This window comes from Zarconia sp., assembly GCF_057467645.1.
This window is the reverse complement of sequence record NZ_JBRJXU010000006.1, coordinates 1-115,343: the sequence shown is the minus strand read 5'-3', so window position 1 is coordinate 115,343 and position 115,343 is coordinate 1. Positions and strand designations below refer to the sequence as shown.

The 115,343-nt window shown below is 50.2% G+C and carries 82 protein-coding genes and 1 pseudogene (1 of these 83 running past the window's edge); 40 read left to right on the top strand and 43 right to left on the bottom strand.

Annotated features, from left to right (window positions below):
• A protein-coding gene (locus AC2215_RS00735; RefSeq protein ID WP_486808028.1) for an LmeA family phospholipid-binding protein crosses the window boundary here: on the bottom strand, nucleotides 1–654 show its 5' portion. The gene continues 135 nt to the left of window position 1, outside the view; the window shows 654 of its 789 coding nt (coding positions 1–654); the start codon lies at nucleotides 652–654; the stop codon falls past the left edge of the window.
• 119 nt (nucleotides 655–773) lie between these two features.
• On the bottom strand, nucleotides 774–1,832 hold the full coding sequence (locus tag AC2215_RS00730; RefSeq protein ID WP_486808027.1) for a Gfo/Idh/MocA family protein: 1,059 nt from the start codon (nucleotides 1,830–1,832) through the stop codon (nucleotides 774–776).
• Nucleotides 1,833–2,047: 215 nt separating this feature from the next.
• On the opposite strand from AC2215_RS00730, the gene AC2215_RS00725 reads away from it, so the two are divergent.
• Nucleotides 2,048–2,611: a shikimate kinase gene (locus AC2215_RS00725; protein WP_486808026.1), complete on the top strand. Its 564-nt coding sequence runs from the start codon at nucleotides 2,048–2,050 to the stop codon at nucleotides 2,609–2,611.
• A gap of 283 nt (nucleotides 2,612–2,894) precedes the next feature.
• Complete coding sequence (argB, locus tag AC2215_RS00720) at nucleotides 2,895–3,788, top strand: acetylglutamate kinase (protein WP_486808025.1); 894 nt, start codon at nucleotides 2,895–2,897, stop codon at nucleotides 3,786–3,788.
• A gap of 246 nt (nucleotides 3,789–4,034) precedes the next feature.
• Here argB and AC2215_RS00715 read toward each other — a convergent pair whose 3' ends face one another.
• Complete coding sequence (locus AC2215_RS00715) at nucleotides 4,035–4,382, bottom strand: hypothetical protein (RefSeq protein WP_486808024.1); 348 nt, start codon at nucleotides 4,380–4,382, stop codon at nucleotides 4,035–4,037.
• 135 nt (nucleotides 4,383–4,517) lie between these two features.
• Between AC2215_RS00715 and argC the strand changes: the two genes are divergently transcribed.
• The 3 genes from argC (at nucleotide 4,518) to AC2215_RS00700 (ending at nucleotide 6,530) form a co-directional block, all read left to right on the top strand.
• Entirely contained in the window at nucleotides 4,518–5,570 is a 1,053-nt protein-coding gene (argC, locus tag AC2215_RS00710; protein ID WP_486808023.1) for an N-acetyl-gamma-glutamyl-phosphate reductase, read from the top strand.
• 364 nt (nucleotides 5,571–5,934) lie between these two features.
• On the top strand, nucleotides 5,935–6,126 hold the full coding sequence (locus AC2215_RS00705) for a hypothetical protein (protein WP_486808022.1): 192 nt from the start codon (nucleotides 5,935–5,937) through the stop codon (nucleotides 6,124–6,126).
• An 8-nt stretch (nucleotides 6,127–6,134) separates the two neighbouring features.
• Nucleotides 6,135–6,530: a DUF6228 family protein gene (locus AC2215_RS00700; protein WP_486808021.1), complete on the top strand. Its 396-nt coding sequence runs from the start codon at nucleotides 6,135–6,137 to the stop codon at nucleotides 6,528–6,530.
• A gap of 316 nt (nucleotides 6,531–6,846) precedes the next feature.
• Here the strand turns inward: AC2215_RS00700 and AC2215_RS00695 are convergent, their stop codons facing one another.
• Entirely contained in the window at nucleotides 6,847–8,301 is a 1,455-nt protein-coding gene (locus tag AC2215_RS00695) for a phosphoglucomutase/phosphomannomutase family protein (RefSeq protein WP_486808020.1), read from the bottom strand.
• Nucleotides 8,302–8,658: 357 nt separating this feature from the next.
• Between AC2215_RS00695 and AC2215_RS00690 the strand changes: the two genes are divergently transcribed.
• Nucleotides 8,659–10,758, top strand: a complete 2,100-nt coding sequence (locus AC2215_RS00690; RefSeq protein WP_486808019.1) for a right-handed parallel beta-helix repeat-containing protein — start codon at nucleotides 8,659–8,661, stop codon at nucleotides 10,756–10,758.
• Between the two features lie 82 nt (nucleotides 10,759–10,840).
• Here AC2215_RS00690 and AC2215_RS00685 read toward each other — a convergent pair whose 3' ends face one another.
• From AC2215_RS00685 to AC2215_RS00650, 8 genes are all read right to left on the bottom strand, one after another.
• The gene (locus AC2215_RS00685) at nucleotides 10,841–11,878 is read right to left on the bottom strand and encodes a glutathione S-transferase family protein (protein WP_486808018.1); all 1,038 of its coding nucleotides are present in this window, start codon (nucleotides 11,876–11,878) and stop codon (nucleotides 10,841–10,843) included.
• A gap of 56 nt (nucleotides 11,879–11,934) precedes the next feature.
• Nucleotides 11,935–13,011: a tRNA dihydrouridine(20/20a) synthase DusA gene (gene dusA / locus AC2215_RS00680; protein ID WP_486808017.1), complete on the bottom strand. Its 1,077-nt coding sequence runs from the start codon at nucleotides 13,009–13,011 to the stop codon at nucleotides 11,935–11,937.
• 231 nt (nucleotides 13,012–13,242) lie between these two features.
• Nucleotides 13,243–14,337, bottom strand: a complete 1,095-nt coding sequence (gene rsgA, locus AC2215_RS00675; RefSeq protein ID WP_486808016.1) for a small ribosomal subunit biogenesis GTPase RsgA — start codon at nucleotides 14,335–14,337, stop codon at nucleotides 13,243–13,245.
• The gene (locus AC2215_RS00670) at nucleotides 14,334–14,573 is read right to left on the bottom strand and encodes a sulfurtransferase TusA family protein (RefSeq protein WP_486808015.1); all 240 of its coding nucleotides are present in this window, start codon (nucleotides 14,571–14,573) and stop codon (nucleotides 14,334–14,336) included. Before AC2215_RS00670 ends, rsgA begins: the two co-directional genes overlap by 4 nt.
• A complete protein-coding gene (gene dnaJ, locus AC2215_RS00665) occupies nucleotides 14,570–15,700 on the bottom strand; it encodes a molecular chaperone DnaJ (protein WP_486808014.1) in 1,131 nt (376 codons plus the stop codon). Before dnaJ ends, AC2215_RS00670 begins: the two co-directional genes overlap by 4 nt.
• An 85-nt stretch (nucleotides 15,701–15,785) precedes the next feature.
• A complete protein-coding gene (dnaK, locus tag AC2215_RS00660) occupies nucleotides 15,786–17,924 on the bottom strand; it encodes a molecular chaperone DnaK (protein ID WP_486808013.1) in 2,139 nt (712 codons plus the stop codon).
• A 174-nt stretch (nucleotides 17,925–18,098) separates the two neighbouring features.
• Nucleotides 18,099–18,806, bottom strand: coding sequence for a nucleotide exchange factor GrpE (gene grpE, locus AC2215_RS00655; protein WP_486808012.1), 708 nt, complete (start codon nucleotides 18,804–18,806; stop codon nucleotides 18,099–18,101).
• A gap of 196 nt (nucleotides 18,807–19,002) precedes the next feature.
• The gene (locus AC2215_RS00650; RefSeq protein WP_486808011.1) at nucleotides 19,003–19,146 is read right to left on the bottom strand and encodes a hypothetical protein; all 144 of its coding nucleotides are present in this window, start codon (nucleotides 19,144–19,146) and stop codon (nucleotides 19,003–19,005) included.
• Between the two features lie 524 nt (nucleotides 19,147–19,670).
• Between AC2215_RS00650 and AC2215_RS00645 the strand changes: the two genes are divergently transcribed.
• From AC2215_RS00645 to AC2215_RS00635, 3 genes are all read left to right on the top strand, one after another.
• On the top strand, nucleotides 19,671–21,689 hold the full coding sequence (locus tag AC2215_RS00645; protein ID WP_486808010.1) for a GspE/PulE family protein: 2,019 nt from the start codon (nucleotides 19,671–19,673) through the stop codon (nucleotides 21,687–21,689).
• A gap of 117 nt (nucleotides 21,690–21,806) precedes the next feature.
• Nucleotides 21,807–22,928 (top strand): type IV pilus twitching motility protein PilT, encoded by a 1,122-nt coding sequence (locus tag AC2215_RS00640; protein WP_486808009.1) that lies wholly within the window; start codon nucleotides 21,807–21,809, stop codon nucleotides 22,926–22,928.
• 141 nt (nucleotides 22,929–23,069) lie between these two features.
• Nucleotides 23,070–24,242 (top strand): type II secretion system F family protein, encoded by a 1,173-nt coding sequence (locus AC2215_RS00635; RefSeq protein ID WP_486808008.1) that lies wholly within the window; start codon nucleotides 23,070–23,072, stop codon nucleotides 24,240–24,242.
• Between the two features lie 202 nt (nucleotides 24,243–24,444).
• On the opposite strand, the gene dapB is transcribed toward AC2215_RS00635, so the two are convergent.
• A complete protein-coding gene (gene dapB / locus AC2215_RS00630) occupies nucleotides 24,445–25,272 on the bottom strand; it encodes a 4-hydroxy-tetrahydrodipicolinate reductase (protein WP_486808007.1) in 828 nt (275 codons plus the stop codon).
• Between the two features lie 119 nt (nucleotides 25,273–25,391).
• Nucleotides 25,392–26,375, bottom strand: a complete 984-nt coding sequence (locus tag AC2215_RS00625; RefSeq protein ID WP_486808006.1) for a hypothetical protein — start codon at nucleotides 26,373–26,375, stop codon at nucleotides 25,392–25,394.
• Nucleotides 26,376–27,082: 707 nt separating this feature from the next.
• Between AC2215_RS00625 and psaK the strand changes: the two genes are divergently transcribed.
• The gene (gene psaK / locus AC2215_RS00620) at nucleotides 27,083–27,325 is read left to right on the top strand and encodes a photosystem I reaction center subunit PsaK (protein ID WP_486808005.1); all 243 of its coding nucleotides are present in this window, start codon (nucleotides 27,083–27,085) and stop codon (nucleotides 27,323–27,325) included.
• Nucleotides 27,326–27,431: 106 nt separating this feature from the next.
• On the opposite strand, the gene AC2215_RS00615 is transcribed toward psaK, so the two are convergent.
• The 3 genes from AC2215_RS00615 to pheT all read right to left on the bottom strand — a co-directional run bounded on the left by AC2215_RS00615 (nucleotide 27,432) and on the right by pheT (nucleotide 32,281).
• A complete protein-coding gene (locus AC2215_RS00615; protein ID WP_486808004.1) occupies nucleotides 27,432–28,406 on the bottom strand; it encodes a cysteine synthase A in 975 nt (324 codons plus the stop codon).
• A gap of 132 nt (nucleotides 28,407–28,538) precedes the next feature.
• Nucleotides 28,539–28,793, bottom strand: coding sequence for a hypothetical protein (locus tag AC2215_RS00610; RefSeq protein WP_486808003.1), 255 nt, complete (start codon nucleotides 28,791–28,793; stop codon nucleotides 28,539–28,541).
• A 1,064-nt stretch (nucleotides 28,794–29,857) separates the two neighbouring features.
• Nucleotides 29,858–32,281: a phenylalanine--tRNA ligase subunit beta gene (gene pheT / locus AC2215_RS00605; protein ID WP_486808002.1), complete on the bottom strand. Its 2,424-nt coding sequence runs from the start codon at nucleotides 32,279–32,281 to the stop codon at nucleotides 29,858–29,860.
• Between the two features lie 385 nt (nucleotides 32,282–32,666).
• On the opposite strand from pheT, the gene AC2215_RS00600 reads away from it, so the two are divergent.
• Nucleotides 32,667–34,346 (top strand): protein kinase domain-containing protein, encoded by a 1,680-nt coding sequence (locus AC2215_RS00600; protein ID WP_486808001.1) that lies wholly within the window; start codon nucleotides 32,667–32,669, stop codon nucleotides 34,344–34,346.
• A gap of 444 nt (nucleotides 34,347–34,790) precedes the next feature.
• Complete coding sequence (locus AC2215_RS00595; protein WP_486808000.1) at nucleotides 34,791–34,979, top strand: hypothetical protein; 189 nt, start codon at nucleotides 34,791–34,793, stop codon at nucleotides 34,977–34,979.
• Between the two features lie 535 nt (nucleotides 34,980–35,514).
• Here the strand turns inward: AC2215_RS00595 and AC2215_RS00590 are convergent.
• The 4 genes from AC2215_RS00590 to AC2215_RS00575 all read right to left on the bottom strand — a co-directional run bounded on the left by AC2215_RS00590 (nucleotide 35,515) and on the right by AC2215_RS00575 (nucleotide 44,470).
• A complete protein-coding gene (locus tag AC2215_RS00590; RefSeq protein ID WP_486807999.1) occupies nucleotides 35,515–39,894 on the bottom strand; it encodes a hypothetical protein in 4,380 nt (1,459 codons plus the stop codon).
• 609 nt (nucleotides 39,895–40,503) lie between these two features.
• On the bottom strand, nucleotides 40,504–40,953 hold the full coding sequence (locus AC2215_RS00585; RefSeq protein WP_486807998.1) for a DUF4347 domain-containing protein: 450 nt from the start codon (nucleotides 40,951–40,953) through the stop codon (nucleotides 40,504–40,506).
• Between the two features lie 295 nt (nucleotides 40,954–41,248).
• Nucleotides 41,249–41,905 (bottom strand): hypothetical protein, encoded by a 657-nt coding sequence (locus AC2215_RS00580; protein ID WP_486807997.1) that lies wholly within the window; start codon nucleotides 41,903–41,905, stop codon nucleotides 41,249–41,251.
• 33 nt (nucleotides 41,906–41,938) lie between these two features.
• Nucleotides 41,939–44,470, bottom strand: coding sequence for an endonuclease MutS2 (locus AC2215_RS00575; RefSeq protein ID WP_486807996.1), 2,532 nt, complete (start codon nucleotides 44,468–44,470; stop codon nucleotides 41,939–41,941).
• Between the two features lie 889 nt (nucleotides 44,471–45,359).
• Here AC2215_RS00575 and AC2215_RS00570 point away from each other — a divergent pair.
• The 3 genes from AC2215_RS00570 (at nucleotide 45,360) to AC2215_RS00560 (ending at nucleotide 47,065) form a co-directional block, all read left to right on the top strand.
• Nucleotides 45,360–45,602, top strand: coding sequence for a hypothetical protein (locus AC2215_RS00570; RefSeq protein ID WP_486807995.1), 243 nt, complete (start codon nucleotides 45,360–45,362; stop codon nucleotides 45,600–45,602).
• 48 nt (nucleotides 45,603–45,650) lie between these two features.
• Nucleotides 45,651–46,534, top strand: a protein-coding gene (locus AC2215_RS00565) for an IS630 family transposase (protein WP_486807994.1) whose coding sequence is annotated in 2 segments (ribosomal slippage) — nucleotides 45,651–45,977 and nucleotides 45,980–46,534 — 882 coding nt in all. Because the reading frame shifts where the segments join, the coding sequence is not laid out codon by codon here.
• Between the two features lie 48 nt (nucleotides 46,535–46,582).
• A complete protein-coding gene (locus AC2215_RS00560; RefSeq protein WP_486807993.1) occupies nucleotides 46,583–47,065 on the top strand; it encodes an OmpA family protein in 483 nt (160 codons plus the stop codon).
• A 224-nt stretch (nucleotides 47,066–47,289) separates the two neighbouring features.
• On the opposite strand, the gene urtE is transcribed toward AC2215_RS00560, so the two are convergent.
• The 5 genes and pseudogenes from urtE to urtA form a co-directional block, all read right to left on the bottom strand.
• Nucleotides 47,290–47,991, bottom strand: coding sequence for an urea ABC transporter ATP-binding subunit UrtE (urtE, locus tag AC2215_RS00555; protein ID WP_486808060.1), 702 nt, complete (start codon nucleotides 47,989–47,991; stop codon nucleotides 47,290–47,292).
• A gap of 699 nt (nucleotides 47,992–48,690) precedes the next feature.
• Nucleotides 48,691–49,425, bottom strand: a pseudogene (urtD, locus tag AC2215_RS00550) (urea ABC transporter ATP-binding protein UrtD); the annotation flags it as partial.
• Nucleotides 49,426–49,637: 212 nt separating this feature from the next.
• Nucleotides 49,638–50,804, bottom strand: coding sequence for an urea ABC transporter permease subunit UrtC (urtC, locus tag AC2215_RS00545; RefSeq protein WP_486807992.1), 1,167 nt, complete (start codon nucleotides 50,802–50,804; stop codon nucleotides 49,638–49,640).
• A gap of 42 nt (nucleotides 50,805–50,846) precedes the next feature.
• Nucleotides 50,847–52,004, bottom strand: coding sequence for an ABC transporter permease subunit (locus AC2215_RS00540; protein WP_486807991.1), 1,158 nt, complete (start codon nucleotides 52,002–52,004; stop codon nucleotides 50,847–50,849).
• A gap of 261 nt (nucleotides 52,005–52,265) precedes the next feature.
• Entirely contained in the window at nucleotides 52,266–53,579 is a 1,314-nt protein-coding gene (gene urtA, locus AC2215_RS00535; protein ID WP_486807990.1) for an urea ABC transporter substrate-binding protein, read from the bottom strand.
• 1,118 nt (nucleotides 53,580–54,697) lie between these two features.
• Between urtA and AC2215_RS00530 the strand changes: the two genes are divergently transcribed.
• Complete coding sequence (locus AC2215_RS00530; protein WP_486807989.1) at nucleotides 54,698–56,434, top strand: iron uptake porin; 1,737 nt, start codon at nucleotides 54,698–54,700, stop codon at nucleotides 56,432–56,434.
• A 64-nt stretch (nucleotides 56,435–56,498) separates the two neighbouring features.
• Here AC2215_RS00530 and menB read toward each other — a convergent pair whose 3' ends face one another.
• Nucleotides 56,499–57,332: a 1,4-dihydroxy-2-naphthoyl-CoA synthase gene (menB, locus tag AC2215_RS00525; protein WP_486807988.1), complete on the bottom strand. Its 834-nt coding sequence runs from the start codon at nucleotides 57,330–57,332 to the stop codon at nucleotides 56,499–56,501.
• 73 nt (nucleotides 57,333–57,405) lie between these two features.
• On the opposite strand from menB, the gene pip reads away from it, so the two are divergent.
• Nucleotides 57,406–58,353, top strand: a complete 948-nt coding sequence (pip, locus tag AC2215_RS00520) for a prolyl aminopeptidase (protein WP_486807987.1) — start codon at nucleotides 57,406–57,408, stop codon at nucleotides 58,351–58,353.
• A 128-nt stretch (nucleotides 58,354–58,481) separates the two neighbouring features.
• Here the strand turns inward: pip and AC2215_RS00515 are convergent, their stop codons facing one another.
• On the bottom strand, nucleotides 58,482–58,970 hold the full coding sequence (locus AC2215_RS00515; protein ID WP_486807986.1) for a hypothetical protein: 489 nt from the start codon (nucleotides 58,968–58,970) through the stop codon (nucleotides 58,482–58,484).
• Between the two features lie 1,109 nt (nucleotides 58,971–60,079).
• On the opposite strand from AC2215_RS00515, the gene AC2215_RS00510 reads away from it, so the two are divergent.
• Nucleotides 60,080–60,871, top strand: a complete 792-nt coding sequence (locus AC2215_RS00510; RefSeq protein WP_486807985.1) for a tetratricopeptide repeat protein — start codon at nucleotides 60,080–60,082, stop codon at nucleotides 60,869–60,871.
• A 40-nt stretch (nucleotides 60,872–60,911) separates the two neighbouring features.
• Here the strand turns inward: AC2215_RS00510 and AC2215_RS00505 are convergent, their stop codons facing one another.
• Entirely contained in the window at nucleotides 60,912–66,497 is a 5,586-nt protein-coding gene (locus AC2215_RS00505; protein ID WP_486807984.1) for a CHAT domain-containing protein, read from the bottom strand.
• A gap of 255 nt (nucleotides 66,498–66,752) precedes the next feature.
• Nucleotides 66,753–67,511, bottom strand: a complete 759-nt coding sequence (locus AC2215_RS00500; protein WP_486807983.1) for a DUF928 domain-containing protein — start codon at nucleotides 67,509–67,511, stop codon at nucleotides 66,753–66,755.
• A gap of 657 nt (nucleotides 67,512–68,168) precedes the next feature.
• Here AC2215_RS00500 and AC2215_RS00495 point away from each other — a divergent pair.
• The 4 genes from AC2215_RS00495 (at nucleotide 68,169) to AC2215_RS00480 (ending at nucleotide 73,139) form a co-directional block, all read left to right on the top strand.
• The gene (locus AC2215_RS00495; RefSeq protein WP_486807982.1) at nucleotides 68,169–69,326 is read left to right on the top strand and encodes an aromatic ring-hydroxylating oxygenase subunit alpha; all 1,158 of its coding nucleotides are present in this window, start codon (nucleotides 68,169–68,171) and stop codon (nucleotides 69,324–69,326) included.
• Between the two features lie 784 nt (nucleotides 69,327–70,110).
• Complete coding sequence (locus AC2215_RS00490; protein WP_486807981.1) at nucleotides 70,111–70,275, top strand: hypothetical protein; 165 nt, start codon at nucleotides 70,111–70,113, stop codon at nucleotides 70,273–70,275.
• A 342-nt stretch (nucleotides 70,276–70,617) separates the two neighbouring features.
• Entirely contained in the window at nucleotides 70,618–71,517 is a 900-nt protein-coding gene (locus AC2215_RS00485; RefSeq protein ID WP_486807980.1) for an RnfABCDGE type electron transport complex subunit D, read from the top strand.
• Nucleotides 71,518–71,804: 287 nt separating this feature from the next.
• Nucleotides 71,805–73,139 carry a DUF2330 domain-containing protein gene (locus tag AC2215_RS00480; protein WP_486807979.1) on the top strand — a complete coding sequence of 445 codons (1,335 nt, stop codon included), beginning with the start codon at nucleotides 71,805–71,807 and terminating at the stop codon, nucleotides 73,137–73,139.
• A gap of 150 nt (nucleotides 73,140–73,289) precedes the next feature.
• On the opposite strand, the gene AC2215_RS00475 is transcribed toward AC2215_RS00480, so the two are convergent.
• Both AC2215_RS00475 and AC2215_RS00470 read right to left on the bottom strand, forming a co-directional pair.
• Entirely contained in the window at nucleotides 73,290–74,474 is a 1,185-nt protein-coding gene (locus AC2215_RS00475; RefSeq protein ID WP_486807978.1) for a response regulator, read from the bottom strand.
• Nucleotides 74,475–74,845: 371 nt separating this feature from the next.
• Nucleotides 74,846–75,217 (bottom strand): response regulator, encoded by a 372-nt coding sequence (locus AC2215_RS00470; protein WP_486807977.1) that lies wholly within the window; start codon nucleotides 75,215–75,217, stop codon nucleotides 74,846–74,848.
• Nucleotides 75,218–75,336: 119 nt separating this feature from the next.
• Here AC2215_RS00470 and AC2215_RS00465 point away from each other — a divergent pair, with 119 nt between their 5' ends.
• Both AC2215_RS00465 and AC2215_RS00460 read left to right on the top strand, forming a co-directional pair.
• Complete coding sequence (locus AC2215_RS00465) at nucleotides 75,337–76,677, top strand: AAA-like domain-containing protein (protein WP_486807976.1); 1,341 nt, start codon at nucleotides 75,337–75,339, stop codon at nucleotides 76,675–76,677.
• Nucleotides 76,678–76,681: 4 nt separating this feature from the next.
• Nucleotides 76,682–80,200 (top strand): WD40 domain-containing protein, encoded by a 3,519-nt coding sequence (locus AC2215_RS00460; protein ID WP_486807975.1) that lies wholly within the window; start codon nucleotides 76,682–76,684, stop codon nucleotides 80,198–80,200.
• A 64-nt stretch (nucleotides 80,201–80,264) separates the two neighbouring features.
• Here AC2215_RS00460 and AC2215_RS00455 read toward each other — a convergent pair whose 3' ends face one another.
• From AC2215_RS00455 to AC2215_RS00435, 5 genes are all read right to left on the bottom strand, one after another.
• A complete protein-coding gene (locus tag AC2215_RS00455) occupies nucleotides 80,265–82,223 on the bottom strand; it encodes an ATP-binding protein (RefSeq protein ID WP_486807974.1) in 1,959 nt (652 codons plus the stop codon).
• Nucleotides 82,224–82,350: 127 nt separating this feature from the next.
• Entirely contained in the window at nucleotides 82,351–82,836 is a 486-nt protein-coding gene (locus AC2215_RS00450; protein WP_486807973.1) for a PIN domain-containing protein, read from the bottom strand.
• Nucleotides 82,829–83,083 carry a UPF0175 family protein gene (locus AC2215_RS00445; protein WP_486807972.1) on the bottom strand — a complete coding sequence of 85 codons (255 nt, stop codon included), beginning with the start codon at nucleotides 83,081–83,083 and terminating at the stop codon, nucleotides 82,829–82,831. The genes AC2215_RS00450 and AC2215_RS00445 overlap by 8 nt, the downstream gene beginning before the upstream one ends.
• Nucleotides 83,084–83,267: 184 nt before the next feature.
• Nucleotides 83,268–83,393 (bottom strand): hypothetical protein, encoded by a 126-nt coding sequence (locus AC2215_RS00440; RefSeq protein WP_486807971.1) that lies wholly within the window; start codon nucleotides 83,391–83,393, stop codon nucleotides 83,268–83,270.
• 97 nt (nucleotides 83,394–83,490) lie between these two features.
• The gene (locus AC2215_RS00435) at nucleotides 83,491–83,616 is read right to left on the bottom strand and encodes a hypothetical protein (protein ID WP_486807970.1); all 126 of its coding nucleotides are present in this window, start codon (nucleotides 83,614–83,616) and stop codon (nucleotides 83,491–83,493) included.
• 73 nt (nucleotides 83,617–83,689) lie between these two features.
• Here AC2215_RS00435 and AC2215_RS00430 point away from each other — a divergent pair, with 73 nt between their 5' ends.
• Together AC2215_RS00430 and AC2215_RS00425 are read left to right on the top strand one after the other, a co-directional pair.
• Entirely contained in the window at nucleotides 83,690–83,869 is a 180-nt protein-coding gene (locus AC2215_RS00430) for a ribbon-helix-helix domain-containing protein (protein WP_486807969.1), read from the top strand.
• 27 nt (nucleotides 83,870–83,896) lie between these two features.
• A complete protein-coding gene (locus AC2215_RS00425) occupies nucleotides 83,897–84,073 on the top strand; it encodes a plasmid partition protein ParG (protein ID WP_486807968.1) in 177 nt (58 codons plus the stop codon).
• A 180-nt stretch (nucleotides 84,074–84,253) separates the two neighbouring features.
• Here the strand turns inward: AC2215_RS00425 and AC2215_RS00420 are convergent, their stop codons facing one another.
• Nucleotides 84,254–85,501 carry a Pvc16 family protein gene (locus AC2215_RS00420; protein WP_486807967.1) on the bottom strand — a complete coding sequence of 416 codons (1,248 nt, stop codon included), beginning with the start codon at nucleotides 85,499–85,501 and terminating at the stop codon, nucleotides 84,254–84,256.
• Between the two features lie 937 nt (nucleotides 85,502–86,438).
• Here AC2215_RS00420 and AC2215_RS00415 point away from each other — a divergent pair.
• The 13 genes from AC2215_RS00415 to AC2215_RS00355 all read left to right on the top strand — a co-directional run bounded on the left by AC2215_RS00415 (nucleotide 86,439) and on the right by AC2215_RS00355 (nucleotide 103,290).
• Nucleotides 86,439–88,187, top strand: a complete 1,749-nt coding sequence (locus tag AC2215_RS00415; protein WP_486807966.1) for a phage tail sheath family protein — start codon at nucleotides 86,439–86,441, stop codon at nucleotides 88,185–88,187.
• Between the two features lie 229 nt (nucleotides 88,188–88,416).
• Nucleotides 88,417–88,881 carry a phage tail protein gene (locus AC2215_RS00410; RefSeq protein WP_486807965.1) on the top strand — a complete coding sequence of 155 codons (465 nt, stop codon included), beginning with the start codon at nucleotides 88,417–88,419 and terminating at the stop codon, nucleotides 88,879–88,881.
• Nucleotides 88,882–89,066: 185 nt separating this feature from the next.
• On the top strand, nucleotides 89,067–89,573 hold the full coding sequence (locus AC2215_RS00405) for a phage tail protein (RefSeq protein ID WP_486807964.1): 507 nt from the start codon (nucleotides 89,067–89,069) through the stop codon (nucleotides 89,571–89,573).
• Nucleotides 89,574–89,859: 286 nt separating this feature from the next.
• Nucleotides 89,860–90,228 (top strand): hypothetical protein, encoded by a 369-nt coding sequence (locus AC2215_RS00400; RefSeq protein WP_486807963.1) that lies wholly within the window; start codon nucleotides 89,860–89,862, stop codon nucleotides 90,226–90,228.
• A 553-nt stretch (nucleotides 90,229–90,781) separates the two neighbouring features.
• Entirely contained in the window at nucleotides 90,782–91,162 is a 381-nt protein-coding gene (locus AC2215_RS00395; protein ID WP_486807962.1) for a phage tail assembly protein, read from the top strand.
• Nucleotides 91,093–91,299: a DUF6760 family protein gene (locus tag AC2215_RS00390; protein WP_486807961.1), complete on the top strand. Its 207-nt coding sequence runs from the start codon at nucleotides 91,093–91,095 to the stop codon at nucleotides 91,297–91,299. The genes AC2215_RS00395 and AC2215_RS00390 overlap by 70 nt, the downstream gene beginning before the upstream one ends.
• Nucleotides 91,300–91,350: 51 nt before the next feature.
• Entirely contained in the window at nucleotides 91,351–91,785 is a 435-nt protein-coding gene (locus AC2215_RS00385) for a hypothetical protein (RefSeq protein WP_486807960.1), read from the top strand.
• 65 nt (nucleotides 91,786–91,850) lie between these two features.
• On the top strand, nucleotides 91,851–92,273 hold the full coding sequence (locus AC2215_RS00380; protein ID WP_486807959.1) for a GPW/gp25 family protein: 423 nt from the start codon (nucleotides 91,851–91,853) through the stop codon (nucleotides 92,271–92,273).
• Nucleotides 92,273–94,705, top strand: a complete 2,433-nt coding sequence (locus AC2215_RS00375) for a putative baseplate assembly protein (protein WP_486807958.1) — start codon at nucleotides 92,273–92,275, stop codon at nucleotides 94,703–94,705. The genes AC2215_RS00380 and AC2215_RS00375 overlap by 1 nt, the downstream gene beginning before the upstream one ends.
• Nucleotides 94,706–94,910: 205 nt before the next feature.
• On the top strand, nucleotides 94,911–96,167 hold the full coding sequence (locus AC2215_RS00370) for a phage tail protein (RefSeq protein ID WP_486807957.1): 1,257 nt from the start codon (nucleotides 94,911–94,913) through the stop codon (nucleotides 96,165–96,167).
• Between the two features lie 807 nt (nucleotides 96,168–96,974).
• A complete protein-coding gene (locus AC2215_RS00365; protein ID WP_486807956.1) occupies nucleotides 96,975–101,981 on the top strand; it encodes an eCIS core domain-containing protein in 5,007 nt (1,668 codons plus the stop codon).
• On the top strand, nucleotides 101,978–102,532 hold the full coding sequence (locus tag AC2215_RS00360) for a HEAT repeat domain-containing protein (RefSeq protein WP_486807955.1): 555 nt from the start codon (nucleotides 101,978–101,980) through the stop codon (nucleotides 102,530–102,532). The genes AC2215_RS00365 and AC2215_RS00360 overlap by 4 nt, the downstream gene beginning before the upstream one ends.
• 29 nt (nucleotides 102,533–102,561) lie before the next feature.
• Nucleotides 102,562–103,290: a type III secretion system chaperone family protein gene (locus AC2215_RS00355; protein WP_486807954.1), complete on the top strand. Its 729-nt coding sequence runs from the start codon at nucleotides 102,562–102,564 to the stop codon at nucleotides 103,288–103,290.
• 85 nt (nucleotides 103,291–103,375) lie between these two features.
• Here the strand turns inward: AC2215_RS00355 and AC2215_RS00350 are convergent, their stop codons facing one another.
• The 5 genes from AC2215_RS00350 to AC2215_RS00330 all read right to left on the bottom strand — a co-directional run bounded on the left by AC2215_RS00350 (nucleotide 103,376) and on the right by AC2215_RS00330 (nucleotide 112,408).
• Complete coding sequence (locus AC2215_RS00350; protein ID WP_486807953.1) at nucleotides 103,376–106,312, bottom strand: COG1470 family protein; 2,937 nt, start codon at nucleotides 106,310–106,312, stop codon at nucleotides 103,376–103,378.
• The gene (locus tag AC2215_RS00345; protein ID WP_486807952.1) at nucleotides 106,296–108,602 is read right to left on the bottom strand and encodes a WD40 repeat domain-containing protein; all 2,307 of its coding nucleotides are present in this window, start codon (nucleotides 108,600–108,602) and stop codon (nucleotides 106,296–106,298) included. Before AC2215_RS00345 ends, AC2215_RS00350 begins: the two co-directional genes overlap by 17 nt.
• Nucleotides 108,603–108,914: 312 nt before the next feature.
• Nucleotides 108,915–110,243, bottom strand: coding sequence for a hypothetical protein (locus AC2215_RS00340; RefSeq protein ID WP_486807951.1), 1,329 nt, complete (start codon nucleotides 110,241–110,243; stop codon nucleotides 108,915–108,917).
• 185 nt (nucleotides 110,244–110,428) lie between these two features.
• Nucleotides 110,429–110,815, bottom strand: coding sequence for a four helix bundle protein (locus tag AC2215_RS00335; RefSeq protein ID WP_486807950.1), 387 nt, complete (start codon nucleotides 110,813–110,815; stop codon nucleotides 110,429–110,431).
• Nucleotides 110,816–110,959: 144 nt separating this feature from the next.
• The gene (locus AC2215_RS00330; RefSeq protein ID WP_486807949.1) at nucleotides 110,960–112,408 is read right to left on the bottom strand and encodes a pentapeptide repeat-containing protein; all 1,449 of its coding nucleotides are present in this window, start codon (nucleotides 112,406–112,408) and stop codon (nucleotides 110,960–110,962) included.
• Between the two features lie 505 nt (nucleotides 112,409–112,913).
• Here AC2215_RS00330 and AC2215_RS00325 point away from each other — a divergent pair.
• Nucleotides 112,914–115,343, top strand: a 2,430-nt coding sequence (locus tag AC2215_RS00325) for a tetratricopeptide repeat protein (RefSeq protein WP_486807948.1), incomplete at its 3' end; no start/stop codon positions are given.

Below are 115,343 nucleotides of genomic sequence, written 5' to 3'. Positions count from 1 at the left end.
CTCCCCCAAAATCGCCTCCAACAGTTGCGGGGCAGCCTCTTCGTCATTGGCGATGACCCTCGGTTCGACGAACTCCAGATAGCGCCCCCGCAGCACCCGAAACCCAGATTCGATCGCCACTTCTAGGGGTTCGCGATCGTTTTTCTCTTGCAGTCCAAACCGCACTTGCAATCGATTCTCATCGGTAAAGTCAATTTCGGGGGAGGTAACAATAAAATCTCTAATCTCGAAGCTGGTAACCTCGAGAGAAGTATCGGAGGAATTGAAGAATCGATCGAGATCTGCCTCCTCCAACACCAACCGAATTCCAGCTTGCAGTGGTTTCTCTAAAGCTTCAAGTCCATCATCGAGGCGATCGAGATCCAGATCGATGGGGTCGGTTTCCACTTCCAAAACTGCAATTCGCAGCGATCGCATCTCGCCATCCCCAAGATCGACCAAAGGCGGCGATCGCAATCCCCGTCCGGCAATCCGCACGCGATCGACCTTTCCTGCCAAAATTTGGTGGCTGGGGACATTATCGATACGCACTTGGAGTTCTTCAACCTCCTCAAAGCGATCGCGAATTTCCCCCTCTAGCGTCTCATCAAGAACCAATCCCACTGGAGACAGTAAACCCAACAGACTCGAGAGTAGAATCGTGAGTACATCCACTCAGTCAACCTCTCGAGGAAAAGAGGAAACGGGGAATGGGAAACGGAAAATCGGGGTAATCATTGAGAATTTTTCGATAAGAATCAATCTTTATCCCATCACCCTTTTGGCAGATCGATCTAATAAATCCATTGCGAATTTTCAGACGAAAGGGAAGTATCCAAGCGCAGCACTGCTTGTCCCGTTTCGGCAGATTGCCGTGCCGCATCCGCAACTTTGAGAGCATAAACGCTATCGAAAGGGTTTGTATAGAGGAGTTTATTCTCTAAGAGGCGATCGAGTACCATCGCCGTATCTTTCGCAAACAAACCCCGACGAGACGCAATCTCGAGCGGTACGATGTCATCCCCTCGCATCATTTTCCCTTCTTTCGGGGTTAATATCAGCGTTCCATTTGTGCCATAGACCTCAAAGCGATTTTCTCGCACGCCGAAGGCATCGCCTTTGCCGTAAACCACCTCTGCCATGATTCCCGAAGCAAACGTTAACTGTGCCGAACACAAACAGGCGGTAAAAAAGTTACCATCTGGGGTATTCCAATATCGATCGTGGCAGCTTACCCGCGTCACTTCCCCAAAGCAATCAGTCATTCGGCGAATGCGAGAGAGTGCCCCCGATAGGGGAAAGCCTAATTTCTCCAGTTGATAAGACCAACGACGGGGTGCGGGGTGTTTGGGCGTAATGGTAATGTAACGGGCGTAAGAGACCGGTTCGATGTCCGGTAGCGCGCGAATTAACGCCTGATGCAAGCCCCCCAGCAGTTCGATATGCTCGATGTGGAGTAGTTTTTCCTTCTTGGCAGCAAGGGCAACGAGTTCTTCGGCTTCGGCAGGATCGAGGGAGAGGGGGTATTCGACGACGACGTGTTTGTCCTGTTGTAGGGCGACGCGGACGATCGGACCGTGGTCGCAGTTTACCGTACAAATCGTCACCAAATCGAGATCCTGGCGCCGGAGGAGTTCTTCCCAGGAAGTCATGGCGTCAGCTTGGTACGACTGGGCGAATTCCTGGGTTCGGGAGAAATCGGAACCGGCAACGGCTACTAGTTGCGATCGAGGGTCTTCGCAAAACGCCTCGGCGCGGCGCGTGGCGGCATAACCCGTCCCCACCAACCCCACGCGAATCGGAGGGGTTAGATCGTACGATGGGGCGATCGGATCGATGTTGGGAGTTGTCATGGGCTTCCGTTAAGGCAATCGAAAAGGTTGGTAAAACTGGCTGGGCGGTCCAACGAGTTTTTTCCCCTAAACCGACTTTAGAGGCGATCGGGGGTCGCACACAACGGGCTGACGGGTGAATTTTTGAGGGGGTGCGATAGAACGATATCGACTCAAAAGGGTATGATTCCTTAGACATCACAAAAGATAACAACCCGATCGCAGGAAGATTTTCAGTGTCCGATTTTCTCAAAGGGGTCAATCTCTACCTCATCGGCATGATGGGGGCCGGCAAAACAACCGTCGGCAAGATACTCGCCGCCCAACTCGGCTATCGATACATCGACACCGATGATTTCATCGAAAAAGTGGCCGGCATCTCGATTGCCGAAATTTTCGATCGCGATGGAGAAGACGCCTTCCGCCAACTCGAAACCCAAGTCCTCGCCGAACTGTCTGCCTATCGCCGTTGCATTATCGCCACCGGTGGAGGCATCGTTACCCGGCAGATGAACTGGAGTTACTTGCACCACGGCATCGTCGCCTGGTTGGATGTGCCAGTCAACGAACTCTACCGCCGCCTGCAAGGAGATACCACCCGACCCTTACTCCAGCATCCCGATCCCCAAGCTAAGCTACAAACGCTGCTGAACCAGCGAGAATCTCGCTACCGCCAAGCAGATGCGCGCGTCGTCATCGAACCCGGTCAAACCCCCGAACAGATTGCCACTCGAACCTTAGATGAGGTGAAAAAAGCCCTCAAATCGTCGCCCCAGGACGGAGAGGTCGATCGCAACTAACGATGCCCAACCCACAATACCGATGGTTGCGGATTCTAAAAGAATAACGATCGCCCAGGCGATCGTTCGGGATTTTGGTATCCTGACTAGGAGTGAATTCGAGTTGCTGTAATCGGCGACTGAATGCGCGATCGGGGTTGCTTTTTTTCTTATTGGGTTAATAGAACAATTTAAAATCTTGCCGGGTTGTTGAAAAATACCGGTAAACTTTTAATGACTCTTCAGTGCGATCGATGTTTCAGACGATCGACCTTTTATTTTTCACGATTCATTTCCACCATTCATGGTCAACGAACACGAGTATCTGCGTAAAGCTGAAGCCACACGGGTGCGCGTCCTCAGCGAAGCCCTCCCCTATATCCAACAATTTGCTGGTCGCACCATCGTGGTTAAGTACGGTGGCGCGGCGATGAAAGATTCCCTCCTCAAGGAGAAAGTCATCCGCGATATCGTCTTTCTCTCCTGCGTGGGATTGCGACCGGTGGTGGTTCACGGTGGCGGCCCGGAAATTAATACCTGGCTGACGAAATTGAGCATCGACCCCCAATTTAAAGATGGTTTGCGGGTGACTGATGCCCCAACGATGGACGTGGTAGAAATGGTACTCGTCGGTCGGGTGAATAAAGAAATCGTTGCCTTAATTAACAAAGCTGGCGGTTCTGCCGTTGGGTTGTGCGGTAAGGATGGTAACTTGATTAAAGCTCGCCCGCAAGGACAAGAGGGCATCGGTTTTGTTGGGGAAGTGAGTGCGGTGGATACCAAGGTAATTTCCACCCTCGTCGATAGCGGCTACGTACCCGTCGTCTCCAGCGTCGCCGCCGACGAAACAGGACAATCCTACAATATCAATGCCGATACCGTCGCTGGGGAAATTGCTGCTGCGTTGGGGGCCGAAAAATTAATTTTACTCACCGATACGGCAGGCATTCTTCGAGATGCAAAAGACCCAGCAACGTTAATTCCCAAACTCGATATTCAAAAGGCACGGGAACTCATTGATGAAGGTATCGTCGCTGGGGGGATGATTCCCAAAGTCACCTGTTGCGTGCGATCGCTCGCCCAAGGGGTACAAGCAACTCACATTCTCGATGGTCGTATTCCCCACGCTTTATTGTTAGAAATTTTTACCGATACAGGAATTGGTACGATGATGGTGGCATCAGAGTTTATCGGTTAATTACATCAGTATTTAGGTCTAATAGATATCTGCTAGAACAGGGTTCAGGGTTTAGGGGAAAAGAGAGAAGAAAATGCTGACTTGAGTTTGATTTCTCAGGTGTCATAACCGCCTTGGCGATAGCTATATTTAAACGGCTGAATGCTGACCCTGAGATATTAACTTAGCCTAGAAAAAAACAAACGATAATCATTCGCTTGTTCTCGTATTTTTCCTTTCCTCTTTTCCCCCTTTTTTCAGAACAATTTATTCCCCATCAAATTCTGAAATCACCTCAATCTGACCCACAAGATGATGATTGAATTCTGGTAATTCTTCTGCCGGAACCCAGAATTCCTTGCAAATAGAACTGCCCACGGTTTGAACTGGATATTTTTTGAGAAACTCCGTCTGAACGCAAAACCGCGTCACGAAACCAGAACCGCTCGCTTTCACGTTCCAATCTCGGGCAATTTTGGTCGCGTATTCTTCATTGAGAACGGGATAAAAAATAGGCTGTTCCGGTAAGCGGGGTGGAAATTTTCGCCATCCCGACTCGCGAATTAACGCCAATTCTTCAGGTCCAACCGGCCGATAAAGGGTCGTGGTTTCCATCGTAGATTTCTTGGTGGTTCGGGAATTCGTACCATTTCCCCTGAAGTGTAGCGTTGAAAGGGGGCAAGCGTGTTATAGAATGCAGCAAACGAGATCGCGATCTTTATATCGGAGCCAAAAGTGGGGGAAAAAATTATGACAGAGCGCATACCCGTAGGAGTGGTTGGAGCCTCTGGTTATGGCGGCGTTCAGCTCGTCCGCCTATTAGTGGAACATCCGGGAGTAGAACTCGTATATTTGGGAGGTCAAGGGAGTGCGGGGAAATCCTTTTCCGATATTTACCCCCATTTAGGGCATCGAGTCGATCTAAAAATCGAAGCGGTGGATGCCGAGATAATTGCCCAACGCTGCCAGGTCGTCTTCCTATCGTTACCGAATGGTTTGGCGTGGCAAATTGCGCCCACCTTACTCGAACAGGGTTGTAAAGTCCTCGACTTGTCAGCTGACTATCGATTTTTTAACCTAGAGACCTATCAAACCTGGTACGGAGGCGATCGCACCGATAGCGAAACGGCTATCACGACTACCTACGGCTTACCGGAACTGTATCGCGATCGCATCCAAGACGCGCAACTCGTGGGTTGTCCCGGTTGCTACCCCACCGCCAGTTTGCTGGCGATTTCCCCCCTCCTCAAACAAGGACTCATCGAACCGGGAACCCTCGTCATCGATGCAAAATCCGGAACCTCGGGCGGCGGACGACAGGCGAAAACCAACCTGCTGCTCGCCGAAGCGGATAACTCCCTGGGGGCTTACGGGGTTGCTCGCCACCGCCATACCCCGGAAATAGAGCAAATTTGCAGCGACCTCGCCGGACATGACGTGATGGTGCAATTTACGCCCCATCTCATCCCCATGGTGCGAGGGATTCTCTCCACGGTTTATGCAACCCTACGCGACCCCGGTTTGGTACGAGAAGATTTACTCACCATCTACAGAGCTTTCTATCGAACGTCACCTTGGGTGAAGGTACTATCGGGGGGAACCTACCCGCAGACAAAATGGGCGTGCGGCACGAACCTATGCTATATCGGAGTTGAAGTGGATCAGCGCACCAACCGTGCAATCGTCATGTCGGCGATCGATAATTTGATGAAGGGTCAAGCTGGTCAAGCATTACAGTGTATGAATCTGATGCTGGGTATGGAGGAAACCTTGGGATTGCCTCAATTGAGTTTTTATCCCTAAGTTTGCGTCCCAAAAACCTTCGGGAGAACCGGCAAGGTTGACTGGTGGAAATGCGCTCGATCGTGCTCCGAGTCAAGCTCCATGGGGCTGAAGTAGTAAGTAATAAGTAATAAGTAATAAGTCGTATCGGTTCAGCTCAAATCACACGGAACGTGCACCTCTGAGTTCGTGAAGAAATAATTCCGACCCAATTCGTTTGTTGCATCCTCCGATCTTAAGCACCGGTTAAACTTATTACTTATTACTTTCAACTTATTACTTGTGAACCCCTATCGATCGCAGCGAACTTCTCAAGGGTTACGCCGATGGCAAGCGCGATTTTACTGGGGTCGATCTTCTGGGCGCATCTTTAGCCGGTGCGACTTTGGCTAGCATCGGCTTATCCCGAGGCAAACTCAACCAAGCCGTGCTCGCCGGAGCGGATTTGACCCAGGCTCATTTGCTCAAAGCCGAATTTGCTCAAAGCCAATCTGACTGGGGTCAATTTGACCCAACGTTGAAGGTGATAGCAGGTATGGCAGGGCTAGGGTTGGTACAGGGAGGATTTGTAGGCTAAATATTTTAATGTCTAAAGTAACAATTAAGTCTGCAAACACAGGAGCCAAGCTAGAATTTTCAGATGTTAGCAATGAATACTTTACAGTTACATTTTCAAGTCACTCGATGAATGCATCGCATCGAGTTTGGGTTTATACCGGCAACTACGATCGGTTAACTCATGTATTTTTAGAAATGGCAGAAAACTGGAAAGGCTGGGAAGGCGTGAAAACTTGGGATGCGCTCGAAGATGACTTTAGTCTCTCCTGTACTTCAGACAAATTAGGACATATTACAATCTCAGCTCAGTTGGGAAGATGTGATGCTCCTGAATTCTGGTCTGTACAGTTCAATCTAGAGGTTGAAGCTGGAAAAATCGAACAAATCGCATATGAAGTAAGAAGGTTGTTTGCGGGGATGTAACGCTCAATTTCAACTTTGGACAATGGCAAGACTTTCTGCTAGATCTCTCCCTTAAATTTTCAACTCTTTCCTTCAACGGAGAAAGCGATCGCGAGTTTATACTTTCAAGAAGAGGAAGAACATTTTTTCGCTCGGGAAAATGAGCTAAAGATGGTGTTTGTGGAGCTACCCAAGTTTCAAAATAAACTGGAAGATTTACAAAATCAGAAACAACTTCATTCGCCAAACTCTACTCAATGCACGTTTCGACTCGATATTGAGGAGAGGAGATAGATGTTTGAAGTTCGCCATCTCCCCCATTCTCCCCAACTCGCATTTAGCGATTCGCCCAATCTTTCGCCCAGGCTAAGTTTTTCCGAACGCACTCGATATTCGGTGCTTCTGAGTACAGGCGCAATACCGGTTCGGTGCCGCTAAACCGAATCAGCAACCAACTGTCATTGGCAAGGCGGAATTTGTACCCATCAGCGGTGGAACAGTTCGTCACGGCTTCCCCAGCTACTTCCAGCAGCGGTTGTGATTCCAGGCGATCGAGCAATTTCGCCCGCACGTCCATATTCGCTAAGGGCAAATCGATGCGATCGTAAGCCGAGGTAAATCCCGTTTTTTCCTGCAACTGCCGATACAAGACGCTCAAATCTTGCCCGGATTTCACCACCGCCTCGAGAACGTATAGCGCCGAAAGGAGAGCATCTCGCTCGGGAATGTGGGTATTGTAGCCGATGCCGCCGGATTCTTCCCCACCGAGCAAGACATCCGACGACAGCATTCGATCGGCAATATACTTATACCCCACCGGCGTTTCAAACACCGGTAAATCGTAAAGTTCGGCCACTCGAGGCATCAGATCCGAGCCGCTGACAGTTTTTACGAGTTCCCCTTTAAACCCCCGGCGTTGGCATAAATGTTCGATCAGAATCGGAATCAAAATTTGCGAGCTGAGGAAGTTTCCCTCGCCGTCTGTGGCGGCAATTCGATCGCCATCTCCATCAAAGACTAACCCCACGACTAATCCGCCGTGGCTGCGGCTGCGATCGCGAGTTTTCTCGAACAACTCATTTAAGTAGCGAGGCAGGGGTTCCGGCGCGCCGCCACCAAAGAGCGGATCGCGATCGCTGTTAATTTCGTCAATCGCGGTTTCGAGGATTTTCTCCAATCCCCCAGCCGCTGCACCGTGCATCACATCGGCAAAGACGCTCAGTTTGCCCTCCGAAATCGCCGATCGAATCGCTTCGATATCCACCTTCGTCCGCAAGTCGGCACAGAACTCCGGCCAGGGATCGAACATCTCCAAAGAACCGGGTTTCTCGGCGGTAGGTTCTACTCCCGCTTCCAGTTGCGCTTCGATTTTCTTCGTCACGTCGGGAGACACCGAACCGCCAAAGGCTCCCTTAACTTTTAACCCCAAATACTGAGCGGGATTGTGGCTGGCCGTCATCACGATCGCCCCCAAGGCTTGACGGTGGTGGGCCGCCCAACTAAATGCCGGGGTGGAGGCGTAACCTTGGGAGAGCAATACGTCAAATCCTGCCTTTTGAATCGCTTCAGCAGCAACGCGGGCAAAATCTTCGGCCATAAAGCGGCGATCGTACCCCACAATCACCGTATTGCTTCCCGTATCGCCGTACATCTGGGCGAGCACCCCAGCCGCAATTGGGGCGACGCGAGCCACGCGCTCGAAGGTAAAGTCAGCGGCGATCGTGCCGCGCCAGCCATCAGTCCCGAATTTGATGGGATTCGTGGCTGTAGAAATAGAAGAAGGTTGAGCCATAGTCGATGTTGCCTTGGTTGTTTCGGGTTGTCGGCTTAATGTTTATCGTAAACTAGCCAACAGTCAGTGGATATTTTCGCAAACCCTGCCAAATTTTGTGCTACAACTATTGAGCGTTGCAGCCATCCATCGCCACCCGTCGATCGAGATCGACAAATTCAGATTTCGGTGGCAATACTTGAAATGCTACCCATAGTTTAGCAACCTAATTCTTGCTTAGTAGCTGCAATGCGATCGGTCGATGTTCTTTTCATCACCAATCAGGCGGTTTCATTGGGTATTAAATATCGGCTTTTAGCTTTACTTTTTTATTAAGTCAACTGTATTTTCACCTAAACGCTTCCGGAGGAGTTTTTCATGACCACCATTCTGACCCCAGATGCTAATTTTTTCCCAGGAACGATCGGGGATGATACGGTTCTTGCCTTAGGTGGAATTGATGTTCTAGATGGTATGGAAGGCAACGACTTTCTATCAGGAAATGCCGATGGAGATTTAATATTTGGCGGCTCGGGAATCGATATTCTCTTCGGCGGACAGGGAGATGATACTGTGTCCGGAGAAACTGAACCAGATAATATTGCCGGGGAGGCGGGAAACGATTTCCTTTTCGGTAATGCTGGTAATGACTTTTTAGCTGGTGGGGAAGGAGATGACTCCCTATTTGCCGGACAAGGTGATGACACGGTGATGGGAGATTCCGAAAACGATCTCCTGTTTGGCGACTTGGGAAACGATGTTTTATTTGCCAACCAAGGAGATGACACTGTCTATGGAAATGGGGGAGCGGATGTCCTATTTGGCGGCCAGGGAAACGATACCATGTTTGGCGGTATCGAAAATGATTTCGTGGCTGGAAATCTTGGCGATGATTCCCTATTTGGCGACCTTGGAGACGATACTGTCGGCGGCGGCCAGGGTTCGGATACCTTGCAAGGGGGAGAGGGACAAGACCTGATTATCGGTGGCGACGGTAACGATCGACTTCTCGGTGACTTGGGCAACGACACCCTCACGGGTGAACTTGGCGGCGATGTCTTTGTGATTATCGAAGACATCGGCAGTGCGGATATCATTACCGACTATAGAGCCAACGAAGACTTCTTACAACTCGGCGGTGGTTTGCAGTTCGCCAATCTCGACATCGCGCAGGGCACGGGCTTTAACATCAACGATACAATTATTAGTACCACCGAAGGGCAGTTACTTGCCGTTCTGCTGGGAGTTCCCGTTACTACCATTACCGCCGAAAGTTTTAACGTTCCTACCGATTTACCTGGAGGTGGAGATTCCGGAAGTGGCAGCGGCGAAAGTACGCTCCCTCGCCTCCAAGGAGCGGAACTCCTAGTTGCCGATACCGCTGGAGTTATCGGTGAGATTACCGCCACTGGGGCGACGAGTTTTAATATTACAGCGACGATAGATAGTACCGGGGCTGCGGTAGAAAATGCCTTCACCATCGACGAAATGGGACAGCTTTCCCTCTCCGATGCTGGGGCGACAGCCCTGGATGCCGAGGGGGTGAGTTTCCTCGACGTGACGGTGAATGCCGCCGCCGACGGGCAAGATCCCGAAGCGGGAACCATCCGCGTTTACGCCAGAGTCAACCAAGCCATCGGCGATGCAGAGATTGGCAACGATACCGATATCAGCGCTGGGGAGGCTCAAGATACGATTCGGATCGCACCGGGAACCTACAGCGAAACCCTGAATCTCAACAATCCGGTGAAACTCGTCGGTCCCAATGCTGGCGGCCCGGCGGAAGGGGAAGAACGAGGCGATGAAGCCATCCTCACAGGGGGAATTAACATCGTTGGGGTTGCCGATGTCACGATTGATGGCTTGGAGTTAATGGGTTCGGGTATCAACGGGACCGGATCGAACCTCACCATTCAAAATAACGTTTTCAGCACCATAACAGAAACGGCCGTTAGCGTCCGCAATCTGGATACCGGCACGATCGCCAATAATACGATTACCCTAGAAACAGCAAGTGCGAGTGTGGATGGCATTGCCGTCGATTCAGTTACGGGAGTTACGATCGAAAATAACACCATCAACACCCCTGCTGCGGGGGGGTCGGGCATCGAAGTTGGCAGCAGTTCCACCTCCACCAACGTCTCGGTGATGGGGAATGGGATTTCTGGCAGCGATGGGGCGGGAATTGCCAATACCGATGGCGGCATCACTGTGACTGATGGGGATGTACCTGGTTTGAGCATCACCAATAATACCGTCAGCGGTTACACCACAGAGGGTACGGCTTCGCTGCTGTTTGCCACGGGAACGACGATCGCTGAAGGGACGCAGGTAACGATTACCGGCAATATCTTCGGTCCTAATGCAGTGGCGAGTGCCTCGGCGGGGGTGAGCGCACTCGACTTGTCTGGCAACTTCATTGCCGAAGGAACCGCCCTCATGGCGACGGATGTCGATCCGACAACGCTGTTTGGGTAAAGCAACGTCAGTTTGGGATCAAACCGTTTCCGGTGACGGTGGGGCGTGGGGTTTACGGGTGTCGGGAAACGGGCATGGAAGCTCAAAAATATCCTTTCCCCACAAATTCCCGTCCGTGGGGTTCCATCAAATTGGCAAGATCTGGTCCGGAGGGAATAATCCCCCCCGGATTGAGGGGAAAGAGATTGCCGTAGTAGTCTCGTTTAACGCTATCGAGATCGCACGTGTCGGTTATACCGGGAAGTTGGTACAAATCCCGCAGGTACCCCCCCAAATGCTGGTAATCCTGAATGCGGCGACGATTGCATTTGAAGAGTCCATAATAGACGATATCGAACCGGAACAGGGTGGTAAACAGTCGCACGTCCGCCAGGGTAACGCCATTGCCACATAAATATCGTTTCGCGGCCAATACCCCATCAATTTCGTCGAGGGTGGCAAATAGTTCGGTACAAGCGCGATCGTAGGCTACCTGAGTTTGAGCGAACCCGCAGCGATACACGCCGTTATTGACGGTATGGTAGATCTTCTCGTTCCAGCGATCGATTTCTGGTTGCAACGAGATGGGAGACAAATCCAGTTCCCGATTTTGGGCGAACTCGTTGAATTGGGCGTTCAGAATCTCGATAATTTCCGCACTCTCGTTATTTACAATCGCCTTGTTTTGACTATCCCACAGTACCGGAACCGTGCAGCGCCCGCTGTATCCGGGTTGAGCGAGTTGGTAGAGTTCGGGCAACGTCCGACACCCCTCAAAGGGGCGATCGAATATCCAAAATCCCTCATCCGGCGATGGCGATACCCGTTCTACGGCGATCGTCTCTTCCAACCCTTTAAGGGTGCGCACCACTAACGTCCGATGCGCCCACGGACATCCCATCCCCACCACTAGCTGATAGCGTCCGGCAGCCGGGGGATAGGCATTCCCCGTTTCAGTCGAGATCGAGTTCCGAAACTGACTCTGGGGACGTAGATACTCTCCCGACTTGCTACGGGGGGCCATTTGCGACATCATCGTCTGCCACATCGTCGTCCAGACAAATTTGCCCAGTTTAATGATGTATTTCGATGGCAGGGATTTGCCTTTTTTTGGGATTGGAGGAGGGGTTGATTCGGTCATAGATATTTTACGAGTTTGATCGATTGCGGTTCTCCTTCCTCCAAAAGCCCTCAAATCTAACAACTGGTTGCTTGAAGGCGATCGCTAAAAGCAGCGTCCTCTGCTTGGCATTGGCGAACCCGATCGAGTGCTTCGGCAATCACCCGAGAATCAGCCCCCGGACGATTGGCATTCTCGCTCAAATATCGTTTCCAGGCTTTCGTTCCCGGTACTCCGGCAAACAGTTGCAGCATATGCCGGGTGATACTATGCAACTTGAACCCGTTAGCCGTCCAGCGATCGCAATAATCGAACATGGACTCGGCGACTTGCTCGCGGGTGAGAGGGGTTGTTTTTTCCCCGTAGATGTCGCGATCGGCCGTGGCAAACAGGTAGGGGTTATCGTAGGCCGCCCGCCCGATCATCACCGCATCCACGAGTTCGTACTGGGCTTGGGCTTGTTCCAAACTGGTAAAACCGCCGTTAATTTGAATGAAGAGGTGGGGAAAGTCCTGTTTGAGGCGATGCACGTCTTCGTAGCGCAGGGGGGGGATTTCTCGGTTTTCTTTGGGGCTGAGACCTTGCAACCAAGCTTTACGCGCGTGGACGGTAAATCGCTCGCAGCCGGCTTCGGAGACGATACGGACGAAATTTGCCATGTCTTCGTAGTCATCTCGATCGTCGATACCGATGCGGTGCTTGACGCTCACAGGAATCTCGACGGCTTTTTGCATGGCAACGATAGCTTTTGCCACCCGTTCCGGTTGCGCCATTAAACAGGCACCAAAGTTACCGTTTTGCACTCGATCGCTCGGACAACCCACGTTGAGATCGATTTGGTCGTATCCGAGTCCTTGAGCCACTCGGGCGCATTCGGCGAGTTCGGCAGGATCGTCGCCGCCGATTTGGAGGGCGAGGGGTTTTTCTTGGGGCGTGAAGCCCAAAAGTTTAGCGCGATTGCCGTGGAGAATCGCCCCAGTGGTAATCATTTCTGTATACAGCAGGGTGCGACGGGTAATCTGACGCATGAAATAGCGAAAGTGGCGATCGGTACGATCCATCATCGGTGCCACGCTCAACGGATTGCCCCCATCGGGGAGTTGGGCGAAGGTACGCAGGGAATTCGAGATGACTGCGGTGCTTGACATCGTCATGTGTTTCAACAATCGTTCGCTAGGTGAGTAAGACAGATAAACGGCTGTTCGAGCTGGACTTCAAGGGGCGATCGAAACCCAGTGGTTTGCGTTTCCAAACCGACGAGGCTCGCTGGCAAAATTTTTTCGCAATTCCGGCTCGGAGCGGACAAAGAACAAACTCAATTTCAGATTTTTCGCAGATACAGAAACTCTAGCCATCAGGCTACACTCTCGAAAAAAACAGCCCCGCTAGACCTCTTCTAGGTCTTCACACAATTCTTGCAGATTTTGATGCTGCCAACGCCGAGATTGGCGGCGATATTTCTTGGAAGCCAGCTTGGGTTCGTATTCCGATTTCCCAGCTCCGGTCATTTTTCGTTTGAAGTTCGATTCTTTCTCTCCTAATTGTTGCAACATTTCCTGCCGGGAAATCGCTTCGTTTACAAAATCTAAATAATGTTCGTAGCGTTCCCAGTCTCCAGCGACAACACAATTGGGTTCATCTCGGTGCAAGCAATTACTAAACTGACAGCGTCCGCGACTCAGCAACGCTCGTGCCTCGGGAAAGTAACTGGCGAATTTGGAGGGTTCGCAGGAGAAGTCGGGTTGGTTGAAACCGGGGGTATCTGCGAGCAACCCGCCATCGGGCAGCTCGAACAATTCGACGTGGCGGGTGGTATGGCGACCCCGACCGAGTTTGCCCGAAACCGGTGCCGTTCGCAAGCACACTGAGGGGATCAGGCGATCGATTAAACTGGATTTTCCCACGCCGGAGGGTCCGGAAACCACAGTAATCTTATCGGCAAACTGACGGCTGAGTTTTGTTAATCCTTCCCCAGTACTTGCGCTAATGGGTTGCGGATCGTATCCCCATTGTTGCAGCCGATGGCACCACCGGTCTACCACCTCGGGAGCGACTAAGTCTATTTTATTCAAACACAAGCCCACTTCCAAACCCGTGGATTCGGCTTTGACCAAAAATCGGCTGAGTTGATAGGGTTCTAAAGGCGGATCGATCGGGGCAAACACCAGCAGAATTCGATCGACGTTGGCGATGGGAGGACGATCGAGTTCGCTCTTTCGGGGCCGCACTTGGGAAATCGCCCCCCGTCCCCCTTCCCAATCCGGTTCTTCGACGATGGCTCGATCGCCCACCATCACTTTCTGACCGATTTTTTTCAATCGGCTGCGGCGGGTACATAGCAGAAAGGGGGAGACCTCGTGGGGGATATCGGGATGCTTGGGGTCGAGCTGAACTTGATAGAAGTTCGCTTGCACTGCCAATACCGTTCCTTCTAGGGGGGCGATCGTCTGTGGGTCGATCGCCATTTCTCGATCGCTCATGCCGTCAATGTCGGTTTTTGAACCAGCAGGGCAAAAAACTCATCGCGATCTTCGAGTTTCTCGATCGCGTAGCCCGCCATGACCAAACTATCGGGAACCTGCTCGATGGGTTCTCCGGGATCGAGCCACACTTCTAGCAACTGACCGGGATGCATCTGTTCGAGTTGAAGTTTGGTCCGGACAAAATTAATCGGGCAGGGAGTTCCCCGCAAATCGAGTTTTCGATCGGGGTTCATTTAAACAATCCCCCCAAAAATCCTTCTACACCGCCTTTGCCAATGCGATCGCCTTTAATGGCTGCCAGTTTCTCCAACAACTCCCGCTCTTCGGCAGTGAGTTTGGTGGGAATATCGATTTCGATGGTAATTAAATGATCGCCCCGACTCACGGGGTTTCCCAACCGAGGCACGCCCCGATTTTCCATCGTCACAACCGTTCCCGGTTGCGTCCCGGCCGGCACCGTTAACTCCACTTCCCCATCCACGGTATTCACCGGCAACTTACACCCTAAAATCGCCTGTAAGTAACTGATGGTAATTTCCGAGAGAATATTAATCCCATCCCGCTGAAATTCGGAATCCTCTTTCACGAACAGGTAAACGTATAAATCTCCCGCCGGTCCTTTTCGCGATCCTGCATCCCCTTCACCGGAGACTCGCAAGCGCGTTCCGTTATCCACCCCAGCAGGAATGGTAATTTTGAGCTTTTTCGTTTCCTGTTTTTGACCTTTTCCACCGCAAGCGGTACATTTATCGGCGATGACTTGACCGGTGCCGTTACAGGTGGGACAGACCGAGACTTGGGTGAAGCTACCGAAGGGGGTGCGGGTGGCGCGACGCACTTGACCCGACCCACTACAGGTGGAGCAAGTTTGGGGGCGCGTTCCCGGCTTAGCACCAGTGCCTTCGCAGACTTCGCAGGTTTCGAGGTGAGAGATGCGAATTTCTTTTTCGCCGCCAAATACCGCTTCGCGAAAATCTAATTTCAAGTCCAAGCGCAAATCGTCCCCGCGCACCGGACCGCTGCGCCGGCGAGAGGTTTGAGCGGTACCCCCGCCGAATCCCCCGAAGAAACTTTCAAAGATATCGGCAAAGCCGCTCATATCGTTAAAGTCCTGGAATCCACCAGCACCGGCGGCTCCAGAACTTACCCCCCGTTCTCCGAAGCGATCGTAGCGCGATCGCAGTTCGGGTTCCGAGAGGACTTCATAGGCGCGATTAATTTCTTTAAAGCGCTCCTCGGCTCCCGCTTCTTTATTGACATCAGGATGATACTTACGAGCCAAACGACGGTAAGCGCGTTTAATTTCGTCTTTATCCGCAGAACGGGAGACACCTAAAGTTTCGTAATAGTCACCGGCCATAGCGTGTTGCTGTCAATAGTAAGGAACGCAGGGTATTCATCGAATCAACAACGGGACAACCCGTCGCTGGGAGTTGAGATTGTTGCTAGACGAATGGATTACTCCCATCATCTTCTTCCGAGGACGACCCTTGGGACGCAGGTGCGTTAAACGGATCGAACTCGCCCCCCGCTGTTGATTTAGAGGGAGTTTGGGCGGAGGGTGGGGGAGCGGCTTTTTTCGACGGGGAGAGTAAGTCGAAGTTGTCATCCCCTCGGGCGAGATCGTCGGGATCTAGATCGAAGGAATCCTCGACCTCTCCATTCTCGGACAGGTCCTCCGGAGATAGACTCAGTTCGAGCTCTTGGGCACTTGGGGGTGCCGCACTCGGTGCGGGTTCCGAGCTTGCCAAATCGGGATTAGCCAAATCGGGATTAGATTGTTGGTAGACGGCAGAACCGATCGAAAATAATCCTTTCTGGAATGCTTCGAGACACTGCTTGACTTCTTCGAGACTTGCAGATGGATTATTGAGAGCAGCTTCGAGCAATTGTGCTTTTTCGTCCACCTCGCTCCTCAACGCTTCACCGACTAATGCGGCGTTGTGTTCGAGGGTTTGCTGGTAATTGTAGAACAGACTTTCGGCTTGGTTGGTCAGTTCCACCAGTTCTCGCTGCTGGGAGTCTTCGTCGGCAAAGAGTTCGGCTTCCTGACGCATCCGTTCGATTTCTTCGGAACTCAATCCGCCGGTATTGCTAATTTGAATGCTTTGCTCTCGCCCAGTGCCTTTATCTCGGGCAGAAACTTTGAGAATTCCGTTGGCATCGATATCGAAGGACACTTCAATTTGAGGAATGCCGCGAGGGGCGGGGGGAATGCCCATGAGAAGGAATTTCCCCAAGCTTTTATTATCTCGGGCCATCGCTCGCTCTCCTTGGAGAACGTGGACTTCTACTGAGGTTTGTCCGTCCGTGGCCGTGGAGAACATTTGGGACTTACTCGTGGGAATGGTGGTATTGCGATCGATAATTTTGGTAAACACTTCCCCCAAGGTCTCGATACCCAAGGATAGAGGAGTCACGTCGAGCAGCAATACATCTCGAACTTCTCCACCCAGTACACCGGCCTGAATGGCCGCCCCGGTGGCCACCGCTTCATCCGGATTCACGGAGCGATCGGGTACTTTTCCGCCAAAGTAATCGCTGATAGCTTTCTGGACGGCTGGGATGCGGGTCGACCCCCCCACGATAATGATGCGATCGATATCGCTCGGTTCCAAACTCGCATCGGCGAGGGATTGCACCACCGGTTCGATTGTACCGTCAATTAACGGCTTGGCTAATGTCTCGAATTCCGATCGACTCAATTTGAGATCGATATGTTTGGGACCGGTTTCGTCGGCAGTGATAAATGGCAGGTTAATGCTAGTGGAGTTCGCTCCCGACAGTTCAATTTTCGCCTTTTCTGCTGCTTCCCGGATGCGTTGCAAGGCCATCTTATCAACGGACAGGTCAATGCCTTCCGTTTCCCGAAAAGCATCGACGATCCAGCGCACGATGACGTTGTCGAAGTCATCTCCCCCGAGGTGGTTGTTGCCGGAGGTGGCTTTAACTTCAAAAATGCCATCCCCTAACTGAAGTACCGATACGTCGAAGGTTCCCCCGCCCAAATCGAAGACGAGGATAGTCTGATCGCAATCCTGTTTGTCTAAGCCGTAAGAAAGGGCAGCCGCCGTCGGTTCGTTGACGATTCGCAACACTTCGAGTCCGGCAATGGTTCCCGCGTCTTTGGTGGCTTGCCGCTGTGCGTCGGTGAAGTATGCCGGCACGGTAATCACCGCTTGAAAAACGGACTCACCCAGGTATGCTTCTGCATCTTGCTTGAGCTTTTGCAAAATCATTGCCGAAATTTCTTGGGGCGTATGGGTGCGTCCGCGAATTTTGACATCGACGGTATTATCTCGACCGGTGATGCAGTTGTAGGGGACTCGGCTGCGCTCTTCTTCCGTATCTTCCCATCGACGACCGATAAAGCGCTTAATACTGAAGACCGTATTTTCTGCGTTTGTAACAGCTTGTCGCTTGGCCAGTTGACCGACGAGGCGCTCCCCTGATTTCCCAAAACCCACCATACTCGGGGTGGTTCTCCCGCCCTCGGAGTTCGTAATCACAATGGGTTTGCCGCCCTCTAGAACAGCCACGCAACTGTTGGTTGTTCCTAGGTCGATACCAATGACTTTTCCCATAGCGTTATTGGTGGGTGTGACTTTGCGAATTTAAGCCTGTTAACACGTTCCCCGAAGTTTTTCGGGGAATTCTTACGGAACATCTTAGCACTCGATCGAAAGTTGTTTGGCTTGAAGGGATACGGCTTGCCGCACTCTCATCCTCAACCCCCGATCGACGATTTTCGATGACGCTTACGAGTTCTCGGACTCATCTGATGAATCGGAGGATTCGGCTGCCGTGGAGACTTTGACCATGGCATGGCGCAAAACTCGCTCTCCCATGACATATCCTCGCATGAGTTCTTCAATCACCGTACCTTCCTCGTACTCGTCAGTTTCTTCTCGCATGACGGCTTCGTGGAAGTTGGGATCGAAGGGTTCTCCTTCCGGACGCATGGGCGCGACACCGAGTTTTTTGAGGCAGTCGACCATTTGTTTGTAAACCCCTTGATAGCTCTTGTGGATGGCCATCTCGCCATCGTTTTGGGGTTTGATTTGCGATCGGGCCCGCTCGAAGTTATCCACCACGGGCAATAGCTCTTCGATGGCGGAGCACTGAGCTTGCTCCTTTAATTCCTCTTTTTCTTTTTGGGTTCGCTTGCGATAGTTATCGAAGTCAGCGGCCAAACGAGCGTATTGGCTTTTAATTTCATCTTTTTCGGCTTCGATTTTGGCTCTGGCGGCTTGCTCGGCTTCGAGGGTCGCTCGATCGTCTTTTGCCTTGACCTGGGCTGCGGCTTCTGCCGCTTCTACTTCTAGGGGGTCGAGAACGACATCGGCGGCAGTATCCGTCGCTGCCGAGTCGGCATCGGTTTGGGCTACCGTTTCACCAGCGGCTGGGGATTCTTCTGCCGAGTTTGACTTTGGGGAATTTTCGAGTTGCTTTTCCTCATCCATCATTTGTATCCAACTATCCGGTTGCCGTCATCGCTAAACTTACTCTTTTCTATCATGACATTCTTTGAGCCGGAGCGGATTGACCTGCGGGTTATTTTCCCGATCTTCTATTTCCCAATACCATTTTGCGGTCTTCTAAATCCGAGCAAGCCAAAATTAGGACTGAGTTAGAGGACTCGCGAGTCACCATTGAGTCATGTCAATGTCCGTCAATGGGATTTTGGGAATCCCAGCGATCGAATGTTACTTTCGGGTTGAGAGTTTTGTTGGGACTCGTAGGATTGTTGGTTTGATGCCGATCGAACTTACCCAAATAGCAGACTGCCATCGGAGCGGTTGTCACGAATCGATCGCCTCGATCGATATTAATTTCATTAAAGCCCGCTTCAAAAACAAGCCTCAGGGAGATTGCCCGTCTTTCGTCTAAATAAATGATGGGGAGATGGGGAGGAGTGGGGAATTTAAAGAGCGCGGATCCGATACCGCCGCGAGTAGCTTATACTTGGGCAAACCGAACTCGCTCGATCTCATCGGGTTAGTTACGATCGACATCAATACCCAAGAAAAACCGTCGCGCCACCGCTTTTAAGCACATCAAACTGAAACAGGGGTCACATCGGTACTTGTAGGCTTCGGGGGTAGCGAGGAATTCTAGACATTGGTTGTTAAAATCATGGAATAAAACTCCCAAACCAAAGATTCAAACAACACTTTTTGGCTCTCGATCGCAAGCTGCATCAATTGCATCGTTAAGCTGTCTAATAGAGCCAGTCGCCTTCGCGCCAGCCAAAGCGAACCCCGGTGCGTTTCGTCCCTGACTCCCGACGCATCTACAACGACTCGATACGGAGATAAGCAAAACCCGCCATGACCTTCTCAAGATTAGGCCAAAATCGCCGCGCTTTAGTCGTCCAGACCAACTTTTCGCCATTTGGTAACAAGTTGATTCAGGGCGGTCACATCACCCCCGAGCAAATGCTTCAGGCCCAAGAAGAAAGCCGGAAATCGGGCCGTCCCCTCACCGATATTATTGAAAGTCTGACGGGTCAGCAACTGCCTCCCGAACTGGTTCGCCAGTATAAGAAACAGCAGTTATTCGAGTTGAAGTTACTCCACGGGGTGGAAGCCTTCGATCCCGAAATTGACGAACTCACACTCGCTCAACTGAGTCCGTTGATGGAGTTAATTCCTCTCGATAGTTGTCGTCGCTACCGTTTCGTCCCCATTACCCGCCAGCAAGACGAGCTACCCTCGATGGTGGTGGCAATGGTGGAACCGGAAAATTTGGAAGCCCAGGATGAGTTGAAACGGATTTTGCGATCGTCGGGATTGCACCTTCAACGTCGCGTCATCGCACCAGACGATTACCAAAAGCTAATTTCATTGTGCTTGGACGAGCAAGAGCGCAAGGAAGCCGCGATCGCCGCTCAAAAACAGGACGAGAAAAATGCGATCGGTGCCGATGCTTTCGCTCAGTTTGCCGACGGAGAAGGGGATCTAGAGGAAGCCCCCGCAGAGGCAATGGATCTCGATGGAGAGAACGATGCAGACTCTCAACCAATTGTCAATACTGTTAATAAAATTTTACGAAAGGCACTGTCGGAAGGCGTGTCCGACATTCACGTCGAACCCCAAGAAGAATTCTTGCAAATTCGGATGCGTAAAGACGGCGTTCTCCAAGAGCCGTTTCCCCGACTGCCCAAGAATATCATTCCGGCGATTACCTCCCGCTTCAAAATCATTGCCGATATGGATATTGCCGAACGCCGGCAAGCCCAAGACGGTCGAATTCGGCGGGTATTCCAAGGGCGCACGGTGGATTTCCGAGTCAACTGTCTCCCCAGCCGCTACGGCGAGAAAATCGTCCTGCGGATTCTGGATAACTCTTCCACCCAGCTGGGTTTAGATAAGCTGATTACCGATGAAGAAACCCTAGAAAAAGTGCGCGATATCGCCAGTCGTCCCTTCGGATTGATTCTGGTGACTGGACCCACGGGTTCGGGTAAATCGACGACGTTGTATTCGGTGCTCGCCGAACGGAACGATCCGGGGGTGAATATCAGTACCGCCGAAGACCCGATCGAATATGCTTTACCCGGAATTACCCAATGTCAGGTGATTCGAGAAAAAGATTTGACCTTTGCCAATATTCTGCGGGCGTTCCTGCGGCAAGACCCGGATATCATTCTGGTGGGAGAAACGCGGGATAAGGAAACAGCAAAAACGGCGATCGAAGCGGCCTTGACCGGTCACTTAGTGCTTACCACCCTCCATACCAACGATGCCGCCGGTGCGATCGCCCGTTTGGATGAAATGGGGGTCGAACCGTTCATGGTCTCCGGGGCTCTGCTCGGGGTACTCGCTCAGCGATTGATGCGACGGGTTTGCAGCGAATGCCGCATTGCCTATACCCCCACCGCCGACGAACTCAACCGCTTTGGGATGTCAACATCCGGTGCGGTGAATGCAGAATTTTACAAAGCCAACACCATTCCCCCCAGCGAGCGCAAAGCCCTCGCCGAAAGCGGTCAACTGTGCGAGAAATGCGCCGGTGTGGGCTATAAAGGACGGGTAGGGGTCTACGAGTTCCTACAAAACTCTGAGGAACTCGCCGCTTTAATCAACCAAGGCGCGCCCACGGAGCGAATCAGCGAAAAAGCCGTAGAGCAGGGCATGAAAACTCTCCTTGCTTACAGTCTCGACCTCGTGCGTCAAGGTCATACTACCTTTGAAGAAGTCGAACGGGTGACCTTCACCGATTCCGGTTTGGAAGCCGAACTCAAAGCCAAGCGAAAGAGTTCGCTCACCTGTTCGACCTGCGGAGCGGCCGTCGAACCGGAGTGGATGGATTGTCCCTACTGTCTGACACCACGCTTCCAAGACTAGAACCCGCAAGGTCTGGGGAAAAATCCAAACTGTGCCCCACATAAGCGATCCAAACTTCTCTGAATCTAAGCTTCTCTCAATTCAAAAGCTCGATCGTCATTAAAAGGAAGGAAATTAATGGATTACATGATCGAAGATGTGATGGAGTCCCTTGTCGAGCAGGGGGGGTCCGATATGCACATCCAAGCTGGCGCTCCAATTTACTTCCGCGTCAGTGGCAAACTCTCTCCACAACCTCAATTTGGGGAAAGTCTCGCGCCGGACGAGTGCCAGCGCTTGATTTTCAGTATGCTCAACAACAACCAACGCAAAGACCTCGAACAAAACTGGGAGTTAGATTGCGCCTATGGGGTTAAAGGTCTATCGCGCTTTCGGGTAAACGTGTATCGAGAGCGGGGTTGTTTTGCCGCTTGTTTGCGAGCGTTAGCCTCTCAAATTCCCAATTTCGAGAAACTTGGCGTTCCCGAAATCATGCGCGAAATGGCGATGCGACCTCGGGGAATGGTGCTCATTACCGGTCAAACCGGCTCGGGGAAAACGACGACCCTCGCGGCAGTGCTCGATTTGATCAACCGGACGCGCGCCGAACATATCCTCACGGTGGAAGACCCGATCGAATACGTGTTTCCCAATATCAAGAGTTTGTTCCACCAGCGTCAGAAAGGTGAAGATACCAAAAGTTTTGGAAACGCCCTCAAGGCGGCATTGCGAGAAGACCCCGATATCATTCTGGTGGGGGAAATGCGGGACTTAGAAACGATTTCTCTCGCGATTTCTGCCGCTGAAACCGGTCACCTCGTGTTTGGCACCCTACACACCAACTCCGCATCGGGAACCATCGACCGGATGTTGGACGTGTTCCCCCCTATTCAGCAGCCTCAAATCCGCGCCCAAATGTCAATTTCTTTGGTCGGCATTTGTAGCCAAAACCTCGTGAAAAAAGTCGGTGGCGGTCGATGTGCGGCGCAAGAAATTCTGGTGAATACCCCAGCCATCGGCAACCTGATTCGGGAAGGAAAAACCAGTCAAATCTACTCTTCCATCCAGATGGGAGCCAAAGTTGGCATGCAAACCATGGAAATGTGCCTTGCCCGATTGGTGAACGAAGGGAAAATTACATACGAGGATGCGGTGGGTAAGAGTTCTAAACCCGACGAACTCGATCGATTGATCGATCCGAAGATTAAGGCAGGCGGTAAACCCGGTGCTGGAGGTAAACGACCGGCGAAGGCGCGTTAGAATTTGGGTAAAGCTGAGTCCCTACCGGAAATGCGACCCTCAGCTGAAATGGAAATGATTGCCAACCCGACTCATCTAGCGATCGAAACGCTAGATGAGTTCCATTTCTACCCCTGAATTGTCAACAATCCCGAATGTATTATGGCTAATGCCGCATCAAAAAAAGAATCCAAGGGCTTCGACCTGAGTAATATTGAAGAGACCATTCAGGTTGCTATCTCCAGTGTTACGGTCAAAGATAAAGCCATTTTTTCCCGCCAATTTGCCGCAATGTTCAATGCTGGGGTGGGAATGCTGAGATGTTTGAGCGTGTTGAACGAACAGTGCAGTAATCCAAGACTGAGAAAAGCCCTCTCTGAAATTAGAGGAGAGGTCGAAGAAGGGGGAGGGTTGGCCAATGCCATGACCAAGCATCCCAAATGTTTCGATAAGCTCTATGTGAGTATGGTGGCTGCGGGGGAGGTTGGGGGGGTACTCGATGAAGTGCTCAACCGTCTGGCCATGCTGCTCGAAAAGATGGCCAAAATTCAGAACGAATTGAAGTCAGCTATGGCTTATCCCCAAACTGTGGGTTTTATCGCAGTGGTAATTTTTGTGGGGATGACGGTATTTTTGCTACCCATCTTCGCCGATATTTTCGATCAACTGGGAGCAGAACTTCCGGCTTTTACCCAGTTTATGATGAATATCAGTTATATTTTGCGCGGTCCTTTCCTACCAGCGGATAATCCCAACGCAGATAGCTGGATCGAAGAACAGAACTTCGTCATCGTCATGTTCATCGGCGTTATTATCGGGATTGCTTTTGCCATCAAGCAATACTATCAAACCCCCGCAGGACGCTTCCAAATTGATGCAATGTTACTCAAAGCCCCGATTTTTGGTGACTTGATTGAAAAGTCGGCGGTGGCGAGTTTTTGCAACGTGTTTGGAACCCTGACCCGTTCTGGGGTACCGATTTTGAACGCCATGGAAATCGTGCGCGATACTGCCGGAAATGAAGTGATTGCCGATGCGATCGAGTATGCTAGAGACCAAATCCAAACCGGGGGTAGCATCAGCGAGGCATTCCGGGAGAAAGGGGTGATGCCGGCCCTAGCGGTACAAATGATGTCTATTGGGGAAGAAACCGGGGAACTCGACCAAATGCTCATTAAGGTGGGACAGTTCTACGAAGATGAGGTGGAACAAGCCATTAAAGCTCTCACCAGTATGCTCGAACCGTTGATGATCGTGGTGATTGGTGGCATGGTGGGTTCGATTCTACTGTCGATGTACCTCCCCATGTTCGCAGTGATGGATCAGATTGGCTAGAAGGTCATCGTCATCGAAATATGCCCGAGACCCCATCCAAACCGGTGGAAGCATCAGCGAGGCATTTCGCGAGAAAGTCATAGAGCAAATTGGTTAGAGCCAAATTGAACAATTTGCCAAAACCGTTTAAAACGTAAATGGACTCAGAGGGGGCATCGATTTTCGCCCCCTTTTGCATCACATTGACGTTCGAGGAATCGAACTACAGAATTTTTTCGAGCCCGTAAACCAATGATTTAAGCTGCGTCACCTTACGAATCGAGAGCAGTACCCCCGGCATATAACAGGCGCGATCGCTTGTATCGTGGCGCAGGGTATAAATCTGACCTGGGGCACCAAAAATGACTTCTTGATGGGCAATTAAACCCGGTAAGCGAATGCTATGGATGGGAATGTTGCGATCGGCCCAACCACCCCTTGCTCCTTGGATTTCTTCCGTTTCTTCCACCTGGGGAGGATTGAAGGTTTTACCCAACTCCGCGAGCATTTGAGCGGTTTTAATTGCCGTGCCGCTGGGAGCATCAGCTTTTTGGTTGTGATGGAGTTCGATAATTTCGACATGATCGAAATATTGGGAGGCTCGAATGGCTGCCTGCTGCAAGAGCACCATACCAATGGAAAAGTTGGGAATAATTAGACAACCCGTGCTAGCTTTTTCGGCAAACTCAGCTAAATCCTGAATTTGCTCTGGACTCAACCCAGTCGTCCCGACCACTGGTCGAATACCATAGGCGATCGCCGATCTGACATTATCGTAGACTGACTGGGGATGGGTAAAATCGACCATCACCCCTTGCTGCTTTTCTTGGGTTGCCATCACCAAAGTGCTTTGCAACTCGCTGAGCACCGGAACCTCCAAAGGTCCGCAACCGGCAACTTCACCAATATCTTGACCGATGTGCTCCGGGTTGAGATCGACCGCCCCCAAAAGCATCATGTCCTCGGCGGCTGCCACGGCTTTTACCACTTCGCAACCCATCTTTCCAGTTGCTCCGTTAATCACCACGGGGATCGGATCTTGGCTAGCCATAATTGAGAAACACCTTTGGACTCCATTAGAAATTGTGACACCCCCGGGGCTCCCGTCGCAAGAGAGAAGGTGTCACAATTACGGACCAAATTGGCCGGGTTGGCGTTTATTGTTGAGCTTTATTTTTGCGAAGGTTTAATCGGTTTGGGCTTGGGTTTTGAGGATTTGGGAGAATCCGAATAGGATTTGGGAGAATCCGAATAGGATCTGGGTCCTCTGGATCCGGGTGCGGGTCCCCGACCTCGTTTGTAGCCTCCACCACCTGGACGACCTTTGCCGTAAGGCTTTTTATTGAACCTGCGTTTGATCGGTAGTGCCCCCATGTTGTGGCTTTCCTGGATTGCCAGATCGTTGCCCTCACGCTGCACGTGGAACTCCCAAAAATGTCCGACAGCTTTTCCAGGTAAATTGCCCTTGAGTTTTAACTTGAAAAATTTGGGTCGAGTATCGCCTTTGCGGGGAGATTGCTTGATTTTTACGACCACGTACTCTTTATCCTGGGCGTAAAAAATGACCTCACCGCGAATGGAGAAATAGTTATCGTCAACTTCTGTCGAAGAAACTGGCAACGGTTCGGATGTAGAGGAGGAAGACTCACCATCGTCGGCCGTTGCATTCTGCTGCTTGTACTCTTCGCTGAGGGTTTCCGGTTCCCAAACGCCAACAATTTGAACGTGTAAGTTGCCATCGTGCTGACCGGTGCGCGGATACACTACCCACAGGTGACTTTGCTGCAAGTCAACGTGATTTTTCACTAAACTCATCACGCGACCGAGAAGGACTGCATCGATAGGAGTCCCATCGCTACTGGTCATCAAGGCACCGCGCGTGATTTGCTCGGCCGAGGGGGCGTACTGACCGCGAACGACTCCGATGGCGCGGTATTGCCTCGGTTCGCTTGGGGGTGGAATGGGTTGTTGCCGATCGGGTACGGTCGGGGTGGGAGTGACATCGCTGCCCTGGGCTTCTCCTTGGGGAGAAACGTTTTGAATGCCTGCCTCATCAGGGTTAGAAGCAGAAGACCCTTCGAGGGAATTCACCTTAGACGAAGAGGGGTTGGGTAACTTTGGGGATTCAGACAATGGATTAGAAGAGGAACTCATAAAACCTCCTAAGGGCGGAGACACATCCTTAGACTACGGAACATGTTAGAAGACGCTGCACGGTTAGGCGAGATCGACCCGTTAGGTTGTAGAAACGTTGCGGAGTTTTTCGATCTCCCCGAGCAAGTAGCTATCGTTCGGAATGATGGCTACCCAGTCTGCCTATTGTACTAAATGCAACCCCAATCGATGGTTATCCGAAATGTTTACACAATTTCTCTGTTTTTGTTAGTCAAGGGCAATCGCCCAAGGCATTCTAACTGACCGCGAGATCGGGGTGGCGACCCTAGTTCGTCGCTCGAGTCGTTTTACAGGTGAGTATTGTACCCGGAAGAGTCACAACACGGGTCTCGCGCGTCGAGCTTCCCACGATCGGTTATTCGATCGCATCATCACCCCAGTGCGCGAATCGACTCATTCGGAGGATGCTGGCTTAATCGAGAAACGATCTCCCACAGATCGTGGTTCTCCACGGTAATCTGCAGAAAAATTCAGACTTTTTCCATGGAGAGGTGAATCTCAGAACGCAGTTGCGTATCAAAACTTTACAACAATGTTAATTCCTGCAACAAATTAAATAAAAACGGGAAGAATATTGATAAGAATTAAAGTTAACATTTGAATTCAAATGCGTATCAACCTGTTGTAAAAGCTTTATCGAGAGAGGAAAACATAAATTGACTTCCTTAACATTACACGCTACCCTTATGGCCGCTTTTCCTTCTAGCGTTCCTTGGAGTCCCAAGGTTGCATTGGTAATGATTCTTTGCAATGTTGTGGCGATCGCCATTGGTAAAGCCACGATTAAATATCCCAGTGAAGGTCCCGCATTGCCGATGTCCGAAATGTTTGGCGGTATGGGTTTCCCAGCTCTTTTGGCAACCACCAGCTTCGGTCACGTTTTGGGAATTGGTATGATTCTCGGCTTGGCGAGTTCCGGCGCGCTCTAAGTCAAATTGACCGCTCGACTCAGAGTTGAATGAAGAGGCACTTTTCGAGGTTTAAGTCTTTAGAAGTGCCTCCTAACATTGCCAACTTGAGGTTTGATGTGAGAGATTACTCAACGGAAAGTCCCTTCGAAGTCAGCCATTGAGAATCGTAAAGGCGAGATTGGTAGCGCGAACCACTATCGCATAGAATTGTGACGATCGTATGTCCGGGACCCATCTTCTTGGCGAGGGCGACCGCAGCACCGACGTTAATACCAACAGAACCGCCCATAAATAAACCATCCTGGCGCAGAAGTTGGTAAATAACCCGCAAACACTCTCGATCGTCGATCCGAATGGCATCGTCAATTGGGGCACCTTCCATATTTCCTGTGATACGGCTGTTCCCAATGCCTTCTGTGATGGAACTGCCCTCAGTCTCGATTTTGCCGGTTTTAACGTAGCTGTAGAGTCCGCTACCCATAGGATCGGCCACTACGCACTGAATGTCGGGATTTTTTTCTTTGAGAAACATTGCGACTCCGGCATAAGTTCCCCCCGTTCCCGTCGCCGATACCCAGGCGTCGATTTTACCCTCTGTTTGCTGCCACATTTCCGGACCGGTAGTTTCGTAGTGAGCTTGCCGGTTGGCGAGGTTATCGAATTGGTTGGCCCAGATGGCGTTCTCCATTTCTGCAGCCAGTCTCCCGGAGAGTTTGACGTAGTTATTCGGATTTTTGTAGGGAACGGCAGGGACGGGACGCACTTCGGCCCCGAGGGTGCGCAGAGCATCCATTTTCTCCTGGGACTGGGTTTCGGGGATGATAATCAGGCATTTGTAACCTTTGGCATTACAGATATGGGTCAGTCCAATGCCTGTATTCCCGGCTGTTCCTTCAACGACAGTTCCCCCCGGTTTGAGCAAGCCTTGTTTTTGGGCATCTTCAATAATGTAGAGTGCTGCCCGATCTTTAACGGAACCACCAGGGTTGAGGAACTCTGCTTTGCCAAGAATTTCACAACCCGTTTCATCGCTAAAACTGTTGAGTCGAATGAGGGGGGTATTACCAACCGTACCCACAAAACCATTTTTAATATTCATGTTTCAATCTATTTACCCTGCCATCTAATCAGCTTATCAGTGTGGGGGAAAACTGAAGCAGCAAGGTATCAGACTGTTACCTCGGCTTGGGTGCGATTGCCGAGTACAGACTCAACTTATAGCGGTTTGTGCTCAACATTCATCCTGCAAAAATTGAATTAAGGCTGTGGCAACCGTACTGACGATCGGATCGAGAAACGGGTTAGTCGCAAAGGCAAAAAGTTCTTCGACTCGATCGCCAGTCGCAGCCTTAAAACCCGTTCCGATCGTGGAAACTGCGACAATCAGCAGATAAATTAGTGCAAAAACCCCTAGCCAGCTGAGTATGCCCTTACCATCACCAATCTGACTTTCTGGCGGCTGCGATTCAGATATCGGATGACTCATGAAATCACTCCCTGAATGGATGCGGCAACTGAAAATTTTTTCGCAATTTTCAATACGCTGTCGCTTTACGGTATCGATTCAGGGTAAATAATTTCTAAAGATTATAGCGGTTCTCAAATCAGTGAGGGCTGATTTTAAATCTCAAGTCCCCCCTTATGAAGGGGAGGCAGCGTCGCCAGAGGGGTTTCCCCAAGTAGAACGACTGCCGTGGATGCGCGGGGGATCTTCCGGACCTCATCCATTGGAGAAACGCTATATATTAAGCTTTTAGATTCAAGACGAATGGGTTACGAGATGTGTGCTTCCAATCCAGGAGTAAAGGATCGATGCCTGATTGACTGATTTACCGCCTTCTTTCTCCTCGCGTCGCACCCGGAACGATCGCTCGTTCTAGGCCCGGAAATTGACATGCTGCGCATTGTTGGATTGAGTTAGAGCGTAAGTACTTAACGATGGTTTCAGAGCTATCGGCAGGGTTGGAGTCGACATAGATAACGCTGTTGAGTACCGCCGTCACAGCTAAAATCTCGATGGCTCTGCGGTTTCGTCTCCCCATGATTTTTTAGATTCCTAACAATATCCAACTTTCGTTGCTACCTGGCGTAACTCACCTTCTTTGAATTATGGTTAGGATGAAATGACTGGGTCATGAGTTCGAGTATATTTTGCTGACTATTTCGGGCGCTCGAGGATGAAGGAAACAAATCACCAAAAGGCTCGAATATAAAGGTTGCCAATGAATGTATTACTATGGGATATTGCAATTTAAAATACGAGATTTTATCTCGACAAAATACAATTGCACGATAATAATACTGCGAAATTTTAAATCTCTCAAAAAACATAAGCTATTTAACCTACACACCCTAATACTCCTTTTATTTATTATTATTTAATAGTATTGGGTTTGACATCCGTTATTCTGCTGAATTCCGATCGCCTCATCGATACTCGTTCGATCTGTAAATGTCTCTCCGTAGATCCACTACAATTTTCAAATTGAGACAAAATAAGCCCGATCGAGATGCGATCGGGCTTGATTTGAATCTATAGCGGGTCAGAATTTAACTCCGGAGACTGACCTTAAATTTTTTCGAGAGTGCTTCTCGGACTTTCTGATGAGCGGTATCCACTTCCTTATCCGTGAGGGTCCGATCGCTAGCTCGGTACATTAATCGAAACGCCAAACTGCGCTGTTCGTCGGGAACGCTGTCCCCCCGATATTCATCAAAAATTTCCACCGATTCGAGCAACTTGCCGCCCGCCTTTGTCATCACCTTTTCCAGATCGGCAACGGGAACCGAAATAGGTGCAAAAAAGGCTAAATCGCGATCGGACGCCGGAAAAGTTGAGAAAGTGGCGAAGCGGGGGACTTGAACCGTCGGCTGTCCCAAAGCCTCGAGCAATAGTGCCAAGTCCAATTCGAAGGCATAGACCTCGTCGGGTAACTCCCGCTGCTGGCGCAACCGAGGATGCAACTGTCCGAACCGACCTAACTGCCGTCCTCGCAGCCATAGGGCGGCCGTCCGTCCGGGATGCAAGCGCTCGTCGCTGCTGTCGGGGCGGTACTGCACTTCGATTCCCAATTCCGTGAAAATACTCTCCAGAATTCCCTTAGCCTCGAACCACCCCATACTCTGGGTTTTCCCGGAGTTCGTCCAATGACCTTCCGTGGGATCGCCACCGAGAATTCCGGCGATCGCATCCCATTCCACCAACGCTTCTCCCTTTTTGGCAAAGGCGCGCCCGATTTCAAAGCCATTGAGCGCCCCATTTCCATTCTGGAGATTGTACTCGAAGGCATCGATCAGGGCTGGCAGCAACTCTGTACGCAAAGCCGAGTATTCTGCAAATAACGGGTTTGCCAGTTCGATTTGATTCTCCTCTCCCGGCTTGACGAGGGAATAATGAATCAACTCCGTCAATCCCGCAGCCCGGAACGCTTGCCGAAGTTGGCGAGTCAGGGCGGATTCCGAAGAGAGATGACCCAGGGTATGCTGACTCGGGAGGGTATCGCAGAAGTTATCGTAGCCGTAAACGCGGGCAATTTCTTCAATTAAGTCGATTTCCCGTTCGATGTCGCGAGCGCGATAGGGGGGTACTTTCACCATCCACACCCGATCGCTGTTGGGGGTGACTTCAAACCCCAAATCCACGAGAATGCCCTGGATGCGATCGGGGGGAATCTCGCCGACGGTGTCTTCGAGTTTCACCTGTCCGAGGACTTCTGCAACCCGATCGAGTCGTAGTTCGATCGATGCAGACAGTTCCGGGCGCGCGTCTGCCATCTCTTGCGCTGCGGGCGTTCCCCCGGCCAGTTCTGCAATTAAGGCGATCGCACGGGCAGCCGCCACTTCCAATTCGGCAAAATTCACCCCTCGTTCGTAGCGGGATGAAGCTTCCGTGCGCAAGGTTTGGCTGCGTGCCGAACGGCGAATGGTAGGCGGATCGAACAATGCCGCTTCGAGCATTAAGTTCTCGGTGCCATCGTGAACTTCTGTTTCTTCGCCTCCCATCACCCCCGCTAAAGCCACGGCACGATCGTTGGCGGTAATGAGTAGAGTTTGTGCTTGCAATTGGCGTTCTTCGCCATCGAGGGTGGTGAGGGTTTCCTCCTCCTTGGCAAACCGCACCCCGACAGTGAGGTTCTCGTCTCCAGTCACCTGTTGCAGGCGATCGCGATCGAAAGCGTGAAGCGGTTGCCCCCATTCGAGCATCACGTAGTTGGTGATATCCACCACATTATTAATCGGGCGCACTCCGGCGGCTTCTAGGCGTTGCTGCAACCAATCGGGCGATGGCGCGATTTTAATCCCTTCAATGGTGGTGGCGATATACGCCGGACAGGCAATGGTTTCGGCGATCTCAACACTTAAATTCTCTCCAGAGGCGATGTCGGATGGTTTCACCTCCGGTAAATGCAACGCGCCCCCTGTCAGGGCGGCTACTTCCCGCGCTACCCCCACCATACTCAGGGCATCTGCGCGGTTCGCCGTCGCCGTCAAGTCGAGCACTACATCCTCTAACCCCAGCAACGGACGCACGTCGCTTCCTAATTGCGGGTTATCTAACTCGAAGATATGAATTCCTTCCGATTCCTTTGCCAGTCCCACTTCCGCGAGGGAGCAAATCATACCCGAGGAGGGTACGCCCCGCAGCTTTGCCGGTTTGATTTTGAGATCGATTTGCGGTAGATAGGTTCCCACCGTCGCTACAGGGACGTAGATACCCGCGCGGGCGTTGGGCGCACCACAAACGATATTCAAGGGAGAATCACCGCCCACATCCACCTGACAGACCCGCAACTTGTTAGCATTGGGATGGGGTTCGCACTCGACAATTTTCCCCAAAACCACACCATCCGCCCAAGTGCGACGATCTTCGATGTCTTCCACTTCAAATCCTGCCATTGTTAGCAGGTGAGCTAATTCTTCCGGAGACAGTTCGAGGTCTACAAGTTCCCGCAGCCAATTCAGAGAGATACGCACGATGTCACTTCGCTTATGTTCGATCTTCAGCCTATCTATTCTACCCCCCGAGGGGGTGAGTTCCCGGCACTGGCAATCCCGAATCTTGTTGAGTCTGAGGAGTCTCGACGGCGGCGGTTAGAAGTACTCTGATTTTCAGTACATTTACCGATCGATTTCTCATTCGATTCGATGAATCTGACTTCATTTATTCGAGGTTTCCCCCTCGTCACGCTCTCCATTTTTTAGAGATACTAATATTAGAGATTGACGTCAGCTTGTATCCGCGACAACAAAAAAAATATCCAATCTCATTTAATCAAAATAAAAAGACAACAGCTATTGTCTTCCCCGACTTCTAACCGATTCGACGGCGAAATCCTAACAACCTCTTGAGTAAAATTGCATGAGTTACTGCATCAATCCTGACTGCTCCAATCCGAAAAATCCAGAGGGGACTCAAGAGTGCCTCTCCTGTGGTTCTTCCTTATTGCTGGCCGATCGCTACCGAGTGCTTAAAGCGATCGGTAAAGGTGGATTTGGGGCGACTTTTTTAGCTGAAAATGCCTTACTGCCCGGAAATCCAACCTGCGCCATCAAACAATTGCGTTTGGCATCTAGCGATGGTCGAGTTTTAGAACGTGCGCGCACGTTATTTCGCCGAGAAGCCGCAACCCTCGGAAAAATAGGTAATCATCCTCAATTGCCGAGTCTGCTCGATTATTTTGAAATCGATAACCGATTTTATTTAGTTCAAGAATACGTTCAAGGTTTAACCCTAAAACAAGAAGTTAAACGATACGGATGCTTTAGCGAAGCACAAGTTAAAGCCGTATTAGATGAAGTTTTGCAACTGTTGCAGTACCTTCAGCAAAATGAAGTGATTCACCGAGATATCAAACCGGCGAATATTATTCGCCGTCGTCTCGATAATCGACTCGTATTAATTGACTTTGGGGCCGTCAAAGACGAGGTGAGTCAAACGGGATTGCTCCTCGATAGCGAAACGATGACCCCCAATACGTCTTTTGCCATCGGAACCCCCGGTTTTGCCCCACGGGAGCAAATGGCGATGAAACCTGTCTATGCCAGCGATATTTACGCCCTGGGGGCAACCTGTTTGTACTTGCTCATCGGACAGTCCCCCCGCCGCTTGGATTGCGATCCCGGTAATGGCGAGATTCTGTGGCACGATCGCGTTTGTATCAGTCCCCACTTGACCCAGATTCTCGACAAAATGCTCAAGCCACTACTTCACTATCGCTACCAGTCTGCGGTGCAAGTTCTGGCGGATTTGAATCGAGAACCCTCTTCCGATACTGCTTCAAATGAAGACACGGAGGCAGAACTCACCTTTGCCAATCTGAGCGAGTCGAATCCCAGGGAGTCTGATGGATTTGAAGAAGCCGATTACGGCACCCTTGCGGCGGGGAATGGATTTTCTCGCCCCCAGATGCCCCCGAACCCGATGAATTCAGCAACGGTGGAAATGCCACCGGCTAAACCCAGTTATCGCGATATCTCTGGAGATACGGGAGGCGATTCGGTGAGTTCGAGTCGCAGTGTGAGTTGGACTGCAAAGCGCACGATTTCAACCTCCACGGCACTTCAATACACGAGCGTGACCGATCGCACTCCCACCAGTTCGTCGGGGAAACTCACGCCGCAAACCTTAAAAACATCCTACTCGAAAGGAGAACGGGATTTTGCCGATTGCGATCTGAGTGGCTTCGACTTGCAGCATATCGCCCTTCCCCAGGTGAATTTTTACGGGAGTAAGCTCGTTCGTACCAATCTGAAGGGGGCAAATTTACACAAAGCCGATCTGAGTTCTGCGGGGATGAGTTATGCGGTCTGTCGCGGGGCAAATTTGAGTAATGCCTATCTGAGTTACTCGAATTTATCTGGTGCGGATTTGCGAGGGGCCAATTTAACCAATGCTTACCTCACCCATGCCAATTTGCGCGGGGCGAACTTATGTGGGGCTAATTTAACCAATGCAAAGGTTTCTGCAACTCAGTTGGCCATGGCAAAGACGAATTGGCGTACGGTGATGCCGAATGGAAAGCGATCGCTTTTTGCATGATGGGATGTCCCGAAGTTTTTCAAAGCACTTTTGTGTCAATCCTCTCGCTCGTTATTTTAATTGGATTCTCTCGAGCTTCAACACGTTGGAATTCTCGAGAAAGTTTGTAATGGTGTGAATTGCTATCCTCTCAACTTCAGATTTCGCATTGTGTTTTGCAGTGTAATTGGTCATGTAAATCGCTCGACTGAATATCTGTTTGAATCTAAATTGTGTTGGTTTCAGGTTGTCATCTACTACCTTTATATTCTTATCAATTCAATCGATCGAATAAGTCTCGATGTTATCGATATCGATTTACATCACTTATATTTAAATAAAAAAACTAAAGATATTAATACTATATTGAAAGTCGATAGACGAATTCATCCTAGATTTAATGACCTAGAAAAAAATATTTTTTGGTGTCCATATTTCGACAAAATTACGAAAATAAAAGGAATTGTGTCTTCCAACGATTTGATTTTAAGATTGGCCAGTAATATGACTCGCTTTATTGACGATCGAATCACTGTGATTTTGCTTTGTCATCTCGAGTGCACCGGGACGGAAAATGCGATCGCCAAGGAAATCGCGGGTTACTATTGTCCGGCGATCGCAGCTTTACCTATTCGACCTGCCATGGGTTCGTGAGTTCCCGCTAATTCCGCTTTCCTCTCGCATTTTGGGTTTAGGCAACAGGGGAAACCTGGGGAGAGTGTGAGAAACGCGATCGAATGATGTTTTGAAACAATCGCATTTCCCATGAGCTAGCCTGCCAGCAGCCCCGCGCTCTATTTGGCGACGGTTCAAGGAATCTTTGATTCCGCGTCGCATCAAATGAGCGTCGGGATGAATGGCAGGTCGGATATAATATCCAAAGCAGGTAAGACCAATAAGTGCTAACCGCCACCTGTTAACTCAAACAAATTCAAGAAAAGAACCGGTGCGGAGGGGCATCCCGTGTCGTCAATAAAGCTTACCGAGCATCCGAACCGTTGGGTGGAGTTGGTAAGAAGCCCGCGCTCTCCCGCTAGGGGAGCGTCGGGAGTATGTCACTGCTACCGTTGCTATTTGCACGTTTGTTCGGAGTAAACTCCCACAGGAAGAAGCATTTGGACCTTCTAGATCGAGTTTGACTCAATTGAGTTTCACTCCGCAGAAATTGCCCAAATGCTTGCATCCTTTCTTATATCAGTGCGGCGCCGACTTCGTATCCCGCACCAAAGAAATAGCTGAAGGTTTGGGTTGTCGTCACCTCCTGTACGGAACTGACACCGAAATGAGCGACAATGGCTTGAGAGTTGGCGCTGCGGAAGGCTTCTAAATCGATCGCCGCCGAGGGGGTATGTCCCGCTTCGAGACCCACACCGAACATATATTCCAAGGTTTGTTCGTAGGTCACTTGGCTGATGTCCGTGGCATTGTAGAACAGCAGTAAGTCTTGCGCCGAAGCCGAACCCACCGCACGATAGCCTTCCAAATCGATAATCGGCGAGGGACTTTGACCTTTCTCCAATCCGATACCGGTAATGTAGTCGAAAAGCTCTCCATTATCGATCGCGCCGTTACCGTCGGTATCGATGTCGGCAGCATCGGAAACCAGTGCAGCTGCGTAGGTTTGGCGGTACCACTCGAAATCCACCGTTCGCGATAGATTGGTCCCTTGCACCAAACCCCCTTCGAGCAAGAAGTCGATCGCGCCGTCAGTCTCGACATTATAGACGTTCTGGGCGCGATAGTTCGAGAGGACTTCAGCTGAGAAATTCGCCTGATAGTACTCGATATCGACAAAGGAGGCGACATCAAGTTCCAATTCGAGTCCCGCACCAAAGGCAAATTCTTTGATTTCGACGAAGCTGAGTTCCCGAACCTCTTCGATTTCGATGCTGAAGTGGCGAGCAATTTCCACTTCATATTGCGCTGCGTAGCTGTCGATATCGATGGGGGATAAGTCGAAGTCCGACTCGATGCCGACGGTGTAAACGTGGTCGAGAATTTGGGTATGGGTGATATTTTCGATCGAAGTGGCGTACTCGCGAATCAGTTCCTGTTCGTAGGTGGCGCGATAGTACTCGAAGTCCAGTTCTTGGGATACGCCACCGAAGACGAAGTCGACAACCAACTCATCACTGAGTGCCAAGACGCTTTCCACTTCGTAGTGGACGCTGAGTTCGTACTCGAAGGTTTGACGCAGGTAATCGATTTCGACGAATTCGAGGGGGTTGAGACCTTTCTTCCATCCCTTACCAAACATGAATTTGATAATTTCTTTGTCGGTGTATTGGGAGGTATCGATATTGTCGGTTGTGTCGGGGTTACTCTGGCTGCCGCCACCACCGGTCATGCCGGTCATTCCAGACATGCCAGTCATGCGAGAACCGCCTGTCATGCGAGAACCGCCTGTCATTCCAGACATGCCGGACATGCGAGAACCGCCAGTCATGCGAGAACCGCCTGTCATTCCAGACATGCCGGACATGCGAGAACCACCGGTCATGCGAGAACCGCCTGTCATGCCAGTCATGCGGGAACCACCGGTCATGCGAGAACCGCCTGTCATGCCAGTCATACGGGAACCACCGGTCATGCGGGAATCGCCAGTCATGCCAGTCATGCGGGAACCACCGGTCATGCGGGAATCGCCAGTCATGCGGGAACCGCCGGTCATTCCAGTCATCCCTGAATGACCGCCGAGGTACTCATCCACCTCTTCGGCGTACTTCGCTAGATAGCCTTCAATATCGATCGCGATCGTTCTGGCCGATTCAACTTCCAAAATTGCCTTGAACTCGGAACTGTAGGCAATCTCAACAATCTGTTGCGCGGTGAGTACCGTATTGGCATCGACGGTGAATCCCAATGCGGTGAATAATGCCGTCCGTTCTTCAACCGCGAGTTGAGCAACTTCGTAACGAACGTATTCGAGATCGATCGATTGAAACTCGGTGGCAAACCATTGGGTAATTTGTTCGTCGCTGAAACTGGCGGTTACCGCTTCTACAGTAACGTCAAAGGAAGAGGCGATCGCAGCGGCATAAGTCGATCGAATGTAGGAGGCTTCTACCAACCCCGTTAGGCTCAAACCCTGCTCAAAACCGACACCGAAGATAAATCCGCGAATTTTCTCGATGCTCAGTTCGCTGACTTCTTCGATGCTGATACTGAAGTGGCTGGCGATTTGGGTGCTGTAGCGTTCGATATACCCATCAAAATCGATCGGGGATAGGTTGAATCCGCCAACGAGTCCCACCTGATAAACATGGTCGAGAATTTGCGTTTCGCTAATTTGTTCGATGGAAATGCCAAATTGAGCTACCAATTCGCTTTCGTAGGTCGTGCGATAGAATTCGTAGTCAATTTTTTCGGCAACGCCACCGAAGAGGAAATCTAAGACCAGGTTATCGCTGAGTTCGGCAACATTGGTCACGCTGTAGAATTGGGTCAGTTCGGCGGCAAACAGTTGGCGAATTTCGGTAATCTCCACGAATCCCAATGGAGAAAGTCCCTGTTTCAAGCCTTCGTCGAACATGAACTCGATAATCTGCTTATCGGTGAGTTCTGAAATATCGACTTGGGTTGTGCTTCCCCCGTCTTCACCACCCATATTGCCGCCAGTACCGAAGTAGAACAGCGACAGTTGAGTGGCATACTGCAATCGATAGCCTTCGATATTAACCGCAGAGAGTTGGAAATCGGGGTTCCAGCCTTCGGTAAAAACGTAAACTTGGAGTTGTTCGCTGCTCAAGTCGGCAACGCGCACTCCCTCTGCCGTTAAGATGTTGCCGTAGATGGACTTGTAGTACTCTTCGTCGAGATAAGGCGCGGCATCGCCGAAGACGAAATCCACGACCTGGCGATCGCTAAATTCCACTCCAAATCGATGGGAAAGTGCGGCTTGATAGGTGCTGCGATAGTAGGCAACGTCTACAAAGCCGGTGATGTCGATGCCTCGATTCAAACCTTCACCCACCATGAAGTCTCGAACTTGCTCGATGGTGAGGCGATCGACGCTGCTCACTTGATAGAATGCCGTCAGGCGCTCGGCGAACTCTACCCGATAGCGATCGATATCTAATGCCGATAGGGTCAATCCCTCTTGCCGTCCTTGTTCGAGCGCATAGGCATTCACCTGTTCGTCGCTGAGTTCGGCAACGGCAAATCCGTAGAAGCTTTCGAGTTCGACAGCATACCGCGTCCGCACGTACTCAATGTCGATCGCCGGCGCGCTATTATCGAAGATGCTCTCAACAACGTCTCGATCGCTCAGTTGAGAAGCGTTCTCCACGTTTAAGAAGTTGGCAATATCCGTGGAATAGGCTTGGGTGAAAGCCTCGGGATTGAGAATCGCACTGATGAAGCTGGTAAAGTTGCGATTCTCCCGAATGCCAAACTCAAAGAAGTGCTCCGTTGCCGTTGTCACGCCAGCGGAAACAGCAGCGGCAACATCGGGATTGGCATTGAGATAAAACTGACTGTTGAATAAGCTGGTAAAGGAGCGTTCTTCTTGAATGCCAAACTCAAAGAAATGCTCCGTTGCGGTCGTCACACCGGCAGCAACGGCGGCGGCAACATCGGGGTTGGCATTGAGGTAAAATTGCCGATCGAAGAAAGCATTGAACGAACGCTCTTCTTTAACCCCAAATTCAAAGAAGTGTTCCTCGGCGGTGGTGAATCCGGCGGCGACGACGGCAGCCACATCGGGGTGAGCGCTCAAGTAATGTTGACGATCGAATAGCGCGTTGAAAGAGCGTTCTTCTTTGATGCCAAATTCAAAGAAATGTTGAGTGGCGGTTGTCGTACCCGCAGAAACGGCGGCGGCAATGTCTGAATGACTCTGAAGGTAATATTGGCGATCGAAGAAAGCATTGAACGAACGCTCTTCTTTAACCCCAAATTCAAAGAAATGCTCCTCGGCGGTGGTGAATCCGGCGGCGACGACGGCGGCGACATCGGGGTGAGCGCTCAAGTAATATTGGCGATCGAATAGCACGTTGAAAGAGCGTTCTTCTTGAATCCCAAACTCAAAGAAATGCTCCGCTGCGGTGGTCGCACCCGCAGAAACGGCGGCGGCAATATCCGAGTGATTCTCAAGGTAATATTGGCGATCGAAGAAAGCGTTAAACGAACGTTCTTCTTGAATCCCAAACTCAAAAAAATGTTGCGTTGCCGTCGTCACCCCAGCGGAAACCGCTGCAGCAATATCCGAGTGGCTTTTGAGATAAAATTGGCGATCGAAGAGGGCATTGAAAGAGCGTTCTTCCTGGATGCCAAACTTGAAAAAGTGCTCGGTGGCGGTGGTGGCTCCTGCTGCAACGACAGTAGCTACGTCGGCATGCGCTTCAAGATAGAACTGTGCGTCAAATAAACGACTAAACCGACGATTTTCTCGCAAGCCCAACGTCAAAAAATGCTCTGTGGCAGTGGTTTCTCCCGCTTCCACAGCGGCAGCTACATCTGGGTTGAGTTCTAGATATTCTTGTTCTTCAAAAATACCGGAGTTGTCAATATTTAGAACATCTGAATCTACACTATTGGAGTTGAAAGTATTTCTAGAAGATTCTTGCATGGTAGTATTTTCGTATAGATTGCGGAATGTTCTGAGATTTATGTTCATCGTCAAGGGGTCTCAAAAATTGATGATGGTCAAGATTTGAGATGCACCTGATTCTAGCCCTGGTTTAAGGAGCCATATCGCTACCAAACTAGAGCTAATTTAAGCGATTTCAACGATCGATGACGACTCTCTCAGTGCAAGTCGGTAAAAATTTCACCTAATCTTTATCAATTGGCTCAAATTCGATCGTTAATTTTTATTCGTGCAAGTACGGAAGATTTGACAACTTTTTACATTCGAGAAAAATAGAACTGAATTCTCGAAGTTGTCATTTTTTTGCGAGTGGCTCAATAAAATTACCCAAAATTTGGCGATCTAAACAATTATTTTTTGGGTGAGCTAGGGGTTTTTGACGAGGAGCAGGTTATCTTTGTTTCCAAATTAATTTGTATTTTTATTCGGCATTTTTTGCAGATTTTTTAACATTCGATATAAATTAATTCAAAGAAGTCTGTGACAGTATTTGGGGTGGCATATGAATAAGCAATCAAAGAAATCGTGAAGGATGAAAATTTATCGGTCGATAACGATAAATAAACCGATCGATTTATCGATTGAAGGTTAAGCGACGGCTACACGGACTCCAGTGAGATGGCTTAATTTAGAGGCCAATTCGATCCCTAAGCGGCTAAATACATTACAGCTGTAATGGTTATAGCTATAAAGAAAAATAGCGGCATTGGGTTTGAGGCTATCGGTCCAATTCATCAGCGGATGTATGTAGCTGTGTAGGGTGTTCGGACTGAGGAGGCTGTTGCCCAGATAAAGACCTTCAGGGGCACCCAAAGATAGAATGTGTAGTTTGTCGAGATTTCGATAGCGAGCTAAGGTGGTTGTAATTTGTACGACTCCATCTTTTGTGGGTTCGAGTACGATCGCATTTCCATCCCCGGTGATGTCCGCAATTCGGGCCGGGCAGAGATCGACTGCTGCATCAACGAACGCGAGAGTATTCGCGGATGCCGTTGCTGGAACTTTGGAATCGAGAACTGGCAATGAAAACTTAGACATTGTCCTCATCTGACTCAACATGGGATGAAAACGCGCAATCGGACCCACTCGCAAAACACCAACTTCACACCCCACTGGCGAAAAGACATTCGCACGCAGACATTACACAGACTTAACAAAGACATTCACGTGCAACACCCCATACGTCCATTACAATCGCGATCGAAGTGCGATCGCCTCAGTAGGTGTGCGGATCTCGGGCGCTGACTGCATTTTGCGGATTTTGCGGTGGTGTTCGCGGACCGATCGTGGTATTGTACCGAACTTGGCAGTCGCGCTCTCTCTTGAGAGAAGATTATCGATCGAGAATACAAGTCGACTCGGACCAGCCATTGGTATCTTCTTGCGAACATAATTCTTCATCCCGCGATCGAACGTATCGGAATGTATCGAGACTGCCATAGCTGACGATAAATCGATCGCGCTGGGAATTGTAGGTTAATTTCAGCTTGTCAGCTTCGGTACTGTGTCCGTAAAAGCTGTGAACTCGACGGCAAAAGATGCCTGCGCGATCGCATTGAAACACGATAAAATCACCGTAGTCTGGATCGATAGTGGGACCGGCAAACACAAGACGATATTGTTGTCCCCAGGGTTCGACAACCAAACTCGATCCGGGGTCAAAATATATCGAGGCGGGTAAAAGTGCAACTGCCAAACACGGTAGTATCCCGATCGCCAGACACGCACGACGATAGATGCGCCGGCGGGTAGACAATGCTAAAACCCCCAAGACGAGAAGCGCCATCGCCAGGATCGGCCATAGGTACCAAGCGATAAAGAGCAACAGGATGAAAAGCACGCTAGTGACAGTGGCGTATGCCAATGCAAAGGGAAAAATCCCCGGTAAATATCCCTCAACAAAGAACCAATAGAACAGTCCAGCGATCGCGACAAATGCCAGAAAGAGACCCACAATTTGCAGTGGCTTCAATTTTTTGAAGATTCCCATTAGAACGCCTCAAACAAAACCTCGAGTTCCGTCTCACTTCAAATAGGCGATCGTCACGCCAGCCCCGCCATTCTTATCCTGGGCGAGTTCGTAGCGATCGATATGGGGAGAACGCTGCAAAAACTCCTGGACTCCTTGGCGCAACCTTCCCGTTCCTTTGCCGTGAATAATCCATAGCGCCCCGCCGATGGGAACCGCTTTGCCGATCGCATTTTCGAGTTGCACTTCCGCATCGGAAATCCGGCTGCCGCGCAAATCCACGGTATTTTGGGAGGTCTGCACTAGAGGTACAGAGGTTGCAGCTGCGGGTTTGGATGCGGGTGAGGATTTAGGCGGTTTGCTAGGGGGAAGTTCGGGTTTTTTGCCGTCGAGAGATTCGATATCAGTCAGTTTTACCGTCATTTTCATGATGCCGAACCGCACGGCGAGTTCTCCATCTTTATCCGGTTGACTGAGGACTTCGGCGGTTTGCCCCAGGCTGGGAATGCGGATGCGATCGCCAATTTTCGGGCGAAATCCGGGTTTGGGTTTCGGGGGGGCACTGCGGGAGGGCAGTTTGCGGTTGGCGATTTTCTCGACGGCAACGGTGGCTTTCTGGGCATCCTGTGCCGTTGCCGAACCTTGTTGCAAATCGCGGATGACTTTGGCAATTTCCCCTTTGGCTTGGGAAATGGCTTGTTGGACGGCTTTTTCCTGTTCTTGTTTGAGTTGCTGTTCCCGTTGTTTCAACCAAGCGGCTTTCTCGGCAATTTCTCGATTGAGTTGTTCCGCTTGGGCAACGAGTTGGGCGGCTTCTTGGGCTTTGGTTTCCTGTTGGCGGCGTTGGGCTTCCAATCCGGAAATCACTTGGTTGACATCGCTGTTACCCCCGGGTGCAACGTAGGTTTCGGCACGATCGACCACTTCAGAAGTTAACCCCAATCGTCGGGCGATGGTGAGGGCGTTCGATCGCCCTGGAATTCCCCACAACAAGCGATAGGTGGGGGATAAACTGACGTCGTCGAATTCCACCGAAGCGTTTTCAAATCGATCGTCTTCGTATTTGAGCGCTTTGAGTTCCCCGAAGTGGGTAGTGGCGATCGTGAGTCCGGCGCGATCGGCGAGATAATTTAGTAAAGCAATGGCGAGGGCGCTACCTTCGGTGGGATCGGTTCCCGCCCCCACTTCGTCGAAAAGTACCAGGGGGAGAAAGGGCTGTACTGGGAGTTCTACTGGGGTTTCTACTGGGGTTTCTACGGGAGAAGATGTGGATTCACCCTCTTCGATCGATTCCTCCAATTCTGGAGTTGGGGGTTCTGCCGGTACGGGTAAATCTTCCTCCAGCGCATCTAAAATCCGGCTTATGCGGCGGATATGTCCGGAAAATGTGGAGAGACTTTGCTCTAGGGATTGCTCATCGCCGATATCCGCCAGAACTTGGGAAAACCAGGGCAATTCTACCGGTTCTCGGGCGGGAACGAATAGTCCCACTTTCGCCATCAACACCGCTAAGCCCAAGGTTTTCAGGGTCACGGTTTTCCCCCCGGTATTGGGGCCGGTAATCGTCACCACCCGGATGTGGGGGGCGATGGTGAGATTCACGGGAACGACTTCGGTGCCCTGTTCGTGCTTGTGCTGCCACACCAGAAGAGGATGGCGCAGTTGGCGCAGGGTGATGGGAGAGGCGGGGGTTTCCCCATCGATGGCGATAAATCGGGGGGGATTGGCTTCCAGCCACAAACTGTAGCGGGCGCGGGCGGTGGCTAAATCCAGGGTGGTGACGATCGCCAGCAATCGTTCCAAGTCTTCGCGCACTTCGGCAATTTGCTCGGTGAGTTCCCGACGCACGGTCTCTTCGATCGCTTCTTCCCGACGCTGGAGTTGCCGCAGTTTGTTGTTTTGCTCGACGATGGCGTGGGGTTCGATGTAGAGGGTTGCCCCGGTGGTGGAGGTGTCGTGGACGATGCCGCGAATGGCATCCTGGCGATCGGCTTTCACGGGGATGACGAAGCGATCGCCCCGTTTGGTAATTACTCGATCTTGCAGGGCATTGGCTTGGCGCTGCATGATTTGTTGGAGAATTTGGTAGATGCGATCGCGAACGCCTTTGAGCTGCTGGCGAATTTCTCCCAATTCCGGACGGGCGCGATCGGTGACTTTCCCGCGTTCGTCGATGCAGCGGTGGATTTCGCGATCGAGTTCGGGATAGGTGCGCAGGGATTCGACTAAGGCTTGGAGGACGGGCAGTTCTTCGCGATCGTCGACGGTGCGGCGCAACTGCCGCGCCCCGGTGAGGGTGGTGGCGACGTTGAGTAATTCTTCCCCGGAGAGAATGCCCTGTAATTCGGCGCGTTCTAAGGATTCGCCGATATCGCAAATGCCCTCAAACGACAGGCTGTTATTGGCATCGGTTTCCAGGCCGTAGGTTTCCCGCGTTTGGGCGAGCAATTCGAGGCTGCGATCGGGGGTGGTGGGGATTTGCAGGTGCTGCGCGGCAACCCTGCCCAACTTAGTGGCAGAAAAGGTGGAGAGGTGCTGGCACAAACGCTGCCATTCTAGGAGTTCTAGGGTTTCCGCTTGTATCAAAACTGGTTGTATGAAGTATGTTTGTATTGTTTGTGTAATTTTAACATTTTTAGGGAACGGGGAACGGGGAATGGGGAATAGGGTGTGGGGAATGGGGTGTGGGGAATGGGGAATGGGGAACAACGTATCGTTGGTTGTTGCTAATGGCTCCGATACTCGATCGCATTCAATAAAATATTTAAATCATTGCGCCGGTTCTCCTCAAAATTTTGCTCGATTTTTCTGCCAATTTCGTCACGAGTTTACAAGGGTTACACCGCCATGGTAGGATTTTGTCAATTAATACGACATGGTTGGGTTTAATCTTGTAGCTACATCGCTCTATTACACCGCTTAAAACCCTAATCTATCGTTAAATCGATCGCCCTTCCCTTCAAAATGCGATTCGTCTCAAAACATAAGTTTTTTAGTCAGCGTTTTGACTGGGGTTTACAAAATTATTCTTTTGTGAGTACAGATTTGTAGTGTAGGGTGGGCAGTTTGGTAATAAATGTAGGAGCCAACCAACACCACGTGAGGTGGGCAACGGTGGATTGGAGATTGCCGGAGAGCGATCGATCGCCACGATTTCACCCAACAATTCTGCTCCCTGTTATCAGTTTTGGTTCGATCGGCAAATTCGACATCGTTTCTCCTTGAATTTACAGATATTTATTTCGATTGCTCGACTACTTCCTAGTATTTACTGAATTTCTCCACAATTCGAGCGCATTTTAACTCAGTAAATCTACGCGGTTTTTCAATAGACGATCGCCCAATGGTTAATTTGTTCGATCGACCTATTGCCATCCTGGGAATCGCCATATAAGAATAGGTGACAAATCGGATTTGAAGAGCGATCGAGCCGGTCACGATCGACTCAAACTCGACAGTTTCACTGAGTCAGCCGATGAAACAATATAGCAAGATTTCCCGCCAATCCTCGCAAACCCCCGTCCAGCGCACCTGGAACAAGATGGAACCGCGCCCGTTCCCGACTCAGGAGACTGCGAACGTGCAGTTAGAAACGGACCCGGCAGCATCGGCAAATCTGGGGAACTATACAGGGTTGAGTTTCTACGGCGCACCCCCGATACAGCGTCAAGAGGAGGAGGAAACCGCAGCAGAGGCAATTATAGCGCTACGCGCTTAGGTTAGGACGATGGTAAGATGACTTAGCTCTCAATGTTCAAATCAAATCATGCCAGCTGCCTACAGTAATGACTTACGCCGTAAAGCGATTGACGCCGTTCAAAGAGGAGAGAAGAAAAGCCAGGTCTGTCGTTTCTATAAAATCAGCAGAAATACTTTAGACCTGTGGCTGAAAAGACTCCAAGAAACGGGGAGTGTTCGCCCTAGTGTACTGGGAACGGGGGGACAAGTTCCTAAGCTCCAAGACCGTGAGAAGTTTCGTCAGTTTATCGTACAGAACAAAGATAAAACTCAAAAACAAATAGCTGAGCTGTGGGGAGAAGGCTTGACTCAACAAAATGTCAGCTATGTCTTGAAACAACTAGGAATCACTCGTAAAAAAAAACGTATGGCTATCAGGAAAGAGATGAAGACAAGCGAGAAGAATTCAAAAGAAGATTAAACGAGATTGAACCCGAGAGGCTAGTATATGTCGATGAGTCAGGGTTTGATAATCGAGAAGATTACCCATATGGTTATAGTCCCAAGGGAGAAAGATGCTACGCACTAAAATCGGGAAAGAGAACTGAAAGAATCAGTTGGATTACTGCCCTCAAAGATAAAACATTGTTGGCTCCACTCACGTTTGAAGGCTCCTGTAATCGAGACTTATTTGAGGCCTGGCTAGCAAATTGCTTGATTCCTCAATTAAAGCCTGGAGATATCATTATTATTGATAATGCCACGTTTCATCATGGAGTGATGATTCAAGAACTGGTAGAAGCAGCGGGCTGCGAAATCTGGTATCTGCCCCCTTATTCCCCAGACTTAAATAAAATTGAAAATTGGTGGGGGGTTTTAAAGACATTGATGAGGCAGAAATTCAAAGAATATGAGACGGTTAGAGATTGTGTAGATGCGGCTTTCATGCAGTGTCCTAACGTATGCGCGTAGCGCTATATCCCACCACCGGGGCGGAGAGAAACCGGAGAATGGCGAGTTTTGTTTGACACTCAAATTTTCTTCGATACTGGAAATGATGCTCTGAGTGCTGAGGCAAATGACATTATCAACAATTTGATTAAACGTATTGATAAATTCAAACAGCAATATCCTGACTATCGTCTGCGATTTGAGATTACAGGTCATGCTAGTCCTCGATGGCAGCATCCACGAGGAGAGATTCCTCAGGATTTAAATCTTGCTCTATCTGAGGAGCGCGCCAATCGTGTATTGGATCAACTGCGTAATGGGACGCGAGCATCTGGGGATGAATCATGTAACTTTGTCGTTGAATCTTGTGCAGGGCAGCACAAGACATTAAGCGAGCCGATAGGCAATGAACTTCCTACTCCCCTAGGCTCTATGGAAGCCCTGTCTGAACTTCGCGATCCCGATGATGATTGGTGGTACGATCGTCGAGTTGATGTGGTTGTGTACCGTAACGAGTTTGGCTACGCACCTAATGAAGCTCCATCTATGTAAGTACGAGCGCTCTTGCAAGATAGATAAACAAGTAGTGGGTAGGGTGGGCAAAGTCCATATTTCTCAGGTTCGCGGAAAATTATATTCAGTTTGCCCACCGACAAGAGTCTCCAGCGATACCAAAATCTGGTGGGCAACGGTGGATTTTTAAGGGTCATTCCAGAACAGATCGATCGCCACCATTTCCCACCCTACACTGACTACACTGACTGAGAGCTACTTCATCACACCGCCAAAAATTGCTGAATCACCTCATTACTCAATTCGCTTGTCGAACCCGATGCCACAATCCCCCCCCGTTGCATGGCATAGTAGAAATCCGCTTGGCGCACGAAATGGAGGTGCTGTTCCACCAGTAATACCGAAATTCCCGTGGTTTCGATGATGCGACGCACGGCGGCTTCGATTTCGAGAATAATTGAGGGTTGAATCCCTTCGGTGGGTTCGTCGAGGAGGAGGAGTTGCGGTTTCCCCATTAAAGCACGGGCGATCGCTAACTGTTGTTGCTGTCCGCCGCTCAAATCTCCCCCCATCCGCGATAGCATGGTTTTCAGCACCGGGAACAGCTCGAAAATCTCCTCGGGAATCTCTTCGTTGCCCTTTCTCCCCCCCGGACGCGCTTCGATACCCAGTAACAGATTCTCCTCCACCGTCAACCGGGGAATGATTTCCCGTCCTTGGGGAACGTAACCGATACCCAATCGAATCCGTTTGTGAGTGGGTTGTTTGACGATCGAACATCCGGCGTACTCCATCAAACCACTTCTCGGTTGCAGCAATCCGACGATGGTTTTGAGCATTGTGGTTTTACCCACCCCGTTCCGTCCGATCAAACACACCATTTTGCCCTTGGGAACGCTCAAATCCACATCCCGAAGAATATGACTTTCGCCGTAGTAGACGTTGAGTCCGGTAATTTTGAGCATCATCTCGGAGGATATTCCCGGTATGGGAGGCTGGATGGAATTGGTTTGTGTCATGAATTTTTATGGGGAATGGGGTGTGGGGGACAAGGGGACAAGGGGACTGTAGGGGCAAAGCATTTGAGCGATAAATCATGGGTGAAACAAAATTTAGACTTCCAAATGCTTCGCCCTCTTCGGCAGCAACGGGAGCAAGATGCTCCCACTATGTATCCACGGTTGACTCTTCCGAAGCCCCCGAAGCCCCCGAAGCCTCCGAAGCCCAACTAGATTTGAGGCTAGAAACAGATTTCCTCATACTCATCACGTGCCATTGTACGCTTGGGCTTCCAAACGGCGAACGACATCTTCAGGTAATCCGAGAAGTTCCACCAACCGGGTGTAAGCGGCTGCCTCTTCTTCGTTAATTGTGGCTTCGTCGGGAGTCCGCGCACTCGACGCAATCACCTCATAGGACAGTTTCAACACCTGTTCTCGTTCTGACGTATCGAGTTCGGCGACTAAATTTTCGATCGACACATCTTGCGCTAAATAATTCTGCAACTCTTCTTGCAAGTGCTGCTGCTGTTCGGCATCTTCGGCGAACAAGCGACTCAGGCGAGATACCATCACTTGGACTTCTTCCGGTGCAATGCTACCATCGGCCCAAGCCATGGACGCGACGATGCGCAACATTTTGATTTGGCGATCGCTAATTGTGGGTTTTTCCCCGAGATACACCTCAATCACGCGGGGGTCATTTTGCACCTCATCCATACTTCCCTCGCACAGCCGCGAACCCTGATGCAACACCGTCACCGTCGTCGCAATTTGGCGGACGAATTCCATATCGTGTTCGATGACGATAATCGAATGGCTTTCGGCAAGGGATAGCAGCAAATCCCCGGTTAACATCGTTTCCTCGTCGGTGAGTCCGGCAACGGGTTCGTCTACCAGCAGTAAATCGGGGGATTGTGCCACCAACATCCCAATTTCCAACCACTGTTTCTCCCCGTGAGACAGCAACCCGGCTTTGATATCGGATTTTGCCACCAGTCCGATGGTTTCGAGTAGTCCTTTAACGGTGAGTTTCTCTCCAGACGGGGTGGGTTTGAATAGGGAGGCAAAAACATTCTTGCTGCGATTGCAAGCGAGTTCTAAATTCTCGCGAGGGGTGAGGTTGAGATAGACTCTGGGGGTTTGAAATTTGCGACCGATGCCAAACCGGGCAATCTTATGTTCGCTGAGGGATTTTAAGTTTCGCCCTTTAAACCTCACTTCCCCTTCGGTGGGTTGAACTTTCCCGGTAATCACATCTAAAAAAGTGGTTTTTCCCGCGCCATTCGGTCCGATAATCGTGCGCAACTCTCCTTCTTCCATACTGAAGTTGAGTTCGTTGAGGGCTTTAAACCCATCAAAACTAACCGTTAAGTTATCAATTTCTAGAATCGGTGCCATTGCTTTTTATTGATTCGTCTGGAGGCGCGATCGCATTTTTGATAAAGGACTCAAGCTAGGTCGGTGGGCAGTTCGATGGCTTGTGTAAAAGTACCTAGTTGACTGACAAAACTACCCAATATACACATTGCTATTCGATTGAATCTCGATTGCCTAACAACAATCAAAAATTGTTAATTGTTAATTGTTAATTGTTGATTATTAATTGCCCATTACCCCAACTCTTCTCGTTCTTGCTCCACTTCCGGATCTTGTTCTAACTTGGGATAAGTTCCGACATATTGAGGTTTGCCGAAAATCGATCGAATTTGGTCAACGGCGCGATCGCGAATCCAACCGACAATGCCATCGGGTAACGCCGTCACCACTATCAGAAATAATGCCCCCTGGAAAAACAGCCAAATTTCCGGAAATTCTTCGCTCAAGAGGGTTTTCGCATAGCGCACCAGCAGGGTTCCTAAAATTGCCCCAATGAGGGTTCCTCGCCCTCCGACAGCCACCCAAATTACCATTTCGATCGAAAAAGCAACTTCCATAATTTGGGGGGTAATAATCCCCGACTGAACGGTGTAAAGCGCCCCTGCCATCCCCGCAATCCCGCCGGAAACCGCAAATACCAATACTTTAAATCCCGTGGGATTGTAGCCGGTAAATCGCAACCGAGTTTCGTCATCTCGAATGGCAATTAACAATCGCCCGAACCGCCCGCTCGTGAGCCAACGACAGACGAGATAGGCAATAATTAAAGCCAGAACGCTCAATCGAAAAAAGACCAATTGCGCTTCATCGGAACTGGCTAAAAATCCGAAAATCGTTTCCGTATCGGTTTTAAGTCCGTTGGTGCCGTTAATCAGTTTTTGTTGCCCGTTAAAAAAGTTAAAGAAAACCAAGAGCGCTGCTTGGGTTAAAATAGAAAAGTAAACCCCGCGAATTCGGTTTCTAAAGACTAAATATCCCAACAATCCAGCAACAATTGTCGGAATTAAAACGAGGGCAACTAAAGTAAAAGGAAACGAATAAAACGGTTCCCAAAACCACGGCAATTCTTTAACGCCATACAACCCAAAAAATTCGGGAATTTCCCCTTCCGGTAGCTGCAACTTCAAGTGCATCGCCAAGGCATAACCCCCGAGGGCAAAAAAGATACCGTGCCCCAGGCTGAGGAGTCCGGTATATCCCCAAATTAGATCGATGCCGAGGGCGACAATTGCTAGGGATAAAAATCGCCCCAGGAGTTTGAGGCGAAATCCAGATAGAAGTGCGGGCATCGCGAAAACCAGAAATAGCCCGATCGCGGCGATAATTGCCCCTTCAATTAACAGTCGCTTCTGGGGATTTCGCTGGCGTTTTTTCGTTACAGTCGGTGTCTCTACCGTCATGAAATTTTAGAGTTGATAATTACGTCACACCCCGTCGAAATTTTACGCATCCACCGATCGCCCTTTTTGCGGAAAAATCCCGGCCGGACGAATTTGCAAGAAGGCAATAATCAGCGCAAATACCATCACCTTAGCCATACTCGTCGTGGCAAAGAAGGTAAAGAATTCCGACAAAGGCGGGATGGGTTCTAGCATCCGGGCGATCGTTCCCGAACCGATGAGGTAGTTTGTCGTTCCGATGGCAAAGGCTGCGACGATACTGCCGACGAGTTTACCCACTCCGCCAACCACCACCACCATAAAGGTGTCGACGATGTAGTTCCCTCCTAAATTCGGTCCCACCGATCCCAACAAAGTAATCGCGCATCCGGCAATTCCTGCCAATCCAGAACCCAGGGCAAACGTGATGGCATCCACGGTATCTGTGGGAATTCCCAGACAGGAACTCATTTCCCGATTCTGCGTCACCGCCCGAATTCGCAATCCCCAACTCGATCGATTCAAGAACCAATACACCCCCACCAAACACAAAATCGTCAGCACGATAATAAACAGTCGGGCGTAGGGGAGTTGGATGTTGCCCATGGGGATGCCCCCCCGCAGCCAAGCCGGGGCGGTAACATCCACGTTGCGGGCGCTAAACCAAGGGCGCGTCAGGGTTTTCGAGCCAAATTTGCCAATTAGGACGCTCGTTGTCACGGCAATTCCCGCGGAAACCGGCAATAGAATCGCGATCGCCCAGTTGCGAATTTGCGCCCAATTGGGACGGCGTCGCAGTACCCACGTCGCCCCGAAATACAACAGGCAGAAGAGCAAAATCCCGATCGTCATGCCCCAACTGACGCTGCGGACGAACTGCCGCAGAATCAAACTCACCCCCCAGGTGGCCAGGAGGGTTTCCAGCGGTCGTCCGTAGAGGTAGCGAATCACCCCCCGTTCTAATATCAACCCAGCAAAACCGGCCACGATAAACGCCGCCGGCAACGCAAAGATAATATAGGTGGCAAACCACGGATCGCCCAAGGGTTTAAACGCATTTTGCACCACATAGGTAGTGTAGGCGCCCAACATCATCAGTTCTCCGTGGGCGAGGTTGATGACGCCCATCAACCCAAAGACGATCGCCAAGCCCAGCGCCGCAATCAGCAGCACCGAACCGATACTTATTCCATTAAATAAACTACTGAAGAGTTGCAGCACGCTTTTTCTCGTTAGCCGAACAGATGAGAGAGACAAGCAAGGGGAGGCTTCGGAGGCTTCGGGAGCTTCGGGAGCTTTTGGAGGCTTCGGGAGCTTCGGGAGCTTCGGGAGCTTTTGGAGGCTTCGGGAGCTTCGGGGGCTTCGGGAGCATGGGAGACTTCTGGGGCGACCGGGGCTTCGGAAGAGTCAACAGTGGATACATAGTTTCTCCCCTTGTCCCCTTGTCCCCTTGTCCCCTTGTCCCCTTGCCCGAGCCAGAGACTAGGCTTCTAACTCGTACTTCTCCCCTTTCTCGGAATCGGACCAATCGCAGCCAAATCCTTTGGTTTCAGGAACGTACTGGTTCCAAGGTTCGGGATCGACGGGACCATCGGTTTCGGAAACGATCTCGAACAGACCGTCCTCTCGAATTTCCCCAATCCGGACGGTCTTGGAAATGTGGTGGTTGGCGTTCATCGTTACCGTCCCTTCGGGCGCGTCGAAGGTTTGACCGTAGGCGGCTTCCCGGACGGCAGCCAGATCGTAGGCATCACCGGCTTGCTCCACCGCTTGCTTCCACAGGTAAACCATAATATAGGCGGCTTCCATGGGATCGTTGGTCACCCGGTCTTCACCGTACTCGGCTTTGAAGTCTGCCACCCACTTCTCGTTTTCGGGGGTTTCCACCGTCTGGAAGTAGTTCCAAGCGGCGTAATGTCCCACGAGGAACTCCGGTCCGATTTGGCGCACTTCTTCTTCAGCAACGCTAACGGACATCACCGGATACAAGTCGGGATTGAGTCCCGCACCCTGCATCTGCTTAAAGAAGGCAACGTTGCTGTCACCGTTGAGGGTATTGAAAATCACCCCTCCATCGGGCAGGGCATCCTGAATTTTGGCAATAATCGGGGTCACTTCCGTATTCCCCAAAGGCAGGTAGTCTTCACCAACCACGACACCGCCTTTAGCATTCACTTGCTCCTTAATAATCGTATTCGCCGTTCGGGGGAAAACGTAGTCCGAACCCACGAGGAAGAATTCCTGACCTTTGTTTTCCATCAGCCAATCCACAGCCGGTTCGATTTGCTGGTTGGGGGCCGCCCCGGTGTAGAAGATATTTTTCGAGCATTCCTGCCCTTCGTACTGCACGGGATACCAGAGCATGTGGTCGGCAGACTCGAAGACTGGCAAGACGGCCTTGCGGCTGGCGGAGGTCCAACAGCCAAAGACGACGGCAACTTTATCTTCTTCGATCAGTTTCTTGGCTTTCTCGGCGAAGGTCGGCCAGTCGGATTCTCCATCTTCCTGGACGGGTTCGATTTGTTTGCCGAGGACGCCACCGGCTTCGTTGATTTCTTTGATGGCCAGTAACTCCGCATCGACGACGGTGGTTTCGCTGATGGCCATGGTGCCGCTCAGGGAGTGGAGAATGCCGACTTTGATGGTATCGCCATCACCAGCTGCTTCACCTCCAGCATCGGCACTTTCGCTACCTTCACCGTTTGTTGCGGGTTCGGTGCAGGCTTTGAGAAATAGGCTCGTTCCCAATGCGGCAGAGCCGTAAATGAGAAATTTACGCCGTCCCAACTTAGACATGGTTCTGTCTCCTCCTCACATTTAATAAATAATGACTGTTTCTAGACTTGAATTTCACGACTTCAATGGCACTGTCGGTCGCGATCGCACCCCTACCGTTCTCGAAACCTAATTTTGACCCAACAGACAAACTCGATCTTGCCCGACATTGCCAACCCTCAAACAATCTGAAGTTCTTGCGAGCGATCGGATTCAAGTTCCAGTTTGGCGATCGCTCTTCAGATCGTTTCGGGTGGCTTCAGATTACCCGAGAACATCATCCTTAAAAAGTTTAGTTCTGACAAGTCTGAATATTAACTGGTCATCATATGATGATTCGATCGATTTAAATCGTGTATTTTGTTACGAAATTTGTGTGGAGCGAGAAAAATGTAGTACATTAAAACGACACATCGACCGAATCAAGCTTTGACTGGTACCAAAAGGCTGAGTAAAGGATAAAAAAAGATTTTCCTGAAGATTTTTGTAGTACAACGTCTCAGATCGGACACGAAAATTTACGGTTTACGCAATCGATCGACGCAATCGATCGCTGTATTGCCGTGAAGGCACAGACACTGCGATCGAACATGAGCGTATTTTCTCCCCCAGCTCCCCAAGCCTTACAAGGAAATGCTTTTCACAATTGATGAGATCGAGCATTGGAATCCAACGAAATTGTAAGGGTTGGCTCTCCCCCAGCTCCCTCAGCCCGGGGTTACTGGTGTCCTAACACGACTGCAGCTGTATCCCACGGATCGATCGAGGATGAGAGACGAATGTCCGCGTCCCATGAATGCGATCGCGCTTTTGAAAGTACCAGGAATTTCAAGTTGGTCCGACAAGGCTTGCTAACATCTCAATCGAAAAAATATTCATCGATCGCTCCCTCCAGATACCCCAGCCGTGGATTGTCGATCTGCTGCAATTTTCCCGTCCCAATCCGTCACTGCGACCACTCTTTCCTCCGCTAGAGGCCAGTCCCAGCTTGATTTTTCACGTTCGGGCAAGGGGCGCTTGCCTATTGCAGTTTTTGGTAGTAGTTGCTACACTCAGACCGTAGGTAACTTTGCTAGTGTAGTTACTGATTGCCTGCTTTCGAATAGACCAGTCTCGTAGTTCCAAGGTGTGAGGAAACGATGAGAAATATATCGTGGAAGATTCTTTTAGCCAGCCCGATCGCTCTCGTCGGTCAGGTGCTGCTCGCAAACTCGGCAGTCGCCAAAGATTTTGCCCCGAGTTTGAAGTCCGATCTCAAACTGTCCGAGGTTCAAACTGCAGAACCCGTTAAACTCGCTCAAACGGCGATCGAACCCGCGTCTTCCGTCTCGGTGGATGAATTCATGCGGGCAACGGAACAGCAATCTTTAGATGGATCGAGCCAAACCTCGATCGATTCCATCTCTCAAGTCACCTCAATTTCTCAGTTGAGCGACGTACAGCCCACGGATTGGGCGTTCCAGGCTCTACAATCCCTCGTCGAGCGTTACGGTTGTATCGCCGGTTATCCTGACGGAACCTATCGCGGTAACCAAGCGACCACTCGTTACGAATTTGCCGCCGGTTTGAACGCTTGCTTGGACCAAATCCTCAACTTAGTTGACGTAGAAGCCGAAGTCACCGCCGAAGATTTGGCCGTGATTCGCCGCCTGCAAGAAGAATTTGCCGCCGAATTGGCGACCCTGCGCGGTCGAGTGGATGCTCTCGAAGCTCGCACCGCCGAACTCGAAGCCAACCAGTTCTCCACCACCACAAAGTTAATTGGGGAAGTGGTCTTCGGCGTAGCCGACTCCTTCGGCGATACCCTCGAAACCGTCGGTCTCGACCAAACCGTCTTCCAAGACCGAGTTCGTCTTAACTTCGTCACCAACTTCGACGAGAAGCAACAACTCTGGACTCGTCTTGATGCCTCGAACGCAACACCGCTGACCAATAGCGGTATTGGCGCTACCACCTACCAAACTGCCGATAGCGGTAACGACGTTGGTATCGGCTGGTTGGCATACTACTACAACGGCGATAAATTCCAAGTTTACCTACCCGCCGCCTTCCCCCTCTGGCAGGACTTCGTTCCCACCGTCAGCCCCTACTTTGAAGGCTTCACTGGTGCGAACAACTCCATCACCAGCTTCGGTGAAAGCAACCCCATCTACAAAATCGGTCTGGCTTCCGGTGGCGGTCTGGGCTTGAACTACTACGTCGGCGACAACGTCACCGTCAGTGCCGGTTACTTCGGTGGAGACTCCTTCAACCCCTCCGAAGGCAGTGGCTTATTCAACGGTGAGTACTCCATGCTGGGTCAGCTCACCTTCGATGCAGGCAAACTGCAACTGGGTCTGACCTACGTCCACGCCTACTTCAATGACTTTGGCGGCGGCGGAATTGGCGATGTGGATGGTAATGCCATCTTCGATACCTTGGTCGGTACCTCTTTGGCACGCAACCCGTTCGACGTGGCAACCGTCACCAACTCCTACGGTGCTTCCGCTTCTTACCAGCTGTCTGAAAAGATTTCCGTGAGTGCCTTCGGCGGCTATACCGATGCCTTTGAAGCGGCCGGTCCTGGCGATGCTGAGATTTGGTACTACGGTCTCGGATTTGCCTTCCCCGACTTAGGTGGTGAGGGCAACCTGTTCGGTCTCCAAGCTGGTGCGGAACCTTACGTGGGTGGAATTGATTTCGGTGGCGATATTGCCGGTGGCGACGATGTGCCTCTGAGCATCCAAGCCTTCTATCGCTACGCGGTCAACGATTACATCAACATCACGCCGGGTGTCGTCGCCCTGTTCAATCCCGGTGGCTTCGGCGATCTCGACGATCCCCTCGATAGCGATCCGATCGTGATTGGCGTTCTGCGCACCACCTTCAACTTCTAGAATTCGAGCTTTCGTTTCGAGTTCAAAGCCCCATATCTGACGATATGGGGCTTTTTAATTCGAGCTAAGGCAACCAGGGATACTGCCGGAAATCCGGGGAGCGTTTCTCCAAAAAGGCTTGCTTCCCTTCAGCCCCTTCCTCGGTCATGTAATAGAGTAGCGTGGCGTTGCCGGCCAGTTCTTGTAAGCCCGCCTGTCCGTCGCAGTCTGCATTAAAGGCGGCTTTGAGACAGCGAATGGCGATCGGACTTTTTTGCAAAATCTCCCCCGCCCACTGTATCCCTTCGGCTTCCAACTGTTCCACGGGAACGACGCAATTCACTAATCCCATCTCCAGGGCTTGCGCAGCGCTGTACTGCCGGCAAAGAAACCAAATTTCCCGCGCTTTTTTCTGACCGACAATGCGGGCGAGGTAACTGGCACCGAACCCCCCATCGAAGCTGCCCACTTTGGGTCCAGTTTGCCCGAAAATGGCGTTCTCGGCAGCAATAGTCAGGTCGCAGACTAAATGTAAAACATGTCCTCCCCCGATGGCATATCCCGCAACCAGGGCAATTACTACTTTGGGCATGGAACGAATCAACCGTTGCAAGTCTAATACGTTCAGACGAGGTATGCCGGTATCGTCGACATAACCGGCTTTTCCCCGTACGCTTTGGTCGCCGCCAGAACAGAACGCATACTTGCCATCGGTGTGGGGACCGGCACCAGTGAGGAGAACAACACCGATTTGGGTATCTTCGCGGGCATCGGCAAAGGCATCGTACAGTTCGAAGACTGTTTGAGGACGGAAAGCATTGCGTTTGTGGGGACGGTTGATGGTAATTTTCGCGATGCCGTCGGTTTTTTGATAGAGGATGTCTTCGTAGGTTTTTGCCGTTTGCCAATCAACTTGCATAGGGGGTGCGATCGCGACTACAGTTTGAGCATTAGATTTGAGAATTGTACGGCAAAAAGCGCGATCGTTTCCTATGCGAAAACTCTATCCCAGCATCGAACCTTACCGCACGGGGACGTTGCAAGTTTCCGACTTGCATACGATTTATTACGAAGAAGTGGGGAACCCGGAAGGGCAACCGGTGGTGTTTCTCCACGGCGGCCCCGGTGGCGGCAGTCTCCCCACCTACCGCCAGTTCTTCCATCCCCAAAAATGGCGAATTGTCTTATTCGATCAGCGCGGTTGCGGTCGCAGTACGCCCCATGCAGAATTGCGGGAGAATACCACCTGGGATTTAGTCGACGATATCGAGAAGCTGCGGAAACATTTGCAGATTGAGAAATGGGTCGTGTTCGGCGGCAGTTGGGGCAGTACCCTATCGCTAGCCTACGCCCAAACCCATCCCGATTGCTGCAAGGCGTTGGTGTTGCGCGGAATCTTCATGTTGCGCCAGAAGGAAGTGCGCTGGTTTTACCAGGAGGGAACCAGCTATATTTTCCCCGATGCTTGGGAGGATTACCTCAAACCAATACCGGAAGCAGAACGGGGAGATTTGATTGCGGCTTATTACAAGCGCCTCACCAGCGACGATGCGGAAATTCGCAACGAAGCGGCCCGCGCTTGGGCGATTTGGGAGGGGAGAACCAGTAAGTTATTTCCCGATCCCGGGGCCGCGCAGAAGTTCGGGCGCGATCGATTTGCCGAAGCCTTTGCCCGGATTGAATGCCACTATTTTGTGAATCGGGGATTTTTCGATCGTGAAGACCAAATATTGGCTAATATCGATCGCATTCGCGACATTCCCACGGTTATCGTTCAGGGACGCTACGATGTGGTGTGTCCGATGGTGAGTGCGTGGGAGTTGCACCGCGCCTGGCCCGAATCGAAATTGGTGGTTGTTCCCGATGCGGGACATTCCATTAGCGAACCGGGGATTACCAGTGCTTTGATTGAAGCGACTGATGAGTTTGCGAATTTGTAAATGATATCTGAGGGGAATGGGGAAGCGCCGTAGGAGAAACGATTGTGGCGGAAATTCTCGCTCTCGAATGAATGTGAAAATCTGTCGTAACGCGATGTTCTCGATCGAGACTCTGGAGAGGCGATCGATTATTTGTTGCGTACCTGCCGCATTTGATGCAAGCCTAATTCTCCTCGCATTCGATTGAGTTCGATATCCACCTCATCGATCGGTTTTGGGGTACGTTTCGGTTTGGGTTTAGAAACGGCACGATTGGGAACTCGATCTATTTTGTTGACCTTTCGATGGCGTTTTTTTGCCCGCGTTTGCCGAACGAGATAGTCCCAGTGATGAAGATAAGCCGCAACAACAAACCAAATAGGAATCATCCCTTCGGCAATGCGATCGAATTGGGCATGTCTCCAAGACTCCTCTCCTAACATTAAATCGGGACGATACCAGCATAGGAGGAGAATGCAGATTAAAGAGCTAAATCCGACAACTAATGTTGCCGTAATACCTTGCTGCCAGCTTGATGGACTGGGAATCCAACGGGGGAGACGAGGTGAAAGCGATTTTGCATTAAAAGCAATCGTTAATATTTGATAGGTATACGTGAGTAAAATTATCGGGAACACTATAACTAAAGCAAGAATGCTCAATAGTGCGACAACTCCGAAAGCATTAAAAATATCGGTAATTCCGAGCCATAAAAATTCTGTACCTAACCAAAAACTGACCATCGTCAGGGATAAACCCATCGGACCCAAAACTAGAATGCTTAGAAAAACCCGCAGCCACGAAATGGGGTACGGAAACCATTTTGGATAAAGGGATTTTAGTTTTGAAGTTGCACCCATCTTTCAATCTTTCTATTTTTAAATTTATGAATGGCTAAAATACTAATTTGGGTTGATATTTTATACTAAAATTATTGACACCCAGTGTTCAATAAGCGTTTCTATCGTGCAGATAAAATTCAGTCAGAATATGGGGTTAAACGCCAAATTTAAACACAGCCTAATTAATACTGATGACTTGAAAAGTATGGTTTATTTTTTAGTCAAAATATTTAACTCTATTAAAGTAATTGAAAAGATGAAGTGTCAATAGAATCCTAAAAAATCCGTATATGCACGAATACTACTGTCAGTAAAATTTCCGAGAGTGGATAAAAATAGCGAGTGGCGTAGTGGCAATACCACAAATCATATAGCGCTACGCAAATGTGTTAGGACATCTACAAAATCTACAAGCTATAAATCGCAAGGTTTTGACTGAGGGCTGAATGCTTACTGCTATAAGCTGGAGAAAAATCGCCAAAATATTTACACGATCGATACTGGCAAATTGAAGCTGAATCGATCGCCCGTGCGAATTGCGCCGAATATCAACTCGATCGCGCGGTCCTCAAGATGCTTGATGCAGGGATGGATATGGAACAGGTAGCGCAGTTGACGGGATTGGAACTCGATCGGGTGCGGCAACTGTCTGGGGAAGGGTGAATTTGTCTGACTCTGCAAAAATGCATAAGTTCTGATGGACTGGACGTACGTAAAAGTAGTCGATCGAATTAGAGAGCCTCTATCAGCGACTGCCGAATCGCGATCGCTGCTACTGGTTTTTAAATTAATTATTAACGGGTAAAAAATCTCGTTTTAACCAGAATATGAGGTAATCAAGATGCTCACACTACCCGTCAATTAAAACTTGAAAAAGCACTACTCATATCCGAAACAAATTTATAATGAAGAAGAAAATCGTTAGTATCGCCCTCAAAGCTAATGTCCTTGGCAAGTTGGGTCTGACTTATGGTTTTCTGGGAGAATACGATCGGGCGCTCGAGTTGCACCAGCAATCTTTATATTTTGCGCGCAGAAGTTGCGATATCATCCTCGAAGCCGAGGCTCTTTTAAATTTGGGGATTACCTATCATTTCCTGGGAGAATACAAGCAGGCAAGCGAGTTTTGCGGTCAATCTATAGACATCGGGATTAAGACTGGCGATGCGTGGCTTGAAACCAGCGGCTATCTTGATCTGGACTATTTTCTCATTCTTCAAGGACAATACAAATGGGGCACTCAATTGCTACGTCAATCGTTAGATAGGGCACAGGATATGGATGATGCCGCGATGGAAGCTTGCGCTCTTAATAATTTGGGTCTGGCTCATTCAAAACGTGAAGAGTACAAACGGGCGATCGAATATTACGATCGAGCTTTTGCGATTCGGCAACAAATAATCGATACACCGGAGATGAAAAATTTTCTCAAAGGTTTCGGTCGGGTTTGTACGACACTCAAAACTAATCAAGAGTCGATTGAATATTGCAAAGAATATATGGCAATTGCGATCCAAATCGGCGATCGTCAATTAAAAACTGAAACATCGATCGAGTTAGATTTTGCTTATACCAATTGGGGTAAAAATATCCAAATGGTTGAGTCATTAAAAGAAGTTGTACTCTTAACACAAGATATCGACGATATTCAATTGGAAGAGGAGGTTCGCCAACTCGTGTCTTTTGTTCGAGAGTGAAAAGTCTTTTTGATTTTAAACCCTTATTTTCTCTACCCATTCATCGATCGCCCACTAAGGTAAACGCCGCCCAGTCGCGGGGGTTGGGGTGAGTTTCCATCATCGTCAGCATTGCGTTTCGCAGGGCAGTTGCCTTATCGCCACTCTCTTGCCAGTTCTGGTAGAATGCAATGGTTAAATCGGCAGTCGGCGCGTCGGGAACCGCCCACAAAGAGACGATCGCACTTTCAACTCCCGCAGACAGCAAAGCGCGAGATAAGCCGATCGCCCCATCCCCGGTAATCCTGCCTTGGCCGGTATTGCAAGCGCTTAAAAACACCAATTCCGCATCCAGATTCAGCTCGAAAATCTCCTCCGCACTCAGCCAGCCATCCCTGCCATCTCCCGGAGATAAGGCGATCGCGCTGCCGATGCCCCGGCGATCGTCCAGTTTGCCGTGGGTGGCGAGGTGGATGATTTGGGCGGTTTCCATCCGTTCGATGACAGCGGTTTCCGTTGCCTCGCCGCCGATGAGGGCTTCGGTTCCCAGCATCCGGGCAATGGCTTCGGCTTCGAGTTCTGCATTCGGTAGCGGTATCAACGGCTGAGGCACTTCCCCCGGAATCGCCGCCGCATTCGGCATGGTTGGATTCCCCACAATTAATGCTTCCCCCCATCTCCCCCTCTCTCCATTTCCCCCTCTCCCAGACAGTTCCAATGCCTGAATCGAGGGCGCACTCAGCATTGTATGACGTTTGACGAGGTAGGTTCCCTCCGCATCTTGGAGGGCGGGGAAGGGGACGAGAAACAGTTCCTGATGGGGGATGAAGACGATCGCATCTTCGGGGTTTTGGGGCAGTAAATCGGCGATCGGATCGATGAGGAGTTGGTGGAGTTGCACCAGGCGCGGATCGAAGCGACGCAGGGAGTCTACCTTATCGAGGACATCGGACATTGGGCGATCGATGGGGGGAATGGCTTCGTTCCAGGAGGGAAACCGCAGAGACAGGAGATCGTTTTCCTCATCGACGGCAACCACTTCCCAGGGTTCGCTTTCTGGGGCATCGCTATGGAGTTTAACCCGATCGCCGGGGGCAAAAGCGAGAGACGCAGAGTTGGCATCTACTCCCCTGACTCCCAGAGATTCCCGACTCGTCGCCACCAAATCTTCCAGGGATACAGAACCTAAATCCACTTGGCGAAAGTCAACGTCTCCAGTCGGTGAAATCACCCAGATGAAGAGTTCCGCATCCCGGAGATGGCGGGTTCCCCCAGTTTCAAAGATTTTGCGCCGGATGGTGTAGGATACCAGGGTGGCATTGCGCGATCGAGCAACGTCTTGAATTTGAGAGAGGTTGGGGGCGGTAATTTCCGGGGTTGTTCCCGGCGATAACCGTCCGGCAAGTAACTCCACAAACGCCCGCGCCCGCCCCCGTTCGACGATTTCTAAGGCCCGATCGAACTCTCCCTGACTCACCAAATTTTCATACAGGGTACTGTAAGTGGTGTCGTGGGTTTCAAAAATCGCCACTTTCGATAGATCGTCTGAGAGATCGTCATTCCCCAAATCTTTGCGCAGGGATTCCCACCGTTCGATCGCCCCCATCAGCATTTGGTTCGATTCCCGGATGCGTCCCGCTTGGTAGAGGGCATCGCCTAAATTACTGAGGGAGCGGGCTTCCAGGACGCGATCGCCCGTTGCTTCTGCCAATGCCAAACTTTGCCGGTGAGACTCCACCGCCCGATCGAATTGCTGTTGGGCGTAGTAGGCTAAGCCTAGATTATCCCAAGTGCGTGCTGTACTGACGCGATCGACCGTTTCTTGGGCAATTGCCAAACTTTGCTGGTGGTATTCGATGGCGCGATCGTAATCGGTACGGGCGTAGTAGGCGAGTCCCAGATTCGACAGGGCGCGGCTTTCGGTGGCGCGGTTGCCGGTTTCTCGCGCTAAATCTAAGCTTTGCTGATGGTATTCGATGGCGCGATCGAATTGTTTTCGGGCGTGGGCAATCAGTCCCAAGTTTCCCAAAATCTGTGCTTTTTCTGCCCGATTCTCGCCCATGAGTACCAAACTTTCCTGGTAGTAAGATTCGGCAAGTTCGTACTCCCCAATGGTTCCGTATGCTGCCCCCAACCCGCTTAGGGCTTGGCTTTGCCCGATAGAATCCGCGCGATCTTGTGCCAGAGTCAGCCGTTGCTGGTGAAATTCGATCGCCCGGTTGTAATATCCAGTGGCGTGGTAGGCAACGCCCAGGTTGTGCAAGGCATAGCCTTCGCGCGCTTCATCTCCCACTTGCCTCGCAAATTGGAGGTTTTGTCGGTAACAAGCGATCGCTTCGGTGTAGTCGGTTGGGGATTGCGGTAGGGGAATGCCAGATTCTTTGCCTAAAAGTTCGGTGTCGGCGAGGCAGTTGGTAACGCCTAATGCCAAAACGGTGAGGCGATCGCGTTGTCTGGGATTAGAGACTTGGGTGATGCTGGTTCCTTCCCAGTCAGGAGAATCCGGGCGATCGATTTCGGCGTTGGGTTCTTCGACGGTGACGGGGGTTGTTGCGGGTGATGGATCGGCGATGGGTGTTTCTGAGGGAGATGGAGGAAGATTGACAGAATTGGATTCGGGCACTGAGGATGGGTTACTTTGCGGCGGGTTTTGTATCGGTGTTGCAATCGTTTCTGATACTGGAGGAAGTACAACAACATTCTGGGAAGCCTCTTCATCGGTAACCGCGATTGGTAAAGAAGTCCCAGTTTCTGGTATCGATGTGTCTGTTGAAGGCGATGGGTTATTCATCACGGGTGACTCAACCGCAACTGGATTATTTCCAGAAGGCAATCCCGGTGTTGAAGTGGTACTGCTATCTGGAGACATCTCTACCGGTGAAGGAGTCAGATTGCCATTGTCGGAAAATTCCGCAGATACCAGATCGAGCATCTCGGGAACGGGCATTTCCGTTTCGATGGGTGTATCTAGGGGTGGCGATATCGTGGGTGGGGCGATCGAGACGAAACTGGGCGCTTCTAGAGGCGGTGGCGGACTCGATCCCCCCTCAATGAAACCGCGTAGCGCTATATTTTCCGAACCACCATGGGCATTAATATTGTCCGGCGTAACGATGTCGGTAGCATCGAGAAGAATATCAGCCTCAGACCCGGTATCGATCAACCCCCCACTAATATCGATCGTCCCATCTAAAATTTCCCGACTGACAATGGTAATATCGCCGCCATTAGTTTCCACATCAGCGGTGGAGATGTTGCCCCCCAGGGTGTAGAGGGTAATCTCAGAACCCCCTGCATTCTCAGAAGCCGCGCGAACTGTACCATCACGGGTATCGATATCTCCTTCAATACTCGTGACATCAATCTCCCCAGCCGTCATTCCCGAAGAGTTGAGATTCGCCGTTTCGATATTGCCTTCGGCGACAAGGGTGATACTGCCGCCATTACCATCGGGACTTGTGGCGATCGCATCCCCAGTCGTAATTCGGCGAGGAGAGGCGGGGGGTGAATTATCAAAACCCAAATCGAGATCCGGCGATGGAATGGCGACGATAAATTCCGGTTCGGGTTCCGGTTCTGGGGAAGGGGTGGTAAAGACAAATCCCAGACTGGGTTCGGGGGTATTATCTAGTTCGAGAAATGGGATAGTAACGATAAATCCTGGTGTTGCTTCAGGTTCGGGTTCCGGTTCGGGATCTGAGGATGGACTTCCGAACGCAATCTCATCGTTAATTCCCCCAATCGGCGGACTCGGTGGGGGTTCGGGAACCTCGATCGAGGTATCCGCCGCGTAGAACAAGATATTCCCCGCATCCGCTGCCATCGATGACGCATCCACGGTTCCCAAATGAGTATCGATCGCCCCCATCTCGCTAAATAGGGTAATATCGCCGCCATCGCCACTCACACTCGACGCATTCAAATCGTCGGTAACAATATCCTCCATCGCCTGAAGAACGATCGCACCGCTATCTCCCCCGCTAATACCCGTATCGATCGCCCCAGTCGCCGCAATTCCCCCCTGGCTGCTGTTGAAATATACCGTCCCGCCATTGGAGGTTACCGCCTCGGTTTCGATATCCCCTTCCGCCTGCAAAATAATCGGGCCGCCGATACCCTCTGCATCGATCGTCAGGTTGCCAGTGGTAATTCCTGGATTCGACGACGCCGTTGCCGCCGCCTCGAACTCGACCCCCTCCTCCACTTGCGGCGTTCCCGGCATCGCCGTAGCCTCCTGTGATGGCAACATCCCGGCACGCAATATCAGGACGGGTTCGGCCGAAATTGCCGGATCGATGCCGTTGACGGTAATATCCTCCGCCTCAATGCTACCCGCCGCTTCCACCACCAAAGATGGCCCGGTATAGGTTCCAAACGTCACATCCCCATCGGCGTAGATAACCGGATCGAACAAGCTAAAAAACGCACCGGGATTGCCCGCTGCATCCTCGATCGAAAAATTCCCCCCCACGCGATAGTGAGTGTCGCCAGAAATAAAGCCGCCACTGGCAAGTTGCAAATCCCCACCGCTAGTTAGGGGGGTTTCCGGGTGGTTGAGGGCTAAAATATCGATGCCGAGATTGGCGGCGATCGAAAAATCTCCCCCAGCTTGGGCGATAAAAGGATGTTCCACGCTGTCGCGAATTCGTACCGTTTCTGCGGCAAATAAACTTAAATCTCCCGTCGTCGTAATATTGCTTTCTTGTAAAATCGAATTTCCCGTAGCAGAGAGAAGTAAATTCCCCGTTTCGATCGCCGAATCTGCCACGACGATATCCCCCGCGTCTACCTGGAATCCCGAGCCCGTTAAGCGAACGATACCGTTTTCTTCTACGGCAATTTGACTCTCTGTATTCACTTCCCCGACCGTCAGCAATTCCGGTAGAGATAGGGGATTCAAGCTGGGGGGTAAACCTAAAGAATTGGGAGAATGAATTTCGAGCGAGAGTACGTTTCCCGGAAGACTCGCCCGAACGATCGAATCTCCCGGAACTGAGATTATCGAAATTTCACCGTCGAGCGATCGCAACTCTCCCACATTGGCGATCGTCCCAGCAATCAAATTAATATTATTCCCGGCAAAAACCTCTAAATTTCCAGTATTGATAATCGAACCTGGCTGGGCGATCGCAAATTCAAACGAATTCGGCGTTCCCACCAAATCTCCCCAGGAATTCTCTCCCAATGCCGCAAAGCTACCACTTTCAAATCCAATCCCCGTCGCCGTCGTCGCCGTAAAGTCTCCGCCAACGTTTAAACTGGCATTCGCCCCAAAAATAATCCCCGCCGGATTGATGAGAAATAAGTTCGCATCTCCCCCCGAAACTTGTAACAATCCATCAATTAACGAAGCATTGCTCCCCGTTACGCGACCTAAAATATTTTCAATTTCTGGACTTGCCAAAAAGTTGGCAATCTGTGCTTCAGAAATGCCAAATTCTTCAAAACTATGGAAAAGGTTACTACCATCATCTGAAGTCTGTCCGCCTTGAATATCAATGCGATCGCCTTCTGGGGTAACCAACGTTCCCGTTCCGTCTCCAGCGGGAATAATTTGGGCGATCGCATGCTTGGGCAATCCCCAAATCAGGAGCGGTATCAGAGAAAAGGCGATCGGGATATTTCTGAGAAAGCTGGAATATTTCATTTTTTGATTCGCAAACACACCAGAATTTAAATTTCCAGAAAGTTATTTATCATGTCAAAACGACTTTCTGATGTTTAGATAAATTCACCCCAATCGCATCTTGACTTAGCTATATCTTATTTAAACAAAAAATTGCAGATCGTATTTTTAAACTAGGGCGTTTAAAATAGAAAACTTAAAGACCCTCTTCAAAAAGAGAATTTAGGTAAATCATATATACCTCATTTCTGAGATAAATTCTCCATTTTTAAAAAATTATTCATATAGCAATAGTTCCGATACAAAATCATCTAAACCGACTGCTGGATGTTGCAATAAATTCGACCACAGCTCTAACAATGCCTCATCTTCTCGATTGCGAGAACGCAACTGCGCCAGTTCCATCAATGCTTCGTGCCAGATACCATTTTCTGCATATAAATCGACTCTTTCGATCGGGGAAGCTGCTGCCAAGCGATCGCTCGCGTCTGCATCCAATGCCACTCGCAATATAACTCCCGTATCCGTCACGTAATCGGGAGAATCTTGTCCGTTGCAATATCCAAAGAACCGCCAGCGATACTTGCGTCCGATTTCCAAGGGCGGTGCGTCTTCTGGAAGCTGAAACTGAATTAATCCCGTCCCAGTTTCCAACGTAAAGACAGTGCGATAAATCTCCGCTTTTGTATTTTCATCGCGCAACACAAATTCAATTTGCTCGCTGTCGGGGAATGGATAGGGAACGTATAGCAAAAATGTCGGATATTCCGCCGTCGTCCATCCCAAATTCGTAGCTGGAATCAGGGCTTGAAACGATTTGTCCGATTCCGGGCACAAACCCTGACGACTCGCCGCATCATCGAGATTTTCTTCCGGCGCACCGTCGTTGGGGGGAACGAACTCCCACGCCTGGCGAGAAGCGGGTGCTACGGAAGGATTTCGAGATCGTGCCGCTGCTATCGGTATCCTACCCCACAGCACCAGTGCTAGAGTATAGGCAAACAATTGACAGATTCTTGCAGATTTCATCATCATTACGTTCTTCGCATAGTACCATCACCATAGAACGATCGACCGGGCGTTTAGCGCTTTCCACTCTCTTTTGCGCTCAACCAGATCCCTCACTCTATTTCAGTCCCGTTAACCGGTTTAAAAGTTTCCGGTTTCTGTCGATCTGGGCGATCGCTCCTTCAAAGTTTGCAATTTTTATCCCTTCTCATCAAGCCATCGAATAATGCGATCGCGCTCGTTGCATTTGCCTAGATACTAGGAACGACAAGGAGAAATTATGCAGCCTCAGAACGATGAAAATGTTGCTGAGAGGGTGGCGATGGTAAGAATCTAAACTTTTGATGAGGGGCGATCGCTCGCATCAACCGTCACTGAATCCTGAGTGTTATATCAACTCAGTAACGATTGAAGTGTTGCGAAAATAATTCAATGAAAAACATGAAATGGCGCACAGTTATCGGATTAATTTTGGTTTGGATAGCCGCTATTTTAAATTGGCAATGGATGTGGGGTTTTCTATTCTTACTATGGATAATTCCTGACTTATTTACTGGCATAACATACTTCATGGAACCGATCTCAAAAAAAGATAACCCGATTCTCTATTGGTTAATTCTGATATCTTGGGTAATTCTCAGTATTTTAAACATCGCAACCGCATTCGAATAAAGGAGGATTGATATGAAAAATAATAAACCGCTGCCCGTTCTTCCGATTGAAGCCTATACCTCACAAGAATGGTTTGAAAAAGAACTAAAATATATTTTTAGTGAGACATGGCAGTTTGCCGGGTTCGTTGAAGATTTAAACGAACCCGGAGACTATATTACCGTTCAAGCCGGATTAAATAATATCTTGGTTGTCTATAGTGAAGAGCGGAAGTTCAAAGCATTTCATAATGTTTGTCGTCATCGAGGCACCCAACTTTTAAGAGCTGTGGGTAAGGGACGGAAATTTATTACTTGTCCTTATCATGACTGGACATACACTTTAGATGGAGCCTTATCGGCAGTGCCCGAACGCAAAACTCAATTTCCGAATTTGGATATGAGCCAACTCTGTCTCCACAAAGCCTCCGTCGGAGTTTGGCGAGGTATGATTTTTGTCCATCCCAATGCAGAAGCAGAGCCTCTCAGCCATTGGTTTGCGGGCATTGAACCCTATTTAGGTCCTCATCAACCTGAGAAATTAATGGAATATAAACAAGGGCGATTGCGTCATGAAATTCAGGCGAATTGGAAAATTGTCCTAGAAAATTATATTGATGGGTATCATTTAAGTCATCTCCACTCAGATACTCTGTTTATGTACGCTCATCACCAACAAAAAACAGGGTTTGTGGGAAACCATTTTTATTTTTATGAGCCGCTTGCCAAGGATTATGCTGCAGATCTGAAAAATAATTCACCTTACCCCTTAATCGAGGGGATTCCTGCAGAGAAAATGGGAGCTTATGTCCCAATGCTATTTCCCAATTTGGGATTATCAGAAACTGAATCAACCTGGTCGATCTTCCATATTACTCCTGTCGCTCCAGAGAAATGTATCGTGGAAATCCGGAGTAAAATTATGCCCGTTTCCGATTGGGAATTTCAAGCGCAAGAGTGGAAGTCTTGGAATTACTTCAAATCTCGTCAAGGAGATAAATATAAAACGGGCGATAAAAACGATCCGATGGCATCGGGAGACTTTATGGCAGAAGATATTTATGTTTGCGAACAACAGCAAAAATCTTTAAAATCGCCATATTTCTCTGTTGGTGCAATCGCTAAGGATTTAGAACAGTCTGTTTATCAATATCAGAGAAATTTACTTGATTATCTCGAAGGACTATCTTAGTTCTGTTGTTGTGATGTGAATTTTTTCTGCCGTCTGAGAAAAGAGTAAAGCTTGCTGCTGAATAGAACTCGATCGCAGTCTTAGACCATCTTGAAATATTTAAAATTTGTTACATAGATTGCCCTAAAGATGACAAAATATGCTTTTGCATATTATCGATCGTGTTCTGCCAATGTATGTGCGATCGCAATTGTGTAAAAATTGTGTAAAAGTTATGTGAAAGTAATCTATGCTAAATACATCGTCAGCATTCTGTTCGACACTGACCTAAAATAACTTGTCACTTTGCACAAAAATGTAATCTTCTTCGATCGATAACATCGCCCCTCTTTCGGCTTTGGGTAATGCAAATTTCTGCAACTTATCGCATTATTTAAGAGGCAGTAGACAATTTCAAAACCGTCTATTCTCAGTGCTGCAAAACCTTGAAATTCCGTAGATGGGAGAACGCACGAGAGGTGACAGTTCAAGTACCGGTGAGGTTGGCAAACTGCGGTCTTCAGAATCCTGATTGACTGGAATTATCAACTCGATGCATCCCACGGATTATGGCAGCTCTTTCTTATCTCAATACCCTATCTCTCCCAGACATTAGCGAATTTATTAAATTTACCCTTGAGGTTTATTCAAACAAAGTCACACATGTCTGGAGTCTACTGTCAATCTTTATTGATTGAAATATTTGTAAAGAAATAAATTACTTGGATTCCGCCGAGCTACAATTTCAGGAATCTCACAACTCAACTCTGTTGCTAACCATCAACCGGTATCGGAATTATCGACAATGAGCCAGAAAAAAGTTCCCAACCTCTACGCCTCCAACTCTGACAAAATTCAACTCGGAGCCTTTACCAATGAACTGATGTGGAATCTGATGCTGCGCGACCAGCTCGAAAAGGAACAATACGAGACCGTCCCTCGAAAACAGAAAAAATCTCGTTATTCTTAATCGATAGAATTTGAAAAATATTGAATAGAATAAACATCCTCGCGATCGCCTTTAGATGTAGTTCGGTTACTGCTTCTTTGGGCGATTGTCCGTATTAAAACCCATCTATCGTCGTATCCATGACGGCACTTGTGATAGTCAGCTTGGGAGGCTGCAGAGGCTTCGGGGGTTTCGGGGGCAAGACTTCCGGGTTAACGACACAATTGTCCGGCATTGTCTGCGCGCTTGACTCCTACGAGACCGTTACAGTTTGTGTAACGCGGCATCTATTTCCCGATCGCAACCGACATACTAAATACACCGAGAACCCACTCGCGATGTGATTTAGCCGGTAACGAAACCATGAGATTTCCCGATGCCCGCGATTATCAAATCCTCTTTCTCGCCTTATTTTTATTCCTCGGGATTAGTACCCGAGATTGGACCCTGCGATGGGATGTGATGTTAGTGGCGATTGTCAGTTGTTGCAGCACCCAACTGCTATTTTCCCTTTTCGTGTCGCCACGGATGTCTGGCCATCAACCCAAAAGCCAATCGGACCCATCTCCACCCGCTTCATCTCATCCCAAACGAGACCGATTGATTCATTCTCTCTGGTCACTCCGCAGTGCTCTAATTACCGCTTTGGGACTATGCTTGCTACTGCGGGCGAACGAACCCACGACGATGGCAATCGCTGGATGTTTGGCAATTGCGAGTAAATTCCTGTTCCGAGTTCGCGGCAAACACTTCTTCAACCCGGCCAACTTCGGCATTATCGCTGCACTGCTACTCACCTCCGATGCCTGGGTGTCTCCGGGACAGTGGGGTACCGATTGGTGGTACTTGCTGCTGTTTGCTGGAACCGGGGGAATGGTGTTGCAAAAGGTGGGACGCTGGGATACCTCAGCCGCCTTTTTCGCGGTCTACGCCGGACTCGAAGCCATCCGCAACCTCTGGCTGGGACAGGGTTGGGACGTTTGGGCGCATCAACTCAGCAGCGGTTCTCTATTGCTATTTGCCTTATTTATGCTCACCGACCCGCGATCGATTCCCAACGCCCGCATCGCCCGTCTGCTGTGGGCAGTTGCCATTGCCGGACTGGCATTCGTCCTCCAGCATCAACTCTACCTCTCCACCGCAATCTTCTGGGCGCTATTCCTCCTCTCCCCGATGACGATCGTTTTAGATTCGGTTTGGGAGGCCCCGCGTTTTTCCTGGCAGGGGGTTCGCCGTCAGTTTGCTGGATGGGCGAATGGTTGATTGGGGAGAAAATGAAAAATTAAAAATGCGCGCATTCAAAATTTGGAGTTTAGACAAATTTAAATGCTCGAACCGTAAAATCCCGATCTTGATTAAGTTTGAGCGTTTTAAGAACGACTCGGGAATTGAAACCCCAAACAGCAGACTACATGGCTGGTTATAGCCTTCGCGATCGACGTTTTGTCTAAACTCCAGTGACAAATTCACACTTCCCGTTTCACTGCGTCTTTCCCCATCGCCTTGTTTCCCGATCTCCTTTATCCCTCGAATAACAAGAGTTCTTTGTAATGATGCCAATACTTCGTCGAATTGCAATCGCCCTCATTATTGCCGTCGGGGCTGTTTTGTGGCTGGCTTCCCCGGCGTTGGCGTTTTGCGGTTTCTACGTTTCCCAAGCCAATAGCAATTTGTACAACCAAGCCTCTCAAGTGATTATCGCCCGAGATGGCGATCGCACGGTTCTGACGATGGCGAATGACTATCAGGGGGATGTGAATAACTTTGCCTTGGTGGTTCCCGTTCCTGTCTTGCTGACGGAGGAACAAGTGCGCGTTGGCGACCCTACTATTCTCGAACGTCTCGATACTTTTAGCGCGCCGCGATTGGTGGAATATTTTGATGAGAATCCTTGTGCGGTTAACAATATAGAACCGCGTTTGGAGTCACAAACTAATTTTAGAATCGTTAGTTCAGAAGATCGAGAACGCGAGGATGCTCTCCTTGGCGTTACCGTAGAATCCCGCTTCAGCGTCGGGGAATACGATATCGTCATTCTCAGTGCCACGGAATCCAACGGGTTGGAAACATGGCTCGATCGCAACGGTTATCAAATTCCTCCCCAAGCGAGTGAGTTGTTGCAACCCTATATTCGCCAGGAGATGAAATTCTTCGTGGCGAAGGTAAATATAGAGGCATTCAACACCCGCGAGTATCAATCCCTGCGGCCGTTGATGATGGCTTTTGAATCGCCGAAGTTTATGTTACCCATTCGTTTGGGAACTGCAAACGCCCAGCAAGAGCAAGATTTAATCGTCTATTTGCTTTCCCCCAAAGGGCAAATCGAACTCACTAACTACCGCACGGCACAGATTCCCTCCGATGAAGAGGTTCCCGAATTTGTCCAAGACGAGTTTGGCGACTTTTATAAAGCCATGTTCCAAACCAGTCACGATCGCCAACAAAGAAAAGTGGCATTCCTCGAATACGCTTGGGATATGGGATGGTGCGATCCCTGTGCGGCGAATCCTCTCTCGCGGGAGGAGTTGCAACAAGCGGGGGTCTTTTGGCTAGAAAATACACCCAATCGGGGATTTGCCAATAACGTCTTCATCACTCGCCTCCACCTCCGCTATACTCGCGACAAGTTCCCCGAAGACTTGCAGTTCCAGGAAACGGGCAACCGGCAAAATTTCCAAGGACGCTATGTCATTCGCCATCCCTACCAGGGAGAGGATGACGAGTGCGAGGCGATGGAAGAATACCGCAACCAACTGCGGCAGCGACAGGAACGGGAAGTGGAAACCCTCGCGCGGCTGACGGGGTGGGATATCTCGGAGATTCGCGACAAGGTGGATTTTGCCAATAGCAATCCCAAACCCTGGTGGCATAGTATTTGGAATTAGATGACAGCTTAGGCGGCATTATTCATGAGGCTTGAGGAGAATTTATTAAGGTCCGATCGAGCTCGATCGCGAGCAATTTACCCGAAAAACAGTCTGTTTGCGTGAAGTTCGATCGAGATCGGGATTTTCTCGTTGGGTGAAGAATCCAGGTTAGGCCATTTGCGGCCGATCGCAATATTTACTAATAATTGATAAAACTTGACGACTGCAAATGGGTTTTCTCAAAAAATGAGAAGCTCCAGCCAATTTCGATCGCAAACGTTGAACCAGTGTGGCTTGGCTTGTCATCATCACGATCGGGGTACTTTTAAATCGATCGATTCGTCGCAACTGCGCGCAAATCTCATAGCCGTTGGCAATCGGCATCATAGCTTCTACAAAAATCAGCTTTGGCTCGATTTCCATGATTTTTAAAATCGCTTGAGTTGATTCTGGGATTGAAATTAAATGATATTGACAAGATTCAAAAATACATTTCAATAATTTACAATTTGAGACCGATACATCGACGCAAACCACAACCCTCTTGGTCTTGAGACCCACAGACTTTGAAAATGGAATGGAGGGATTCGGAGAGCGGATAAATTTACCCAATTCGGATTGTGAAATATCCGGAACTTTAATCAGCTCGATCCATCCCCGATTAATATAAGGCAAAAGAGATTGAGAGATATAAAAATCACTTCTGCGCAGAAAAAAAGCGATTTCTCTTAATGTATAGTCGCCATTGGCAAACTGAATCAGTTTTTTATAATTTAACAGTGATACAGATTCTTTGAGTTTGATGGCATTAACGATGTGAGGAACCCGATCGGGGAATACCGATCCTAAATTAAAATCTTTCCAAGTTTGAAATTCGGAAATTGCTCGATGTAGAAGAGGTTTAATGGGGACAATCGTTAATTGCAACTTCAAAATATTTAAAGCATCTTGCGGGGTAAAATCGTAGACGATAGACCCGAGTCGATCTTGCTGTAAAATCTCAAAAAACACTTCCACGATCGTCGTTTCAATAATGTGTTGAACATCTTCAAATTTAAGCTTTCCGCGTTTAAAGAAAAATCGAATCGCTTCGTAATCCCATAAATGGCTCGATGTCCCAATATTTCGATCTAAAAGTTGTTCGATTTCCAAATTTGGAGCAAAGCGCCAAAGCAATCGGCGCAATCGTCGCAGACTTCCATCACTACTCGCCCAAATAATTCGACCGGTACAAAGATAAAGTTTCCAAACGGATTGAAAACTAGAACGAATGGTTAAAATACCCGTTGATTTTTGTTGTTCTTGCTCGTTGAGAAAGTAATTTAAACTCGTAGAAACTTGAAGTAGTAGCATAACATCCTGAAACAATTAAAGGGGTCGATAAAATAAAATTGATTGAATCGAAACCGAATAATTGAGTTTTTGATTTTTTAAAATAAATAGTCATTGCCTTAAGATTAAAACGAATTTTAATTAGATATTTTATAAATCTTGATATATTTCGCTAGATTCAAGCACAGTATTAATGTGTTAAAAACATGAATTAAAACGAGTAAAAAATAGATTTGTTCAGTGTTATTTTTTTGTTTAAAAATTTTAAAGATATCTATCTCGATCGAGAAAAAATAGTATTTTGCTTGTTTTAAGCGTAAGTCATACAAATCGAAAATAACCATTAAAAACTAGTAAAATAAATCGAGATATTTTGAGATTTAAAAATCTTATTAGGGTGACTCTTGAAGTAATTGCCAAACCGCATCTAAAACGCGATCGAGATGAAGGGGCTTAGTAATATAAACCTCCACGCCTAGTTCTGCCGCTTGACAATATTGCCAGGGTTCTCGATTGCTCGAACAAACAACCACCGGAATCTGTATCGAGCGTGAATGATTCTTCAACCAATGACATAATTGATAGCCATTCATTCGCGGCATTTCAATATCGGTAATTACTAAATTGGGTGTTTGCCTCTGAATGGCATCAATTGCATCTAAACCATCTGTTGCTACCTTAACTTTCAGACCGTTTTTTTGCAGCAAGTGAGTGAGAATTTTTCGTTCGACCGGGCTATCTTCTACCACTAAAATATAAGTCATTACCGAATTCCGCCTGCGATCGGACAAAGCATTTTCTCTGAGTTGCAAAATATAATATGATGCTTTTAAATAAAATGTCTGTGGGAAAAAGTAATCTTTGTGTCGATCGTTCGAGGTGTGTGTTGCAAAATCTTGCTTTAAGCGTCGAAGAAGCATTGGCGCTACTCGATGCGATTTTGACTCCCAACCGCTTAAGTCAAACTCAAGAAATTGTCTTTCGCCAGTGTTGGCAGGGAAAAACCTATCAAGAAATTGCCGAGAGTGCCGACTACGATGCGGACTACATTCGAGTCGTGGGCGCACGGCTGTGGCACGAGCTTTCAGAGTATTTTGGGGAACGGATCACCAAAAGTAATTTTCGATCGGTCTTGCGGCAGCAATGGCGAGCGCGCAACCAATCTCATGTTGAGGGGACGTTCTTTGAATTTCCCAGGGGACAAGTTCCTCTCAATTCGCCATATTACATCGAGCGTCCCCCGATCGAACTGCAATGCTATCAAAGCATTGTTGAGCCAGGGGCTTTAATTCGCATCGAAGCCCCCCGGCAAATGGGGAAAACCTCATTGATGGCGCGGATATTACAGCGAGCCAGAGAGCGTGGCATGCGGACGGTAACCCTGAGCTTGCAACTGGCAAGTACTGACGTCTTAACGGATCTCACCCGCTTTCTTCGTTGGTTTTGCGCCACGGTTACTCGGGCGCTCGAACGACCCGATCGGCTCCAATCTTACTGGGACGATATCTTCGGCAGTAACTACAATACCACCGATTACTTCGAGAACTACCTGCTCAAGCATATCGAGACTCCTCTCGTACTGGCCTTAGATGAAGTGGATATGGTTTTCGAGCATCCCGAAATCGCCACGGACTTTTTTGGATTGTTGCGCGCCTGGTACGAAAAAGCCAAATATGGCGATGCTCGTAGCGAGATTTGGCAAAAACTGCGCTTAGTCGTCGTCCATTCTACGGAAGTTTACATTCCCCTCGATATCAACCGCTCGCCCTTTAATGTGGGCATCTCCATCGAGTTACCCTCATTTACCCTAGAGCAAGTGAGAGATTTGGCCGCCCGATACGAACTCAACTGGCAAGATTTAGATAAAGAGTCGAGCTTAAGAGAACTCTTAAATTTAGTGGGTGGAAATCCCTATCTCATCCGGTTGGCGCTATACCATCTCAAACATCAAGAACTCGATCTGCGATCGCTCCTGCAAACGGCAACCACCGAAGAGGGCATTTACGGCACTCGCCTGCGGCAGCAACTGGAGTATCTTCAACAGTACCCCCATCTCGCGACCGCCTTTGGGCGCGTCGTCAACACCTCCACCCCCGTCGAACTCGATCCGGTCACGGGTTTTAAGTTACAAAGTCTGGGACTGGTGAAGCTGCAAAATCACCAAGCCATCGCCAGTTGCGAGTTGTACCGTCAGTACTTTAGCGTTTATCTCGACATGAGCTAAGTCTATGGAACCCACGACGACCGGCAGTCGCGCATATCAATACCAAGTGGGGGGGAGTTTGCCCCACGATGCCCCCACCTACGTCCGGCGTCAAGCGGACGAGGACCTGTATCACGCGCTCGTGGATGGGGAATTTTGCTACGTTCTGAGTCCCCGACAGATGGGAAAGTCCAGTTTGCAAGTCCAAACCATCCACCGCTTGCAAAAGGCCGGAATTCGCTGCGGAGTCATCGACATTACCGCGATCGGTTCTCAGCAAGTCACCATCGAACAATGGTATGCCAGTATTGTCGGCAGTTTGGTCAATAGCTTCGGACTCCAAGTGAATTTGAGGTGTTGGTGGCGCGAGCGCGATCGACTCTCTCCAGTCAAGCGCGTGGATGATTTTATCGAACAAGTGCTTCTGGTGGAGATTTCCGAGAAAATCGCCATCTTCATCGATGAAATCGATAGCGTTCTGAGTCTGAATTTCCCGATCGATGATTTTTTTGCCCTGATTCGGGCTTGCTATAATAAGCGTTCGGAATCTTTCGAATATAAACGCTTGAGCTTTACCCTCCTGGGAGTCGCCACGCCGGGGGAGTTGATCGGCGATCCCCAACGCACCCCCTTTAATATCGGACGAGGGATTACGCTCACGGGATTCAACCTGACAGAAGTCCAGCCCCTCGGACGGGGATTGCCCCAGCTGTTCGGAGATTCCGAAGCAGTTCTGCGGCGGGTCTTAAACTGGACGGGCGGTCAACCCTTCCTCACCCAAAAACTGTGCCGCTTGTTGGTGCAAGAAGTGGAACACCGGCAAACTTTGCTCCCCCTCAATGCAAAACAAATTGCCTTCACCCTTGAAAGCATTGTCAGTTTTACCCTCGAAAGCGTCGTCCGCACCCGGATCGTCGAGAATTGGGAAGCCCAAGACGAACCCGAACACCTGAAAACGATTCGCAATCGCATCCTGTATAACGAGAAACGCGCGGTACGGCTGTTGGGACTCTACCAACAAATCTTACACGGGAGTGTGGTGCGCGCCGATGGCAGTGGCGAGCACATCGATTTACTGCTGTCGGGGCTAACCATTGAGAATGGCGGTCGCTTAACAGTGCGCAATCGCATTTATCAGACGGTTTTCGACCTGAATTGGATCGGACAACAATTGAGCACCCTACGGCCCTATGCCGATGCCATCAACGCTTGGTTGCGCGCAAACCGTAAAGACACTTCCTGGCTGTTGGGCGGACAAGCCCTCGTCGAGGCCCAATCCTGGGCGGCAAGCCGGAGTTTGAGCGATCGCGACTATCAATTTCTCGCCGCCAGCCAAGCTCTGGAAAATGAAGCCCTTCAACAGGCCGAAGTCGCTCGCACCCAGGCGGCTGAAGCCCGATTGGCAAAACAGCGAGAGGTCTCTCGATGGCAGCGCTTTGCCCTAGGAACGGTGAGCGTGGCGTTGCTCGTGGCGGCGGCTTTGGGCATCACGGCATTCTTCCAGTACCGCAGGGCGACGATTGAAGAAATTCGGGCGATCGTCGCCACTTCCGAAGAATCCTTTGCCTCTCATCAAAACTTGGATGCCCTCATCGAAGCCTTGCGAGCGCGGCACAAGCTCGAGCAAATGTTCTCCGCCGACCCCCAATTGCAAAATCAAGTCGAAGGCGCCCTGCTGCAAGCAGCCTATCGCACCAAAGAATATAACCATCTTTCCGGTCACAACGGAAGCGTGTACGATGTGGTGTTTAGCCCCGATGGAAAAATCATTGCCTCTGCCGGTCGCGATCGCACCGTCAAACTCTGGCACACCAACGGCAGCCTCCTCTCCACTCTCGAAGGTCACGACGATCGGGTTTTGGGAATCGCATTCAGCCCCGATGGTTCGCAACTAGCCTCAGCGAGTCAAGATGGTACGGTTAAACTGTGGCGATTAGATGGTACCTCGATCGCCACCCTCAAAGGACACAGCGCCGGGGTCACCGATGTGGCCTTTAGCCCCGATAACCAACGACTGGTCTCCGCGAGCGACGATAATACTGTAAAACTCTGGTCCTCTGACGGTCGCTACCTTCAGACCCTCGACAGTCACCAGGATCGGGTTGTGGGAGTCGCATTTAATCCCGAGGGTTCCTTGCTCGCCTCCGCCAGTCAAGACGATACGGTGAAACTTTGGGACTCTCAAGGCAAACTGATTCGCACCATCAGCGGTCACAGTGCGGAGGTCAATGCAGTGGCATTCAGTCCCAACGGCCAGATCCTCGCTACAGCCAGCGACGATAATACCGCCAAACTGTGGACCCTTGACGGCACGCCCTTCGCCACCCTGTCCGGACACCAGGCAGGGGTTGGGAGCGTCACCTTCAGTCGGGACGGTCAACTGGTGGCTTCGGCATCCAACGACGACTCCATTAAGCTTTGGCGATTGGATGGTACGTTGGTGCGCACCTTAGAAGGTCACGTGGAGGAAGTGCTGTCGGTGGCTTTTAGCCCGGATGAAGAAACCATCGCCTCGGCCGGACAAAGTGGTACGATCCACCTGTGGCAGCCGAGCCGAACCTTGTTAACCATCCTCAACGGACATGAGGATGCCGTGGAAAGTTTGGCCTTTAGCCCCGACGGTCAACTGGTGGCTTCGACCTCAGACGATAAAAGCGTCAAACTCTGGAGACGCGATGGCACTTTAGTTTTAGAGTTTAAAGAGCATAGCGATAACGTTGAGGACGTCACCTTCAGCCCCGACGGTCAACTGGTAGCCTCCGCGAGCGAGGATAATACCATTAAAATCTGGAAACTCGACGGTACCCCGATCGCCACCCTCGAAGGTCACACGAATGAAGTGGAGGGGGTCGCCTTTAGCCCCGACGGTCAGCTTCTGGCTTCGGCTTCCGACGATACCACGGTCAAACTCTGGACCCTGGAAGGCACGTTGCTGCATACCATCAAAGGTCATCACGCTCGGGTGGAAGAAGTTGCCTTCAGTCCTAACGGTCGGGTGCTAGCTTCGGCCAGCGGCGATCGCACCGTCAAACTTTGGAACCTCGACGGTCAATTGATAAAAACACTTAACGGTCACAGCCGGGGGGTTGAGGATTTAATTTTCAGCCCGGATGGCGAGCTACTGGCCTCAGCGGGCGAAGATAATACGATTAAACTTTGGGCACCCGATGGCAAGCTCGTTCGGACTTTAGAAGGCCATCAAGATCGCGTTCGCGCCGTTGCCTTCAGTGCCGACGGTAAAACGATCGCCTCGGCGAGTGGAGACAATACCATTAAACTCTGGAGTCGCCATGGAGAGCTACTCAAAACCCTCAACGGTCACAGCTACGGAGTGACCTGCGTGGTGTTCGCCCCTGACGGTCGAACCCTCGCCAGCGGCAGTGTCGATCGCCGCGTGCTGCTGTGGGATCTCGATCGCGTTTTGGAAGTCGAGCAGGTACTCCGCTACGGTTGCGAGTGGATGCAAGATTATCTCAAAACCAATGCCAATCTGCAGCAGAGCGATCGACTCCTGTGCGATGAGATTACCACCATCGATCGGTAAGATCGAGTCGGGTTCAACGTCGAAGCCTCAAGATACCCCATTCCTCATCGGGTGACGACCCTTTCTAACTCCATCCCTTGACTTCGGTTTCTGTCAGTTGTTTCTTCAACTTCAAATACTCTCCTTGGGTGGCTTGCAACAGGTGTGCCATGGTTAAGTTTTGGTTCTCTTGAGCTGCTAAAAATGCCGCATTCATGGCGATGCTGCGAATATTTCCCCCGGCAACGTTCAAACGGGCAAGCTTTTTGAAATCTTGGGTGCGATCGAGTGCTAATGGCATTGCATCGGGAAACACGCGCTGCCAAATTTGGGCCCGTTGGTTGGCATCGGGGAAGGGAAACTCGACGATAAATCGAATCCGGCGCAAAAATGCCCGATCGAGGGCATCGGGAAGATTGGTGGTGAGGATGGCGAGTCCGCGATAGGTTTCCATGCGCTGCAACAGGTAACTCACTTCAATATTCGCGTGGCGATCGTGACTGTCTTTAACATCCGATCGCTTGCCGAAGATGGCATCCGCCTCGTCGAAGAGCAAAATCGCCCCGCTTGATTCCGCCCCATCGAACACTTGGCGCAGGTTCTTCTCCGTTTCCCCGATATACTTGCTCACCACCGCACTCACATCGATGCGGTACAAGTCCAATCGCAACTCCCTCGCCAACACCTCTGCCGCCATGGTTTTGCCCGTCCCGCTCAACCCGGCAAATAGGGCGCTAATCCCCAATCCCCGCGCGCCTTTTTTGGCAAATCCCCAAGTTTCGTAGACGGTGGTGCGCTGTTTGACGTGGCTGGCAATTTGACGCAGGACTTGTTTGTGCGGTTCGGGTAATATCAAATCCTCCCAAGTGGCGCGGGGGGGGATATACTGAGCTAAATCTTGCAAACGCGGGCGGGATTGGGCGCGGCAGCTATCCCAAAGAGCATTGTTGAGATTTTCATCATTTTGAGAAAGCGCCCCAGCACAGGCGGATTCAATCGCCGATCGGCTCAAGTCGAACTGACTGACTAAAATATCGATCGTCCCGTTGAGTTGGCTGGTGCGATTGCCCAAAATTTGAGTCCAAATCTCTCGCTGTTCGGTGGCGGTGAGGGCGGGGACATCGAGGGTAATGAGGTGTCGGACTTGCCAGCGCTCCTGATTTGCCACGATGAGAGGGGCGTTCAGGTGTTCGATGAGATAGGCGATCGCTTTGTGCAGGGCGGGTTCCGGGTGGCTGAGGCTGTCGCCATCGAGGAATAAGACCCGATCGCATAACAGGGCTTCTCGTTCCCAACGCTGCACCACTTGCTCTAAGTCGTCGGGGGCAACGGGAAGAAATTGGGGGGACATCACGTATAAATCCCATCCCAGTTCCTGGCAAGCAGTAGCGGCGATTTGCTGTTTGATGGCAACTTCATTGCCGCATAGTTGAATGACGGGGGAAGATGGGTTTTGCTGCCAGGTTTGGGAAATGCGATCGGCGATCGTTTGGTGGGATGTCGGTAGTGCCGCCTTGCTGTGTTCCGGGCAAGGTTTCACCAATCCCAACAACTGGCGATCGAGGTAGGGTTCTCCTAGGAGGTAGTGCAGTACCCATTCATCGATGCGTAAGGGACTCAGGGCGATTGCCATTCCCGGATCGAGTTCTATAGCGTGGCGGTGGCGCAGGGGACTGGCGGGATTGATGGCGTGCCAGCCGCCGGGGAGTTCGGGAAATAGGGTTAACGCCAATCCGAAGGTGGGGTACGCGCGTTGGGGATTATTTTGGGCGATCGCGCAGAGATTGGGAAAGTCCGGTATCAGTTCCATGCCGACGCACAGCAGAAGCAATTGCCGCGCGAAGGGGGTTAAGTTTAAGGCGGTACAAAATTGCTCCAGGGCAGGCGTTTCCGACATCTGCGATCGGGCATTTTCCAGCGCATCCCGAACATCGACGGGGGGCGTTGGCGGTTTTCCCTCGATTGCGGCAATCTGTCGTTCGATCGCCTGATGGATATCGGTGAGGGCGATGGTGAGATACTGAAAGTGAGTGGGCTGGTTCATCGGGAATTCCGAGTAGAGTGAGCAGACTCGGAGGTGATTTCTCTTCAAATTACCAGAGATCGATTTGACTTACCCGACACCCAGCTGAGTCACGACAAAGATGATATTGACAAACCCTCTCAGATCTCTAATGTTCTCCGGCCAATTTTAAAACAGCCATTTTCGTAGCACGATCGAGACGAAATCCTCGTTCGTCTAATCGATCTAAAATTGGAGCAACAGCAATTAACTGAGCTAACTGTTTGGCTTTAAGTAAAATTCCTAATGTCTCCGTACATTTCAGATTGATTTTATTGGCATAATATCGCGCCAACCCATCATCTACAATAACCAGAGAATCTTCGATTTCCAAAGCTAATGAAAATGCCTCTTTTTCTCCCGCGCCTAATCCCTTAATCGCCTCTAGGGCTGAATTGACATTTGTGATTCTGACCTGTAGCCAAGATAAAGAAGTCAGATCGGGTAGGGACACTTGTAAGGCTACTCCCGCGGCTAATTCGTTTGCCACAGCTTGAGGGATAATAATCGAACCGTAGAGTTGAGGAAGTAAATCCAGTAAATCTATTTGGTAGAGATATTGTAGGGGTGAGGTATCGGCAATGACATTAGGCATTCGCCAAATCCTCAATTAATTCTGCTTCTGTTAACCGAAAAGTATCGATATTGTATTCACTCAATTTAGATAAGAAAATCGCCCGATCGATACCTGCAAGTTGAGCGGCCGCACCAGAGGAAAGTTTCCCGAGTTCATAAAGTTTCATCGCTGCCGTCAAACATAATTCTCGGGCAAGTTGTTCGGGGGTTAACTTTAAAGCCTGTAGGGTTTCTTCTGGGATAGAGAGGGTTACTTGATGCATCATTCATCCTCAAGCGACTTTAATGTCAATATAGCGTTTCCCCATCGAAATAATATTAAGAAAGTTTTTAAAGCTAATACAACTACATCTAGTACAACAGCACCTTGGTCTATCGAATATACATCCTCTTTCAAAAGGCGATCGCCCTTGGATAAAAAAGCGATCGCCCGATACATTCAATCTTGGCTCAATCTCGATAATATCGCGTCAAAATCCGCATCACCTCACCGCTGACGGGGGAAGGCAGAGGCGGACTCCATTCGCCAATCTCAGCAAACCCTAAAACGTGCAAGTGGCGCACGAGACTTTCCACGCCAGCCGGAACGCCGCAGACGAGGAGACGGATGGGTTTTCGGTTTGGATGGGGGGTTTCGGGATTATCTTCTTCCCGCAGCAGTTCCGGGACGGACTTAGGTGTTGGTATCGTAGAATTCCTCCTGAATATTGGGAGTCCAAACCCCTGCCGTGTCTAGATTGCTGTCTGAAGCAGTAGGGGTTTGGTTTTGAATGATTTTATAGTACCACTGTGTTAACACTGTGGTTATGTTTTAACTTGATACGATCGTGTAGTGTTGTGAAGTGACGTTTCATTAGATTGCAAAGGCAAAAATGCCAACCAACCTCATCAAAACCATGGTTTATATGCCACCGGATTTGCGAGAAACCCTACAGGAGATGGCAACCCAAGAAAATCGATCGCTCTCGAATTTGATTGTGACTCTGCTGCAAAAGGCGGTAGACGAGCAGAGATTAGAAGAAGAAACCCGCCAGGAATCCGATCGCAATTAACGCCGCCTTCGATGAGAATATAGAGCCATGGCATTCCTGCACGTCAAAATGGACGATGATTTGAAGCGCCGCTTCAAAACGGCTTGTGCTGCGCAAGATCGGCAAATGGGTGAAGTGGTTGCCGAACTCATTAGCGAATGGTTGCAAAAGACAGAAACTTATCCAATGCCTCAACAAACTTCTGAGGAAAAGACGGAAGAATAACTATCAGATTTGTAGGGTGGGCAAAATAATATTAGTTTTTGTCGCGGAAAATCCGATTCAATTTGCCCACCGACGAGAGTCTCGAGCGATACTAAACTCTGGTGGGCAATAGTGGATTGGAGATTACCATTAAGAGAGGGATCGATCGCCACCATTTCCCAGCCTACAACTCTCCGGTGGCTACGGCAGTCTCAAAATGGGATAGGCAAAACGATCGCCTTCCATTTTCAGGGGGCTTTCCGCATCGTCGATTTGCACCCGCACCAGATATTCCCCCGGTTCCACGTCGCGAATGGGAAAAACGATCGCCCTCGAATCGGTATCATCTCTGGGTTTTTGGAAAATATAGCCCGTCGCAGTGGTGGTGCTGTTGAGAAATAGATACACGCGCTGCCGTCCCCCCACCATCACATCCACGGGAACGGTGACTTGGCCTTCGTAGCGTTCGTCTTCGTCTTCTTCAAGTTCGGTAATGGTTTCGATCGCATCCACTGTCACCGTAGGACGCACGCCAATGGGAATGGTATTGGAAAAAGTCCGATCCCGCGTCACTTTCACTCCCTGCACTCCAGCACGCAGTTGCTGGGTTTGAGCCAGGGGTAGATCCGCCAAGGATAGGACAATTTCCGTATCCTTGACAGTTTGCGGCGTTAACTGCGCTTCCCCGATTTGGACGCGGGTATTTTCCCCTTGCAACTGCTTGCCGCGCAGAATCAGGGTCTCGCTTAAATCCAGATAACTCGATCGCGGGCCGAGGGTGACCGGGGATCGATCGCCAGTTTGTTTGGCGAGTTCCTCGATTTGAGGACGGACGGTGGTGACGGAGATTTGGGGTCCGGCAATGGGCAGTTCCCGCCGTGCCGGTTTGTCTCCTTCAATCAGAACCGCAGTGGCTTGGTAGGCCAGGGAGAGGGTATAGGGAATCTGGAAAAACACCGACCAAATGCGGGATAGATCCTCGGTGGTGATAGCGCTGGGGATGAGTTTGACCGCGACGCTTTGGTCGATGAGATCTGAGTTGGCAAGGAAGGAATAACCGGTGCCATTCGTGGCATCGTACAGAATCTCTGGCGTGAGGGTGGGGGAATCCACAAAAGTCCGAACCGCCGTGCCCAGTAATCTTTGGGGTTCGAGTTCCCGTTCGTTGCCGTAAAAGCTCAGGATGTAGTACAAATCCCACCCCAGGAGTTTTTGTTTGATCAGATCCCCTTTGGGACGGCGGGTTCGCAAGTCTATGTTGCGCCATGCCGGATTGGGGGTAATTTGGTACAGGTAAAGGTTGATACCGGCTTGGGGCATTCCCCCACCGCTGGGGTTGTCAGGTCGCATGGTGGTGACATTAGCCCCGGGTATGTCGATGGCGATCGCATTTTGCAACATTCGTTGGATGGCAGCAGTGACGGTGGCGATGGCGAGATAATTACTCATGGGTTAACGCACGAGGCGAAGCATTAATAGATTTTAAGTGATATTTCTAAGTTAGATTTCCGATACTCTTGACCCTAACAATCCGTCCTGAAAGCTTACATCTCAATCGGCGAAAATACCCTCTCAAGAAAAAGACTCGATCGGTGAAGATTTCAGATGAATTCAAAAGTCTGGGAAACGGCGATCGTTCATGGAGAGATATTTTTTATTTTTATCGATCGATTCTTGCTATTTGGGAAGTTTTACGCTATATTTCCCCTAGCTTCTAAGTTCGGGTATCCTTCAGTTTCTCATGAATACAAATTTTCGTGAGTTAACAAAATTTAATCTAGCTTCGAGAATATTCAAACTTTAAGTCGATCGAGTAAAATTGGCAAGTGACGATCGGTCGGGGAGAAAATCTCGTTTCAGCAAAACTGAAATCGATCTTCCAAAAGACTTCCAAGGGCCAGCATTTGCCGATCGAACGTAGAAAACCGTTCAACCCGAGCATAGCAAGTTTCCCGTGAAAATAAATTTTTGATGGGGGTCTCAGGACCTTCGCTGCATGGTAATCTTGGCGAAGTTAGACATTCTCAATGGCTAGGTCCCGCTGAAAAGGTCGTACTTTAAGCGAAGCCATCATTGAGAACGCTTTGGCGAAAAGTAGACACCCGCAGGGGTGGGTAAGTCATTTTTTGAGGAGAGGTTGCACTTTTATGCAAGTACTCGAACGGCCCACTCTACTAATTGAGATATGGGGTCGATCGTGGGAGTAAATCGCTGTAAAATTTCTAAAAGGCGAGCGCCCGAGCGATTGGGTTCTGAATATAAAGTAGAGATAAATCGTCGTCAAATGCAAGCGATCGTTTAAACTTTCAATCCCCAAAAGATTACCTAAAATTTTATCGAATCGACACGCACAATTTTTTCTCAAGTATCGTTAGGAGATTAGTTTATGGCTCGGTTAGACTATTTTGCCCCTGGAGTCTATGTCGAAGAAGTCGATCGGGGCAGTCGCCCCATTCAAGGCATTAGTATGAGCGTGGGTGGATTTGTGGGATTCACCGAAGATGTTCGGGGAGATGCGGAACTGTTTACCCCGATGCTGGTGACCAGTTGGACGGAATATTTAGAATACTTTGCCAAAGCGGGGTCCGATGGATTTACCGACTTTGGCGCTTATCTTCCCTTTGCCGTCCGCGGTTGGTTCGACAACGGTGGCGGGCGCTGTTGGGTAGTCAGCATCGGCACGCAACTCCCCAAACCCGAAGGTGAAGCCCAAGAGAATTCAGCATCCGCGACGGATAAAAGCCTTCTGACAACGGTCGGTACCGCTGGCAAGAAACCCACCTTAAATTTTCAAATCAAGGAAACAGAAGACGATCGAGACATCGGACGGGTGAAAGTCCTCATCGCACCCGATACCCCGCGACCGGGCGACAGCGACGACGAAGAAGACCAACCCTTTGATACCGGAGAATTCTTCAAAGTCATCCTCCAACAGGGGGACGACACCTTAACCTATACGCCTGACGGAGAATCCGACGAAAAAGAAGCCATCTACCGCCACCTATCGATGGATCGCGCGGTCGCCGAAAGTAGCGGCACTTACGCTATTGATGCTTTAGCAGACTGCCCCTTTTTAGAGATATCTCTACCTGAGAAGCCCGCATCGGGATTGGCCCTGGCGCGACGACCGGCTAATGGCATCTACGAAGTCAGCCCACCCCCCGAAAGCTACAGCGCCGACAAACTACACCAAAAAATGTATGGCGTGCGTCAAGATCGAACTGGGGTTCAGGGCTTATTTGAAATCGACGAAGTTTCGATGATTGCCTGCCCGGACTTGATGCTGGCTTACCAGAAAGGATTGCTCGATCTCGACCAAGTTCACGGCATCCTGGAGGTGATGGTTACCAACTGCGAAAATTCCGCCCCCAGTCCGGCTTATCGCATGGCGGTGTTGGATATGCCGCCGGTGAAAATTCGCCGAGATGCGCGGCAGATTATTACCCCCGATCGCCAAAAACCCCAAGACGTGAAAAACTGGATGGATGAATGGGGTCGCCGCTCCCAATTTGCTGCCCTGTACTATCCTTGGATTAACGTTCCCAACCCCCGCGATAACGGCAAACCCCTCGCCGTCCCCCCCTGCGGTCACATGATGGGAATTTGGTGCCAAACCGACGAATCGCGCGGCGTCTATAAGGCCCCCGCCAACATTACCCCCAGAGGGGTTACCAAACTCGCCTACGATGTCAACTTCCGGGAACAGGAACTGCTCAACCCGATGGGAGTCAACTGCATTCGCAAAATGCCCGATCGCGGCATTCGGGTGTGGGGCGCGCGCACTCTGGTGGAACCCGATAACGTCCAATGGCGCTATATCAGCGTTCGCCGCCTGATGAGCTATATTGAAAAGTCGATCGAGCTGGGAACGCAATGGGCGGTCTTCGAGCCGAACGACGAGGATTTGTGGGCGCGAGTAACCCGCACGGTGAAGAACTTCCTCGAACGGCTGTGGCGGGAAGGGGCGCTGTTCGGTCGCACTCCTGAAGAAGCCTTTTACGTTAAGTGCGACGGCGAGCTCAATACCCCCGAAACCATGATGCTCGGTCGGTTATATATCGATGTCGGCGTTTCGCCGGTGCGACCTGCGGAGTTTGTGGTGTTCCGCATTAGTCAGTGGAGTCCCAATCAGTAGCAGCATCACCGTTCGATCGGTGGGTAGTGCTTCGATGGGGGCATTCCGTTGACCCAATATTTTGGGTTTCAAGCCTCCCCCCGAACACTCTGTCAACATTGAAATGAGGGATCGGTTTTGATGGGGAGAGGGGGGGGAAGTTATCCCTCAAAACTAAATTGCCAGAGTACTAGAAGGGGGAGTGTCAGTCGACCCTTTCACTTAAACATTTCACATTAGGAGTTTAATCGTGGCAGAAGGCGAATTGCTTACCGCGTGTCGGTTTTACTTTGAAGCCGACCAAGTTTCAGAAAAACAAATTCTCGAAGTTGCGGGTCTTTCAGTGGAATCTCCCGTGGCAGGCGATGGTGGAGTCTTAGGCTCGGGAAAAGGCGGCGTGAAAACCCGCCAAGCCACCCCCACCAACGAAAAATTTAGCAACGTCACCGTGAAATTGGTGGCGACGACGGATCTGGATTTGTACAAATGGTACAAAGATTGCAATACCAACGATGGCGGGTCTTCCGATTGGGCGAGCAACCGCAGAGCAGCATCGGTGAGCGCCTACGACCAAGCGGGGGATATGAAAGCGCGTTGGGAAATTAAAAATGCCTATCCCTGCAAGTACGAAGGCCCCCAGTTTACGGCTGGAGACAACAATATGGCTAACGAAACCCTGGAAATCGTTCACGAAGGGATCGAGCGCGTGCAGTAGTTAAGATGGGGGATGAGGGGATGGGGGGACGCGGTGGCGCGGGAAATCGGAGAAGCGGGAGAAATCGGAGAAACGGGAGAATTTAGCGCTCGTTGCCCCCGAAGCCGCCTTCGCTCCCAAAGCCTCCGAAGCCCCCGAAGCCCCCGAAGCCCCCGCTGGCATCCACCCAGTCCCCAATTCAAACTATGCCTCCATCCAATCCATCTCCAGCCTTTACCGAACGCTTAACGGCATCTCGCTTCTATGTCGAACTCAAACTCGAAGGCAGCGACGACAATGTTGATGCGACGTTTCTCGATTGCCAGGGGTTGAATACGACCCAAGAGGCGATCGAAATTTGCGAAGTCACGCCCCAAAAATGGGGTAGCCAGTCCGCGAAAGCCGGTCGAGTCGTCCGGACCAAAATTCCCGGCAACCTGAAGAATGACAATATTATCTTGCGTCGGGGAATGACAAACTCTCAGACGATGTGGAAGTGGTTCGAGGCAGTACAAACGGGGAACTGGGGTCAGCAGCGCCGAGATGGGGCGATTACCATTTACGACCAAAAAGGCACCGCACAGGTGCGATTTGAGTTTTTCCGTGCTTGGCCGGTGAGTTACAAAGCTGCTGATTTAGGGGCTGGAAGTAACGAGATCGAGATTGAGGAGTTGGAAATTGCTGTAGAAGCATTTACACGCGCCGAAATCTAGGGCTGCGATGTAGAATTAAAAATTAAAAATGCGTCTTGAAAAGTTGAACGGGACTCAAACAGACACCGCTCACTTTTCGCAAAATGAAAAGTGCAGACTAGACGCTAGATTGAGTTCGAATAATTGCTGACAATAATAATCGCGGGTACCTGAATTCAGGCGAATTTTAATGAAAAGTATTTAAGCGAACTTAATGTTATTGATGTCTGTCGCGCTGCATCTCGGGGAGGAATCTGTCAGTTAATAGAAGAGAAAGAAATCGAAGATTAGGAAGTCGCTAGCGTTTATGTTTCAGACGGAATTTGAATTTAGCTTGCCTAAGGGATATCTCGATGGAGATGGCAATTTACATCGAAAAGGTATCATGCGATTGGCTAGAGCGATCGATGAAATTTTACCCATGCGCGACCCCCGTGTGAAATCGAATCCGGCTTATTCGACCGTGATTATTTTATCGCGAACGATCGTTCGTTTGGGAGCGCTAGAAGAAATTACGCCGGGAATCGTGGAGAATTTCTATGCGGGGGATTTGAACTACTTACAAAAGTTTTACCGGAGAATTAACGATTTAGAGGAAGAAAAAGATATGAAAGAGCGCGATCGCAAATTTTTCGATTTAACCGAAGATGTTAATTCTTCATCTATTACCTATTAACGCCATGTGCAACTTATACGATCCAAAACCTGACAATACGGGGAGAAGGGGGAAGGGGAAAAGGGAGATTTTTCGACTCGCTCACCATCCTTTCAATCGCTTAAAGTTGCACACCGCGTTATTAGAATTTTAATAAGAACGTGAGTTTGGGTTCAGACCACTTTTAAGGGTAATGCCACGAGAGAATTAGCTTTTCAGCTAACGAAAGAATGAGGTTTTTAACTTATCCAGAACCGACGTTAATAAGAAAGCAAAAAAATCGTCGATATAAAAGTTAGAAATAGATTAATTCGGCATCAAACTTTATTTCGTTTTCTATTTATATCGTTTTTAATTCTCTTGAGGTAGTCTAAATTTTATTTAGGGTTTCATTACAGTTAATTTATAAGTTAAATTTAACTTGTATGGAGTCTCAATCGTAAAAAAATAAATCGAAAAAAAAATGGGTGAGTGCGATTTTTTGAATTTCGTTTATTGGTAGGAATTAACAGAAGAGTACATTTCGTCTTATTCTATCTAAAACACAATCTTATGAATTTTATTTAATTTTTTTATGATACCGAATATAGAGTTTGAGTTTCTGTTACCAAAAGGGTTAATTGACGAGAATCGAGAAGTTCATCGTCGAGGTCTGATGCGTCTGGCGACGGCCAAAGATGAAATTGCCGTCGCGCGAGATTTACGGGTTCGAGAAAATCCCGCCTACGGCGTACTCCTGCGCCTCTCCCGGACGATCGTGCGTTTGGGGAAAGTTTCGGACATCGGACCGGAAATGTTAGAAAATTTATTTACTTTAGATTTAGCTTACCTACAAGAATTTTACAATCGCGTCAACCAGCAAGGAAACCCCCATATCTTGACCCAATGCCCCCAATGTCGTTGCGAGTTTCCGGTGGATTTAGCGCGATCGGGGGAGTCGTCGGCTACCCCTTGATGCAACTGCGCGAGGAGGTAGCCTGCATTGCCTTTCACTTTCATTGGTCTTTAGAAGAAATTCTCAATCTCGAACATCGAAATCGCAGCAACTGGGTCCAAGAAATTGAGAAACTCAAACAAGATCCTTCCAGATAAAACCCTCTTATTTGTCAACTCAGTTTTTCACTTATTTTTCAACTTAGACCCATGAAACATCGCCCTCTTTCCAAAACATCAAATCTCGCCCACGCTGGCAAACGCCGACGGACTTGGCCGAAATTCGGGCAGCGTCCGTTTCCCCCCCACTCTCAATCAAACGGGGCCCAAGGCAACCCCCTGATGGGTGAGAATCTCGCAGCAATGCCTCAAGGGCAAATGAAACCGCAAGATAAGCAGGAAATGGCTGCCCTGCAAATGCAAGAAGCCGAGAAAATGCAGCAGGAGGAACTCGCCGTCACATCCGAAGCAGAAACCCTACAGACACAAGAAGCCGAAGATGAGGTGATGAAGAAAGAAGAACTCGCTGCCACATCCGAAGAGGAAACCGTGCAGAAAAAAGAAGCTGAAGATGAGGTGATGAAGAAAGAACAAGAAGAAATACAAACAAAAGAGACGGAGGATGGAGAAGCTCAAAACGTCTAAGTTTAAGTCGATAAAAATGCCGATGATAAATCCTCCCAAAACCTTCCCCGTTGAGATATCGAATTATGCCCGATCGAGATAATCTGAATGCCGACTACATTGGTGCGGGGGTGGCTTTTCCCCTGGATATTAACCTTCAGGGAGAACTACAGCTGAGTTGGGCGATCGCCAATCTCGAAGAATCGATCGTCCTGATTTTGGGAACGAACTTGGGAGAACGAGTGTACCGACCGGAGTTCGGATCGCGGCTGTCGGAACTGGTGTTCGAACCGATGAATCGCGATACCCTCCTCCAACTGCGGTTGTGCGTGGAAGAAGCCCTAGAAATGTGGGAACCGCGTATCATCGTCAAAGATGTGCGGGCGATACCCGATCCCGTGCGCGGTTTGGTGGAGTTGGAAATTTTCTATCTACCCCGAGATAGTGAGGATTCCTATCAGCTTCGCAGCCTCGTATATCCCTTTTACTTGCAGCCAGGAAAAGAGTAGTGGATTTTGATTTTTTACCGAAATTACCCAAATCGAACCTCGACGATCGCACGTTTGACGATTTAGTTGAGGAGTGTCTGCTGCGGATTCCCCGTTACTGTCCCGAGTGGACGAACTACAACCCCAGCGATCCGGGCATCACGATTATCGAACTGTTTGCGTGGCTGACAGACCAAATGCTGCTGCGGTTCAACCAGGTGCCGCGTCGGAACTACGTCGCGTTTTTAGAACTGTTGGGCATTCGCCTGGAACCACCACAGCCGGCGAAAACCCATTTAACCTTTTACCTGAGTGCGGCGCGATCGCAAAATCTTGTCATCGAGGCGGGGACGGAAGTGGCAACGCAACGCCAGGACGTGGAGGAACCGATTACCTTCAGTACCGATAGCGATTGGGCCATCGGCACGCCTCAAATTACCACATTGCTGACCGCTGCCGAGGCGGACACCGAACCCGCAGCCAACCGCCTGGGCAACCTCTTTGAGGAAGATGGATGGCGGCAAAACCCAGAGGATGGAGAATGGTTTCGCGAAGATGGACTCTCGAGTGAGGTGTTTAAAAATCAAATCCAATCCCCATCCCAACCCCAAGGACAGTGGTCTCAAAGACAGTGGCCCCAAAGGCAGTCGCCAGTCCCCCAACCGGGAAACTGTTTCTATCTGGTTTTGGCCCCTCAACCCCTCGATGGCCATCTTCGCGAGGTGGAGGAGGATAAAGAAGAGGGTAGATTGGAAGGTCAAGAAAACGCGATCGCCGGGAATGTCATCGCCATCACCTTTAAAGGTCGCGAAGCCGCCACCACCGGCATCGATCCCAACAATCCCCCCCGATGCTGGGAAGTGTGGAACGGTCGAGAGTGGGTCGAGGACATTTTACGCCGGGAAAGCGACGATCGCACCAAAGGATTCAGTTTCGAGAAATCCGCCGACAGTCCCAATCTCGAACAAGGGGCCGATATTATCCTGCATTTACCCTCCGACTTACCCGAAGCCGATTTTGGGACGAACTATAGCGGGTATTGGCTGCGCTGCGTTTACAAGCGACTCAAAGGGGATGCCTACAATTACGATCGCTCCCCGCAAATCTCGAGCGTCTCCGTGCGTTCCATCGGGGTGACGGTTCCCGCCAGCCATTGTACCTGGATTAAAGATGAAGAGTTTTTGGGGGTCAGTAACGGCAAACCCGGTCAGACTTTCGAGTTGCTCAACAAGCCGGTGCTACCGCGATATCGGCGCGAGTGCATTCAAGTGCGTTCGCCGATGTTCGAGCATTCCAGACAAACCTGGCAGGAAGTGAAAAACTTTTCGAGATCGGATGAAGATAGCCCCCATTACACCATCGATTCCAATCGAGGCATCGTCCAATTTGGGCCGCTGATTCGAGAACCCAAAGGTTTGCCTCAAAAAATCCAACAACGGTACCAACAGCAACAGGAATTTCAATCGCAATTACAACTGTGGAAAAACCGTCAAGGTCAGTTGCGAAATATGCCCTCTTCGGAACTCCAGGGTGTGGGCAAGTTTGAAGAAAGGCAGTATGGAAAAATCCCCCCCAAAGGTTGGGAAATTTATATGCTGTCCTATCGAACGGGTGGGGGTCCGCAGGGAAACGTGCGGGAAAAAACCCTGGACAAATTAATGATTTCTCTGCCTTACGTCCACGCCGTCACCAACTATAAAAAAGCTGAAGGGGGAGCGGAAGCCGACTCTTTAGAACGGGCGGTGATGAGGGTTCCCGGATGGTTGAGAACGGGCGATCGGGCGGTGACTCCCGAAGACTTTGAAACCCTGATAAAACAGGTCGAAGGCGTTCCCCTCGCGCGCACTCGCTGTCTGAAAGTGGATGATGTCAATCGCGGACAGGTGACGGTACTCGGGATTCCCAAACTCGAACCCGGCATCGATTTATCGCAAGGGATGAAAGCCAGCGATTTGAATCTGAAAAACAAAGAAAAATTAGAAAAATACTTAAACGATCGCACTTTATTGGGCACTCGGGTGGAAGTGTCAGAACCGAAATACGTCCGCATTGGCACTCGAGTAACCTTAGGTATCGAAACCCGGGAAGTGCGAGAGCTTGAAGAGAAAGTGCAAGCCGTTCAAACGGCGCTCTATCGATTGCTGCATCCAATTTTTGGAGGCTTAGATGGGAAGGGATGGGAATTCGATCGTGCTGTTCGAGCGGCGGATATTGCCATTTGCTGCCAGCGCATTCCTGAAGTGATTTATATCGAAAACGTTAAATTATTTCGGCTCGAACCCGACGTCCAAAACTTTGACTATCCTGAATGGCAAGCCAAGGATATTATTCATTTAGACGCTCGTGAAATGGTGTGTTCTTGGCAAAATACTGATGATAGTCCGGGACTAAACTTTATCCTGCTCGATCCGCACAGTTTAACGGGTTCGATGAAAGTTCAGATCGATATTTAACCGTAAGCATTCAGCATTCAGCGATCGGCGATACTCCAAAGGAGTCGCTTTGCGAACGGCTTGAGACTCTTATAACAAGCTAAAATTTCAGGAGTTCGATCGAGGACTAGATTCAAGTTATAAGCTCGATCGGAGTTTTCAACTGACGACTGACAGCTAATCGCTGAATGCTTACCCGAGAGCCATTCAATCTAAAAGCACTTAAATGACTCGAGAAGAAACTCGACCCACTTTAGACCTCCAACTCAGTTCCGAACAACTTGCCGAAACTCGAAGCGATCTTCTCGCGAGAACGGCAAAAGAAGCCCGGAAAAGCCATTGTTTAACCCTGTATCCCGGCGAACCGAACGAATTGCAAGTTCGCATTAGAAATACGAGCGATCGACCGTTAAACTTAGCTTTATATTTAGAGTTTGAAAGTGCTTCGCCTAAAACCTGGTTTCAGGGGTGGATCGATGATAATTGGCGGTCTCCCAAGCGATTTTGGTACGAGCATCTTTCTCTACAATTTTGGATTTTTATTCTCGCAATTCAGTTAACGTTTTTAGATTTAATTCTAGAAGCCTGTTTAGATGTGGTATCGATCGATACAGCTTTTTCAGCTAATAATCCCTTTTTGTTGTTGCAGTTACAATTAACAAGACAATCTAACTTTTTTAGTCAATTTAGCGATTCCTTTAGCTGGTTTTTCTGGAGTCGGGAACCTCAGATCGAAAAAGAGCTAGAAGTTGCCGCCAATACTCAGAAATATTTGGGATTGTACTTTAGGCTACCCGATGACTTTTTTGAAACCGACGATGTTTTACATCTCGAAACCCCCACCGCCGAGCGCAAATATCCGGCAATACTAGAAGTGTATCAAGGCGATCGCCAAAGTGGTACGTTAGTGGGCTATCGTCCGTTTCAACTGGAAATTCGCCCCCGCAGCAGCTACGTCCATTTTCTGCCGAGTCTGTACCGGCAAGTGGATTTTTTCGATCGCTTCTTGAAAATCATGGAGGAAGGCTTCGATCCGGCATTGCAAACCAGCGATTTTCTCTGGGCGTACCTCGATCCTCTCACCTCCCCGGAAGCTTTGCTACCCTTCCTCGCCCATTGGGTGGGCTGGAAACTCGACTCTCGCATTGATGAGATTTCCCAACGCCAACTCATCCGCAATGCCATCAAACTCCATCGCTTGCGGGGAACGCGGGAAGGATTGCGACTGTACTTGCACTTGGCAACGGGTTTGCCCCTGGATGGAGATGCGATCCACATCGATGCCGATCTCAATTCCGGCTTCGTTTTGGGAAAAGTTTGTTTGGGGGAAGCCCCCCGACTCGGCGGCGGGAAAGCCTATCACTTTCGCGTGCGACTGCGCCCAGAAACCCCCCTCCCCATCGACGAATTCACAATTCGCGACATCATTCAAGAATACAAACCGGCTGTTTCCACTTACGAATTGGCGATCGAAATGCGGTAGCCGAATCTCACGTCAGTTCGGGATAATACAGTTTCTGGTGAGAGGGGTGTGGGGTGTGGGGTGTAGGGTGGGAAATGGTAGCGATCGATCTGTTCTAAAGTGACTATTAAAAATCTACCGTTGCCCACCAGATTTTTGTATCCCTGGAGACTCTCGTCGGTGGGCAAACTGAAGACAACTTTGCGCGAAGACGATCGATATTGATTTTGCCCACCCTACCCACTACATACGAATTGGCGATCGAAATGCGGTAACTAAAAATGTAAGCATTCAGCTATCAGTAGGGTGGGAAACGGGGGCGATAAATCCCTTTGCTGACGGCAACCCCCAATCCACCGTTGCCCACCAGATTTTTGTATCGCTCGAAACTTTCGTCGGTGGGCAAATTGAAGACAATTTTCCGCGAACCCGATAAATCTCGATTTTGCCCACCCTACCCACTACTTGAGTTTTACCATTAACTAAAAGTGCGATCGGCAAAATTCGATCGCGTTTTTCACTTTGCCGAGCTTCAATTCTCTGTCGATCGCATTCCATAGGAATACGGTTGGCCTAGGTTAGGCAGTCTGATGCTTTATAATACATTCTGTGTAGCTAAAGCACATTATCTACGAACAAATTTTCGGTTGAGTTTTGCATCTCGACTCAACCCAGATCGTAAAGAATTCAATAGCCTTAGCAGTTGCTCCATCGCAGACAAATTTGTCAGGATTGCAACGTTTCATCAAGATCGATCGCCGATCTCTGGGAAAGGGCGATCGAATCTGTAACAATCGTAAAAATTGGGCGGTTTCACCGAGTCAGCCGATGAGCCAACACAGCAAGATTTCCTACCGATCCTCGAAAACAACCGTCCAGCGGACTTGGAACAAGATGGAACCCCGCCCGTTCCCCAGTCAGCCGGCTGAGAACGTGCAGTTAGACACAGAGCCGGCGACTTTCGCCGATATGGGCAACTATACGGGACTGAGTTTCTACGGCGCACCCCCCCCAATTCAGCGCCAGGACGAGGAACCGGAAGAGACGGCCCCAGAAACAATTCAGGCTAAATGCAGCCAGTGCGAAGCCGAATCGCCAGAACCGACTGTGCAGCGACGGGAAGAAGAGGAAGATGGCTCGGATGAGTCGGTTCCCGTACAGCCAATGACGGAAGAGGGCGAGGCAGTATCGGAGGATGAGACTCCCCTACAAGCCAAGCTGAGTGTCGGCAAACCGGGAGATAAGTACGAGCAAGAAGCCGATAGTATGGCAGCGCAGGTGATGGCGATGGGCGATCCATCGGTTCCCCAGGAAGAAATGGACGGGGAGACGGTGCAAGCCAAGCCCCTTGCCGGGGAGGTAACGCCCCTGGTGCAGCGCCGGCAGATACAACGGAAGGGGAATAAGGATGCGAGTCCGAGTATCGAGCGTCAACTGCGCGATAGTGGGGGTGGGGGCAGACCCTTAGCCGACGGTACGCGATCGTTCATGGAGTCGCGGTTTGGGGCGGACTTCTCCGGCGTGCGGGTGCATACGGACTCGGCGGCGGTGCAGATGACGAAATCCTTGGGGGCGCAGGCGTTTACCCACGGTAAAGATATTTATTACGGGAAGGGGAAGAGTCCGGGGAAGAACGATCTGACGGCTCACGAGTTAACTCATACGATTCAGCAGACGGGGGGAAAGCAGGTTCAGCCTAAGGCAAACAAGCTACGACTCAAGGCAGACACAGACTCCATCAATAACATTCAGCCATTCCAACGTCTGCGCCCGAAACGAGCCGATAGTCTGCGTAATGTTGAATCTGAGAATGACTCTCAAGGAAAAGATCGAACGAGTCAACAGACTAAACCAGAACAGCAGTTAGAGTCCAAGCAGGACGAAACGCTCAACCGTGAAACGACATTAAAGCAATCGGCAAGTCCACAAGAATTTGAAACGGAAAAGACTTCAACCCCAGAAGCTGTCTCAGATGAGCAAACGCAGCAAACACAAGCGCTCAAATCTCAAGCTCCTACAGCGGCTCAGACAGAAGACGTAAATTCTCAAAAAGCCGAGCAGGCAAAGCCACAGCAAACTCAAGGTCAAATCATCGCAGATGCTCAAACTCAAACTGGTGCCTCTGCGTTGAAACCTAAAAACGGTTCAGCTAAACCCGAGCAATCCCAAGATGGAGTAGTAAACCCTGCAACTTTACCTGAAGCCGCTCAGAATGTAGCTGGAAAGGCAAATTCTTCTCCACAAAATGCACCCGCGCAACAACCTGCAGCAGACTCTCCGCCAGCGGGAGGTCGGTTGAAAGAAGATATGAAAAGTGCTGCTGCATCGGCGACAGCTCAAGCTACTTCAGGCAGTGTATCTGGGAGTCGTGGTGGTGCAGCAGTAGCTGGTGGAACTAGTGCTGGGGGCGGTGGAGCCATTGCCGATAAAGTAACTCCGACGGAGACTCCAGATGTCTCTCAATCAGAACCCTCAGCCGCCCTGGCAGCTGTGAGTAATTTACCACCTGCGCAATTGCAATCTGCCTTGGGGAGCGTCACTGCTGCTGTTTCAAACAATGTTAGTCAACAAAAAGCCGAACTCGCAGCAAATCCCCCTCAGGCAGATACACCGACAGGTTCAGAGAAACCCGCTGTGGCTAAAGCCGCCCCAGCAGGCGGTGAAGCGCTTAAACCCTTGACCAAAACAGCTGAGGGTGAAGACAAGCCGGTTCCAGAGCCAGAACCTCTACCGCCAGAAAAAGCACCGCCCAAAGTAATCACACCATCTCCAGTGGTTCGGGGCAATGAGGAAGGTAATCTGTCAGATGCCGATGCGAGCAGTATGAAGGCGTCATTGAAGCAATTGCCCACCAGCGATCCAGGAGTTAATGGAATCTCTGCCGGTTCAACTCCCAAACTGGCATTAGAAGGCAACGCCGACCCGAAAAAAGCTCAGGAACAGCGGGCTGAATTGGAAACTAGCTTGACCGAAGCCAAAGCCAAAGGTCAGCAGGAGCTGGCTCAACCCACAGGGGTAGAAGAGATCCAATCAACACTGCCTCAGCAAACTTTGACAGCCAAAATGGGGGGAAGTGCTGGCAGTGGGGGAGCAGGCAGCGGTGGTGGTGCTACGACAACGGCAGTGGCAGCAGGCGACGGGCTAGGAGATGCGGCTTCTATCTTTGCCCAGCAAGAGAAAGGTGGTGAGATTCAGGCGGCGGTGGCAAAAGCCCAGGGAGATTTAGCGGCGAAGAAACAAGAACATGCGGCCAAGGTCACAGAGGAGCAAGCAACCGCTCGTCAGGATATTGAACAGCTCAAAGAGCAAAACACCGAACAGCAAGCCCAAGAGCGGACAAAAGCTCAGGGCGAGGTTGCTAACTTACAAAGTCAGTGGGGTAAAGAGCAAGACACTCTCGTCAGCCAGTCGCGCAAAGACGCTGACAAAGTGGTGGGCGAAGGACTTAAAGATGTTCAAACCAAACGGGCTGAGGGAGAAGCAGCAGCCACTCAGGAAATTCAGCAAGGGGAAGCAAACGCTCAAGCAGAGCGTCAGAAAGGTGAAGCTAAGGCGGCTGCTGAGAAAAAGAAAGGAGAGGAGCAGTCTAGTGGATTATTTAGCTCGGTAGCTAGTCAGGCAAGAGCCTTCTTCGATGGGATTAAAAAGGCGATCGAGAAAGCATTTGAAGCAGCTCGTGCGGCTATGCGCAAAGCCATTGAAGCCGCTAAAAAGCTAGCAAAAGCCGCGATTGAAAAATGTCGAAAGGCGATCGTGGCGGTAATCCGTCGAGTGGGAAATGCCTTGATTGCCCTGGGCGATACTCTGTTGGCAAAATGGCCGGGATTGCGGGATAAATGGCGTAACTCCATCGAGAAGCGAGTTCAGCAAGCAGAAGATGCTGTCAATAAGCTCGCACAGAAGCTGAATCAGGGTCTCCAGAAAACCCTGGATGTTTTAGGGAGTGCTCTGGATGCGGGCTTGGGTCTGCTGGAAAAGGGCATGTTGGGCGTGGTCAGCGTCTGTGGTGGCGTTGTCATGGGAGCCATCAAGTTTGGGGAAGGGGTTGCCCAGTCTTTAGGCGCGTTTGCAGTGTTGGCGAAAGATATCGCGGCAAATCCGGGTCAGTGGATGAGCAATCTGGGTGGTGCTGTCTCGGATGGGATTCAGAACCATCTGTGGGGTGCCTTTCAGGAGCAAGTTCAAGCCTGGTTTAACCAAAAGCTTCAAACCATTCTTGGTTTAGGAAGCATGATTTGGAAGGTTCTGACCGAAGGCGGTATCTCGATGGCGCAGATCGGCAAAATGGCTTGGACTGCTGTCAAGCAAGCCCTTCCGACGATTATTATCGGAGTCTTGCTAAAACGCCTGGTTTCAATAATTGTGCCTGCGGCAGGGGCGGTGTTAGCAATTATCCAGGGATTACAAGCAGCTTGGGGGACTGTCAGTCAGATTATTCAAGCCTTTGGACGTTTCATGACGTTTTTGAAGGCAGTTAAGACTGGGTCAGCTGGTCCACAATTTGGAGCACTGTTGGCTTCAGCAGCGATCGTATTGCTAGAATTCATAACTAATTTCATCATTGTCAAAATTGCGAAGGCAGCCCGGAAAGTGGCGGGTAAGCTGAAGGGTCTTGCGAAAAGTTTGATGAAGCGGTTTAAGGGTAAAAAAGGAAAGCAAGGCAAAGGAAATAAGAATAAAAATAAAGAAGACACAAAGAAAAAAAATAAAGATAAAGAAGACAAAAGGAAACATTTAAAAAAAGTTGTTACCATATTAAAACCTAAGGTTAAATCTTTATTAAGTAAAAGTGTTTCAGGTCTTCGCTTGAAGGCTCAGCTTGCCGTTTGGCGCATAAGACATAAGCTGAGCAAACTATCCCTAGAGAGGGAAGGGAAAAGTAATGTAAGAGTTTATGCACAAATTAATCCAGGCGAAGACGTTGCAGAAACTTACATGCCTCAGGGAGAGGATCTCCGAACCCTTGTTCATGAGGTGGCAGATAGAATTCGTAAACGTCCAGATGTCCAGCGGATGGCTCAGGCTATGAGATCTCAGAAAGGAACGAAGGAAGACCCCATAACAATTCCTCAAGGGCTTGGTTTACCTGCTGCAATTGAACATATGCGTACCTCAGGTAGAGAAGCAGCTAAACCTTGGAAGATGAGATACCTAGAGGTTGGCGAGAAAAAAGTCTCAGAGCAGAAAGGATTTGGATCGCAATATAACTGGATTGTTCGAATGGGAGATTCGAAATACCATGACATAGCTCAGAAGACAATGGAAGAGATTAAAGAAAGCAGTGGCATGACTGATGGGAACATTGCATCTGGATTACGTGATTTCGTGAGAGGAAAAGAACTAGCAGAAAGTTTAAAACCATACAAACATAAGCTTAGCAGGATAAAGTATCTCATGTTTGGGAGAGAGGGTTCTAGAAATCCAGGAGTAATTGGTTTTGCTCCTATGACATTAGAACTCATTGCGCACCAGGAAGACTCAATGACTTGGAATGAAGCCTTTGCAGGACATGAGGGAGATCGAAGCCGTGTAGGAGGGCGAGGGGCGTATCCAATGTCAATGGAGAAGGCACAATCAGCTACACTTGAGTTAGAAAAGGAGCACACAGCAAGACAAGAAGCTGAGAAAAGAGGTGAAGAGGCTCCAGAGATTAATCGAAGTTCAGAAGCAGCAGAACTGGCTAAAAGGGAAATTGAACTTGCTACACGCTGGCTTACAATGAAGATGAAGGCTGAGGGACTTAGAGCATTTACTAGTAGAGAGCACGCTAAACAGTTTATTGAGGATAAAGTAGTGGAGTTTTACAAGGGAAGAAGTAGAAGGAAAAAACGATGAAAACTGTACGGATAGCCCTGCAGGAAAATGTTGCCGAGGGTCATATTGACTCGGCTGCATGGGACAATGAGTGGTCTCTAGTGAAAACTATACCTGCTGATGAAAACACTCCCCATGAAGTTATTTGGATAACTGAGGACGAGCAGACACTAATCCACTACATCGAAGATTTTTATATTGGTTTATCCTATCTTGTACTTCGTGGAGAAAATCTTGATACTGCTGTCGAAGAAATCAGAGAATCATTACAGACTTATTCTGAGCGAGAAATATTTGAAGCAATCAAAACCAGCAAAGATTTGGGAGTGCTAGTGTGTGCCATATACTGTGCAGGTATTGTTGCACCTCAACACTATGATGATAACTTTTTTGGGCTAGTTAAAGAGTTATTGGATAGCTCTGAACCGATTGTTCGTCGTGCAGCAATAACTGCGATTGGATATATGGGCTGGTCAGAGTTCAAAAGAGTGCTGACAGAGATCAAAGATAAGGATTTCGATGTAGAAGTTCGCAAAGATGCTGAAGTCATGCTAGAAGGACTTAAAAAGTGATGTAGTGACTCTCTATGAAGTGAAGTGTTGTGCAAAATTATCCCTCCGAAGAAGAACTACAAAAGACTCTTCGTAACTACCTTGAAACCTGGGCAAAGGAAAACCTGTCCGACTTTGACGAACTCAGCGAAGACGCCTCAACTGAGACCCTAGAAGAAATCACCAAAGCCCTCGAACAACTTGCAGACACTGAATTCGAAGCCATTACCCAAGATGCCACTGCTGAATTCATCGACGCTATCGAAGCAACCTTTCAACAATGGGCAAAAACTGCCCGTGCAGAACTCGACCCAGATGCTGCTGGCAGCCAGACCATTTACAAAGCCGTCCTTGACTTCTTCGAAGCTGAAGAATGGCCCTTCGCTGAAGACGACAATGAGCCTATCCTGTACATGAACTTTCAGGGTGAAAATGGTCAATGGACTTGCTACGCCAAAGCTAGAGAAGAACAACAGCAATTTATTTTCTACTCCATCTGTCCGGTCACAATCCCCGAAGATAAACGCCTAGCCGCTGCCGAATTTATCACCCGCGCCAACTACGGTCTCCTTATCGGCAACTTTGAACTCGACTTCGACGATGGCGAAATCCGCTACAAAACTAGCATCGATGTCGAAGGCGATACCCTCAGCCAGAATTTAATCAAACACTTAGTCTATACGAATGTAACGACGATCGATGAATATTTACCGGGCATTATCGCCGTCGTAGAAGGCAAAATCTCACCCCAAGAGGCGATCGCCAAAATTGAAAATTGATAACCGACAAACTCTCTAAATCGATTCTCATTTTAACGGCAAAATTGCATTCAATTAATCTTCAAAATTCTTCAGCTTTCAGACGTTAATCCAGTATTGGCGGTACTTCCAGAGGACGTAAATTATCGGGATCGCTCGGTGGGGGCGGTAGCGTCGAGGGAGAAGTTCCGGGAGTACCCGATGGCTCGCTCTCGGGTGAGAGGGGTGTAGCCGGACTGGTGGAGGCATAGGTTTGTACCAAGGCGGTGCGGGTTTCCACTTCGCCCAACTCGTTCGTCACTTGGAGGGTAAAAGTTTGCTGGCTGGGGGTGCCTTGCAGGGTCACTTTGAGCGAACCTTTAGCATCAGCCGTGGCGAGAACCGGCGAGAGGGAGACCTGAAGGTTGCGATTTTCGGCCCCTTTAATATCCCAGGCGAGATTGAGAATTGTCGGCGTGCCGTTGGGGTTGAGGGGAAAGAGGAAGGTGGTGGGATTTTCCCCCACGGGTTGACCGTTGACTTTAAAGTCGATTTGAGCCAAAGCCCGATCGCCTCCCGTCTCCCCAGCCGAGGGGGGTCGCACCACGATCGCATCGGAGGAGAGGGTTATCGGCGGCCCTCCCGACCCTCGAGAAATGGCAACGAGTTCAAATTGATACTCGCCGATGGCCAGGGGTTGGGTGGGGAGATTGCGACAGACCAATTGGGGGGTCTCTTCTCGAGTCCCCAGCTGACAGGATTGGAGTGCGGGAGGGAGGAAGTTATCGCCGTTGCTGAGGAAATCGTAGCGTTGCAGTTCTCGTCCTCGACCGGTTCGGGCATCGATCGCCCGCAAAACCAGCGCTTTCACCTGCCGGGGATTCTCGATGGCAAAATCGAACAAAATCGGGTTTTCACCACCCGTGTAGGGGCGGTTAACGGCGGCAAATCGATCGAGTTTCGGGGGGGTGAAGACCAGAGTATTTTGGGTTTCTTCAGTATCGGCCGCTTCTTGGGGATTCTGTCGGGAAAAGACTTCGATGCGATATTTATACTGACTCGGAGCCAGTTGTCGATCGAGAGTCCAGGTACAACTGAAGCGATCGGTCTCGATGGGGTCGCAACTTAATTCTGTGGTGGGATCTTCGGAGGGCAAAAATACCCCCTCTTCGTAGGGGTAGGTATAGATTTCCGATTGGCCTTGGGCTTCCGTTTGAATGATATTAAGTTTGTCGAGGGTTTGGATATTGTGGATTTCCCAGGTCAGCACGATTTGTTTGCGGACATTTCGCGGGTTGGCGATCGCCCTCGATTTGAGGTTGTGAATTTCCAGGGGGGGAATCGGCAGCAGGGGAACCGATTCCGTCAGTTTCGTATCGCTGGGTTGGGTGGCATCGCGCTTGCGAATCCCAAATTGAGTTTCGGCGGGGGCAGGAAAAACTTGCAACTCGAAGGCGTAGTCGTTGGCGGGGGGTAGGTTTTCCACCCGGAACTGGCAGTTTAAGCGATCGGAAGAATCTGGCATCAGACTGCATTGGGAGAGTTTGAACGAATTTTTTTGCGATTCCTCCGATTGCTCTTCCGCACTGGGTATCATCTGAATCTCGTTCGCCGACAAAGGATCGGAACCGGCGATGGTTTGGCGATCGAATCGATTGGATGTCCGCTGTCCGGCCGCATCGAGATAGGTCAGCATGACGCTGTCTAAATTCTCCCGAATCTTACCCTTGTCCTTAACGGTGAAATTCTCAACGGTAAAGTTGAGAAATACCGCAGATTGGAGGATATCGTCACCATCCGCGCGATTGGCTTTAAAGGTCTCAATTTTCGGTGCGGGGGGGAGAACGTAGCACACCCACAACAGCCATCCAACCGCACCCAACACCCCCAAAAGCAGCAACCACCACACCCACCAGGGAGTGCGCCGCCATACCACCTCTCCTTGCAGGGTTTGCAACTCCGGTTGCTCGCGAGTGGGGTCCGTCAGGGCCACCTCAAAAGCCAGGGTTTTATCCTTACGCCGCAGGGGGGGTCTCCAGCGTCGCAACCGCACCTCGATGGGTTCTTCCCACCGTTCCCAGGGTTGGAGGTCGAGGGTGGTGGGGTTGTCTCCGGTGCGAGTCAAGCGCACGTCGAGAGCAGCGTTGGGAAGCGGGTAGACCTCGAGATTCGGATTGCGGCGGTTATTGGCTTGATTGACGATCGCCGCCCGAAATTGGCAGGTTTGCCGCCACAGACCCAAAGCCGAGATGGTCGGAAGATGACCCGGCCGATGGCGTTCGACAGGTTCGAGAGAGAGTTGGGGATCCCCCTGGGGCAGAATCTGAAAATAGAGAATATCGATTTGCGCCCCCCGATGGGAACTGCGATCGCCCACGGTAGAAAACAGGCGGATGGTGGGGCTGTAGAGTCCGGCCAGGGCTGTTTTGGGCGGTGTCAACACCAACGAGAGATCGCCGATGTGGTTGATGTTGGGGTTGAGCAGCAAAACCGGTCCGCCTTCGGAACCCACCACCCGGTACCAAGTCGGGTCGAGATCGCATTCGAGGCGAAACCGATCGACGATGCCCGAGCGATTTTCCACTCGGATCGCCACCGTCACCGACTCCCCCGGCACGATCGGGTACGGCTGCTGCCGGGTCATAACCGGTTCGACGATCGAAAATTTCGGTTTGAAATCTTTGTCGGAGGGGGGAACGACCTGGAGTTGTTGTTCCAGGCGTAAGAATTTCAGTTCCGGATATTCGTGGGCGCTAATCCAAATGTCGTAGTGGTAGAGAATCGACTTCGCGCGATCGGGAATCCGCAAGGACAGTTCGGCGGTATTCTTGCCATTGCGCTCTACATCAACGAGCACCGAGAGGATGGAGTTGGGGTCGCGTTCCCACCAACTCAGCAGGTTTTGCGAGTCGGGATCGTTAGGTCGAGGTTCCACCCAGACGGACACCGGAGTATTTTTCTTGCCCCGATTGGAAATCGTCACGGTGACATCGAGTCGATCGCTGCGCTGGGTTCCCCCGGAGGCGGTGACGGTGGCATCGATAAGTTTACTGGCAGTCTGCATGGGATGGAAGGGGGTGATAGTGCAGTCGAACGCGATTTCCGTCGCCGTCACTGGCAATTAACGCTTCGTTTTTCTCGGGGTTGAGGATTAAATCGACGGTGTTGAGGCGGGTATCGCCAAACCGGGCGACGGTCTGTTCCTTGGGGGTGTCGGCGGTCTGGGAAAACGCTCGCAGCATCACCCGCCCGTCATCTCCAGTGCTGGCAAGATAGAAACATTGGCGGTTTTGGGGATGGGAGGCGATCGCTACAGAACGCACCGGAAGATCGGGTTCGGGGGTTTGCCATTCTAGCGCCTCGTCAGTACAGGAAAACTCGGTTTTTCGATAGCGATATTCCGGACTCGTCACCTTGGAATCTTCCGAAAATTTGACCGATCGAAACGGCTTGGCGTTCTCCCGCATGCATTGGCGCAAAACCGCCATATCCCAAACTTTGATATAGCCTTGAGTATCTGCGGTGACTAAATGCTCGTCGTTGGCGGCAATGCTGGTGATGTAGTCGCGACTGCCAAAAATCGGCAAGAAATCGCTCTGGCTGCGATTTCTCTGCACCTCCTGCAAATACTCGGGGTCGAGGGTATACACGCGATCGTTTTCCCAGTCCCAAAAGGCGAGGGTATTAAACTGTCCTCCCATCGCCACGAGGGTGTTTCCTTGCGGGTTCTGGGTGATGCCCAGGGCGTAAACGGCAATCCCTTCGAGGTAGATTTGCTTCTGAGGTTGGGTGTTGTTCCTCTGGGTGGGGTCTAATTTCCACTGGCGCACGAAGCCGCTGCCGTGAGCGCTCAAGAGATAGTCCGCATCTTGCAGGAACTGCAAATCGAAGACGCTGTCGGAGGCATTGAGAGACCACTGCGATTCTTTTTCGAGTCCGGCCAGATTCCACAGTTGAATGTTGCCATTTGCCAACCCGGCGGCCACCACCACCTCCCGCGCCCCGCTGGTTGCCCGTTCGCGAATCACCCGCACTGCCGATGCCGTTTGTTTTTTCGAAGCGACTTGGCTTCGGTAACCCAGGGCGTTGGGATTGAGGAATCGTTCTGGGGTGGAATTAACGTGCCACTGCCAAATTTCTCGATCGCTAGAACCGCTCAGAACCCGAGAACCGCTATCGATAATACTCACAGAATTGACGGTATCGCGGTGTCTTTTGGGAAAGAAATATTGATACAAAGGAACAGCCAATAGCCCAAATAACAGCAGCAAGAGAAACAGCCGCCATTTCGACCCCAGGTTGAGGATGAGAACGATCGAGTTGCGATTGAGACTAATCTGGGAGGGCGGCGATTTTAACTGGGCAAATACTTCAAATTCGAGGATTTTGGGAATCAACCAGCCCTGTTGATTTTTCTTGACTTTGGCAGTGGCGCGCACGGTTTTAGATTCACCGCGCTCGAGAAAAATCGGGTTGGGGTCAAATTCAAACTCCTCGACATCCGATCGGTCACCTTCATTTTCGAGACTGAGTTCGATTTCTTGGGAATCATTCGCCCGATTGGTAAGTTCGAGGGGGTATTCAAAAATGTATCGATCGTTTTCGCTCTTGACGTTTTCCCGAATTGTTTTTTCTTTATCGGGCGATTTAAACTCGATTTGACCTTGGGGAGCTACAGAAAACTGGCAGGTTTCGGAAACGGGTTTTCCGATTTTCGGTTGAGCAATCAACTGGCATTGATAGTCCTCAGAACATCCCGCCGGGGTGAGTTCGGAATCGGGAAAGGCAACACATAAGTTTTCGATCGTGTTATCTTTTCCCAACAGCTTAATGTTCGAGTTCTCCCAATAAATCTTCCAACTTTTTGGGGTATTTTTACCTTTTTGACACTCGAGCTTAACATCTAGGGGTTTAGAACTGAGGTTAAAGACTCGCACGGGGACGATATTTTTTTGACCGGCAAAAACAATCGGATTTCCTTCAAAAAATAATTCGATATAAGATTGAGAGTCCGTCACACTTAAGGTGACATCTTGCCGAGCGACAATATGTTTATTTTCAACGGAAAAGACTTCAACCACCAGGGGAATCTCCCCTTGAATGCCCAGAATAGGGGGTTCGATAACGTTGACGGTAAAGTGAATGGTATTACCCGGTGGTTCCTTCGCCGAAACCCGTGGATGTACGCTATACCAGTCGTCACTTTGGGGATAGCCCTTGGCATAGACTTTAATTTGCATCATCACCCAGTCTTGAGTGATATTCGTGGCCCAAACTTGAAACTGACTGGTGGGATGGTGACTATCTGGATGTTTAATCAGCTCTCGATCGATTTTCAATCTAATTCCAGACATAATATCAAGTTCGGTTGAAGACTTACAATGACCGTGGTGGTGAGAATCGGGGGCATCGGGAGAGATCTATAGCTGTTGCCAGAGCAATTAGGACACTCATGAAGGTGGGCTTGGGGGGCAAGGGGGGCTTCGGGAGCAGGGGGGGGAAAGACTTCAGTAAGATTGCACAATTGTCTGGTGTTGTCCTAACTAAATTGGCGACTGCTATAAAGAAGACATGGATCGGGTGGCGCTGAATTGTCAGTGATTATCCGAACTTTATATAACGACATTTTCTCTCTTTGAAAACAACTCGATATGTAGATAAAGGCTTTAGGGATTTGTCCATTGATAGCAGCGATGTTGTTCCCAATGCCGGCGGGCGTAATCAAGAACATTGATGCCCAATTCGTGAGCCGTCCGAATTTCCGATCGAGGCAAATCGTTTTCCCCACCCCAGGCTGAAGAAAGTTCGCCGATAATGACGAGAACATTCCCAAATTGACGAAACTCGATGGGAGGGCGATCGGGTTTCAACTGCGGCAAACTGGGAAATAGAAACGGTCGTTCGAGAATCAAATCCACAGAGGTTTCCGATCCATTTACTTCTCCCCATTGACTCGAACCGAGCTGTTTTAACTGTTTTAAGTTATCGATCGCAGCCGCAGATAAACTGCCAACTTCCATCAGAAGCATTCCTCCAGCTTGGAGGTACGATCGCAATAATTGAACTTCCTCTTGTTTCAAATATCGATGCTCGTGAGCACGACCAATATACAAAAAGTTGTAACCCTCGCAAAGCGCATCCGCCCCCAACTCTTGTCCCCCCTCCAGTCCGATGGCAAATTCAAGCTGTGACTGGGAACGAGTCACCTGCACCAGATCGATTTCCTCCACCCCCTGCATGCGCGGGTATAACGGTTCGACGGCTTTCATCAGATACGCCAAATTGTCCCGCGTTTGCCCATCGTCGAAATCTAAATCTTTCATCGAGCGCACATCCGGTGGCACCAGCAATCCCCCTTTCACCCGTCGATCCGATCGCCATGTGGTCTGACGGCGATAGAGAAAATTCAATTCGTTCTCTTGCGGGGCAAACACCTGCTGGGGGGGACGCAGCTGGGATTCTCGTAAATCCAAAGAAATCCGACACAGCTCGATTTGCCCCTCCTCCAACGCTTGAGTTTGTTGGGCGATGGCAAAACTTTCACTCAGCAGGCGATTGGAATTGCGGAGAATTTCACCGGTCTTTTCATTTTGAAGGGCGTTCGGTTTGCGATAGCTCACATATAAGTAAACCTCGATCTGATTTTGACCGGAACGATCTGTAGGGTTTTGAATTCGATAGCTCATGGGTTGGTTCACCACGATCGGATTGCCGGTAACATCGATGGCGATACCCGGTTGCACTTCCACCCAGCGTCCGTCTTTGTAGGAGTTATCGATGGGAAATTGATTCACCTGAGTGGGTGTCATCACCCGGACTCCCAATCCGCACACGATGCCCGGTTGATTGAGCGATCGATAGTGGAGGTTTTGCCGTTGCTGCTGGTATTCCCGTTCCCGCTGCCAACACTCGGCATTGATGGTCAATCCATCGTAAACATCCAAGATTTGCAGGGGATTTTGGGGATTGGGTAGGGAAAATTCGGGTTTGACCATCAGCGATTCAATATTCAGGATAGAAACAGCAATCTCGAAACTTGCAAGACAAGGGGAAGGGGAGACAAGGAGACAAGGGGAGAGGGAGACAAGGAGACAAGGGGAGAGGGAGACAAGGAGACAAGGAGACAAGGAGACAAGGAGACAAGGGGACAAGGGGAGAGGGAGACAAGGAGAGAATTTCTCTACTTACCGATGACCCAAAGATGAGGATTATTAATCATATTGACTAATCCACGAAGAACTCGATTGTAGAGACTGTAGAGTTCTCTTCCTTGTTCTGTATTTAAATATTGACATTTGACCGCAAATTTAATCCACACTTGAGTTTCTGCTGCCTCGGCTTCACTATCGCTCAATTTGGCAATAAAAGCCCCTTCATACCTTCTTTTTCGCCACGCTTCTGCTAAGTTGGCACAGACCGAACGGGAAGACCTTCGGATTTGGTCGGTCAAAGAATAGCGTTCTTCAACGGGAAATTTCTTTGAGAGTCCAAAGATTGTCATGGCAGCGTCAAAAGCGGTTTGATAAACCACTAAATCTTCATGACTTTTGATAGATTCTTTACTCATGACCTCTCTCCCCTTGTCTCCTTGTCTCCCCTTGTCCCCTTGTCTCCTTGTCTCCCCTTGTCCCCTTGTCTCCTTGTCTCCTTGTCCCCTTGTCCCCTTGTCCCCTTGTCTCCTTGTCTCCTTGTCCCCTTGTCCCCCTCTCCCCTAACAATCGGCATACGGATTTCCCGCTGAGAAAATCGCCCCGCAAAGCTTCACCCCCCTCAAACTCACCCCAGCCAAGTCTACATCTGTCAGGTTCGCCTCCCGCAAATCCGCCCCTTGCAGGAAGGCTCCATTTAAAGAGGCCCCGGTCAAATCTGCCTCCCGCAAATCCGCCCCCTGTAAAGAGGCATCGTCTAAAGATGCCCCAGTCAAATTGGCTCCCCGCAGGTTGGCTTCTTCCAAGGATGCCCCTTGTAACTGAGTGCCAATTAATATGGCATTTTCTAGATCCGCCTCTGCCAAAATCGCCCCGGCCAAGTTATTCTCGCTCACATTCGCCTCTCGTAGATTCGCCCCTTCTAAGTATGCCCCCGCTAACTCCATACCCAAACCCCCCCAGTTGACACCGGTGAAATTCGCCTTCTCTAAGTTGGCTTGGCTCAAATCCAACTCATCCGCAAAAATAAAGGTCAAGTCGGCTTCGGGTAAATTCGCCCTCCTCAAAGAAGCCCCATCGAGGTTGACGCGACTCAAATCGATGTCTTGGAGGTCGGCCCCATTGAGATTGGCCCATCTCAAATCTGCCCCTTCCAGGTTCGCTTCCTTGAGCAGAGCACCACTGACATTGGCATTTTGCAGGTTCGCTCCCATCAAATTGGCTTTTTCCAACCGGGTGCAAGGGAGGGTTTCCTCGTCCGATTTGGGGCAACTCAGATCGGCCCATCTCAAATCCGCACCGCTGAGGTTTGCCTGGTTCAGGTTCGCCCCGCGCAAGTCGGCGTTGCTGAAGTTGGCTTCGTTGAGACTCGCTTTCATCAGGTGAGCCGCTTGCAGTTGCGCCTCTTGCAAGTTGGCCAGAAATAGGTTGGCTTCTTGCAAATCGGCACGGTTGAGTTCGACGGCATACAGGTTACTGTTTTTGAGGTTGGCTTCTTGCAGGTTGGCTTCGTTGAGAATCGTGCGGCCGAGTTGGGCTTCGACGAGGTACGCACCGGAGAGATCCGTTCCGGAGAGATCCGTCCCGGCTTGGATGCGATCGTTAGCAATTTGCCATACCTGAAGCCATTTGCGAGAGAGTTGCGATCGCTCGATCAGGGTTCCCCGCAAATCTGCCCCCCGCAAGTCCGCCCCCCGTAAATCCACATCCCGCAAATCCGCACGCCGCAAATCTACGTTTCGCAAGTCGGCGCGACTTAAATCCGCCCCCCGCAAATCCGCATCCCGCAAGTCGGTATCTTGCAAGTTGGCATCCCGCAAATCCACATCCCGCAGAAATTGCTCTCGCAGGTTTTCCCCGTCTAAGTTGCAATCGCTGCACTCTCGCCGTTGCAATAATTCTTCAAATTGAAAAGCCCGAACCGAGGCGATCGATCCGAAAAGAAGGGCAGCGATCGCCCCAATAATAGAACCCATTCGGGCGATCGTTTGGGCGGATGTGGAACGTTTCATCTTCGTTAAATCCGTACGGAAAGATTGAGGGCCGATCCCGGTCGGTTTTGCCAGTTATTTTAGAAAGCTTTTTGGCGTCTGACAAGTTCGAACGATCGATTTTGAACCACGATCTTGCCAAATTGAATTAATAGCATTGAGTTGAAAAATTTTGTCAGATTATGCGCTATACTATGGCAGATATTAATCCAAATTTCGATCGAATCCTCATCTAGCTTCTAGCTAATCGCCGGGTTTGTCTGTGTTTTTACGGGATTCAAAACTTTCTAAGGCGAAGCGCAAACAAATATTAATATTTATTAGAAATGATTGACAAAGATCGGGAGATTCAAATCTCTTGACTTTGTCTATATCTAATTCCTCAATGGAACCCACATAAAATTATGGGTTAATCTTGGTGATGGCAATCTAGTAATGACCATCACCACTCGATCGTTCTCTAAAAACTGGTATCTTATTTTGATTTCTACCAGGTGTCTATTGAAATCCGAGAAGGAAGAAATTAATGCAACGAAAATGGCAGTGGTGGGGTTCGATCGTCGCAATGATGGGGGCGATCGTGCTGCCGGGAAAAGCCCTATCCTCCACCCCATTCAAAACCCCTCCCAAAACCCCCATCGCCCCCCAAGAACGGCGAGTGGATGCGTTGAACGGTACAGCAGTCGTTAGGACATCGGGCGATCGAGATGCTTTAGGACGCGCTCGAGATGCTCTAGGACGCCAAGATGCTTTAGGACGGGACCAGGATATTTTAGGACGCGAGCAAGATGCTCGCACTGGTTGTCCTAAAAAAACGGGTGGTTGCTATGAAAAAGGGGAGTTTGAATTTGAAGGATTTGAATACTGGGTCGATGCCTGCCACATTCTCGAACGGCAAGGGGACTATGCCGGTGCCCTCGAGGCGTGCGAAACCGCCATCGAACTCGAGCCGAACAAACGGGAAACCATAGACGTGTGGGCGAGTCGGGGCAACGCGCTGGTAGGATTGGAGCGTCACGAAGAAGCGATCGCCTCCTACAATCGCGTCTTGGCAGCGCGTCCGGAAGATTCTCGGGTGTGGACGTCCCAATGCGAGGCGCTGTTGGAATTGGGGCAGACGGAAGATGGAATTGCCGCCTGCGATCGGGCTATTGACGCTAACGGGAATTGGGGCCGCACGACTCCAGCGCGGGCGTGGCGTTTCCGGGCCCGAGGCTATCGCCAGCAAGCCGACAGCATTACCGATGGCTTGGAAACCGAGGCAGAACTCGCCGAGTTATTTCCCGATCGCCCTCAAGACGGGGAAGCGCAAACGCGGGAGTCGAACCAGCTTTTTTACGCCCTGATAGAAGCCAACCGTTCCTACGAACGGGCGATCGACCTCGAGCCGCGCGATTCCCTGGCGCGGGCGCGGCAGTGCGGGATTTTGACCCAATTGGGATGGGTACAGTCCCCCACACCACCAGGCTACCCACCCCAACCCACCCCAGCAGAACGCTACAAACTGGCGATCGAGACTTGTCGCGAGGCGATTTCGATCGATGGAGATTGGGGCGATCGGACTCCGGCACTGGCTTGGGGAAACTTGGCTTTAGCGAGGGTCGCCCTGGGGGAACTCGAAACCCGTTTTGTGGAGAAGGCGCGGTATTTTGAAGCAGCGATCGCCACCTACGAGAAGGCCTTGGAAATCGACCCCCTGGATGCCCCCCATTGGACCGAGCAGGGGCGGTTGTTGCAGCAGTTGGGTCGCCACGAGAAGGCGCTCATCTCCTTCGATCGGGCTTTGGAAATCGCGCCGGATGCGTCGCTGCCCCTGGTACATCGCTGCGAACTCCTCAATGCTATCGAAAAGCATCAGGAAGCCCTGGAGGCTTGCGAGGGCGCTCTGGATGGGGATAACCGCTGGGATGGCGAGGCGGTGGCGCGGGTGTGGAACCAACGGGCGGCGGCACTGGTGGGATTGGCAGACTACGAAGGGGCACTGGCTTCGGTGGAACGGGCCCTGGCGCTGTACGATGTTCCCGATCGCACGGCGGCCATCCTACTCAGTCAAGACCCGATCGGACGTTGCCACAAACTGGATTTAGCAGCGATTTCCCAGCGAGATTTTGATGGGTCTTGGGATGGATATCGCAACGCCCTCAATAACAAGGCGGCGATTTTGTGGCATCTCGGACGCAACCTGGAAGCCCGACGGTGGGCGATTGGGGCCCTGAGTCCCGAAAGCGTCGCCATCGAGTCTGCGGTTGACGAACAAGGGGCACTCGAAATCAGCTGCAATGCGTCTTCGGCTTGGTTTAACTACGGCAGAATTCTCCAGGAGTTGGAGGACTATCCCCGGGCGATCGAAGCCTATGATTTCGCCTTGAAAACTTACGGGATTTATCGCTCTCCCCAGGTGCATTCCGATCGCTCTCTTCAGGAGTATTCCGATCGCTCTCTTCAGGAGCATTCCGATCGCTCTCCTCAGGTGTATTCTGAAGCTTGTGCGTGGTTGCTCAAGGGTGGCCAAACCAAGACCGAAAAGGCGACGAATCCGATCGATGGGGGTGGGGCGTTTTACGCGATTCCCGATCGCTATTGCGCCAATATTTGGGTCAATCAAAGTGCCGTGTTTTACTACCGAGGGCGTTATCTCCAAGCGCGAAACGCCGCCGAAAATGCGACGCATCTCTATCCCGAATCTATAGCTGCTTGGTATAACTTAGCCTTGGCTTCGGTGGCACAGGGGCAGTATCGCGAAGCCCTGAATGCCTTCGATCGCGCCCAAGGGAGAATCGGCCAAGAGAATGGAGAACTCGCCGATCGCATTGTGGCCGGACAAGTGAAGACGATCGCCGATTGGGGAGAAGAAATTCGCCGGCAAGCACGTGAGGCATCCGATGGAAATCAAGCCCGAGAACTGTATCAAACGGCATTGAATCTTTTCGATCGGGCCCTAGAACTCGATCCCGAT

Excerpts from the sequence above, each read along its gene's own strand:
- AC2215_RS00485 (WP_486807980.1), top strand. The coding sequence starts at position 70,618 with ATGAGATTTCCCGATGCCCGCGATTATCAAATCCTCTTTCTCGCCTTA.
- AC2215_RS00700 (WP_486808021.1), top strand. The coding sequence starts at position 6,135 with ATGTCTAAAGTAACAATTAAGTCTGCAAACACAGGAGCCAAGCTAGAA.
- AC2215_RS00610 (WP_486808003.1), bottom strand. The coding sequence starts at position 28,793 with ATGAGTCATCCGATATCTGAATCGCAGCCGCCAGAAAGTCAGATTGGT.
- AC2215_RS00425 (WP_486807968.1), top strand. The coding sequence starts at position 83,897 with ATGGCATTCCTGCACGTCAAAATGGACGATGATTTGAAGCGCCGCTTC.
- AC2215_RS00715 (WP_486808024.1), bottom strand. The coding sequence starts at position 4,382 with ATGGAAACCACGACCCTTTATCGGCCGGTTGGACCTGAAGAATTGGCG.
- AC2215_RS00495 (WP_486807982.1), top strand. The coding sequence starts at position 68,169 with ATGAAAAATAATAAACCGCTGCCCGTTCTTCCGATTGAAGCCTATACC.
- rsgA (WP_486808016.1), bottom strand. The coding sequence starts at position 14,337 with ATGAGCGATCGAGAAATGGCGATCGACCCACAGACGATCGCCCCCCTA.
- AC2215_RS00685 (WP_486808018.1), bottom strand. The coding sequence starts at position 11,878 with ATGACCGAATCAACCCCTCCTCCAATCCCAAAAAAAGGCAAATCCCTG.
- menB (WP_486807988.1), bottom strand. The coding sequence starts at position 57,332 with ATGCAAGTTGATTGGCAAACGGCAAAAACCTACGAAGACATCCTCTAT.
- AC2215_RS00350 (WP_486807953.1), bottom strand. The coding sequence starts at position 106,312 with ATGCAGACTGCCAGTAAACTTATCGATGCCACCGTCACCGCCTCCGGG.
- AC2215_RS00390 (WP_486807961.1), top strand. The coding sequence starts at position 91,093 with ATGCCCCCAATGTCGTTGCGAGTTTCCGGTGGATTTAGCGCGATCGGG.
- urtC (WP_486807992.1), bottom strand. The coding sequence starts at position 50,804 with ATGACGGTAGAGACACCGACTGTAACGAAAAAACGCCAGCGAAATCCC.
- AC2215_RS00445 (WP_486807972.1), bottom strand. The coding sequence starts at position 83,083 with ATGATGCATCAAGTAACCCTCTCTATCCCAGAAGAAACCCTACAGGCT.
- AC2215_RS00580 (WP_486807997.1), bottom strand. The coding sequence starts at position 41,905 with ATGGGAATCTTCAAAAAATTGAAGCCACTGCAAATTGTGGGTCTCTTT.
- urtE (WP_486808060.1), bottom strand. The coding sequence starts at position 47,991 with ATGCTCAAAATTACCGGACTCAACGTCTACTACGGCGAAAGTCATATT.
- AC2215_RS00505 (WP_486807984.1), bottom strand. The coding sequence starts at position 66,497 with ATGAAATATTCCAGCTTTCTCAGAAATATCCCGATCGCCTTTTCTCTG.
- grpE (WP_486808012.1), bottom strand. The coding sequence starts at position 18,806 with ATGATGGATGAGGAAAAGCAACTCGAAAATTCCCCAAAGTCAAACTCG.
- AC2215_RS00470 (WP_486807977.1), bottom strand. The coding sequence starts at position 75,217 with ATGACTTATATTTTAGTGGTAGAAGATAGCCCGGTCGAACGAAAAATT.
- AC2215_RS00415 (WP_486807966.1), top strand. The coding sequence starts at position 86,439 with ATGGCTCGGTTAGACTATTTTGCCCCTGGAGTCTATGTCGAAGAAGTC.
- AC2215_RS00670 (WP_486808015.1), bottom strand. The coding sequence starts at position 14,573 with ATGAACCCCGATCGAAAACTCGATTTGCGGGGAACTCCCTGCCCGATT.
- AC2215_RS00420 (WP_486807967.1), bottom strand. The coding sequence starts at position 85,501 with ATGAGTAATTATCTCGCCATCGCCACCGTCACTGCTGCCATCCAACGA.
- AC2215_RS00490 (WP_486807981.1), top strand. The coding sequence starts at position 70,111 with ATGAGCCAGAAAAAAGTTCCCAACCTCTACGCCTCCAACTCTGACAAA.
- AC2215_RS00455 (WP_486807974.1), bottom strand. The coding sequence starts at position 82,223 with ATGAACCAGCCCACTCACTTTCAGTATCTCACCATCGCCCTCACCGAT.
- pip (WP_486807987.1), top strand. The coding sequence starts at position 57,406 with ATGCGAAAACTCTATCCCAGCATCGAACCTTACCGCACGGGGACGTTG.
- AC2215_RS00340 (WP_486807951.1), bottom strand. The coding sequence starts at position 110,243 with ATGGTCAAACCCGAATTTTCCCTACCCAATCCCCAAAATCCCCTGCAA.
- AC2215_RS00365 (WP_486807956.1), top strand. The coding sequence starts at position 96,975 with ATGAGCCAACACAGCAAGATTTCCTACCGATCCTCGAAAACAACCGTC.
- AC2215_RS00480 (WP_486807979.1), top strand. The coding sequence starts at position 71,805 with ATGATGCCAATACTTCGTCGAATTGCAATCGCCCTCATTATTGCCGTC.
- urtA (WP_486807990.1), bottom strand. The coding sequence starts at position 53,579 with ATGTCTAAGTTGGGACGGCGTAAATTTCTCATTTACGGCTCTGCCGCA.
- AC2215_RS00640 (WP_486808009.1), top strand. The coding sequence starts at position 21,807 with ATGGATTACATGATCGAAGATGTGATGGAGTCCCTTGTCGAGCAGGGG.
- AC2215_RS00335 (WP_486807950.1), bottom strand. The coding sequence starts at position 110,815 with ATGAGTAAAGAATCTATCAAAAGTCATGAAGATTTAGTGGTTTATCAA.
- AC2215_RS00615 (WP_486808004.1), bottom strand. The coding sequence starts at position 28,406 with ATGAATATTAAAAATGGTTTTGTGGGTACGGTTGGTAATACCCCCCTC.
- AC2215_RS00460 (WP_486807975.1), top strand. The coding sequence starts at position 76,682 with ATGGAACCCACGACGACCGGCAGTCGCGCATATCAATACCAAGTGGGG.
- dusA (WP_486808017.1), bottom strand. The coding sequence starts at position 13,011 with ATGACGATGTCAAGCACCGCAGTCATCTCGAATTCCCTGCGTACCTTC.
- AC2215_RS00510 (WP_486807985.1), top strand. The coding sequence starts at position 60,080 with ATGAAGAAGAAAATCGTTAGTATCGCCCTCAAAGCTAATGTCCTTGGC.
- AC2215_RS00330 (WP_486807949.1), bottom strand. The coding sequence starts at position 112,408 with ATGAAACGTTCCACATCCGCCCAAACGATCGCCCGAATGGGTTCTATT.
- AC2215_RS00385 (WP_486807960.1), top strand. The coding sequence starts at position 91,351 with ATGAAACATCGCCCTCTTTCCAAAACATCAAATCTCGCCCACGCTGGC.
- AC2215_RS00530 (WP_486807989.1), top strand. The coding sequence starts at position 54,698 with ATGAGAAATATATCGTGGAAGATTCTTTTAGCCAGCCCGATCGCTCTC.
- dnaJ (WP_486808014.1), bottom strand. The coding sequence starts at position 15,700 with ATGGCCGGTGACTATTACGAAACTTTAGGTGTCTCCCGTTCTGCGGAT.
- AC2215_RS00450 (WP_486807973.1), bottom strand. The coding sequence starts at position 82,836 with ATGCCTAATGTCATTGCCGATACCTCACCCCTACAATATCTCTACCAA.
- AC2215_RS00625 (WP_486808006.1), bottom strand. The coding sequence starts at position 26,375 with ATGAGTTCCTCTTCTAATCCATTGTCTGAATCCCCAAAGTTACCCAAC.
- AC2215_RS00370 (WP_486807957.1), top strand. The coding sequence starts at position 94,911 with ATGACTCGAGAAGAAACTCGACCCACTTTAGACCTCCAACTCAGTTCC.
- AC2215_RS00570 (WP_486807995.1), top strand. The coding sequence starts at position 45,360 with ATGAAACAATATAGCAAGATTTCCCGCCAATCCTCGCAAACCCCCGTC.
- AC2215_RS00475 (WP_486807978.1), bottom strand. The coding sequence starts at position 74,474 with ATGCTACTACTTCAAGTTTCTACGAGTTTAAATTACTTTCTCAACGAG.
- dnaK (WP_486808013.1), bottom strand. The coding sequence starts at position 17,924 with ATGGGAAAAGTCATTGGTATCGACCTAGGAACAACCAACAGTTGCGTG.
- AC2215_RS00500 (WP_486807983.1), bottom strand. The coding sequence starts at position 67,511 with ATGATGATGAAATCTGCAAGAATCTGTCAATTGTTTGCCTATACTCTA.
- AC2215_RS00430 (WP_486807969.1), top strand. The coding sequence starts at position 83,690 with ATGCCAACCAACCTCATCAAAACCATGGTTTATATGCCACCGGATTTG.
- AC2215_RS00400 (WP_486807963.1), top strand. The coding sequence starts at position 89,860 with ATGTTTCAGACGGAATTTGAATTTAGCTTGCCTAAGGGATATCTCGAT.
- dapB (WP_486808007.1), bottom strand. The coding sequence starts at position 25,272 with ATGGCTAGCCAAGATCCGATCCCCGTGGTGATTAACGGAGCAACTGGA.
- AC2215_RS00635 (WP_486808008.1), top strand. The coding sequence starts at position 23,070 with ATGGCTAATGCCGCATCAAAAAAAGAATCCAAGGGCTTCGACCTGAGT.
- AC2215_RS00590 (WP_486807999.1), bottom strand. The coding sequence starts at position 39,894 with ATGCAAGAATCTTCTAGAAATACTTTCAACTCCAATAGTGTAGATTCA.
- argC (WP_486808023.1), top strand. The coding sequence starts at position 4,518 with ATGACAGAGCGCATACCCGTAGGAGTGGTTGGAGCCTCTGGTTATGGC.
- AC2215_RS00405 (WP_486807964.1), top strand. The coding sequence starts at position 89,067 with ATGCCTCCATCCAATCCATCTCCAGCCTTTACCGAACGCTTAACGGCA.
- AC2215_RS00730 (WP_486808027.1), bottom strand. The coding sequence starts at position 1,832 with ATGACAACTCCCAACATCGATCCGATCGCCCCATCGTACGATCTAACC.
- AC2215_RS00345 (WP_486807952.1), bottom strand. The coding sequence starts at position 108,602 with ATGTCTGGAATTAGATTGAAAATCGATCGAGAGCTGATTAAACATCCA.
- AC2215_RS00380 (WP_486807959.1), top strand. The coding sequence starts at position 91,851 with ATGCCCGATCGAGATAATCTGAATGCCGACTACATTGGTGCGGGGGTG.
- AC2215_RS00585 (WP_486807998.1), bottom strand. The coding sequence starts at position 40,953 with ATGTCTAAGTTTTCATTGCCAGTTCTCGATTCCAAAGTTCCAGCAACG.
- AC2215_RS00690 (WP_486808019.1), top strand. The coding sequence starts at position 8,659 with ATGACCACCATTCTGACCCCAGATGCTAATTTTTTCCCAGGAACGATC.
- AC2215_RS00600 (WP_486808001.1), top strand. The coding sequence starts at position 32,667 with ATGAGTTACTGCATCAATCCTGACTGCTCCAATCCGAAAAATCCAGAG.
- argB (WP_486808025.1), top strand. The coding sequence starts at position 2,895 with ATGGTCAACGAACACGAGTATCTGCGTAAAGCTGAAGCCACACGGGTG.
- AC2215_RS00645 (WP_486808010.1), top strand. The coding sequence starts at position 19,671 with ATGACCTTCTCAAGATTAGGCCAAAATCGCCGCGCTTTAGTCGTCCAG.
- AC2215_RS00695 (WP_486808020.1), bottom strand. The coding sequence starts at position 8,301 with ATGGCTCAACCTTCTTCTATTTCTACAGCCACGAATCCCATCAAATTC.
- psaK (WP_486808005.1), top strand. The coding sequence starts at position 27,083 with ATGGCCGCTTTTCCTTCTAGCGTTCCTTGGAGTCCCAAGGTTGCATTG.
- AC2215_RS00395 (WP_486807962.1), top strand. The coding sequence starts at position 90,782 with ATGATACCGAATATAGAGTTTGAGTTTCTGTTACCAAAAGGGTTAATT.
- AC2215_RS00360 (WP_486807955.1), top strand. The coding sequence starts at position 101,978 with ATGAAAACTGTACGGATAGCCCTGCAGGAAAATGTTGCCGAGGGTCAT.